We start from the raw sequence: 93,510 nt of genomic DNA, 5'->3' as shown, positions 1-93,510 counted from the left end.
GGCAGGGTTTCTGTAAGGGTCGTATAAAAACGCCGGTCCTTACGACGCGTCCTTTGCGTCGTTAGTACCGCTGCATTTTTAACCGAGCGAAAGCGTGCCCTTACAGAAACCCTGCCCGCCCCACACCCCGTCCTCTCAAGCAGCCCCCACCTTCCCTCCCAGGACCAGGAGCCACGGACAGCCGCAGGAAAACACCGGCAGACCGCACTCTTTTTTCAGGAAATTCTTTTAAAAAGGGTGGTTTTGGTGTATAGTATTAAAGAAGCCCGGATTGCCCGTCCCACAGGAAAGGAGGCCGCTCATATGGATTGTAAACAAGCAGAAAAACTGATTCCTGATTTTATCAAAGGAGAAATGGATACCAGGACGGCGAAGCAGTTCCTGGAGCACGTGGATAAATGTCCGTCCTGCAAAGAGGAGTTAAGCATCCAGTTCCTGGTAACTGTAGGAATGGAACGTCTGGAGGACGGCGAGGCTTTTAATTTGAATGATGAGCTTTCGGCAAGGCTTCAGACCGCTGAAAGCCATATAAAAATACGCCAGATGCTGCAGAGAGGGCTATATTATTTTGAAGCCATAGCGATCCTGACAGTCATTCTGGTTATGACAACGGTGGTATTTGTATGAGTAAAAAAATGGTTCTGATTGACGGGCACAGCATATTGAACAGAGCGTTCTATGGTGTGCCTGATTTGAGCAATGCCCAGGGGCTCCATACCAATGCGGTATATGGCTTCCTGAATATCATGTTTAAGATTCTGGAGGAGGAAAAGCCTGAATATCTGGCGGTGGCTTTTGACGTGCATGCGCCTACCTTCCGCCATGAGCTGTTCAAGGAGTATAAGGGGACGAGAAAGCCCATGCCGGAGGAATTGCGGGAGCAGGTGCCGGTCATGAAAGAGGTGCTTCAGTCCATGGGCATCTGTACTGTGGAAAAAGCCGGTCTGGAGGCGGATGACATTCTGGGAACCCTGGCAAAGCGCGGGGAAAAGGAAGGAATGGAGGTGGCTTTGGTTTCCGGAGACAGGGATCTTTTGCAGATAGCCAGCGACCATATCAAGATCCGTATTCCCAAAACCAAAGGCGGAAAAACGGAAATAGAAGACTATTATGCCTCTGATGTTCAGGAAGCCTACCAGGTGACGCCGGTACAGTTTATTGAACTGAAGGCCCTTATGGGGGATTCCTCCGACAATATTCCCGGAGTGCCCAAGGTAGGCCCCAAGACAGCCACGGATCTTATGGTCCAGTACGGCTCCCTGGACAACATTTATGCGCATTTAGATGAAATTACGAAGAAAAGTATCCGGGAGTCCCTGGCGGCCAACCGGGAGCTTGCGGATCTGAGCAAGGTGCTGGCAACCATCCACACGGATTGTGAACTGGATGTAACCTGGGATATGGTCAGGCTGCAGGATCTTTTTACCCCGGAAGCCTACACACTCTTTAAACAGCTGGAATTCAAAAATCTGCTCAGCCGGTTTGAAGAAGATGCGGTGACACAGAATGATCAGAAGGAAACCTTCCGCATGACCTCGGAGCTTTCCGATGCGGAGGAAGCTTTCGGTGCGGCGGAAAAGGCAGGAAAGGCTGCATTTCTTGTGCTGGAGGACGGCAGGGCGGACGGGGATTTTGCGGCCCTGGCCCTGGCAAGCGCTGCGGATCAGATTTGGATTTTCATCCCCCAGGGCTTCCTGACGAAGGAATACCTGACGGACAAGCTGAAAAACCTGGTGAAAAAGGGCGTCAAACTATCCACCTTCCAGATCAAGAACCAGTATGGGTATCTGGAAAGCGATCAGACGGAGCGGTTTTTTGATGTGCTGATTGCGGCATATCTGCTCAACCCGCTGAAAAATGATTACAGCATAGAGGATATTGCAAATGAACAGCTGGGCCTGATGATTCAGAGCCGGCAGCAGCTTTTGGAAAAGCTTTCTCTGGTGAAGGCGTCCCAGGAGAGGGAGGAGGCCTTCCGGGAATATGCAGGCTTTGCTGTATATACGATTTTCATGGCGGAGCCAAGACTACGGGAAAAGCTGCGGGAAACCGGGATGGAGAAGCTTTTTGAGGAAATAGAAATGCCTCTGACAAGAGTGCTTCATGATATGGAAGCGGAAGGCGTGGAAGTGCGTCCGGAGGAGCTGAAGGCCTATGGAGACGCGCTGGTGGAACGGATAGAGGAGCTTGAACATTCTATCCATAAGCAGGCCGGAGAGGACTTTAACATCAATTCCCCCAAGCAGCTGGGAGAAATCCTTTTCGAAAAAATGCAGCTGCCCGGCGGAAAGAAAACGAAGACCGGATATTCCACCGCCGCGGATGTGCTGGATAAGCTGGCTCCGGATTACCCTATTGTTTCGGAAATTCTGGAATACCGGGGGCTGACCAAGCTCAAATCCACCTATGCGGACGGACTTGCGGCCTATATCGGGGAAAACAACCGGATTCATACCACACTGAACCAAACGATTACCGCCACGGGAAGAATCAGCTCCACGGAGCCTAACCTGCAGAACATTCCCATGCGCATGGAGCTGGGGCGTCTGATCCGCAAGGTGTTTGTTCCCAGGTCGGGGTATGTGTTTACCGATGCGGACTATTCCCAGATCGAACTGCGCGTGCTCGCCCATATGTCCGGGGATGAGCAGCTGATTGAGGCGTACCGTTCCGATGCGGACATCCACCGCATTACGGCGGCCAAGGTATTCCACACTCCATTTGAGGAGGTGACTGACCTTCAGAGAAGGAACGCCAAGGCAGTGAATTTCGGCATTGTGTACGGAATCAGCTCCTTCGGGCTCAGTCAGGATTTGAGTATTTCCAGGAAGGAAGCGGCGCAGTATATTGAAGAATATTTTAAAACCTATCCTAAGGTCAAGGAATTTCTGGACAGAGAGGTGGAAAATGCCAAAGAAAACGGTTATTCCGTCACGATGTTCGGCCGCAGGAGACCGGTGCCCGAACTGAAATCCAGCAATTTCATGCAGCGCTCCTTCGGTGAGAGAGTAGCCATGAATGCGCCGATCCAGGGAACGGCCGCGGATATTATCAAGATTGCCATGATACGTGTCTGGAAGCGCCTGAAGGAAGAAAACCTGAAATCCCGCCTGATTCTGCAGATCCACGATGAGCTTCTTGTGGAGACTGCGGAGGATGAAATGAGCCTGGTGGCGGACATTATGGAAAAGGAAATGAAGAATGCCACTGAACTGGCGGTTTCTCTGGAAATCGACCTTCACACGGGAAAGAACTGGTACGAGGCAAAATAAGGGGAGTTTTACAATGAAGCTGATAGGTATTACAGGCGGCGTGGGAGCGGGAAAGTCACAGGTGCTTTCCTGTCTGGCTTCCCGCTGCCGCTGCCGCATCCTGCTTGCGGATGAGGTGGGAAACGAAGTCAAGCTACCCGGACAGCCCTGCTATGAACGGCTGGTGGAGCTGCTGGGAAAGGATGTGCTGGCGGAGGATGGGACCATTGACAGGGGACGGATGGCAGAAAAGATTTTTGCAGATGATTGCCTCCTTTCCCAGGTAAACGGTATCATCCATCCGGCTGTAAGGGTTTACATATTGCAGGAGGTGGAGAAAGAAAGAAGCCTTGGAAAGGTGGATTTCTTTTTCCTGGAAGCCGCTCTTTTGATAGAGGAGGGCTATGACAGGATCGTGGATGAGCTGTGGTACGTCTATGCGGATGAGGAAGTGCGCAGAAAGCGTCTGAAGGAAAGCAGAGGGTATTCGGATGCGAAGATAGACCATATATTCCACAGCCAGCTGCCGGAGGAGGAATTCCGCCGCCACTGCCGGAGAGTGATTGAAAATAACGGGGATCTGCAGGAAACCTGCCGCCAGATTGATGAGGTGCTGGCAAAACTGCAGGAGTGATGTTTTGAAGGGCGTTTGCAGTTTTTCCTTGCAAGCGGCGCCGGAATATGGCATATTAGAGAGTGTTTGAAATTACAAAGACTTTTGGTACGCCTGCAGACAGGGCGGAGGATGAAGGAGTAAGAAACTTATGAGACTGTGCAGCATTGCAAGCGGCAGCAGCGGAAACTGCATTTATGTGGGAACGGATACGACGCACGTTCTGGTGGATGTTGGAATAAGCAGAAAGCGGACGGAGGAAGGGCTGAAGAGCCTTGGTATCTGCCCCGGTGAACTGGATGCGATTTTTGTCACCCATGAACACAGCGACCATATCAGCGGGCTGGGCGTTTTTTCCCGCAAATATAATGTGCCCATTTATGCGACAACCAGGACGGTGGATGCCATTAAGGGCGCAAGGAGCCTGGGTGAAATAGACGGGGAGCTGTTTCAGACCGTAAAAGCGGATGAAAGCTTTACCATAAAGGACATGACGGTGAATCCCATGCGGATTTCCCATGACGCGGCGGATCCGGTGGCCTACCGTTTTTCCTACGGAAGGCAGAAAATCGGCGTGGTGACCGATCTTGGCACCTATAACGATTATACGGTGGAGTGCCTGAAGGGAATGGACGCCCTTCTTCTGGAGGCGAACCATGATGTGAACATGCTTCAGGTAGGGCCTTATCCTTATCCGCTCAAGCAGCGGATCCTGGGCGACAGAGGGCATCTTTCCAATGAAAATTCCGGCAGGCTGTTAAGCAGGCTGCTGCATGATAAGCTTCAGTATATCGTGCTGGGGCATCTGAGCAAGGAAAACAACATGCCAGAGCTTGCCTATGAGACGGTGAAGCTGGAAATCACCCAGTCGGATAACTGCTATAAAGCCGGGGACTTCCCGATTCAGGTGGCGAAACGTAGCGAGGTATCCCGTTTAATAGAAATCGCGTAAAGGTGAAGGCGTGAAACGGCTGCAAAATTACGAAAGAAGCGGAGGAACTTTTGATGAAGAAGACAATTATTACAGTAGTAGGACATGATACGGTCGGTATTATTGCAAAGGTGTGTACCTACCTGGCCGACAACAACATTAATATCCTGGATATCAGCCAGACCATTGTCCAGGGATATTTCAACATGATGATGATTGTGGACATGAACCATACCGGAAAGCCTTTCGGGGATATTACAGACGAATTAACCGGGCTGGGCGAAGAAATCGGCGTTATTATCAAATGCCAGAGCGAAGAAATCTTCAGTCAGATGCACAGGATTTGAAAGTAAGAGGTTTGTGGAATGATAAATATATTTGAAGTAAATGAAACCAACAAGATGATTGAAAAGGAAAATCTGGACGTGCGCACCATTACCTTGGGCATCAGCCTCCTGGACTGCGTGGATTCCGATTTATCCCGTGTAAATGAGAAGATCTACCGTAAAATCACCCATGCCGCCAAAAACCTGGTGCAGGTGGGAGAGGAAATTTCCAGGGAATACGGGATCCCCATTGTAAACAAAAGAATTTCCGTAACCCCCATAGCGCTCATCGGCGGCGCGGCCTGCAAGACCCCGGCGGATTTTGCGACCATAGCGGATACGCTGGATAAGGCGGCCCATGAGGTGGGCGTTAACTTTATCGGCGGCTATTCGGCGCTTGTTTCCAAGGGCATGACCTCCGCGGACGAGCTGCTAATCCGTTCCATTCCCATGGCGTTAGCGAGGACGGAAAGAGTCTGCAGCTCCGTCAACTTAGGTTCCACCAAGACGGGCATTAACATGGACGCTGTGAAGCTGATGGGAGAAATCATCCTGGAAGCGGCGGAATATACCAAAGAAACAGATTCCTCCGGCTGTACGAAGCTGGTTGTTTTCTGCAATGCGCCGGATGACAACCCGTTTATGGCAGGCGCCTTCCACGGCGTGACGGAGGCGGATCAGATCATCAACGTAGGCGTCAGCGGCCCCGGTGTTGTTAAAACCGCGCTGGAAAAGGTGCGCGGTGAGAGCTTTGAAGTGCTCTGTGAAACCATTAAAAAGACGGCGTTTAAGGTAACCAGAGTCGGCCAGCTGGTAGCGAAGGAAGCTTCGAGAAGACTGGGAATCCCTTTTGGTATCGTGGATCTTTCCCTTGCCCCCACGCCTGCCATCGGCGACAGCGTGGCGGATATCCTCTGTGAAATCGGCCTGGAATATGCAGGGGCTCCCGGGACCACGGCGGCGCTTGCCCTGCTTAACGATCAGGTGAAAAAGGGCGGCGTTATGGCATCCTCCTATGTGGGAGGCTTAAGCGGCGCATTTATCCCCGTCAGCGAGGATCAGGGCATGATAGACGCCGTATCCGCCGGCGCCCTGACGCTGGAAAAGCTGGAGGCCATGACCTGTGTCTGTTCCGTAGGCCTGGATATGATCGCCATCCCCGGAGATACCAAAGCAACGACCATTTCCGGGATTATCGCAGATGAAATGGCAATCGGCATGGTTAACCAGAAAACAACGGCAGTCCGCCTGATTCCTGTTATCGGTAAGACCGTGGGAGATCATGCGGAGTTCGGCGGCCTTCTGGGACATGCTCCCATTATGCCTGTGAACCAGTTTGACTGCTCTGCCTTTGTGAACCGCGGCGGAAGAATCCCGGCGCCGATCCACAGCTTTAAGAATTAGAATATGGCCGGGAGGATAACCGCATCCGCCCCGGTTCCCGCCCCTGTCCGTCCGGAGTCCTGTTTCCTTCTCCGGGCTGTGGCAGGGGTATTTTTTTATCCAGTTTCAAAAACGGGGCAGTTCGAAAAACCACCGTTTTTTCTTATGGATCAGAAAATACCCCTGCCACAGCCCGGAGAAGGAAACAGGACTCCGGACGGGCAGGGGCGGGAATCGGGGCGGATGCGGTTATCCTTCCGGTCCGGTAGGCTATGGGGCGGAAAGGAAGGAAAGGGATAAGGGAAAAAGGAAGGGGTCAGGTTATGGGGAGTTGGCGTTGGTATTCGTTGGTGAAGGGGGTGTGGTAATTTTGGCAGAGAACGGTTTGGTAAATGTGGGAGGCCTGGATGTCTTCCTGGAGCATTTGGGTGGTGAAGGGGGTGAGGAGGGGTAAGGCGGCGGATAGTTTGGGCAGGTAGGGGATTTTGGCGTTGTTTTTTATGGCGTTCAGGAGAGGAGCGGCTTTTTTGGTGAAGGCCAGGGGGCGGGCGTAGGAGGGGAAGCGGGTGCTTTTTCCGGCGTCCTGGTTTTTCTGGGTGAGGTTCAGGAGTATATGGGTGAGGCAGCGGCTGGCGCGGGCATAAGTGAGGTTTTTGGTGTTGAGGAGCTGGCAGAAGCTTTTCCAGTCGGTGTAGTTATTCAGGTTTTTCTTCAGTTTGTCGGAGAGGTCCGGGGTGATGTCTGCGTATTTTTGATAGCCGTTTTGGGCCTCCATCAAAAGGCGGTAGTGGATGAGGAGGGAAAAATCCTGTTCTGAGAGAAGACCTTGTTGGTTCAGGTGTGTTTCCCAGATTGGCCAGGTTTGTTCCGGGAGGGAGGCTTTGACGGTGTGGAAGCCGGTTCCTTCCAGAAGGGCTTTTCTGATGGCGGTGGCAGAGCTGAAGCTTTCCTGGCTGCAGGGGGCGGCCGGGAGGTTTTCTTCGTGGTAGGCGGAGCCCTGGCGGAGGATTGTGAGGGGGCGCATTTTGCTTTGGGAGAGAGTCAGGGCTTTGCAGTATTCAATTCCGAGGATGTTGTTCGGGAGGGTCCAGTATTGGGCGTCGGTTTCGTCGCTTAAATTAAGGGCTTTGGCCCTGGCGGCGGGGTAGGAGAGGCCTTCTTTTTGATTTTGTCTGATGCGTCGGCGGTATTCGTCGTCTTGTTCGGCGGAGAGGAGGGTATGGGCGGATGCGGCGATTTTTTCGGTATCTCCGGATTCGCTTCCAAAGCACAGATAATCCACAACGCCCAGGCCGTCCAGGATGGAGACGGCTCCGCCTGCAAAAAATTCTGCGCTTGCACAGGCATATCGTACCGGAAGCTCCAGTACCAAATCCGCGCCGCAGGCCAGGGCCATTCTGGCTCTGGTGTATTTATCAAGTAAAGCCGGGGCGCCCCGTTGTGTGAAATCTCCGCTCATCACTACTATTACGTAATCGGCGTCTGTCAGTTCGCGGGCTTTTTTTATTTGGTATTCGTGTCCTTTGTGGAAGGGGTTATATTCGGCTATAATTCCTGTGACCTTCATATCGGTTATTTTTCCTCCATAGGGTCTGATTGTTAATGCTACTCGGACTTTCCGCAGTTGTTTTTTATTTCCTAATCGTAACTGTGAGGGGCTGAACAGTTACTCCTAATCACAAAAAGCATATCATGTTTTTTCGGGCGGGACAATAGCGTGAGCTGCGGCTCTTGCTTTTGTACAAATTCACGGTTACTGTTCACTCCGTAACCAGTAACTGCATAAATCCATTAAAAATTGCCTGCGGCAATGGGATTTATGCACTCTTGGATCACTTTCTTACGTACTGTGCAGTAAATGCACAGTACTGTGTGAACAGTAACAATTCACGAACAATTTATGCCCATTGGTGAAATGTGCAAGATTTTGTACAATAAAATCAGGAAAATAGCCTTGTATACAAAAAAAGAATTCTGTATAATTTAGCTAGACGAAAAGTGGACGACAAAAATTGGAAGAAGTGGAATAGAAAGGAGTTTTTTGGGTATGTCTTATATTGATACGATTAAAGAGAAGGCTAGGTCTGATAGAAAAACAATTGTAATGCCTGAAACAAATGACAAAAGAACGCTGATTGCAGCCGCGCATGTGCTGCAGGAGGGAATTGCCAACATTATTATGGTGGGCAATGAAGAGAAGATTATGGACGGCGCCGGCTGGCTGGAAGTGGATCTGACCGGGGTTACGGTGATTGATCCCAACAAGACAGACAAGCTGGATGAGTATGTGGAGATCCTTTACGAAACAAGAAAAGCAAAGGGAATGACCACGGAAAAGGCAAGGGAGATCCTTTTGAGCGATCCTCTGACCTTCGGCGTGGTTATGGTAAAAGCCAATGATGCGGACGGAATGGTTGCCGGTGCGTGTCATGCCACTGCGGACGTGCTCAGGCCCTCCCTGCAGATACTCCGTACGGCTCCCGGCGTGAAGCTGGTTTCCGCATTCTTTATCCTGGATGTGCCGGACTGTGAATATGGCGAGCACGGGACCTTCCTTTTTGCAGACTGCGGTCTGAATCAGGATCCCACCTCGGAAGAACTGGCTGCCATCGCCGATACAAGCGCAAAGAGCTTCAAGCAGCTCATCGGCGCAAAGCCCATTATTGCCATGCTTTCCCATTCCACCAAGGGAAGCGCACACCATGCGCTGGTTGACAAAGTAGTTAAGGCAGTGGAAATTGCCCATGAGGAATATCCGAACCTGACGCTGGACGGAGAATTGCAGACCGATGCCGCGCTGGTTCCCAAGGTGGCCAAATCCAAGGCTCCCGACAGCGATGTGGCCGGCAAGGCAAATGTGCTTATTTTCCCCAACCTGGATGCGGGCAACATCGGCTATAAGCTGGTTCAGCGGCTGGGCAGGGCGGAAGCCTACGGCCCCATGCTTCAGGGAATTGCAAGACCCGTCAACGATCTGTCCAGAGGCTGTTCCTGGGAGGATATCGTAGGTGTTGTTGCGCTGACGGCGGTACAGGCACAGCTTGTTTAAAAAGGCATGGCAGCCGTAGCGTTCCTCATTAACCACGGCCTGTGATAAAAGAAAAGGGAAAAGGTGTTGTCCAATGAATATTTTAGTAATTAACTGCGGAAGTTCATCCCTGAAGTTCCAACTGATAGATTCGGAAAGTGAAAAGCTGATTGCAAAGGGACTGTGTGAAAGAATTGCCATCGAAGGAAGCCGGCTGGTTTATACTCCTGCGGGAGGAGAAAAGCAGATTACAGAAGCTCCCATGAGGGATCATAAGGAAGCGGTCAGCCTTGTGCTGAAGGCCCTGACGGATGAAAAAACGGGCGTGGTAAAAAGCCTTGATGAAATCGGCGCCGTAGGACACCGCTTGGTACACGGCGGGGAGCATTTTTCAAAAGCCACCCTGATTACGGAGAAAGTAAAAAAAGCGATCCAGGACTGCTGTGAGCTTGCGCCGCTTCATAATCCGGCCAACTTAATCGGCATTGAGGCCTGTGAGGCGCTGATGCCGGGAACTCCCATGGTGGGCGTATTCGATACGGCCTTCCATCAGACGATGCCGGAAGAAGCATATATGTATGCCATTCCTTACCGTTATTACCAGGATTACAAAATCAGGAGATATGGTTTCCACGGCACAAGCCACGCTTATGTTTCCAAAAGAGCGGCGGCTGTGCTGGGGCAGCCCGTTGAAAGCCTGAAAATCATCGTATGCCATCTGGGCAACGGCGCTTCCGTATCCGCAGTGAAATACGGAAAGTGCATCGACACCTCCATGGGCCTTACCCCTCTGGAAGGCCTGGTTATGGGCACCAGAAGCGGCGACATCGATCCCGCCATCATCGAATTCATTGCCCATAAAGAAGGCAAAAGCATCGATGAAATCATGAATATCCTGAACAAGGAATCGGGCGTGTACGGCCTTTCCAACGGCTTCTCCTCCGATTTCCGTGACCTGGAGGACGCTTACCTGGAAGGAAATGAAGACGCAGCCCGTGCTTTAAAAGCTTTTTCCCAGAGAGTTATCAAATACATCGGCGCGTATGTCGCGGAAATGGACGGCGCAGACGCCATCTGCTTTACCGCAGGGCTGGGAGAAAACAGCCCTATTATCCGGGATATGGTATGCGCAAGCCTGTCCTACCTGGGGATAACCCTGGACGAGGAAGCAAACCATAAACGAGGCGAGGAAATCATAATTTCCAGGCCCGGAAGCGGCACTAAGGTACTGGTAATCCCCACCAACGAAGAACTGGCGATTGCCAGGGAAACCGCTGAAATTGTAAAATCCTAAAATTTTTGCTTGCTTTTATGAAACTTTAGCGTTATAATGCAATAAAATAAAACATGAAACAACTTAATAATATTTTGAAAACCGATGATGTGGAGATAAAAATAGATCGTGCACTTACAGAGAGTCCGGAATGCTGAGAACGGACAGGACGCAGCCTGTTAAATGGACCACGGAGGGCATGGTGAAGGCAGCCGCAGAGGCTGGCCCAGTAGCCGTGACGTGAGGCATACGTCAGTTGCCGCGGATATGATAGTATCCGGCGAGAGCGCGCAGTTTATCTATTTGCGTGAATCAAGGTGGCACCGCGGGAGCAGTTTATTCACCCGTCCTTGACAGAAAACTTTTATGAGGATTCTGTCTTGGACGGGTTTTTTGTATTGCGAAGGCTTTGCCGGAGCGCACCGTCCGGGCAGGAAGCAGGAGGTATAAAAATGGAACAGATGACCCTGGAACAGGTAAAAAGAATGGCGCAGGAGGGAGAATACGGGCTGGTGCCGCTGACCAGAGAGCTTTATGCGGATGCAATAACTCCCACAGAGGTGATGCGGATTCTGAAAAATATCAGCAGGCACTGTTATATGCTGGAAAGCGCAGAGGATAATAAGCGGTGGGGCAGATATACCTTCCTTGGATATGAACCGGCGCTGGAAATTACCTGCCGCAACGGTTCGGTACAGATAAAAAACGCACTCCACACCATCCGGGCGGAGGGCGGCCCCGGGGAGTGCATCCGTCAGCTGCTGTCGGAGAACGCAAGTCCGGCGGTGGAGGGGCTTCCTCCGTTTACAGGCGGCCTAGTGGGATATTTTTCCTACGATTACATCAAGTACAGCGAACCGGGCCTTGTGCTGGATGCCGCGGATACGGAAGGATTCCAGGATGTGGATCTGATGCTTTTTGATAAAGTAATCGCTTTTGACAATTACCGGCAGAAAATCATTCTCATAGCCAATGCGAAAACGGATGATTTGGATCACACTTACAATAAAGCCATGGAGGAACTGAGGAACATGGAGGAGCTGATCCGAAGAGGACGGAAAGCACAGATCCTTCCGCTGAGGCTTCATTCCGGTTTCCGGCCGCTCTTTGAAAAGGAAGAATACTGCGGCATGGTGGAAAGGGCAAAGCATTATATCAGGGAGGGAGATATTTTTCAGGTGGTGCTCTCCAACCGGCTGGAGGCGGATATGGAAGGGAGCCTGTTTGATACCTACAGGATACTGCGTACCATGAATCCTTCGCCGTATATGTTCTATTTTTCTGGAGACAGCATGGAAATAGCGGGCGCCTCACCGGAGACTCTGGTAAAACTGGAGGACGGGAGGCTTTATACCTTCCCATTGGCCGGAACGAGGCCGAGAGGGGCGGACAGGGAAGAGGATGAACGGCTGGAAAGAGAGCTTCTGGCAGATGAAAAGGAATGTGCGGAGCACAATATGCTGGTGGATTTGGGAAGAAATGATATCGGCAGGATCGCAGGCATAGGAACGGTTAAGGTAGAAAAATACATGAGCATCCAGCGTTATTCCCATGTAATGCACATCGGATCCACGGTTTCGGGAAGCCTTCGGGAGGATAAAGACGCGCTGGATGCAGTGGATGCCATCCTGCCTGCGGGAACGCTTTCCGGTGCGCCCAAGCTGCGGGCCTGTGAAATCATTAATGAACTGGAAGATAATAAGAGGGGGATCTACGGCGGCGCCATTGGTTATCTGGGCTTTACCGGAAATATGGATACCTGCATCGCCATCCGCCTGGCCTATGCAAAAAACGGAAAGGTATTCATCCGCTCCGGCGCCGGCATTGTGGCGGACAGCGAGCCGGAAAAGGAATATCAGGAATGCATTAACAAGGCAAAGGCAGTGATGACTGCGCTTGAGATGGCGGAAGGAGGGATTGACAGATGATACTGCTGATTGATAATTATGACAGCTTTTCCTATAACCTGTATCAGCTGATTGGCTCGGTAAATCCGGATATCCGGGTTATCCGCAATGATGAGAGAACCGTAGAGGAGATTGAGGCCATGGGGCCGGAACTGATTGTTCTCTCCCCCGGCCCTGGGAAGCCCTCCCGGGCCGGTGTGTGTGAAGAGGTGGTCAGAAAGCTTTCCGGCAGAATACCGCTGTTTGGGGTTTGCCTGGGCCATCAGGCTATCTGTGAGGCCTTTGGCGCGAAAATCGGATATGCAAAACAGCTGATGCACGGAAAGACCTCGGAAGCCTTTCTGGAAGAGGAAAGCCGCCTTTTCCGGGGGATGGGCGGCTCCATACAGGTTGCCAGGTATCATTCGCTGGGGGCGGAGCCGGAGAGCATACCGGAGGAGCTTCGGATAACTGCCAGAACGGCAGACGGGGAAGTGATGGCCGTGGAACACCGGGAATATCCTGTATATGGTGTCCAGTTTCATCCGGAATCGGTGCTGACGCCCGCCGGAATAACAATAATTAAAAATCTGCTGCAGGTCTTTTAAGGCCATCCGGGCGGAGGAAACCAGTAATATATAATATAACAGAAAGGAATACAGAAATGATTAGAGAAGCAATTGCCACACTGGCAAACGGAGAAGATATCGGATATGAAACCGCCAAAACGGTTATGAATGAGATCATGTGCGGAGAGGCCAGCGACATCCAGAAAAGCGCATATCTGACGGCGCTTTCCATGAAAGGGGAAACCATTGAGGAAATCACAGGCTCGGCGGAGGAGATGAGAAATCACTGTGTCCGGCTTCTGAATGACATGGATGTGCTGGAAATCGTGGGGACCGGAGGGGATCGTTCCAATTCCTTCAACATTTCCACCACGTCCGCCCTGGTGATCGCGGCCGGCGGCGTACCTGTGGCAAAACACGGCAACCGGGCCGCTTCCAGCAAATGCGGCGCTGCGGATGTGCTGGAGGCGCTGGGCGTGGACATTACCATAGCCCCGGCCAAAAGCGCGGAGCTGCTGAAGGAAATCGGAATCTGTTTCCTGTTTGCCCAGAAATACCATACAGCCATGCGTTATGTGGGGCCGGTGCGTAAGGAGCTGGGAATCCGTACCGTATTCAATATCCTGGGTCCTCTGGCCAACCCGGCGGGAGCGAATATGGAGGTTATGGGCGTGTATGACAAGGAGCTGGTGGAACCGCTGGCAAGAGTGCTTGTAAATCTTGGCGTAAAGAGCGCGATGGTAGTGTATGGGATGGATAAGCTGGATGAAATATCCATGAGCGCGGAAACCTTTGTCTGTGAGGTAAAGGATGGCAGCTATAAAACCTACTACATCGAACCGGAGCAGTTTGGCTTTCATAAATGTGATAAGAAGGAGCTGGAAGGCGGGACGCCGGAGGAAAACGCGGAGATTACCTTAAAGATCCTTGACGGGGAAAAAGGTCCCAGAAGAGATGCGGTGGTACTGAATTCAGGCGCCGCCCTGTATATTGCGGGCAGGGCGGAAAGCATGGAGGAGGGCGTGAGAATGGCGGAGGAAATCATCGACAGCGGAAAAGCGAAGCGGAAGCTGGAGGAGTTTGCCGCCTGCTCCAGAAGCTAGGAGGATTGGGTATGATATTGGAAACCATAGCGGATAAAACAAGAGAACGGGTAGCGGAGCGCAGGAAAAGGGTCCCTTTATACAGACTGCAGGAGGAAGCGGAGAAACTTCCGGCTGTTACGGGCTTTCCTTTTGAAAAAGCCATTGCCGGGCAGGAGCTTTCTTTCATCTGTGAGGTGAAAAAAGCGTCTCCGTCAAAAGGGCTTATCGCGCCTGATTTCCCCTATCTTCAGATTGCAGGGGAATATGAAAAGGCGGGGGCTGCCGCTGTTTCCGTCCTGACGGAGCCTGATTTTTTCATGGGAAGCGACAGGTATCTGCAGGAGATTGCAGTTAAGATCCATATTCCGGTACTGCGGAAGGATTTTACCATAGATGAATACATGATATATGAGGCCAGGCTGCTGGGGGCGTCGGCAGTCCTGCTGATTTGCTCGCTTCTGCGGGAGGAGGAACTGAAGCGGTATCTCAGGCTGGCGGACAGCCTGGGGATGTCGGCGCTGGTGGAGGCGCATGACAGGGATGAGGTAAAAAAGGGGCTGGAGTGCGGCGCGAGGATTATCGGAGTGAACAACCGGGATTTAAAAACCTTTCAGGTGGATATCAGCAATTCGGTGCGGCTGCGGGAGCTGGTTCCAAAAGAAATTCTGTTCGTTTCCGAAAGCGGCATGAAGACGGCGGAGGATATCCGGATACTGGAAGAAAACGGCACAAACGCAGTTTTAATTGGGGAGACGCTGATGCGCAGCCCTGACAAGCGCAGAGAACTGGAAAGACTGCGCGGCCGGCTGTGAGCCCCCTGATACCGGCGGCTTTTCAGGAAGAAGAGAAGCAGGCGGAAAGAAGGACGAAGATTAAAATCTGCGGACTGAGCCGGACAGAGGATATCTCCTATGTTAATGAGGCATGTCCCGATTATGTGGGTTTCGTCTTCGCAAAAAGCCGCAGACAGGTGGAGCCGTCCCAGGCGGCCGCCCTTCGGAGGCTACTTCGCAGGGAAATCTGCCCGGTGGGCGTGTTTGTGGATGAAAAGCCGGAGGAGATACTCAGGCTCCTGTTTGATGGAACCATTGAAGCGGTTCAGCTTCACGGACAGGAAACAGAGGAACAAATCCGGCTTATCAGGCAGGAGAGCGGGAAAAAGGTGATTAAGGCCGTCAGAATTACGGATGGCAGGCAGCTGGGTGCATGGAAGGAAAGCAGCGCCGATTATCTGCTGCTTGACGGCGGCTGCGGAGATGGGAAGGTGTTTGACTGGTCCGTGGCGGAAAAAGCAAAAAGCCTGGGAAAGCCCTTTTTCCTGGCAGGAGGGCTGAATGCCTGCAACGCGGCGGAGGCGGTGCGGCTGTTTGAACCATATGCGCTGGATTTAAGCAGCGGTGTGGAAAACGCCGGGGTAAAGGACCGGCAGAAAATACTGGATTTTATGAGAGCGGTCAGGCTGGCCGGGAAAGAAAGGGAGAATTGCGATGAGTAAGGGACGTTTTGGTATTTTTGGAGGACAGTATATTTCAGAAACCCTGATGAATGAACTGATCCGCCTGGAGGAATGCTATGAATTTTATAAAAAGGATCCGGATTTCCTGGAGGAGCTGGATCGTCTGCAAAAGGAATATGCCGGCAGGCCTTCCCTTCTGTACTATGCGGAAAAGATGACCAGGGATCTGGGCGGCGCGAAGATTTATCTGAAGCGGGAGGATTTGAACCACACCGGATCCCACAAAATAAATAATGTGCTGGGCCAGGTGCTCATGGCCAAAAAGATGGGAAAAACCAGGGTGATCGCGGAGACCGGAGCAGGGCAGCATGGGGTGGCAACCGCTACGGCCGCGGCGCTGCTGGGCATGGAGTGCGAGGTTTTTATGGGGAAGGAGGATACGGACAGACAGGCGCTGAACGTATACCGGATGGAGCTGCTTGGCGCAAAGGTGCATCCGGTAACCAGCGGAACGCAGACCTTGAAGGATGCGGTGAATGAAACCATGCGGGAATGGACCAACCGGGTGTCTGATACCCATTATGTGCTGGGTTCCGTGATGGGGCCTCATCCTTTTCCTACTATAGTGCGTGATTTCCAGAGCGTAATCAGCAAAGAGGCGAGGGAGCAGATTCTGGAAAAGGAAGGAAGGCTTCCGGCAGCGGTTGTGGCGTGCGTGGGCGGCGGCAGCAATGCCATGGGAATGTTTTATCGTTTTATTGAGGATGAGGGCGTGAAGCTCATCGGCTGTGAGGCCGCGGGAAAAGGCGTGGACACACAGCTGCATGCGGCTACCATGGCTAAGGGGACGCTGGGAGTGTTCCACGGGATGAAATCCTATTTCTGCCAGGATGAATACGGACAGATAGCGCCGGTTTATTCCATTTCCGCAGGGCTGGATTATCCCGGGATCGGGCCGGAGCACGCGTATCTGCACGATACGGGAAGAGCGCAGTATGTGCCGATAACCGATGAGGAGGCTGTGGAGGCCTTTGAATATCTGGCGCGCACGGAGGGGATTATCTGTGCGATAGAAAGCGCCCATGCGGTGGCCCATGTGATGAAAACCGCAAGGCAGTACGGGCCGGAAGAAAATATTATTATCTGTCTGTCAGGCAGAGGCGATAAGGATGTGGCGGCTATAGCGCGCTACAGAGGGAGGAAGCTTTATGAGTAACATAAAAAATGCATTTCAAAACGGAAAGGCTTTTATTGCCTTTCTTACCGCGGGGGATCCGAATGCGGATAAAACGGTGGAATATATTCTGGAAATGGAGAAGGCAGGGGCCGATCTGGTGGAAATCGGCATTCCCTTTTCCGATCCGACGGCGGAGGGTGTGGTGATACAGGAGGCCAATATCCGCGCCCTCGGCGCAGGGATGACCACGGACGGTGTGTTTGATATTGTACGCAGGGTCAGGGAAAAATCTCGGATTCCGCTGGTGTTCCTTACGTATCTGAACCCGGTATTCCACTATGGTTATGATCGGTTTTTTGAAAAATGCGGGGAGCTTTCCGTGGACGGCATCATCATTCCGGATCTTCCGTTTGAAGAAAAGGGGGAGCTGGCGCCTGCGGCAACAGCACATGGCGTGGATCTGATTTCCATGATTGCGCCTACCTCTAAGGAACGGATTCGGAAGATTGCTTCGCAGGCAGCAGGCTTTCTCTACATCGTCTCTTCCATGGGAGTAACCGGTGTAAGGAGTGAAATCACCACGGATTTAGGCGCCATTGTCAAAGAGATCCGGGAAGTTACGGATGTCCCCTGCGCGGTGGGCTTCGGTATCAGCACGCCGGATCAGGCCCGGCAGATGGCGGCATTGTCCGACGGGGCTATTGTGGGCAGCGCTATTGTGAAAATTATCGCCGAAAAGGGAGGGCAGGCCGGGGAAGCTCTTGCGGAATACGTGAGTAAAATGAAGGCCGGCGTATGTGCCGCCAGGGAGGCGCAGAAGAGCCTGTAAGGCGCTTTGCGGCAGCAGATTGTAAATTATTACAGTAATATTAAGATTTCATTAAGTTAAAAAAATCGCGAAAATTCTCTTTTCATTCCTATTAAAATGTATTATGCTTAATAGGCCGTGGCAGGTCATTTTATGTCGTAATCAATATGGCGGGCGGAATGCAAATGCATGGTCCAATGCCGGGACAGTGGGGCTGGGGCCGCGGTAATACTGAATTAGAAATGACGTTTGGAGTGGAGAATGTGGCAGGATTTGAAATAGGAAAGATAATGAGTGAGAATAGCCTTGTATTCAGCAGTCTGGAATTCCTTTTTCGGTTCCTGCCTGTTTTTCTGGTTATTTTTTATCTCACCCCTGTAAAATACAGAAAAATTGTACTTTTTATCAGCAGTATCCTGATGTATGCCTGCGGGGAGCCACAGTTTGTCCTTTTGCTGCTGGCGTGTACGGCGCTTAATTTCCTTATCGGGCGGAATATGCGCACGGATCCCGAATCGCCCTGCCCGCACAGCAGGTGGCGGCATAAGAAGCAGCGGAAATGGCTTCTGCTGGCGCTGGCAACGGATGTGGGAGTGCTTGCTTTTTTCAAAATTGGAAATGCTGCGGACAGCAATATCCTCCTTCCCCTGGGAATCAGTTTTTATACCTTTAAAATGATTTCCTATCAGATGGATGTTTACCGGGGAAAGGCGGAGGCTGCCGGTTCCTTCTGGATTTTCGGCTCTTACATATGCATGTTCCCGCAGCTGACAAGCGGCCCTATCATGCGGTATGGGGATGCGCAGGACAGCCTGGAGGCGCCCCGCTGTACGCCGCAGCAGTTTGAAGAGGGCCTGCGGCTGCTTGTAATCGGTCTGGGGGCCAAGGTGCTGCTTGCGGACAAGCTGGGACTTTTATGGAATGATATCCAGACCATCGGTTTTGAAAGTATTTCCACGCCCCTGGCCTGGCTGGGAGCGTTTACCTACTCCCTGCAGCTGTATTTTGACTTCGAAGGCTATTCCCTGATGGCGGTGGGAATCGGCATGATGATTGGGCTGCCTTATATTAAGAACTTCAATCAGCCTTACATGGCTGTTTCGGTCAGTGATTTCTGGCGAAGGTGGCATATGACGCTGGGAAGCTGGTTCAGGGACTATGTCTATATTCCCATGGGAGGCAACAGGAAAGGGCTGCCCAGGCTGGTTTTGAACCTGTGTGTTGTCTGGCTGCTGACAGGGCTGTGGCACGGCGGAAGTGTGAATTTCCTTGTCTGGGGCATTACGGTAGGCGTTTTTGTGATTCTGGAAAAGCTTATATATGGAAAGTGGCTGAGCCGGCACAGCGTGCTGTCCCATGTTTATGTGTGGATTATAATCCCTCTTACCTGGGTGATTTTTGCAGTGACCAGCCTGAAGGATCTGGGCATTTATTTCGGCAGGCTGTTCCCCTTTTTCGGTGTGGGAGAAACGCTGAATCCCGGGGATGTGTTCAAGTATCTTTCCATGTACTGGTGGCTGCTGCTGGGCGGTATTTTCTTCTGCATACCGGCGGTATCCGTATGGTTTAACAGGCATAAACGGAAATGGTATGGATATGCGCTTGTGCTGGTGATTTTCTGGGCGGCTGTTTACCAGCTTTCGAATGCGGCTAACAATCCTTTTATGTATTTCAGATTTTAAGGTGGCATAATAATGAAGAATTGGAAAAAATGTCCGCTCTTTCTGCTTTTGCTTGTGAGCGGGCTGGTAATAACAGGAGCCGGGTACGCAGGTGAGCACAGTATCTATGCAGCCTACAGTAAGCCGGACGGGTGGATGACGCCGGGGCTGTCTCTGGTTTTTCAGGGATGGAAGGACGGCGTGTATCCGTGGGAGCTGTTCGGCAGTAGCGATGCCAGCCAGACGATGGCGGAAGCGGGAACAGATACTGAGAACAGCGTTTTGCAGGAAACGCAAGCCCTGGAAAATGTTCCGGATACGGCGGAAATGCCGGAACCTGAGGAAACACAGGCTACCCAGGATTCGGATAATGGGTCAGATCAGGCTGAGGGAAACGGGCAGGGCAGTGTATCGCAGAACTCGGTCAGCGGCAATTTCCTGGCGGGGGACGGACTGGTATCAGGCAATCCCGTGCAGCCGATGTATGATAAGTTCGGAAAGCTGATCAATCAACCGGCTCCGGAGCAGATAAAGCAGGAAATTCCCATGCAGATACCGGACGGCGGAGGCGTATCCGAAAATCAGGTTCCGGCTGAAGGGGTAGGGGCTTCCCAGGCTGAGAACCCGGAAAATGCGCCGGAGAACGGAGCACAGAGCCAGGAACAGCTGGCAGAGGGGCAGGAACAGCAGGGTGCTTCGGAAGAGGATACCAATAAAACATATGAATTCACTACGGTGAGCGAGGATTATTTTAATGACGCGCTGTTCATTGGGGATTCCAGAACGGTGGGATTGTGTGAATACGCAGGAATGCGGGATCGCGCTACCTTCTATGCGGCGACCTCGCTGACGATTTATAATGTATTTGAATCGCCCAAAAAGGTGGCCCAGCTGGACGACGGCACGAAGGTGACGATTGAAGAGGCACTGTCACAGAAGCAGTTTAAGAAGATCTATATAATGCTGGGAATCAATGAGCTGGGAAGAGGGACAACGCAAAGCTTCTTTACCGTTTATGCCGACACTGTGAACCGGATACGACAGCTGCAGCCGGAGGCTATTATTTTCGTACAGGGAATCATGCGCGTAAGCGGTGAAAAGAGCCGTACGGATAAGGTGTTCAACAATGCCGCTATTAATGAAAGGAACGAGGCGCTGGCAGCCATGGCCAACAATCAGGATATCTTCTATCTGGAAGTAAATGATGCGGTCTGCGATGCCAACGGCGACCTGGTGACGGAATATACCTTTGACCAGATACATTTGAAAGCGAAGTACTACCAGCTTTGGAAGAATTATCTGCTGGGACATGGTATTGTGCGGGATGAATAGAAGGAAAATTTGGTGGTTGACAAAATGTGCATGGTTATGTATAATTGTTGAAGTGCGAATGGGATTCGGCTTGACCGGATTCGTTGGGAGTCTACTATGTTAATCAATTTGACAGATGTCTTTACAGAAGAAGAAAAGTCTGTTACAAAAGAGGTTCCTCTGGAGCTGACAAGCATACGATTTCAGGGTGAGGATTTCAGGATTCTTGAGAAAACACCCGTCAGGCTTACTCTTGCCAACAATGGTCAGGGGAGAGCGTTGATTGAAGCAGATGCAGAGGTGACTGTGGAGTTGAAATGTGACAGGTGCCTTCGTGAAGTAACAAGAGAATTTGCGGTTCACGCTTCTGTGGCTGCCGTATCGCCCGATGTGGCTAATGCGGAGGAACAGGATGAGGAAAGCGGATTCCTGGAAGGATATCAGCTGAATGTAGACAGCCTGATAAGCAATGAAATCATTACATGCTGGCCGATGAAAATTCTCTGTAAAGAGGACTGCAAAGGACTTTGCAGTGTCTGCGGGAAAGATTTGAATGAAGGGACATGCGATTGCGACACCTTTGTTCCGGACCCCAGAATGGCGGCAATTATGGATATCTTTCGTGAGAACAAGGAGGTGTAAGTAATGTCTATCTGTCCTAAGAATAAATCTTCTAAATCCAGAAGAGATAAGAGAAGAGCAAACTGGAAAATGAGCGCTCCGACACTGGTTAAGTGCAGCAAATGCGGCGCACTGATGATGCCTCACAGAGTTTGCAAGGCTTGTGGCTCATACAACAAGAGAGAGATCGTTTCCGTAGAAAACTAATTGTTATCCCGCTTTATTCCCGCGAGCAACGAGCCAAGTAGCCATGCTTGCATGGATATTTGGCGACTGCCGCGAGGGTCAAAGACCCCGTTGCTTGTAGCGGGGTCTTTGATTAAGCGGCAGGGAACACAGAACAGTCTATCATGGAAATCCATCGTATTTCAGTTTTGAAATAGATGGATTTCTTTTTTTACTATTTGCCGGTGAGAGAAGGAATGGTTGGTTAACATGCAGGAATCGTGTATAATAAAGTACGGGTGCGGATGCTCAGGAATGGGCAATTGATAATGAAACACAATGATGACTGCGGCGGAGGGATGTAAGGGCGGCTGCAGGGACTGCAGGAAATGGAGGAGTAATTAATATGCGGAAAAAGAAGTTAACAGTTCTTATTTTTGTCAGTCTGGCGTTTTTGCTGACAGCATGCGGCAGACAGGGAAGCGGGAAAGAGACTGCGGCGGAGGAACCGTTGAAAATAGAGACAGAAGCCGGAAATACCCGAAAGGAAGAAACGCAAACACCGGCAGACGGAACAGAAAAAACGGCGCCCGGAACGGATATGCAGGAGCAGGAGGGAAAAGTACCGGAAACGGATGCGGGTGACGATGAAGTGAAAGGCCGCTTTGAAATATTCGAGGTAACACAGGATGGACTTCTGGCCTGTGGAATGGACAATGCCTATCCGGGGCTTTGCCGCATCGGGCACGGAAATATCCTGGAAAACCAGGACGGTGAAACGATAGGGCTGTCTGCGCTGGTTCCGGGAATGATAGTGGAGCTGACCTGGAATGGAGGTGTGGAGGAAAGCTATCCGGCGCAGTTTACTTATTCCGCTCTGAAGCTCACCGGGGAGTCGGGAAACCCGGAATTTTTGCTTTATCTGCAGCTGCTTCAGGATTTGGCGAAGACAGATCCGGGACTGAATGAAGGTATTACGGAAAGCTATTTTGATTTTACGTCGGTTGCCTCTTTAAGCGAAGGGGAGAAAGAAGGGCTGGCTTATCTGGGAGGCACGTATTTCGGCGGATTCGGTTCTCAGTCCACACAGGAGGAACTGGCTGCGCAGGGGATCCTTGATCGGGAAAAGGGAATAGAAAACGGGATTCTTGTAACGATAGAGGAGCTTTCCAACCAAAATGGAAAAGTGACCTGCAATGCGGAAAAATACAGAAGCGGAACCGGCGCTTATTATTTTCATGATGTGACTGCGGAATATAAGAACGGGGAATGGAAATATGAGATTGGTGCGGAAATGATAAGCTGAATGATGGCGCCGGGCTTTTATGGTCTGTCCGCTGTGTTGGCTGTAGGTATGGTGTAAGTGACATATGGTTTCATAAAAAGAGTGGCTGCCAGGCGAAATATAAAACCGGCGGCCACTCTTTTTCGTTTCGATAATTTCAGGGTTTAGGACTGTTTTTCTGCAGCGGTATTCTGATAATGACTTCAGTGCCGTTGTCCGCCTCACTGTTTATTATCAGGCCCAGATTATCTCCGTAGGAAAGCTTCAGCCTCTCGTTTACGTTTTTTATCCCGATATGCGTTGTTTCACAGGCGAAAAGCCCCTGCATTTTGTCGGGGGGAATGCCGCAGCCATTATCGCTTACCCGGATAAAGCATATTCCTTTTTCCTCTGACAGGGCGATAATAAGCCTTCTGGGCTGTTTGCGGCTGCTGCGCAGGCCATGCTCGATGGCATTTTCAACAATGGGCTGCAGTATCAGGCAGGGAATAGGCAGCTCCAGAAGAGTTTCCTCCAGCTGATATTCCACAAGGAAGGAATGGCTTGTAAGAATCAGCTGGATTGAAATATAAGCCTTTATGTTCTCCAGTTCATTCCGTATGGTGGTAGTATCCTGCCCTTTATTCAGGGAAGTCCGGTAAAAAAGTGTCAGAAGCTGCACTGTTTCACTGATTTCGGTTTGCTCCGCTATAATAGCCCGTGCGCTTATCAATGAAAGCGTATTGTAAAGAAAATGCGGGTTAATCTGAGCGCGCAGGGCGTTCAGCTGATATTCCTTTGCTTTCAGCTTCTGTACATAAGCTTCATCAATAAGAGAACGTATCCTTTTCAGCATGGAATTAAAGGTGTGAATCAGCTTTCCGATTTCATCATTCCGGTTGGGGATAATCAGCAGCTCATGCTTCTCAATGTCTGCCAGGGATATTTTGCTTATCACCCCGGTCAGCTGTCTGAGGGGGGAAAGGATAGAGTTAACGGTAAAAAAGGTGAGCAGGAAAAGTATGGTGAAACAGAGGGCTATCAAAAAGAATGAGGTAAAGATTGTCCGTTCTACCGTCCCTTTCACATTGCTGATAGGACTGTAATAGTAAATAGTCCATCCGGCAGATTCTACAGGCGCTGAAAGAAAAATATAGCGGCTGCCGTATTCCTCCACGGTTTTTTCATAATCCGTCAGCAGCTCCTGTGCATTCACAGGAAAGTCATCCCCGGGGAAGGAATGGTACTGATAAATCAGGGAATTGTTTTTTCCGGCGATAACAAGACCATAGGCGTCCTGGCTGATGGAATTGGTGCAGGCGAAAAAATTCTTATAATCCATTTCCAGATACAGATAATTGTCAAATGGATAGGAGGGTATCTTGGGAAGCATACGTATGGATGCCAGGCTGGGGCTCTCCTTTGTGCCGGTTACTATCCAGCTGGGAGTATGGATATCCTTTATTTCCGGAAACCAGGGTTCTGTTTCCAGATCTGACAGACTGTTTACCAGATTTTTGTGGGGGAAAATCCCACAGGAGGAATAAAGCAGGATATCGGTAACCTCCGGAATCAGGCATTTATAAATGTATAGCTCCGGTTTTATGATATTGCTGTAGGCAGTATACATTTTGAAATAATCTTTCCCGTAGTCCACATTGATTGCGCTTATAATATCGTCATTATTATAGATTACATTTGAAAGATTAATGGTGTCATTTATCTGGGCATCCAATTGGGAGATGCTTTGATTGAGCGCATTGCTCAGCATGGATTGTTCATGGGAAAAAAGCTGCTTCCCCAGGGCGGCCTTCAATACTATCAGAAGAAGGAAAAGCGCCGAAAAGGAAGCGATGATATAGATACAGATGAGCTTTGTCTTAAGCTTCATATCACGTATATATCGGAAAAACAGGTCTAAAGTTCTCATAATGATTTCCCTCCGGAAAACTGGTTGTGCTGCTGACGGTATTTTTCAGGGCTGATTCCGAAATGCTCCGTAAAGGAACGGATAAAGTAGGCACAGTTCTGGTAACCGACAGAGGCGCTGATGGCTGTGATTTTCTGCTGTGTGGTTTCCAGCTGGCGGCAGGCCTGATTGAGCCGGAAGGTCTTTATGTAGCGGTTCAGGTTCATTCCCGTTTCTTTCTTGAAAATCCGCGACAGATAATCAGGATGGAGATAGGAAATTTCTGCCAGTGCCTCCAGGCTTAAATTCTCCTGATAATGAGTGGAGATATATTCGCAGACAAACCGTACCTTTCCGTTTGCAGAGTCCAGGTTTTTAATTTCCTGTTTATTTTCAGAAGGCTCCGGGGGCGTATCGGAGAGAGACAGTTTCATGGCCTGTACCGTCGGCAGAAGCTGTTCCGGGGCAGGCATGGAAGAAGAAGTTCCGCGAAACGGCAGATGGTACATATTCTTAAGCCGTTCCACAAATTTATCTGCCCTTTTCTTTGCATTGCCGCATTCTTCATCCGCCGGGATTGAAAAATCCACAGCAAGCAGAAGAAATTGGGAATCAATGGGAATACATCGGGCGGGATAATTAAAAAACTGGCTGGCAAGCTGACAGATTTCAGCCTTCAGGTTAAAGAGGGAGCTGAGGCTTCCGGACTCGGCTGTCAGTAACAGCAGTTCCCCTTTATCAGGCATCAGGCTGCGGATCTCCCTGGGCAGCATTCCGTCTTTTCCGTTTTCTGGAACTGCTATCTTGCGCCGCTTGCGGATGACGGAAAATATAATACGGCGATGATTTCCCCTTCCGGAAGCTATCTGGTAGTGAAGGCCGGTTCTTCCGAAGCAGTTAAGGAAGCTGCGATCAAGACGATGAATTATCAGTTTGATATTGACCAGGATCAGGGTGTAAGCCTGAAGGCTGAGCCTACCGATCCTTACAGCTGGACAACAATGCCTTTTTCCATACTGCTTTCCAGGTATGACGACAAGGAAGGAAAAGCGCTTGCGGCATTGGCCGTAGTGAACGGGGAAAAAGAAGAATCCGAGCTTTCCGGTGAAGCGCTGCAGTGGTATGAATCCTATCAGGCGGCAACAGAGGATGTAAAAGCGGCGGAGGAAGCAAATAATCTTGCCGGATGGGCTTATGTCCGCAGTGCAGGCCTTCTGGGTCAGGAAGCCGGCAATATGAATCAGGTATTTGACGCTTCTTATTCCCGGACAGAAACAATGGACAGCAAGTGGGAGACACTGGAGAAGCTGGAGGATGAAACCTTTTTAAAGATACTGAACGGAGAAGCATCGATAGATGCCTTTGATGAATATGTGGAGCAGTGGAATGCTCTGGGCGGCAGTGATATTATTGCTGAGCTTGAAGCCCTGAAACAGTAAAAATAACGGTAAGGATACCTGAGAAAGAAGGGAGAATCCTATGGGGTTCTTCCTTCTTGCAGGATACCGCATTTTGTATCGTAATAGGAATCGCTCTGTGAAAAATATGACAGGAGTGTATGGTTACATGAAAAAAGTTGAAAAGAAAAGGAAAATAACCTTAAAAAATACATGGCCGCTGCATTTAATGCTTCTCCCCGGGGTATTTATGCTGTTTACCTACACAATACTTCCTTTTTTCGAAAATATTATGGCTTTTGAAAATTTTCAGCCGGTCCTTGGCTTTTTTAAATCCAAGTGGGTCGGCCTGGATAATTTTAAATATATGTTCATGCTTCCCGATACCTTTAAAATCTTCAGAAATACGCTGGTCATTGCCGTGGGAAAAATTGTTTTCAACCTGGTAATGTCCGTTTTTTTCGCGGTGCTGCTCTATGAAATGGCGGGAAAAAGATTTAAAAAGGCAGTGCAGACTGTCTGCTTCCTTCCGCATTTCCTTTCCTGGGTTATTCTTGCCATGATTTTCAGGGATATCCTGGACGGAAGCGGTATCATCAATATGGCGCTGATGAAGCTGGGAATCATTGATGAAGCGATTGTATTTCTGGGAAGCAACAAGCTGTTTCAGGGAATTATCGTTGGAACGGATGTGTGGAAGGAATTCGGGTACGGCGCAATTATTTTTATTGCTGCACTGGCGGGAATCAATCAGGAGCTGTATGAAGCTGCTTCCATTGATGGAGCCAGCCGTCTGCAGAAGATATGGAATATAACGCTGCCCGGCATTAAAGTAACAGTTGTCCTTGTGGCAACGCTGAATATTGCCAATGTACTGAATGCGGGCTTTGATCAGGTGTATAACCTTTATTCCCCTATTGTTTACGATACGGGAGACATTATAGATACCTATGTTTACCGTATGAGCTTTGAAAGCGCGCAGTATTCGCTGGCAACGGCGGTCGGTCTTATGAAATCGGTAGTCAGCTTTCTGCTGATTGTAACATCCAATTTCCTGGCGCGCAAGTTTGCGAATTACCGCATTTTTTAGGAGGATAGGGTATGCTGAGATATAAAACGCTGGAAAACAGAATATTTGATTTTGTGGTAACTGTGCTTCTCGTTCTCCTTGGACTGCTGTGCCTTCTGCCTCTGCTTCATGTACTGGCGCTTTCATTCAGCAGTAAAAATGCGGCTGTTGCGGGAAGAGTGGGCTTCTGGCCGGTGGAATTTACTCTGGCTTCTTATGAATATCTGCTGAAGGATTCCCGATTTTTCCAGGCTTTTTTTGTTTCCGTGAAACGGGTTATTCTAGGCGGCGGCCTGAACCTGATATGCACTGTGTTGATGGCTTATCCGCTGTCTTTGGAAAAGGATGAGTTCCCTTCCAGAGACCGCTACATGTGGTTCACCATTTTCTGTATGCTTTTTGGGGCGAGCCTGGTTCCCTGGTATTTTGTGATTAAAGGCACCGGACTGCTGAACAGTATCTGGGCGCTGGTAATTCCTTCCGCAGTGCCGGTTTATAATGTTATCCTGCTGATGAATTTTTTCAGGAACCAGCCGAAAGCCATCAAAGAATCTGCGAAAATCGATGGAATTAACCAGATACAGATGATGTCTTTAATCTGCGTCCCGTTGGCCAAGCCCGCTATCGCAACGGTTACTCTGTTCAGCATTGTGGGGCACTGGAACAATTTCTTTGACGGCATGCTGCTTATCAATACGCCGTCTAAGGTTCCGCTGCAGACATATATACAGTCCCTGGTAATTAATATGTCCGACACCTCAAAGCTGTCAACGGAGCAGCTCATAAATATGATGTCGCAAAGAACCTTCAATTCTGCTAAAATAGTGATAGCGACGGTGCCCATATTAATTATATATCCTTTTATGCAGAAGTATTTTGTGACGGGGATTACGTTGGGTTCCGTGAAAGAATGAGCATAAGGAGAATACGGCAGTGGAAAAAGATTTACTTAAGGCGGATTTTACAAATCCTGTACTAAAGGGCGAATATGCGGATCCGGATTTGGTGTGTTTTGATGGCGTATGGTATCTGTATCCCACAACGGACGGATTTGAAAACTGGTCGGGAACACAGTTTTATGTGTTTTCATCTGAGGATGGAACAAGCTTTCATAACGAGGGATTGATTCTTGACGTGGCATCAGAACAGGTGCCATGGGCTAAACTATGGAACCTCCGAATCTCTTACGGGCCCGATAACTTACCGCTATGCAATTTTGGAAAAGGATCCGGAAAGAGACATACTGGGAACCGGACACCATAGCATTTCCGCCGTGCCCGGAGAGGACACTTATCGAATTGCCTATCATCGTTTTGCTACGCCGTTGGCTAAGTACGATAAGGGGAAAGGGTTTCACAGGGAAACCTGTATCGCTGATTTACGGTTTGGAAGTGACGGTTTGATGGAGAAGGTGGAAATGAAAAATTAGTGCGGCCGGTATGCTGCGAAACAAAAAGAAATAATATGTAATTTCACACAAGCCCCGGCCTGTTTTCAGGCCGGGGCTTGTGTCATTGAAATGCGGCGGGCTTGTGCCCTGTCTGCCCTCCGGCGGACAATTCGCTTGATTTTTACAGGCATGTCTAGTATATTTATATAGGATACTCAAATTCCGCAGGTGGGCTTTGCGGTTTGCCTTTTATACGGCGGCAGCGCCGTAGCAGCAGGAACGGACAGAGCCTGGCTGCGAGGTTTGAGCGGATTACGCAGTGCGGCATGGGAGAAAAATAAATTTATATTCCCATTCAGTGTGTGCTTTGATGCACAGGGAGAGTGGGGATGAAAGCTCCCATACTCAGAATCAGCGGCGACAGGGAGGAAGCAAGATGGCAGATTATGTAAAGGTGGCAGTGGATGCCATGGGCGGTGACAATGCGCCTGCAGAAATAGTCAAGGGCGCGGTGGAAGCGATCCAGGCGGAAAAGAAGATAAAAGTGTTCCTGGTGGGGAAAGAGGAACAGGTAAAGGCGGAGCTTGCCAAATATACCTATCCCCAGGAGCAGGTGGAGGTCGTGAATGCGACGGAGGTAATTGCCATGGCGGAGCCTCCTGTGGCGGCCATCCGCAGCAAGAAGGATTCCTCGATTGTAAAGGGTCTCTATATGGTAAGGGAAGGAAAATGCGATGCCTTTGTGTCCGCGGGAAGTACGGGAGCCGTACTGGCAGGCGGACAGGTTATCGTGGGACGCAGCAAGGGTGTGGAACGCCCGCCGCTGGCGCCGCTCATTCCTACGGAAAAGGGAGCCTCCCTTCTCATTGACTGCGGGGCCAATGTGGATGCCAGGCCTTCCCAGCTGGTGCAGTTTGCCAAAATGGGTTCCATTTATATGGAAAATGTCATGGGAATTAAGAAGCCCAGGGTGGGCATCGTCAATATCGGCGCGGAAGAGGAAAAGGGAAACGCGCTGGTAAAGGAAACCTTCCCGCTGCTGAAGGAATGCAGCGATATCAATTTTATCGGCAGCATAGAAGCGAGGGATATCCCTGCAGGTGCGGCAGACGTGGTAGTCTGCGAGGCATTTGTGGGAAACGTGGTCCTGAAGCTGTATGAAGGCGTGGGGGCTACATTAATCAGTAAAGTCAAGTCCGGCATGATGGTGAATCTGCGAAGCAAGATAGGGGCGCTGCTTGTAAAGCCCGCGCTGAAGCAGACGCTGAAGGCCTTTGACCTGGAGCAGTACGGCGGGGCACCGCTGCTTGGCCTGAAGGGATTGGTGGTTAAGACACACGGAAGCTCCAAAGCCGTGGAAATCAAAAACACAATTCTGCAGTGCTTAACCTTTAAGGAACAGGATATTAACGGGAAGATCCAGAAAGTGATTTCCGGAGCGGCTGAGTAAGTAAGAAAGGACGAAAGATATGGAACTTGACAAGCTGAGAACTATCATAGCGGAAGTGTTATGCGTGGATCCCAAGGAAATTACGGAAGAGACCACCTTTGTTGACGATCTGTGTGCGGATTCTCTGGATGTGTTCCAGATCGTGATGGGCATTGAGGAAGAATTCGGTATCGAAATCGCACCGGCCGATGCGGAAAAAATCAGCACGGTAGGCGAAGCGGTCGAGCTGATCAGAAATACAAGATAGAGGACGGCAGAGGGAAAACGACTCCCGTCAGGGCATGGAAACAGTTGCCGATGAATCTAATAATCGTATAAGAAAAGCCCGTGGCAGGGAAACCTGGAGGGCTTTTTGATATGCAGAAAGGACCGGATAAGTGTGAAATATACATTGGAAGAGCTTGAAAAAAGGATCGGGTACACCTTCCGTGACAAAAAGCTGCTGAGGCAGGCTTTGACCCACAGTTCCTTTGCCAATGAGCAGAAGATAAACAAACTGGAAGATTATGAACGGCTGGAATTTTTGGGGGATGCGGTGCTGGAGCTGGTATCCAGTGATTTCCTGTTCCATGAGAACCCCCAGATGCCTGAAGGCAAGCTGACGAAGCTGCGTTCTTCCATGGTCTGTGAACCGGCGCTGGCATACTGCGCCCGTGATTTGGAGCTGGGGCAGTATATGCTGCTGGGCAAGGGAGAAGAAGCTACCGGAGGCAGAGGACGGGATTCCATTACCTCGGACGTTATGGAAGCGGTAATCGGAGCCATGTATCTGGACGGAGGCTTGAAGGCGGCGCATGATTTTATTTACCGGTTTGTGCTTTCCGATCTGGAGAATAAAATCCTTTTTTATGACAGTAAGACCGTGCTTCAGGAGATGATACAGACCATGCCGGAGGCCGCATTTGAATATGTGCTTACCGGGGAGGAAGGGCCGGATCATGACAAGGAATTTCTGGTAGACGCCGTGCTTGACGGAAAGCTTATCGGGAAGGGAAAGGGCCGCACCAAGAAAGCGGCGGAACAGCAGGCGGCCTATGAAGCGATCCTGGCGCTTCGGAAGAATAAGGAATAAGGATTAAACTAATGTACTTAAAAAGTATTGAGATACACGGATTCAAATCCTTTGCCAACAAAATAACCTTTCAGTTCCACAATGGAATCACCGGAATCGTAGGACCCAATGGAAGCGGGAAAAGCAATGTGGCCGATGCCGTCCGCTGGGTGCTGGGCGAGCAGCGGGTGAAGCAGCTGCGCGGCGCTTCCATGCAGGACGTCATTTTTTCCGGCACGGAGCAAAGAAAGCCCATGGGCTACGCCTATGTGGCCATCACCCTGGACAACAGGGATCACCAGCTGGCAATCGATTATGATGAGGTGACGGTGGCCAGGCGCATTTACCGTTCGGGGGAAAGCGAATATCTGATGAACGGTTCGCCGGTCAGGCTGAAGGATGTGAATGAGCTTTTTTACGATACGGGTATCGGCAAGGAAGGCTACTCCATCATCGGCCAGGGCCAGATTGACAAAATCCTGAGCGGAAAGCCGGAGGAAAGAAGAGAACTTTTTGACGAAGCTGCAGGAATCGTTAAGTTCAAGCGCAGGAAAGCCGCCGCCCAGAAGAAGCTGGAGGATGAAAAACAGAATCTGCTGCGCGTCAGCGATATTCTTTCAGAGCTGGAAAAGCAGGTGGAGCCGCTGGAAAAGCAGGCGGAAAAAGCAAAGGTCTACCTGAAGAAAAAAGAAGATTTGAAGAATCTGGATGTCAATGTGTTTCTCCTGGAAAACGATCGTCTGCGTGAGCAGCTGGCCGGAGTTGGTGAAAAATACGAAATAGCCTCCCGGGATCTGCAGGAAACCACAGAGAAATATGAACATATCAAAGAGGAATACGATCAAATCCAGACGGAAATCGAAGAACTGGATAAGCGCATTGAACAGGCCCGTTCCCAGCTGAACGACACCGGCATGCTGAGGGGAAAGCTGGAAGGGGAAATCAACGTCCTGAAAGAGCAGATCAATTCCGCCAGAGGAAATGAAAAGCATCTGCAAAACCGTAAGGAAACCCTGCAGCGTGAAATTGATGCAAAGAGCGGGGACAAAGCGGCAATCCTTACAGAAAAGGACAAGATAGACGCCCATTTGAAGGAGGTAGAACTTGCAAGGCAGGAGGCTAAGGCCAGGCTGGCCGAAGTACAGGCCAGGATCGATGAGCTGAATACGGAAATAGAAAACGGTAAAAATACGATTATTACCGAGCTGAATGAACGCGCTACCATCAAATCCCGTATGGGACGTTTTGATACCATGCTGGAACAGATTCAGATCCGCAGGGCAGAGCTGAATTCCCGGCTGCTGCGGGCAAAATCGGATGAAGCCTGGCAGGAGGAAAACATTAAAAGGCTGGAGGAGGAATTCCTTCAGATTAATGAAAATATATCGGCCCTCAACGATAAACAGACATTGCTGGAGGAAGAGCTGAACCAGATACGGGATGAGCTGTCGGGGAAGGATCAGAAACTGCGGGATACCCAGGTGCTTTACCATCAGGATAAATCCCGGCTGGACGCCCTGTCGAATCTCACGGAGCGTTATGAAGGCTATGGCGGCAGCGTAAAGCGTGTCATGGAGCAGAAGGAAAACAGCCCGGGGATTATAGGCGTTGTTGCCGATCTGATCAAGGTGGACAAAAAATATGAGGTGGCCATTGAAACGGCCCTGGGCGGCAGCATCCAGAACATTGTGACGGAAAATGAAGAAACCGCCAAGGAAATGATCGCCTTTCTGAAACAGAACAAAGCCGGCCGCGCCACGTTCCTGCCCCTGACCAGCATCAGGAACAGGCAGGAATTCCAGAGAAAAGAGGTATTGCAGGAAGCCGGTGTCCTGGGTCTTGCGGACTCCCTGGTGACGACGCAGGAGCGCTACCGCGATGTTGCGGCCTCTCTTCTGGGAAGAATCGTTGTGGTTGACAACGTGGACAATGCGGTCAGGATTGCAAGAAAATACAAATACAGCCTGCGGATGGTGACGCTGGAGGGCGAGCTTTTTAATCCCGGCGGTTCCATCAGCGGCGGTGCCTATAAGAACAGCAGCAATCTGCTGGGACGCCGCAGGGAAATGGAGGAGCTTGGGAAAAAGGTCAGGGAAACCCTGATGGCTATTGACAGGCTGCTGGATTCCATTGAACAGACAAAAAAGCGGAGAAACCAGCTGCGCATGGATCTGGAACAGGTAAAGGCCTCCCTTCAGGAGGAATTTATCCATCAGAATACGGCGCGGATGAATGTGGCGGCCGCCAGAGAGAAAAAAGAACAGACGGAGCAGGGATATGGAGATCTGCAGACCGAGCAGAAGGAAATCGCCGCCCAGATAGAAGAGATCAAAAACGGAAAAGATGAAATCCTCAGACAGCTGGAAGCCTCTGAAATGCTGGAAAAGGATGTGGACGCCAGAATCGGCGAGGCGCAGAAGCTGCTGGAGGGGCAAAGGGGCGAGGAAAGCCTTCACAGCTCCCGTGTGGCCGAATGGGATCTGGAAGTGGAAAAAATCAGGCAGAAGCAGGGCTTTGAACAGACCAACCTGGATCGTATTGAAGGCGAAATCAGCCGGTTTGCCGCTGAGCTGGAAGAAATCCTGGAGGGAATGGAAACAAACCTTGCGAATATCACCCGGAGGGAAGAGGATATCCGCCGGCTGCAGCAGACCATAGCGGATTCCCTGAGCACCCAGACCGACGGCGAAGAGAAGCTGAAGGCCGACATGGAAAGAAAAGAAGCCTTAAGCGGACGGCAGAAAAACTTTTTTGCGGACAGGGAAAGCCTGTCGGACAGGCTGTCAGGGCTGGATAAGGAAGTATACCGGCTGAACGCCCAGCGTGAAAAGCTGGAGGAGGCTGTGGAAGCCCAGATCAACTACATGTGGGATGAGTATGAAATTACCTTGAGCAGCGCTGCAGCGCTTAAAAAGGAAGGCCTGCAGGATCTGGCAGGCATGAAAAAGGAAATCGCTTCCCTGAAGGAGCAGATAAGAAAGCTGGGGGATGTAAACGTAAACGCCATCGAGGATTATAAAAACCTGATGGAACGTTATAACTTCCTGAAAACCCAGCATGATGATCTGGTGCAGGCGGAGGAAGCCCTGAAAAAGATTATCCTGGAGCTGGATGAAGCGATGCGCAGACAGTTTAAGGAAAAATTCGCCCAGATCGGCCAGGAGTTCGACAAAGTGTTCAAAGAGCTTTTCGGCGGCGGAAAGGGAACCCTGGAGCTGATGGAGGATGAGGATATTCTGGAAGCGGGAATCCGGATCATCGCCCAGCCGCCGGGAAAGAAGCTGCAGAATATGATGCAGCTTTCCGGCGGTGAAAAAGCGCTGACTGCGATTTCCCTCCTGTTTGCCATTCAGAACCTGAAGCCTTCGCCGTTCTGCCTGCTGGATGAAATCGAGGCGGCGCTGGACGACAGCAACGTAGGCCGGTTCGCAAATTATTTACATAAGCTGACGAAGTCCACGCAGTTTATTGTTATTACACACCGAAGAGGAACCATGGAAAAGGCCGACAGGCTCTATGGTATCACCATGCAGGAAAAGGGTGTTTCCACGCTGGTAAGCGTAAGCCTGATAGACAGGGATTTGGAAAACTAATCGTAACAGCAGGATGGTTTGAGATGCTGCGGCTAATCAGTAGGAGGTAGCTATGAGCGAAGAAAAGAAGGGCTTTTTTGCCCGGCTGAAAGAGGGCCTGAATAAAACAAGAAATAATATTGTGCATGGAATCGACTCCGTATTCAGCGGCTTTTCGGCGATTGACGATGAATTTTATGAAGAACTGGAAGAAATCCTGATTATGGGGGATATCGGCGTAAATGCCACCTCCAATATTCTGGATCGCCTGAAGCAGCAGGTGAAGGAACAGCATATCAAGGAGCCCTCCGCCTGCAAGCAGCTGCTCATCGACAGCATAAAGGAGCAGATGCAGGTAGGGGAAACCGCCTATGACTTTGAAAAGAAGCAGTCGGTGATTCTGGTAATCGGCGTAAACGGCGTGGGAAAGACCACCTCTGTGGGCAAGCTGGCGGGCATGCTCAAGGAAGAGGGCAGGAAGGTGCTGATTGCCGCAGCGGATACTTTCCGCGCCGCCGCAGGGGAACAGCTTGCGGGCTGGGCCAACCGGGCGGGCGTTGATATGATCGGCGGGGCGGAAGGCTCGGATCCCGCCAGCGTGGTCTTTGATGCGGTGAATGCAGCAAAGGCCAGGCATGTGGATGTGCTTCTGTGCGATACCGCCGGAAGACTTCATAATAAAAAGAACCTGATGGAAGAGCTGAAGAAAATGAACCGGATCATAGACCGGGAATTCCCGGATGCCCATCGGGAAAACCTGGTGGTCCTGGATGGAACCACAGGGCAGAACGCCCTTGCACAGGCCAGGGAATTCGGCGAGGTAGCCGACCTGACCGGTATTATCCTTACAAAGATGGACGGTACGGCGAAAGGCGGGATTGCGGTGGCAATCCAGTCGGAGCTGAATGTGCCGGTGAAATATATCGGCGTGGGAGAGGATATGGAAGACCTGCAGAAATTCGATCCGGAGCAGTTCGTCAATGCTCTGTTTGATGTAAAGACGGAAGAGGAATAAAAAAGCAGGGCATGTCTGGAAGAAAATCAATGCCTCCGGACTGAATTGTACGCGCTAAAGTGCGCAGATGGGAGTAAACATGGAAGAAAACAAAATGCTCACCCTGGAGAAGTTTGAAGAGGCTTCCGAGGTGGTAAAAAAAGTAACACAGGAGACTAAGCTGGTATTCAGTGAATATTTCAGCAACCAGTCGGGAAACAAGGTCTATTTTAAGCCGGAGAACATGCAGCTGACCGGCGCGTACAAGCTTCGCGGCGCTTATTATAAAATAAGCACCCTGACGGAGGAGGAACGAAGCAAAGGACTGATTACAGCCTCCGCCGGCAATCATGCGCAGGGAGTGGCCTATGCGGCGAAGGCCTATGGCTGCAAGGCGGTGATTGTAATGCCGACCACGACTCCTTTGATGAAGGTAAACCGCACCAAGGGCTATGGCGCGGAGGTTGTTCTTTACGGAGACGTATATGATGAAGCCTGCGCAAAGGCCTACGAACTGGCGGAGGAATACGGATATACCTTTATCCATCCCTTTGATGATCCGGTAGTTGCCACCGGCCAGGGAACCATAATGATGGAAATTTTCAAGGAGCTGCCCCTGGTTGACTATATTCTCGTGCCCATCGGCGGCGGCGGACTTGCCACAGGCGTTTCCACGCTGGCAAAGCTTCTCAACCCCAAGATTCATGTGGTTGGCGTGGAACCTGCAGGGGCCAACTGTATGCAGGCGTCCCTGGAGCAGGGAAAAGTAGTGACGCTTGACAAGGTCAATACCATTGCCGACGGTACGGCCGTAAAAACGCCCGGAAGCATCATTTTCCCTTACATACAGCAGAATATTGATGAAATCATAACCGTGGGCGACGAGGAACTGGTGACAGCATTCCTTGATATGGTGGAAAACCACAAGATGGTGGTGGAAAATTCCGGATTGCTTACCGTTGCGGCGCTCAAGCACCTGAACGTAAAGAATAAAAAAGTGGTTTCCATTTTAAGCGGCGGCAACATGGATGTAATTACCATGTCCTCCGTGGTGCAGCACGGACTGATTTTCAGGGATCGTATTTTTACCGTTTCCGTTCTGCTTCCTGATAAGCCGGGCGAGCTTTCCCGCGTGGCGGCTGTGATTGCAGAGGAAAACGGAAATGTTATCAAGCTGGAGCATAACCAGTTTGTATCCATCAACCGCAGCGCGGCTGTGGAGCTGCGCATTACTCTGGAAGCCTTTGGGACGGATCATAAAAATCAGATTCTGGCCGCTTTGGAGAGAGAAGGTTATCAGCCGAAACTGGTCAGAACGAATATTTAAGCGCCATATTGCAGAAAATGGACAATGGCGGTTCATTTCCGAAGGAAGCAGGCCGGGGATAAATCCATCCGGTGACTGCTGCGGGAAATATATCGCAGTAAACCAGGTTTACTGCGCCTGCCGGCGGAGGTTTGGCTTCCGCCGGCTCTGGAGAGAATGTTGATATGAAAGATGTGTCGAAAGCAGCCGTAGGCTTTTAGATGCTGATTAAACCGCGTAAGTTAATTATGCGGTTTTTTAATAGGGATTTACCGTGGCAGGCACGGCGTTTTAGAGTTGATGCCCGTTGCCTGCGGCGGGGTGCTGACTGTGGGATTATGGAAAGGGAGGTTTTTTATGACAGAAAAGTTTGTGGAAAAGAAATCGGTGAAAAGGCGGATTTATGATTACGTCATGATTACGGCGGCGGCCTGTATTTATGGCGTGAGCATCAGTCTGTTTCTGGATCCCAACAACCTGGCGCCCGGAGGCGTCACAGGTATTGCGGTGATCATAAACCGTCTGTCCGGACTTCCTACCGGTACCGGCATGCTGCTGATAAATATCCCGATACTGATAGCGGGATTGTGGAAGTTCGGCTTAAGGTTTATCATTTCCACCATTTACGCTACTTTGACGTGTGCCGTGTTTACCAATTTTTTTGCCCGGTTCGGGGCGCTCACCTCACAGCCGCTGCTGGCCGCCCTGGCAGGGGGGATTCTCATGGCCATCGGGCTGGGGATCGTTTTCAAAGCCGGAGCGACTACAGGAGGGACGGATATTATTGTTAAATTCCTTCGGCTTAAGTATAAACATCTTAAAACAGGAAGGCTGTTCTTCCTGACGGATATCCTGATTGTATCCGCCTCCCTCTTGGTATTCGGGGATTTTGATACCATTATGTATGCTATCCTGGCCGTTGTGGTGTGCAGCATTATGTTTGACGCGGTACTTTATGGCAGGGATGAAGCGAAGCTTATCTATATTATCAGTGACAGTTCGGAAAAAATCACCGCAAGGATTCTGGAGGAGCTGGATATCGGCGTAACCTATCTGGAAGGTAAGGGCGCCTACAGCAACAGTCCCAAAAAGGTGATTATGTGCGTTATGCGCAATACCATGTCCCCCAAAGCGGAGGAGATCGTGAAGGAGGAGGATCCTCTCGCTTTCATGATTGTTTCCAGCGCCACGGAGATTTACGGGGAAGGGTATAAGAATATTTTCAGCGAGAAAATTTAAAGGATGTTAAAGAAGAAAATGGATTATTGTTTACAGAGAGGATATGAAAAAGCAGCAGCGGAACAGGAAGAATTGAAAATAAGGGTAGTCAGAAGCGGCCGCAGAACGGTCTGTCTGCAGATAGATGAGAAGCTCGATATTACGGTCCGCGCGCCATACAGGATGCCTGATTCGGAAATCCGCAGATTTGTGGAAGAAAAATCTTCCTGGATCACAAAACATATAAAGCAGATAAAGGAAAGACAGAGGAACGAAGCACTGCAGCCTGAGGAACGCCTCACAACAGAAGAAATCAGAAAGCTTGCCGGGGAGGCGCTTAAGTATATTCCGCAGAGAACCGCTTATTATGCGCCTTTGGTAAAAGTAAGCTATGGAAGGATAACGATACGCAACCAGAAGTCCCGTTGGGGAAGCTGCAGCAGCAAGGGAAACCTGAATTTTAACTGTCTTCTCATGCTTATGCCGCCGGAAGTGATTGATTACGTAGTGGTCCACGAGCTTTGCCACCGCCTGGAAATGAACCATTCGGAACGGTTCTGGAAGGAAGTGGAAAGAGTGCTGCCGGATTATAAGCTTCGGAAAAAATGGCTTCGTGAAAACGGGGACAGGATAATGAGGCGGATGGCGCTGCCTGGCTGACTGACAGCTGGCGGGATTGGTACTGCAGAAAAATGCAGATATTCAGGGAAAAGAAGATGTTAAGGAAAAAAAGAAGGTGTCAAGAAAAAATACTTGACACCTTCTTCCTTTTATAGTAAGATTACAACTGCGGTTATCCGGGCGCAGCAGCTGATGAGAACCTTCACAGCTTCCGGAGAGAGCCGGGCAGCAGATAACAGGCACAGGGTGATAAGGCAATGGAAAAGATAGTGGAACAGGGTCTGTTATATGATTTTTACGGCGAGCTGCTCAATGAGCACCAGCGCCGGATATATGAAGATGCGGTAATGAATGACATGTCCTTAAGCGAGATTGCCCAGGAAGCGGGAATCAGCAGACAGGGTGTTCACGATTTGATAAAGAGGTGCGACAAGACGCTGGAGGATTACGAAAGCAGGCTGCACCTGATGGAAAAGTTCAGGATTATCACAGAAAAGCTGGAAGAGATCAAACAGCTGACGCCGGATGAAAAGATCAGGAAGCTGGCGGATGAGATTCTGGCAGAAATGTAATTTATTCTGTGACTGTGATGTAACCAGACAGTTACACATCAGCAAAGGAAACAGTGTTTATGGCATTTGAAAGCTTAACAGATAAACTTCAGAATGTATTCAAGAACCTGAGAGGAAAAGGCCGTCTGACGGAAGAGGATGTGAAAACAGCCTTGAAGGAGGTCAAGATGGCGCTGCTGGAAGCGGACGTTAATTTCCGCGTGGTTAAGCAGTTTGTGAAATCCGTGGAGGCACGCGCCATCGGCGCCGATGTTATGAACGGCCTGAACCCAGGTCAGATGGTCATCAAAATCGTAAATGAGGAAATGACCGCCCTGATGGGTTCGGAAACTACGGAAATCGCCATGCAGCCCGGCAAGTCAACTACCGTCATCATGATGTGCGGCCTTCAGGGCGCCGGCAAGACGACGACCGCGGCAAAGCTGGCCGGCAAGTTCAAGCTGAAGGGAAAGAAACCGCTGCTGGTTGCCTGTGATATTTACAGGCCAGCCGCGATTGAGCAGCTGGAAATCAACGCTAAGAAGCAGAATGTGGATGCTTTTTCCATGGGAACCAAAAACAAGCCCCTGGACATTGCAAAGGCTGGCATGGAGCATGCACAGAAAAATGGAAATAATGTAGTCATCATCGATACGGCGGGCCGTCTTCACATTGATGAAGAGATGATGCAGGAGCTTCAGGAGATCAAAGAAAACATCACCGTGCACCAGACGCTTCTGGTGGTGGATGCCATGACCGGACAGGATGCCGTGAACGTGGCGAAGGAGTTTGATGAGAAGGTAGGCGTGGACGGCGTAATCCTTTCCAAAATGGATGGCGATACCCGTGGCGGCGCGGCGCTTTCCATCAAGGCGGTGACCGGAAAGCCCATCCTTTATGTGGGTATGGGTGAGAAGCTTTCCGATTTGGAGCAGTTTTATCCGGACAGAATGGCCGGCCGGATCCTTGGCATGGGCGATGTCCTTTCCTTAATAGATAGGGCTCAGGCCAACATGAATATCGACGCCGATAAGGAAAAAGAAATGGCGTCGCGCATGAAGAAGGGAAAATTCGATTTTGAGGATTACCTGGAAAGCATGAAGCAGATGCGCAACATGGGCGGCCTGTCCAGCATTCTCAGCATGATGCCCGGCATCGGCGGCAAGAGTGCGGAGATCGAATCCATGGTGGATGAAAAGCAGCTGGCCCATATGGAGGCCATTGTCCTTTCCATGACACCGGCCGAACGCCGGAACCCCAAGCTCTTAAATCCCAGCAGAAAACACAGGATTGCAAGAGGCGCGGGCGTGGATATCAGTATTGTAAACCGCTTCATCAAGCAGTTTGAGCAGAGCCAGAAAATGATGAAGCAGCTTCCCGGCATGATGGGAGGTTTCGGAGGCAAAAAGGGTAAGTTTAAACTTCCTTTTTAATAAATTAAAGCAAACAAAGCAAAAGATTCTTGGAGGTAAGAAAAAATGGCAGTAAAAATCAGATTAAGAAGAATGGGACAGAAGAAGGCTCCTTTTTACAGAATTATCGTGGCAGATTCCAGATCTCCCAGAGACGGAAGATTCATCGAGGAAATCGGAATCTATGATCCTAACAAAAATCCCAGTGAGTTCAAGGTAAATGAAGAACTGGCAAAGAAATGGCTGAACAATGGTGCACAGCCCACTGAAGTAGTAAGCAAAATCTTCAAAGCAGCAGGAATTGAGAAATAAGACCTCTTGGCAAAGAAGAGGGTATCGGCGCCATTTACCGGTACCCGGGTTGACGCCTGCGGCGGAATGGAGGAAAAGTAATGAAAGAACTGGTTGAAGTGATTGCAAAAGCACTTGTTGACAACCCGGAGGAAGTAGTCGTTACGGAAAAGGAAAGCGGTAAAATAACGACGATTGAGCTTCACGTTGCACCGTCCGACATGGGCAAGGTAATCGGCAAGCAGGGCCGTATCGCCAAAGCAATCCGTGCGGTTGTGAAAGCGGCAGCACTGGGAGATAAAAAACATGTGGATGTAGAAATCATCTGAAACGAAAAGGCTGCTCCCTTTACGGAAGCAGCTTTTTGCTGAGCAAAACCTGGTTTGCGCAGGAACGGTTATTGTGCCGGAAGCGTAAATCCTGTTCGTTTGGAGGAAAAGAATGGAACAGAAACTGCAGGTAGGAATCATTACGGCAACTCATGGCCTGAAGGGTGAGGTAAAGGTTTACCCTACGACGGATGACCCGGGACGGTTCCGGAGGCTGAAGAAAGTGATTCTGGATAACGGTAAAGTGTCCGTGGATCTGGAAATCGAAAGTGTTAAATATTTCAAACAGTTTGTAATACTGAAATTCAAAGGGTTGGACGATATTGAACAGGTGGAAAAATACCGGAAGGCCAGCCTGTATGTGACCAGGGACAATGCGGTCCGGCTGAAAAAGGACGAGTTTTTTATTGCAGATCTTATCGATATGAAGGTGGTAAACGAGGATGGTTCCCCTTTGGGAACGCTTCGGGATGTTATAACCACAGGGGCGAATGATGTTTATGAGGTGGTACTGGATGAGGGAGGCACTGTTCTGATTCCGGCCATTAAGGAATGCATTCTGGATGTGGATGTGGAAAATGCCGTAATGAGGGTCCATCTTCTGGAAGGGCTTCTGGATTTACAGTAAAACAGGCTGCATGCAGGCGGCGGATGGGAGCAGGTATGAATTTTCATATACTCACGCTTTTCCCGGAGATGGTTACAGGCGGGCTGAATACCAGCATTCTGGGGCGTGCCGCACAGAACGGGCATATTGGCCTGGAAGCGGTAAATATCCGGGATTTCACCAAAAATAAGCATAAAAAAGTGGACGATTATCCCTATGGAGGAGGGGCCGGCATGCTGATGCAGGCCCAGCCCGTTTTTGATGCATTTAAATCGGTGGAAGAAAAAATAATTTCCCGCGGCGGAAAGTCCCCCCGTGTGATTTACGTTACGCCCCAGGGAAAGGTATTTAACCAGCAGATGGCGCAGGAACTGGCGCAGGAGCAGGATCTTGTCTTCCTTTGCGGCCATTATGAAGGGATTGATGAACGGGTTCTGCAGGCTGTTGTGACGGATTATGTGTCCATCGGCGACTATGTGCTGACAGGAGGAGAGCTGCCGGCCATGGTTATGATTGACGCCGTTTCCCGTCTGGTCCCGGGTGTGCTTAAGAATGAAGAATCAGCGGAATTTGAATCCTTCCATGATAATCTTCTGGAATATCCCCAGTATACCAGACCGGAGGTCTGGCAGGGCGCAGAGGTTCCTGAGGTGCTTCTTTGCGGGGACCATGCAAAAGTGGACCGCTGGCGGCTGGAGCAGTCGGAAGCGCGGACCAGGGAGCGCAGGCCTGATTTGTATGAGCTTTATGCGGGAAAAGGCCGGGCTCTCGGCTATCTGCAGAAAAGGAAGCTCTCCCATATGGATATGCTTGAGGTTATCCGCAGAGGACAGGGCGAGCTGCTTTACGGCGCAGAGGACGGCGTCCTTGTCAGGGATATTCCCAGCGGGGCCTATATGCTGTCCGCAGCGGATGAGGATATGGGGGAAAGGCTGATTTCCCTGATCCCGCGCGGCCTGAAAAACGGCCTGTATGTGGCGCATCAGGATTTCCTTAAGGACAGCCTTTGCAGAAGATTTGGCTGCAGCGTGATCAATTCCTGCGTACAGGCGGTTTATACCAGGAAAACGCCATGGGAAGAAGCTGCGGCGTATGATATCAGGCCGTTGGATCTTTCCTGGCTGGAAAGCGTTTACGGACAGTACCATACGGTTCATGACAGGGCTTATCTGGAGGAGAGGATCAGCGCTGGAATGATGTATGGAGTCTTTCTTGAAGGAAAGCTGGCCGGATTTGCTGGAATTCATGCGGAAGGAAGCATGGGAATGTTAGAGGTGGCGGAAGAATTCCGCAGGCGGGGAATCGGCGAGGCGCTGGAAAAACATCTGATAAACAGGATGCTGGAGCGCGGCTGGGTCCCCTTCTGCCAGGTATTTACCGACAACGAGGCGTCCGTGCGTCTCCAGGAAAAGCTGAAGCTGCGCATCGGCAGGGAAAAGGTTTACTGGATGTCATAATTTTTACTTGCGTTTACAGGAATGATATGGTATATTATAAACGTTGCGATAATGAGATGGTCCTCTGTTACAGGTAAATGTATTAAGAACATCCAGGAAATCAGGAGGAAGAGCAATGAACGACATTATTAAGGCAATTGAAGAGGAACAGCTGAAGCAGGAGGTTCCGGAATTTTCCGTTGGTGATACCGTAAGAGTTTATGGTAAAATCAAAGAAGGTAACCGTGAAAGAGTCCAGGTATTTGAAGGTGTTGTCCTGAAAAAGCAGGGCGGCAGCAACAGAGCTACCTTTACCGTAAGAAAGAGCTCCAACGGCATCGGCGTTGAGAAGACATGGCCGCTGCACTCTCCCAATGTAGAGAAGGTTGAGCTGGTAAGAAAAGGTAAAGTAAGAAGAGCCAAACTGAACTACCTGAGAGACAGGGTAGGTAAGAAGGCCAAAGTTAAAGAACTGGTAAAATAATCGGATACGGTATGAGGGGCAGCCGCTGTGGTGGCTGTCTCTTTTTATATTGTTGACGCAGCGGTTCTGCTTCCTGAACATTAACACCGTTTCCTTTGTGGCAGGCAAGACGGAGATGCTTGCAAGGTTCGCCCCTTTCGTGATAGAATGTAAGCGTCGTTTAGCAAATGATAGGAAAAAGCAGGCGTAACCGGGAAGGCATTATATAGCTGCCAACCGGAGTAAAAACGGCTTTTTACAGCATTCTATATAGGAAGAACAAATGAGAAGAACCAAAGGATTAAGCTTCTACAGAAGAAGGAAAAAAATAAGCACGACCATTGTCCACGAGATATTGAGCTATGTGGCAGGAATTTTAATTGCCGCTTTTCTTGCCTTTGTCATCGTTTATTTTGTGGGAATCAGAACCAGTGTGATCGGGGTATCCATGGAACCGGCGCTTTATAACGGGCAGGAAATCCTGATAAACAGGTTTGCTTACAAGCTTGCCAATCCCAGGGCCGGAGACGTGGTGGTTTTTCTTCCCAACGGCAATCAGAACACCCACTATTATGTAAAGCGCGTTGTGGCCGGGCCGGGTGAAACCGTACAGATCAGGGAGGGAATCCTCTATGTAAATGGAAAGGCGGTGGAGGATGACACCTATGACCTGATAGCGGACGCAGGAATTGCGGAGCATGAGATCAAGCTGGGAAATGATGAATATTTTGTTATGGGGGATAACTGCAACAGCAGTGAAGACAGCCGCTCCGGCAATATCGGCCCGGTTTCCAGAGATGATATCGTGGGAAAGGCCTGGTTTAAGACGGCGGGCGGAGGCAGCAATATGGGACTTGTGAAATAGGACGGACTGCCGGGCGGAAAAGCGGGATTTTTAAAAGAATCCGTAACCGTGAAGGCATGATAACTTTTGAAAAATTCAGGAACGGATTTGGAGAGGCCGCCACCTGGCTTCCAAATCGGAAAGGTATGGGAAAGTATATATGAATTATCAATGGTATCCCGGGCATATGACAAAAGCCAGGCGCGCCATGCAGGAAGATATTAAGCTGATAGACCTGATTATTGAGCTGGTGGATGCCAGAATACCGCAGAGCAGCCGCAATCCGGATATTGATGAGCTGGGACGGAACAAGGCCAGGCTGGTGCTTCTGAATAAATCGGATTTGGCGGATCCGGCATGTAACAGGGCCTGGACGGCCTGGTTTCAGGAAAAAGGGATCAAGGCCCTGGAAATCAACGCGCAGACCGGACAGGGGCTGAAGGCCATTCAGGGAGCCGTACAGGAGGTGTGTAAGGAGAAGATAGAGAGGGACAGAAGGCGGGGAATCCTGAACCGCCCGGTGAGAGCCATGGTAGCGGGAATCCCCAATGTGGGGAAATCCACCTTTATCAATTCCTTTGCCGGAAAGGCGTGTGCCAAAACGGGCAACAAGCCCGGCGTAACCAAAGGAAAGCAGTGGATCAGGCTGAATAAGGGGCTGGAGCTTCTGGATACACCCGGAATTCTCTGGCCGAAGTTTGAAGACCAGAGCGTTGGCATGAAACTTGCATTTATAGGCTCCATGAACGATGAAATCATCATTATGGACGAACTGGCCATAGACCTGATTGCCTATCTTCAGGAATGGTATCCATCCCTTCTTCAGGAGAGGTATTCGCTTGCCGGAGGGGAAACTCCGGTCCAGGTGCTGGAAGCGGCGGCCGAAAAGCGCAAATGCTACAAAAAGGGCGGCGAGCCGGATTTAAGCAGGGCGGCCCAGCTTGTAACGGATGATTTCAGAAGCGGGAGACTGGGAAGAATTTCTCTGGAAAGACCCGGAACAGGGAATGTCTGAGAAGTGATTTTCAAATATTCCCGAGAATAAATGATTGGAGCACAATAAAATGAAAAATGTGGTAAAGGAAATTATCAGTACAATACTTTATATTCTGGCGGTTCTTCTTGGAACCTATCTGCTGATAACCTTTGTGGGACAGAGAACCTCGGTGAGCGGAAGCTCCATGGAGCCGACCTTGAGCAATAACGATCAGCTGATACTGGATAAGATATCCTACCGTTTTTCAGAACCGAAACGTTTTGATATCATCGTTTTCCCCTTTCAATATAAAGAGAATACTTACTATGTAAAGAGAGTCATCGGCCTTCCCGGGGAAACGGTGCAGATTGATTTGGAGGGCAACATTTACATTAACGGCGAGATACTGGAAGAGGATTACGGCAAAGAGAAGATCAACTTCCCGGGACTTGCGGTGGAACCCATTACATTGGGGGATGATGAATATTTTGTCATGGGTGATAACCGGAACAACAGCTCGGACAGCCGGGATCCAAGCGTGGGGAACATCCGGCGCAGCAACATTATCGGCAAGGCCTGGGTGAGGATATGGCCGTTAAACAAGTTCGGCGTGCTGAAGCATCAATAGGCGCAGGCCGTAAAAAAGGTGACTGACGATGAAAATACAGGAGATAAAGGATCAGTTTAACAGCTGCTCCCTGGAAGACCTTCCGCGGCTGATGGAAGCCTATAGCGCGGATGAAAGAAGCGGTGTCCAGGCGGAAATTGCCAGGGCAAAGAAGCGGCTGGAAGCCCTGGAAAAAGAAAAAGAACGCACCAGGGCGCTGCAGCAGTATGAAAGAAAATATGAAAGCGCCGGCTTTGTCTGCGGTATCGACGAAGTGGGAAGAGGCCCGCTGGCAGGCCCGGTTGTGGCAGGCGCCGTGATTCTGCCCCGGGATTGCGGGATATTGTATCTGAATGATTCCAAACAGCTGAGTGCCAGGAAGCGGGAAGAGCTTTATGAGGTTATTATGAGGGAGGCGGTTGCCACGGGAATCGGTTATGCTTCGCCTGCGAGGATTGATGAAATCAATATTCTTCAGGCAACCTATGAGGCCATGCGTGAGGCGATAGGAAAGCTGGCCGTAAAGCCGGACATCCTGTTGAATGATGCGGTGACGATTCCCGGCGTGAATATCAGGCAGGTGCCCATCATCAAAGGGGATGCCAAAAGCGTGTCCGTCGCGGCTGCCAGTATCATTGCCAAGGTGACGAGAGACAGGCTGATGGTGCAGTATGACAGTGTTTTTCCGGGGTACGGCTTTGCAGCCAACAAGGGCTACGGCGCGGCGGCCCATATTGAAGCGCTGAAGCAGCTTGGCCCCACGCCGATTCACAGAAGAAGCTTTATTAAAAATTTTATGGAAGGCTCCAATGAATAGAAGAAAAATCGGGGAATCCTATGAAGAGGCTGCCGGCGTATATCTGCAGAAAAAAGGGATACGGCTGGCGGAAAAGAATTTCCGATGCCGTCAGGGAGAAGTGGATCTGATCGGCTGGGACGGAGAATATCTTGTTTTTTTCGAAGTGAAATACAGAAGAACTTGCGACGCTGGTTATCCGGCGGAGGCGGTGGGAATTGGAAAACAAAAGAAAATATGCCGTGTGGCGGATTATTACCTCTATTATAAGAGGCTGGGAGAAAGCATTCCGGTACGGTTTGACGTGGTTGCAATATGTGGTGAGAGCGTGAACTGGTATCAGAATGCTTTTGATTATATCAGGCCATATTAAAGGCGGCTTTAATATCCGGTAATGAACCGGAGCGCTGCCGGCGGCGGAAAGGAAGGTGACCGGTTTGGAAAATGTGACGGCGATTAGGAGAAAGAACAGGCCTGTGCCGGTGATGGCGCAGACAGTAAAAGGCGGCGCAGAGTTTTTGTTCTTTCCTGAAATAGAAAAAACAGGTGTAGTAAGGCATCTGATGAGTACAAGGCTGGGCGGCGTGAGCGAAGGGGATCTGTGGTCCATGAACGTAAGCTATTCCAGAGGGGACAGGAAGGAAAGTGTGGATGAAAATTACCGCAGGATCGCGGAGGCGCTGGGCTGTGGTATGGAAGATTTTGTTTTTTCCGATCAGACGCATACCACCAATATCCGCCATGTAACCGGAGCGGACAGGGGAAAAGGAATTCTGCGTCCCAGGGATTATGCGGATGTGGACGGCATGATAACGGATGAGCCGGGGATTGTGCTTTCCACCTTTTATGCGGATTGCGTTCCCCTCTTGTTTGTGGATCCGGTAAAGAAGGCGGTGGGGCTTTCCCATTCGGGCTGGAAGGGAACTGCCGGCTGTATGGGAAGGAAAACGGTGGAGGCCATGCAGGAGGCCTTCGGAAGCCGTCCGGAGGACATACTGGCAGGGATTGGCCCGTCTATCTGCCGGGACTGCTACGAGGTCAGCAAAGATGTGGCTGAGGTCTTTCAGGCGCTTTTTGCAGAAGATATTATGCGGAAAACGGGAGTGGGCATCAGGGAAATTCTTGAAGAAAAGGGAAATGAAAAATATCAGCTGGATTTGTGGAAGGCCAATGAGGCGATCTGCCTGTCTGCGGGAATCAGCCCGGAGCATATCAGTGTGACGGATGTCTGTACCTGCTGCAATCCAACCTATCTTTTTTCCCACAGGGCCAGCAATGGCAGAAGAGGAAATCTGGGGATGTTTGTTGTGTTGAATTAAGAGGAGTATCGCATATGGCAAAAACGGAATTGGCAGTAGCGGAACTGATTTGGAACATGATAGCGAGGAAAACCGGGAATGTGGGAAAGGTGGATTTTTTCCCGCAGAAGCCAGCATTTCCCTTTGGAGAGGGCTTTCCGGGGCGGGAAGAAGCGGAACAGCCCCTGGAAAGGGCGATTCCCGAAACGCAGGGGATATCCTCCGCCCGTATTGCGGCCTTTTTAAAGGAACTGGCGCTTCATGAGAGCATTGATATTCACCAGATTATGCTGGTGCGCAATGGGAAAGTCATCTGTGAATGCGGATTTGCCCCTTATCCTGCGGGGATGTGGCATGCAAGCTATTCCATGTGCAAAAGCATTACAGGCATGGCCATTGGCATGCTGATTGCGGAGGGAAAGCTGAAGCTTGGCGATAAGGTGATTGATGTATTCCATACCAGGAAAAATCTGTTCAATATTTTCCGGCTGAAGGATGTCACCGTGGAAAACCTGCTGGACATGACCAGCTGCGTCAGCTTTAATGAAACGGGAATCGTGTCCGGGAACGACTGGGTGAGAGGCTATCTGGAATCAGGACTGGCAGGCGTGCCGGGACGCGATTTTGAATATAACAGCATGAACACTTATATGCTTTCCGCAATGATTACGGAAATTACCGGGGAAAGCCTGATGGAGTACCTGCGGCCCAGATTATGGGAACCGATGGGCATACGCAGGATTTTCTGGGAAACCTGTCCCAAGGGGATTACCAAGGGCGGCTGGGGGCTTTTTATCTGCCCGGAGGATGCCGCCAAGCTGGGAATGCTGTACCTGCAGAACGGAAACTGGAAGGGTGAGCAGCTCGTCCCGGAGGAATGGGTAAGGACCTCCAGCACCCTGCATATGGAAACGCCTTCGGAAATGAGCAGCCACGGTTATGGCTATCAGATGTGGATGGGCGGCAGGGAAGGCTCTTTTAACTATAACGGCATGCTGGGGCAGGATGTGCTCGCTTACCGGGATCTGAACATGGTGGTAGTGACCAATGCGGGAAGCAAGGAGCTGTTCCAGAACTGCGTGCTGCTGGGCATTGTCAAAAAATATTTTGAAGGTGACTATAATCCGCCTTCCCGGCTTCCTGACGATCTGCGCAGCCAGATCATGCTGCAGCATGTAATTGAAGAAATGGAGGGGAGGCGGACCGGCCTTCCGGTCATTGAAAAGGGCGGCTGGGAAAAGCGGAAGGCCGTTTACATCCGTAGCACGCTGCGGCAGAACAGAATCCATTATCTGGACGGCAAAACCTATGAAATGGAAGAAAAGCATGTGGGCCTTATGCCGTTGATGATGCAGGTGTTTCATAATAATTTTACCGACGGAATTGGGAAAATCGGTTTTACCGCCGCAGGGAACAGGCTGTTTATCCACCTGTTTGAGGGCGAAGAGGAAATTTCGCTGGAAATCGGCTTTGTGAAGGCGGCGGCCGCCAACGTATCCTTCCATGGGGACATTTACCGCCTTGGCGTCAAGGGGGAATTTTCCACGGATGAGGACGGCAGGATGGTGCTGAAAATAGATTTTGCATTCCTGGAGGAAGCCTGCAGACGGAAGGTAAAGCTGTATTTTGATGGGGATACGCTGGAGGCCCACTGGGATGAGACACCAGGAAAAGAAGTGATTATGGAAGGCCTGGACTCTCTGACGGATATCGGCGGGAAAATGGGCTTCCTGCTGAATACCATAAAAGAAAGCGGCGGAATAGATGTTTTTCATATTCTGGTGGAACGAACCGTGCAGCCGGTTTGCACAGGCAGGCTGATCGATCCGAATGCGGAAGTGGAAAAGGAAAAGGGAACGGAAAAGGGAACGGAAACGGAAATGCAGGAGGCCCGGGATGCCGTGCAGGATACGCTGCAGAATACGGCCCAGGATGCTGTGCAGGATACACCGCAGAAAGCCGTGCATAAATTCGTGGGAGATGCCGCACAGAAAATAGTCCAGAACATTGTGGGAGGCGCTGTACAAAAAACTGTGCAGAACATTGTAGAGGATATTGTGCAGAATACAGAGGACACAGAACAGAATACCGTGGAGAATACCCCGGAGGAAAATACACAGGTTAGTTCGCTGTCAGCGGCACAGAATGCGTTGGCGGATAATACGCACAATAAGGAAGGGGAGCATGTCAGTGAATGGAAGTCATGTTAGGATAGGGTCGTGTATACTCGCTGGCGACATGGATATTATGGTTCGATTTTACAGGGATACGCTGGGCTTTCAAACGCAGTGGGATGGAGGGAATTTTGCTGAATTTGAAACAGCTGGAGGCGAATTAACCTTTTGGCTGTACAGCAGGAAGGAATTTGTTAAGGCAATCGGGGAGAACTATATCCCGCCTAAGGGAATCAATCAGACATTTGAAATCGCCCTTTGGTTACCATGTTTTGCTGATGTGGATGCGGAATATGAGCGGCTGTCAAAGTTGAATGTACAGTTTCCGACAGGAGAACCTATCACCTATCCTTTTGGTATTCGCAACTTTTATGTTGCCGACCCGGAGGGCAATCTACTTGAAATCGGCAGCACAAGAGAATTGTAATGCCGCACAGTATTAGAATATTACAGGCAGGGGCCGCAAAATCATCTGAAATGTTGATTTTGCGGCCCTTGTAGTTTTTTGCAGGTTTAGGAGAGGAGGCTCATGCCAGGTAATCAGATTTTTGATTTCCGCTGTATAGGCCAGCATGAAGGGCTGGTTGTAAGAAAGTGACTCAGGAATGTCAGAATCTATCGCTGAAGGCGGCTTGGGATGGATTTTGGCAGTAACTGTGAAGGTGCTGAACAGTTTCAGTATACTATGATTGAAAACTAATACAAACAAATATAATAAATGTCTATTTATGCATAGACATAATTGATTTATGATGGTACAATTGATGCATGGGCAATCATAATAATTAATAGCAGGTTAGTAGTAGGCCGGGATAAATGACAGTGCAGAAATGCCAGTGAAAGGACGAAAAAATTTATGTTGATTCACGCGGTATATGCAGTATATGTATAAAGCCCCGCAGTTTACAGAATGCCGGAACAACCAGCTGGGACACAAGCAAAATATAGTATCACCAAAGGAGGAAGAAGAATATGGCCTGTGATAACATGGAAAGCAGAAACGAGCTTTTTTTCAGCGCCGATACGGAAGAACTAAAAAAAGGCTGCCGGGAAAACGATAAAGAAATAAAATGTCTCATTTGCGGTGAAACCTACGAGAAGGGAGAAATTTTTCCTTTTGAGGGAAGATATTTCGATGCGGGAAAAAGAATGAAGCTGCATCTTGAAAAAGAACATGGCTCCATGCTCCATTTCCTCTTAAATTCCGGCCTTGCAGGCGTTTCAGAAATACAAAGCGCCATCCTGGCAGCGATGGCAGAGGGCTTAAGCGATAAGGAGATAGCCGCCAGACAGCAGATTGCCCAGTCAACGGTGAGGAACCACCGCTTCAAGCTGCGGGAAAAGGAACGGCAGGCCAGAGTATTCCTTGCGATAATGGAGCTCATGAAAGAATCCGTGCCCACAGAAGAAAACGATCCTGGTGAGAAGCTTTGCGAACCGCACCGGACCGCCTCCATGGTGGATGACAGGTACGTGATTACTGAGGAAGAAAGAACGCAGATTCTGGGGACTTTTTTTGATGAAAACGGACATTTAAAGGAAATCCCGGCCAGAGAGAAGCGGAAAGTAGTGATACTTCGTAAAATAGCAGAAAATTTCAAACCGGGTACAAAATACACGGAAACAGAAGTAAACCGCATTCTGAAAAGAATTAACGACGATTTCCCTTACATCCGCAGACTTATGATTGAATACGGTTTCCTGGATCGCACCAGCGACTGTTCCAGTTATTGGATAAAGGAATAAATCAGTAACGCTCGGTCAGGCCTGCCCATTTACTGTGCCGACCGAAGGAAAGTAACAAAAAAGGCCATGAAGCGAACCAACTGTAACAGCTCGGTTCCCCGGGCTGCTGCAGCATTGCAGGCTATCCCTGCATCAGTTCCTTCATGGCCTCTTTCAATCCTTTTACAGTCATGGGAAACATGGGAAATATCCCCTTAACCGCAGTTTCGGATTCCCTCCAGGGCGCGTTCCCCTGCGCTATTTTAGGATTCAGCCACACGCTTTTCCGGAAATGCTCCTTCATAAGCTCCAGCCAGCCGATGCCGGGAAGCCCGTCATTGGGACCGCGGTAGTTGCCCGAAGGCGAATAAAGCTCCTCCGGAGCCATGGCGGCATCACCCACAATCACCACACGGGTATCGCTTTTCAGGTTCCGAAACAGCCATTCCGTATCAATCCAGTCGCCATAATCACAAACAGGGGACTGGTAAACCTTCCCATATATACAATTATGGAAATAGTAAAAATGCGTTTCCTTAAAATGATTGGACCTGCTCACCGCCTGAAACAGCTCATTCATCAGCTGCGAATAAGGCAGCATCGTACCGCCGGAATCCATGAGAAGCAGCAGCTTTATTGCATTTTTACGCGGTTTTTCCATAACAACCTGAAGAAAACCGCCATTCTGGCAGGTTTTATCTATCGTTCCCTCCACATCCAGATCGGTTCGGGGAAGATCCTGCCTCGAGGAATACTGCCGCAGCCGCCGCAGCGCCTGCTGGAACTGGCGATTGTCAATGATCCTGTCATCCCGGAAATCTTTATATTTACGCTCGCCCATGACGGCAAAAGCCGACTGATGCCCCGATTTGCCACCCACCCGGATACCGCCCACGTCGGCGCCGGTATTTCCGAAAGAAGAACGGCCCATAGTTCCCACCCAGTAACTTCCGCCATTGTGCTCGCTGGTCTGCTCCTTCAGCCTCTTTTCCAGAAGGGCCTCCGTTTCCTCCGCGCTTTCCTCCCTGCGTTCCAAAGAAAACGCGCCCTCGCTTCTTTTTTCCTGAAGCAGCTCGTTCATTTCAGGCTTGTCCAGCCATTCCAGAAGCCGGGAAGAAAGCGCCGTCCCCTTTTCAATTCCCTGGAAAAATTCCCCGAAAGCCAGGTCAAACCTGTCATAATCCGTCTCCCGTTTTACAAGAAGCATCCGGGAAAGCATATAAAAATCAGAAAGGCTGCAGCCGCACAGCCCCTTATCAAGCGCCTCCTGTAAAGAAAGCCACTCCCCGGGAGTAACCGCGATTCCCTTCCCCTTCAAAACCACAAAAAAGGCCTCAAACATAACCCCGCTCCTTACAGAAAACGATTCTTTTTCAAAGCATCTAAATCCTCATCCTTTTTCAACAACACCCCTGGAAACGGCAGCTCTTTCTCAAGGACTTCCCCGGAAATCCCGCCAATCTGCAGTGCATTCACCCAATCCAGCAGCTCCGAGGTACCGGGCTTTTTACGCAGATTCCGTATGGAACGGATTTCCTCAAACGCCGAAACCGCCGCACCCAGCAGCTTATCCTCCACCTCAGGGAAATGCGTCCTTACGATTTCCTCAAGAAGCTCCCTGTCCGGAAAATCAATATAATGAAAAATACACCGCCGCAAAAAAGCATCCGGCAGCTCCTTCTCCGCATTAGAAGTAATAATAACAACCGGCCTATGCTTCGCCCTCACGGTCACCCCGGTTTCCGGAATATAAAACTCCATCCGATCCAGCTCCCAAAGCAGATCATTAGGAAACTCCAAATCAGCCTTATCGATCTCATCAATCAGCAAAACCACCTGATTTTCATGCGAAAACGCCTCCCCCAGCTTACCCAGCCGGATATACCTTGAAATATCGCTGACCCCGGCCTCCCCGAACTGACTGTCATACAACCTTTTAACCGTATCATAGCTATAAAGCCCATCCTGAGCCCTGGTAGTAGACTTAATATTCCAGACAATCAAATCCATCCCCAAAGCCTCAGCCACCGCCTGCGCCAACACCGTCTTCCCTGTCCCCGGTTCCCCCTTAATCAACAAAGGCTTCTCCAAAGCCACCGCCACATTCACACTCTCAATCAACCCCGTCCCCGCAATATACGAGCCCAAGACGATGCTGTCTGACGAACGCAGTGAGGAGTTCTGCGCCGTCTGACAGCAACAGGAAAACCGCTGCGGTTAGAAATACCCCATTTTTGCGTCCGACCATGGGAAACAGCCCCCGCCCCAGCCCCGAAAACTTCCACCCCGGTACGTACTGCCGCCTCTCTCCATTCGCTTCCCCTCCCCCAACCTTAAGAAAATATTAATAATGTTCCTTTTTCTATATTAATAACTATATGTTTAAATAAATACACAAACATCACAGATCTGCATCACACACGCGGCGGCTCTTACCATATATTGCATGGGCGGGGCCGCCGTAACATGCCGAAAAGGCTACAAGTCGGCCGCAGTTTGTGGTATACTGATGCAAAAAGGCAGGCCTGTCCGGCAGGGAATGATAAAGCACGGTCTGCGGAAGGAGCGACAGAAGATGACAAATATTCTTGTATGCGACGATGATAGAGAAATTGTGGAAGCGATAGAGATTTACCTGGCTCAGGAGGGCTACCATGTTATAAAGGCATATGACGGGGAACAGGCCATCCGTGCCCTGAAGAACAATGAGGTGCACCTGCTTATCATGGATGTGATGATGCCCAGGCTGGACGGCATCCATGCCACCCTGAAAATCAGGGAATACAGCAGCATCCCGATTATTATCCTTTCTGCCAAATCCGAGGATGCGGATAAGATCCTGGGCCTGAATATCGGAGCCGATGATTATGTGACCAAGCCCTTCAATCCGCTGGAGCTGGTGGCAAGAGTGAAGTCCCATCTGCGCAGGTATACCCAGCTGGGAAACCTGAATGCGGAAAACAATGCAATTTTCCGTGCGGGAGGGCTTGTGATCAATGACGAAACCAAGGAAGTGACGGTGGATGACGAACCGGTTAAGCTGACCCCCATCGAATATAATATCCTCCTTCTTCTGGTGAAGAACCAGGGCCGTGTGTTTTCCATTGATCAGATATATGAAAGCATCTGGGAGGAAGAGGCTATCGGCGCCGATAACACAGTGGCCGTCCATATCAGGCATATCCGTGAAAAAATTGAAATCAACCCCAAGGAGCCCCGTTATCTGAAGGTGGTATGGGGAGTGGGCTATAAAATCGAAAAGCAGTAAAGGCCGGGAAAAGTACAGCAGGGCGGGAGGAAGAATTATGAAGAAAAAGAATGTGATGGGAAGAGGAAAACGTACGTTGATCCTGTTTACAAAAAGAGTATTGACGGCGGCGGCGATCGGAAGTGTAATCGCAATTATTTCCAACTCCTTCATTACGGTGGAAGGCACCAATGGAAAGAGCCGCTACTTTATTTCTCCCTTTGCCCAGAAGGAAATGTTTGAGGATTCGGAGGTTTTTGATGATATCCTGCGTAAGGATGCCCAGGATATTACCAGAATGTCCGTCATCAAAAGCCAGCTGGAAACGGACGGCGTCTATGATGGAAAGAAACAGATCGATATCACCGCATATGTGAACAGGACGAGCATGGTATCGGAAGAAGAAGTGACCGCAGAATATTACCTGGACGATCTGATTAAATGGGGAAACTACGGATTCAGTTATGAAACGGTTTATGGAACAGAAAGTGATTTTGCCATCTATTTCGGTCTGGGGAAAAGCGAGACGGAAATGGAAATTCCCAGTGATCTTACCATGGGGGACTATGCACTGCAGTCAGAGCTTACCAGGCAGGCCATCAAATATTCCACACAGGTTGCGGATAAGGGAACGGACTCCCTGAGCATGCGGATGATAATGGAGCTTCCGGACAGTCTGGAAAGCTATATGGAAAGAGCCTCGGAAAAGGGAGAAATGACCGTAAACACGGAAGATGTATTGGCCCTGGATATTCTCGTCCCCAGATATTATTCCGCATCGGGAATGGATTTGGCTGATTATGCCTCAGATATGGAAGAATATATGATGCTGCGGAATAATCTGGTGGAGGCCTGCAACCAGCTCTATCACAATTTTACGGAATACAGCAGCTTTAAGAAGTTTTACGGAGAAGACAAGACGAATGTCCGTTACTGCTATCAGATGGTAGTGGATGGAGAAATCCGTTATTTTACCAATCTGTCCCAGAGCTATACCAATAAAAGCGAGAAGCAGATAACGGATGAATTCAGCGCCTACGGACGTTATCTGTATTATAATCCTGATCGGGTGGAGATTAAGACCAATACCCAGATGACCACGGAGGAAATGCGGGAAATACTGGGTTCTTACGAATATGCCTTCGGAGAAAATTCCAGAGTCTGGATCGGCGTGGATACTTCCTATGAAGTAAATGACAGCCTGGCGAAGGCCAGGGCGGCTTTTGTCAGCTTTATGCCTTATTACTGGCAGACGGTGGCCCTTGGCGCGCTGGCAATGATCCTGTCCCTTTGGCTTTTGGGCGTCCTTACCGTATATGAAGGAAGAAAAGAAGAGGAAAACGAGGACGGCTATGTGGTTGCCCTGAAAAAGGGAGATCATTTTCCCACCGAGATTTTCCTTGTCCTGGCTGCTTCCGTGACTGCAGGCTTCTGCGTACTGTGCGGCGCGGCCTATGATATTGCTTTTTCCTATACGCTCGCAGGGGAAGGCATCAGTCCGTTCATGCTTACGGCGGCGGCCGTTGCGGCAGCCTTCCTGCTGGACTGGATTAGCACCTCCTTCTATCTGGGGCTGGTGCGCCGTCTGAAGGTGCATACCTTCTGGAGGGATTCTTTGCTGTGGCAGCTGGGCAGGCTGTTAAAGCGCATTGTCCTGCGTCTGTATGACAACAGCCATATTGTGAGCAGAATCCTGATTCCCTTCCTTATCATTGCCGCCTTCAACCTGTTTATGGGAATTCTGGGCACGGTGGGAATACTGTTTGCGGGAATCGTGGATATTTTTGTGGCGGCCCTTTTGTATATGGAAAGAAAGGATCTGCAGAAAATTGTGGAAGGCACGCAGACTATCGGAAGCGGAGATTTCGGCTTCAAAATAGATGACAGCAAGATGCATGGGGAAAACAGGGCGCTGGCGGAAGCGGTCAACAGTATCGGCGACGGGATTCAGGAGGCTGTGGCCACCAGCATGAAGGATGAAAGGCTGAAGGCGGACCTGATTACCAATGTGTCACATGATATTAAGACCCCCCTTACCTCCATTATTAATTTCGTCAATCTCCTGAAAAGAGAGAATATCCAGGATGAAAAAATAAAGGGCTACATTGAGGTACTGGACAGCAAATCACAGAGACTGAAACAGCTGACGGACGATCTGGTGGAAGCTTCTAAAATATCCTCCGGCAACATCTCACTGCAGATGGAGAGACTCAACTTTGTAGAGCTGATCAATCAGACTGTGGGTGAATTTTCGGAAAAGATGAATGAAAAGTGCCTGGATTTAATCGCAAACATGCCGGAAAAACCGGTCTATATTGAGGCAGACAGCAGGCGGATCTGGCGCGTAGTAGAAAACCTGTTCGGAAACGTATATAAATACGCCCTGGAGGGAACCAGAGTTTATCTGGATCTGGCGGTGAAAGAAACCGACGGACAGAAGCTGGCCTCTTTTTCCATGAAAAATATTTCAGCACAGTCCCTGAATATCAGTGCGGATGAACTGACAGAACGTTTTATCCGCGGGGATGTTTCCCGGAGCACGGAGGGAAGCGGCCTGGGACTGTCCATCGCCAGGAACCTGACGGAGCTTCAGAACGGAAAGTTCGACATTTATCTGGATGGAGATTTGTTCAAGGTGATAATTACCTTCCCTTGTCTGGAAGAACAGCAGTAAAAAATTCCCCGCGGCCTGCGGGGAATTTTTTTATAAACCACTTCTGTAATGCTTCTTATGCGATTCTTTTCTGTTAAGCCTTCAGCAATTTTCCTTATATCTTTTCCTTAAGCCACCCGATATGGCAGATCAGATATGGTATTCTTCCCTGTTATTGTATCTGGCCAGGATTTCATTGATTTTTTCCGTAGGAGTCATAACGTGGGACATGGAGATGTCATGATTCATAAAATCAATGATGGATGCCAGGAACTTGCTCATATCGGCCTCGGTATAATATGGCCTGGTGTAAAGCTCAGGCGGCTGGTAGGTGAGGTTGGTAGTGATTACCCGGTCGAACCAGCAGTTTTCATAGGCTTTGTCGAAGGCCTCAAGGCCATTGGTGAACAGTCCGAAGGTACAGCAGATGAAAACACGCTTTGCATTCATTTCCTTCAGCTGTCTGGAGGTATCCAGCATGCTTTCTCCGGAGGAAATCATATCGTCAATAATGATAACGTCCTTTCCGTCAACGCTGTCTCCCAGGAATTCATGGGCGACGATGGGGTTCTTGCCGTTTACAATGGTGGAATAATCGCGGCGTTTGTAGAACATGCCGGTATTGACGCCGAGTACATTGCCGAAATATACGGCGCGGTCAAGGGCGCCTTCATCGGGGCTGATAACGATAGTATGATCCTGATCGATGATCAGATCATCCTCCGTATCCAGCAGCGCCCGCATGAACTGATAAGGCGGCGTAAAATTGTCAAAACCGTTGAGCGGGGTTGCATTCTGCACCCTTGGATCATGGGCATCAAAGGTGATAAAATTATTCACGCCCATATTTGCCAGCTCCGTGAGCATATATGCACAGTCAAGGGATTCTCTGCTTGTCCTCTTGTGCTGGCGGCCTTCATAAAGGAAGGGCATAACCACATTGATTCGATGCGCCTTTCCTGCGGCGGAGGCTATCATGCGCTTCAGGTCCTGGTAATTATCATCGGGAGATTTGTGGTTCGTATAACCGTTAATGGAATAGGTCAGACTATGGTTACATACGTCAACAATGATGAAAAGATCCTTTCCGCGGACGGATTCCCTGATGATTCCTTTTCCTTCTCCGCTTCCGAAGCGGGGGCTGGAAGCATCCACAAGATAACTGTTTTCAATATACCCCTGGAAAGCGGGATCGTCGTGTTTTGTATTTTTCATATTTTTCCGGAATTCAACAAGATAATTGTTGACGCGTCTTCCGATGGTTTCGGCGGATTCCATGGCAAGCACCTTAAGAGGCGCTACCGGAAGGGCGTTTTCCAGTTCTCGTACGTTTGGCATATGGTTCTCCTGTCTGTCTGCCTGGGCAGACGTTTTCTCTTTTTTAGATCTGGCAACATTACTTATTTTATAACATTATGCTAGTGACACGTCAAGAAAATTCTAGTAGAATAAGGAAAGGGCATGACAGCTTGGACAACCGGACTGTTATGAAAGGGTCGCAGGATACTGACGTTGTGCTGAAATAAGAAAAACGGATGCCCGCAGGAAAAGGAGAAAGAATTCATGAAGGAAAAAGGCCATTTGATCCAGGCTGTGGAAGAAGGCGGAATCGCTGAGGAAATGGGAATTGAGCCGGGAGACAGGCTGCTGGAAATCAATGGAGAGACGGTGGAGGATATTTTTGACTACCAATATATGATTGAAGAGGAATATGTGGAGGTGCTGATTGCGAAGCCCTCCGGTGAAGAATGGCTGCTGGAAATAGACAAGGATTATGAAGAAGATTTGGGAGTGACCTTTGACAATGGTCTGATGGATGATTACCGCTCCTGTACCAATAAATGTATTTTCTGTTTTATTGACCAGATGCCGAAGGGGATGCGGGAAACGCTGTACTTTAAAGACGATGATTCCCGGCTTTCTTTTCTGCAGGGAAATTATGTGACCCTCACCAACATGTCGGAGAAGGATGTGGACAGGATTATCAAGTATCACCTGTCCCCTATCAATATTTCCTTCCAGACGACCAATCCGGAATTGCGCTGCCGGATGCTTCATAACCGGTTCGCGGGAGAGTCGCTGAAAAAGGTGGACAGATTTTATGAGGCCGGCATACAGATGAACGGCCAGATAGTGCTTTGCAAGGGTTTTAATGACGGAGAGGAACTGGAACGTTCTATCCGGGATCTGACAAAGTACCTCCCTCATCTGCAGAGTGTGTCCGTTGTGCCGGTGGGGCTGTCCAGATTCCGGGAGGGCCTGGAGCCGCTGGAACCTTTTACGAGGGAGGATGCCAGGCGGATGCTGGAGCAGATTCACCGCTGGCAGGAAAAGCTATACCCCGAATACGGGCTTCATTTTGTCCATGCCAGCGACGAGTGGTATATCCTGGCAGGGGAGGAGCTGCCCAGGGAGGAAAGCTATGACGGATATATGCAGCTGGAAAACGGCGTGGGTATGATAAGGCTGATGCTGGAGGAGTATGAGGATGCGCTCGCCCGGCTGGAGGAGCCGGAAGCCCTGGAAAACAGAATACTGAAGGGCACCTATTCTTCTGTAACGGGCCAGATTGCCTATCCCTATATCCGCCGGATGGCGGATCGGCTGATGGAGCGGTTCCCGGAGGTGAAAATACAGATATTCCCCATAAGAAACGATTTCTTCGGAGAACGGATTACCGTGACCGGGCTTCTCACCGGACAGGATATCATAGCCCAGCTGAAGGGCAGGGATTTGGGAGAAATCCTGTATCTTCCCGAGAACATTTTACGGAGCGGGGAGCGCGTCCTGCTGGATGATATCACGGTGGAAGACCTGGCTGGGGCTTTACAAGTGAAGACAGATATTGTAAAATCAAGCGGATATGATTTTGTGGACGCATTTATAAGGAAACTGTGAAAAGCCGCTGACGACAGGCGGCAGAATGGATGGTAAATATATGAGCAATACAAACAGAAAATCAATCGTTGCGGTGGTGGGAAGGCCGAATGTGGGTAAATCCACCCTCTTTAACGCGCTGGCGGGAGAGATGATTTCCATTGTAAAGGATACGCCGGGCATTACAAGAGATCGTATTTATGCGGATGTAACCTGGCTGGACCGGGCTTTTACCCTGATTGATACAGGCGGTATCGAGCCGGACAGCAGCGATATTATTTTATCACAGATGCGGGAGCAGGCGCAGATTGCCATTGATACCGCGGATGTGATCCTTTTTATGGTGGATGTGAAGCAGGGCCTTGTGGATTCGGATTCCAAGGTGGCGGATATGCTCAGACGCTCCCATAAGCCGGTGGTGCTGGTGGTTAACAAGGTGGATGATTTTGATAAGTTCATGCCGGACGTGTATGAATTTTACAATCTGGGAATCGGGGATCCTCACCCGATTTCTGCCGCCAACCGCATGGGACTGGGGGATCTGCTGGATGAGGTAATCAGCCATTTTGAGGAAAAGACGGAGGCTGAGGAGGAAGACGACCGGCCGAGAATCGCAATTGTAGGAAAACCCAATGTGGGGAAATCTTCTATTATTAACAGGCTGATCGGAGAGAACCGTGTAATCGTTTCCGATATCGCCGGAACCACGAGGGATGCGATTGATACGGAGGTGGTCCATAACGGAAAAGAATATATTTTTATTGATACCGCAGGACTGCGCCGTAAAAATAAGATAAAAGAAGAGCTGGAGCGCTACATGATTGTCCGTACGGTCAGCGCCGTAGAGCGCGCCGATGTGGTGGTTCTTGTGATTGATGCCCAGGAGGGCGTTACCGAGCAGGATGCCAAAATCGCCGGGATTGCCCATGAACGCGGCAAGGGAATGATCATAGCCGTCAACAAATGGGATGCCATTGAGAAGGATGACAAAACCATTTACCGTTTCTCGGAAAAGATTAAAAATACGCTTTCTTACATGCCTTATGCGGAAATGCTTTTTATCTCCGCAAAGACAGGACAGCGTCTGCCCAAGCTTTTTGAAACCATAGATGCGGTGATTGAAAACCATGCCATGCGCGTGGCGACAGGCGTACTGAATGAAATCATGGCAGAGGCGGTGGCCATGCAGCAGCCCCCGTCGGACAAGGGCAAGAGACTGCGTCTTTATTATATTACCCAGGCAGCGGTGAAACCGCCTACGTTTGTTATTTTTGTGAACGATAAGGAACTGATGCACTTTTCCTATACTCGTTATATAGAAAATAAAATTAGGGAAGCCTTTGGATTCAGAGGCACCCCCCTGAAGTTTATCATCAGGGAACGGAAGGAGTCGAAGTAAAATGATACGTATCGTTTGTCTTTTGATTGGCTATGTATGCGGCCTGTTCCAGACTTCATTTATCTATGGCAAAATGCATGGCATTGATATCCGGAATTACGGAAGCGGGAACGCAGGAACCACCAATGCGCTCCGCGTGCTGGGCACCAAAGCCGGCCTGATTGTTTTTGCCGGCGATGTGCTCAAGTGTATACTGGCGGTATTGCTTGCGAGGCTTTTGTTTGCAGCCGGCCATCCCGACATGAAATATCTGTATATGCTTTATGCCGGGGCGGGCGCGATTCTGGGCCATAACTTTCCCTTTTATCTTCATTTTAAGGGAGGTAAGGGGATTGCGGCCACAGCCGGCCTGATTCTGTCCTTTCATCCTTATTTTATCCCCATGGGCGTGGTGCTTTTCTTCGGCGCCTTCCTGACGACCCACTATGTATCCCTTGGATCGCTGCTGGTTTATGCCGGTTTCATGATTGAACTGGTGGTCCTGGGACAGCTGGGGGTTTTCGGAATGGGCCAGGCGGCCCTGACGGAACTTTACATAATCGGAGCTTTCCTGACCATAATGGCTTACTGGAAGCATCGTGAAAATATTAAACGGCTTCTTCATGGAAATGAAAGAAAAACCTATCTGTTTAAGAAAAATAAAGAAGCGGTGTAGCTGTCCGGCCAGTTCTGCGCATATACTGGGCAGAACGTATATAAAAGCAGGGGCACTGGTAAAATAAGCGCAGGGGCGTGCTGATGGCAGAAATGAATTTTCAAACATGCTCCGGGCAAAGGTCTGTAAAACAGACAGAAGGGAAGTAAACATGGCGGAAATAGGAATGATCGGAGCAGGCAGCTGGGGAACAGCGCTTACCTGGCTTCTTACAAATAACGGGCATCATGTGACCGTATGGTCTGCACTGGATGCGGAAATCGAAATGCTGAAAAAGGACAGGGAGCAGAAAAGCAAGCTTCCGGGGGTTATCCTTTCGGAGGATACCCGGTTTACCACGGATTTAAAGGCAGCGGTGGAAGGAAGGGATCTGCTGGTGCTGGCTGTGCCTTCCCCGTTTACAAGAAGCACCGCCGCCCGGCTTAAGGATGTTGTAGAGGACGGCCAAATCATCGTGAATGTTGCAAAGGGAATCGAAGAAAATACGCTGATGACGCTTTCCCAGATCATCGAAGAGGAGGTTCCTCAGGCAGAGGTCGCCGTCCTTTCCGGCCCTTCCCATGCGGAGGAAGTGGGAAAAGGCCTTCCCACCGTTATTGTGGCAGGCGCAAAGCATAAGGAAACAGCGGAGTACATCCAGAATATTTTTATGAATGAGGTATTCCGTGTATATGCCAGCCCGGACGTGCTGGGCATCGAAATCGGCGCGGCCCTGAAAAATGTGGTGGCGCTGGCAGCAGGCATTGCGGATGGCTTAGGCTATGGTGACAACACAAAAGCGGCCCTGATCACCCGGGGAATTACGGAAATTGCACGTCTCGGCATTAAGATGGGCGGCCATTTTGAAACCTTCTGCGGATTGTCCGGCATTGGCGACCTGATTGTAACCTGCGCCAGCATGCATTCCAGAAACCGCCGTGCCGGAATACTTATCGGTAAGGGATATACCATGGAGGAAGCCATGGACGAGGTAAAGATGGTGGTGGAGGGTGTTTATTCCGCCAAGGCGGCCATGACGCTGGCTGAGAAATACGAGGTACAGCTTCCCATCATCGAACAGGTCAATGAGGTGCTTTTTCATGGAAAAGCAGCAGCCCAGGCGGTCAATGATCTGATGCTGCGTGATAAGAAAATAGAAATTTCAGACGATACGATGTGGTCATAGCTGTCACAGGCATTCGTCAGCTATTAGCAGGCATTTCCGGGTATACTGCGCGGAAATGCCTGAAATACATACATAAATAACTAAATAAAAAAAGAGAAGGGGATTGAAAGAAATATGCAGGAGAAGCAGCTTCAGGAATTGTTGGGCTCCTTAAGCCTGACAGAAAAAATCGGGCAGCTGGTGCAGGTGCCGGGAGAGGTTCTGAATGCGGAGGGACAGGAGCTGGGGGTCCGTGAGGATCTTGGCCTCAGTGAAGAAATCATCCGTAATGCAGGATCCACGCTGAATGTGGTGGGCGCAAAAAGAATCAAAGAAGTACAGAAGGCATATCTGGAGAGGAGCAGACACAAAATTCCTCTTTTGTTCATGGCGGACATCATTTATGGATTCCGTACGGTATTTCCCATACCGCTGGCGCTTGGCTGTACCTTTGAGCCGGAGCTCCTGGAAAGGCTGTGTGAAGTGACCTCCCAGGAAAGCGTGGCAGCAGGGGCGCACGTTACTTTTTCGCCCATGGTGGATCTTGTGCGGGATGCCAGATGGGGAAGATGCCTGGAATCCACCGGAGAGGATCCTTATATGAACAGCCTTTATGCAAAGGCCATGGTGGAAGGCTTCCAGAAGGGAATGAGTGACGGGGCAAAGGAGCCGAAAGGCATGGCGTCGTGCATCAAGCATTTTGCAGCTTACGGCGCTCCCGAAGGCGGAAGAGATTACAATACGGTGGATATATCCGAGCGCAGGCTGCGCCAGGAGTATCTGCCCTCCTATAAGGCCGGTGTGGATGCGGGCTGTGAGATGATCATGACCTCCTTCAACACGGTGGACGGCATCCCTTCCACGGGAAACAAGTGGCTGATGGATGATGTGCTCCGGAAGGAGTGGGGCTTCGATGGTGTTGTCATCACCGATTATGCTGCCATAGCCGAGCTGGTAATCCACGGCGCCGCGGAGGATCAGAAGGAAGCGGCGCGTCTGGCCATGGAAGCCGGCGTGGATATCGATATGTGTACAGGCTGCTATGCTAACTATCTGGAGGAACTGATTCAGGAGGGCAGAATTGATGAAAAACAGCTTGATAAAGCCGTAATGCGTATCCTGAAGCTGAAAAACAAGCTGGGACTGTTCGAAGACCCCTACAGGGGAGCAGATGAAGAGAAGGAAGCCGGGCTGTTCTTGAGTAAGGAAAACCGCAGGCTGGCAAAGGAAGCTGCCGTGAAGAGCATGGTACTTCTGGAAAACAGGGAAGAAACGCTTCCTCTGGCAGCCGGCGCTAAAATCGCTTTGATCGGTCCCTATGCGGACAACCAGGATGCCCTTGGCTTCTGGGCAATCCATGGAACTAAAAGCGCAGTGGTAACCCTGAAGACCGCACTGGAAGAGGCTGTGGGAGCTGAAAATGTGATGAGCGCTCCGGGCTGCGAAACCATACTGGAAAAGGATTACCATGATCTGCCTGCGATGCAGAAGCAGTATGGTATGGAAGGCTGGAGTGACGAAAAACGGCAGGCGGAAATGGAAAAAGCCGCAGAGCTTGCCGCACAGGCGGATGTGGCGGTCCTTGCGCTGGGAGAAGCGGTGCTGCAGGGCGGCGAAGGCGGAAGCCGGACCAGCCTTACCCTTCCGGGGGATCAGCTTGCGCTTCTGAAAAAAGTGCGGGAAAAAGCAGCAAAGGTGGTAGTAGTCCTTTTCGGAGGCCGCCCGCTGGTATTAGAGGAGGTGAGTAAGCTCTCCGATGCGCTGCTGGAGGTATGGTTCCCGGGAACTGAAGGAGGCCATGCAATAGCCGATGTACTGCTGGGAAAAGAAAGCCCCTGCGGCAGGCTCTCCATGAGCATGCCCCGCTGTGTGGGACAGATGCCGCTGTACTATAACCACTTCAACACGGGACGTCCCTACGACGGTATTACCCCGAACCGTTTCTTCTCCCGCTATACGGACTGTGAAAACACACCGCTGTACCCGTATGGTTACGGCCTTTCCTATCATAAGGCGGAATATGGCCCTGTGACCTTAAGCAGCCATATCATGAAAAAGGGTGAGACGATTACGGTGCAGGCGGACATTACCAATACGGGTAGCCGGGCCGGTATTGAGACAGTACAGATGTATCTCCGTGATGTGGCGGGCAGCGTGGTCCGTCCGGTGAAGGAACTGAAGGGCGTACAGAAGGTAGCGCTGGATGCAGGAGAGACTAAGCGGGTTAAATTTACCATTACCGAAGAAATGCTTCGGTTTTATGGGAAAAACATGGAGTACTGTTCGGAACCGGGAAAATTCCAGGTGATGATCGCCTCGGACAGCAGCTACGATATGCAGGCTGAGTTTATACTTAAATAAGTAAAATGAATTGATAAATAAAAATATTGGTAACTGTGAGGAAACTGAACAGTTACCAATAATGATGAATGACACTGGAGGCCGCGGCAAAACGCGGCCTCTGCTGTATTCGGCGGCAGGAATGCCTGTCTGGTTATCTGATTGCGGAAACGATCTCCCGGGCAACCTTCGGCTTGTTCATAGTATAAATATGGATGCCGTCCACATGATGGATCTTCAGATCAAGAATCTGTTCTATGGCGTAATCGATGCCGGCTTTCCTCATTTCCGCCGGATCGTCTCCGTAGGTGGCGATGAGATCCGCCAGCTTCTTGGGGACGGAGGAGCCGGAAAGGGAAACCGTGGTTCCCAATTGTTTGGCCGAGGTGATGGGCATGATACCGGCGCAGATGGGGAGGTTTATGCCCGTACTGCGCGCTTTGTCCAGAAATTCATAATACACATGGTTGTCGAAAAAGAGCTGTGTAATCAGAAATTCGGCCCCCGCGTCACATTTTTTCTTCAGATGGAGAAGATCGCTGTCCAGATCCTTTGCTTCATAATGCTTTTCCGGGTAACAGGCGCCTGCAATGTGGAAATCTGTGGAGCTGTTCAGATAACCTGTCAGATCCGAAGCATGGGGGAAATGCCGGCTGTTAAACTGTTCATCGCACATATAGGGCGGTCTGTCGCCGCGCAGGGCCAGGACATGGTTCACATTGGCTTCCTTCAGCTGTGCTGTTACCGCATCAATGTCTTCTTTCCCGGAGCCCACACAGGTCATATGTGCCAGGGCATTGATTTTCAGGTTATTCTGGATATAGGAAGCGATTTCCACGGTTTTCTTCGACTTGCTGCCGCCGGCCCCGTAGGTAACGCTGATAAAGTCAGGCTGCAGCCCGGCAAGGGAATCCAGCACCAGAAACGCATTGGCAAATTCCTCTTCCTTTTTGGGCGGAAAAACCTCAAAGGAAAGAATCTGCTTATTTTCAGAAAAAAGTTCTTTTATCATCTGTTTAACCTCTTTAACATGAATTTTATTTTAGATTGCATTTGACTCATAACAGATAGTATCGTAACATGTTATTGTGTGAAATTCAAGAAATGATTTGTCTGAACATTCAGCCGTAGTTCATCTATGGTTACTGTTCACTCCGTGACCAGTAACTGCATAAATCCATTAAAAATCGCCTGCGGCGATGGGGTTTATGCACTCTTGAATCACTTTCTTACGTACTGTGCAGTAAATGCACAGTAATGAGTGAACAGTAACCATCTATGGTAACAGTGCTGACAGGACTGTGCATTTACTGCGCAGTCCGTGAGAAAACGTGGTGGCAACAGGCATCCGGCCACACGCGCGGCGTTTTTATTGGCCGGATGCTGTAACGGTTCAGGCTTCTGAACCGTTACCATATATGGAGGGAAGCAGTCATGGATAAAAATATCTATCATGTACCGTATATCTATGGAAAAATGGACGGCAGGGGCACGGTGTCCGTCAGGGTGCCGGGTTCAAAGAGCATCACTAACCGGGCGCTGCTGCTGGCAATGCTGGCCGATGGGCCATGTACGCTTACGGGCGCTCTGTTCAGCGATGATTCCCGGTATCTGCAGCAGTGCATCGCGGATTTGGAGTTTGAAATAGAGGCGGATGAAAAAAGGGCTGAGGTGCGGGTGGAAGGTCTGGGAGGGAGGCTGCCAGTGCGGGAAGCCTCCCTTTATGTGGGAAGCGCGGGAACGGCGGCGCGTTTCCTCACGGCCTTGCTTGGGCTGAAGAAGGGAGCCTGGCATTTGGATTCTTCGGAGCAGATGAAGCGGCGTCCCATGCTTCCGCTGCTCCAGTCGCTTCAGGAGCTGGGGACCCGTGTGGAATATCAGGGGCAGGAGGGACATTTTCCGTTCACCCTGTATCCGGGAAATAACGGGAGGCAGGATATTGCGGTCAATATTGAGCACAGCAGCCAGTTTTTGAGCGCGCTGCTGATTGCGGCCTGCTGCGCAGAACGGAGCCTGGATATCCGTGTGGAAGGAACCCATGGTATGGCCTACATAGATATGACGCTTCGGATGATGGAGCAGTTCGGGGTAAAAGCGGAGAAAAGAGGCAGGGATTGTTTCCATATGGAAGCAGGGCAGAGCTATCGGCATCAGGAGTATGCAATAGAGCCTGATGTCTCGGCGGCCTGCTATTTTTACGGGATGGCGGCAATCCTGGGGATCGAGGTGCTGGTGCCCGGCGTACATTTTGGCTCGCTGCAGGGAGATGTGCAGTTCCTGCGGATTCTGGAACGGATGGGCTGCAGCCTGCACGAGACGGCAGAGGGAATCGCATTGAAGGGACCGGAAAACGGAAGGCTGCGGGGCGTGGAAGCGGATATGCATGCCTGCTCCGACCAGGCCATAACCCTTGCGGCTATAGCGCCGTTTGCAGATGCGCCTGTCACCATAACAGGCATCGGGCATATCCGGTATCAGGAAAGCAACCGTATGGAAGCGATTTCCACGGAGCTGGCGCGGCTGGGAATCCGCTGTGAGCAGGGGGAGGACAGCCTGAGAATATGGCCCGGCAGGCCTGTGCCGGGAGTTGTGGAAACCTATGATGATCATCGGATGGCTATGGGATTTTCCTTGCCTGGGCTGAGAGCCGAAGGGATTGCAATTGCAGATCCCGGGTGCTGCAGAAAAACCTTTGAGAATTATTTCCAGGTGCTGGATGAGGTGGTCAGAGGCGTGACAGGATAAAAGAATCCAGCCGTCCCTTCCTCCTTTGGGAGGGGGGGACGGCCGGATTCTGGCATTTTGTGGCCTGGGTGAGAAACATTATTCTTTTCCGTCCCAGCAGTAGGTGCATAATTTGCTGCGGTCGATTCCCACGGAGTCGATCATATCGTCCAGACGGTTGTAGCGCAGGGAGGTAAAGTTGAGCTGCTCTCCGATGCGGGATACCATGGCTTGGAATTCAGGGGTCTCAGGATTGGAGTAGGCGTCCAGGTTTACGTATTTATTGTCGCCCTCCATTTCTTTGATGACCCTTCTCGTAATGAGATCCATTTCTGAGGTGGATCGGGAGAAGTTGAGGTATTTGCAGGCATAGAGGAGAGGAGGGCAGGCGGGGCGGATGTGTACCTCTTTTGCGCCGCTTTGGTACAGGAATTCCGTTGTTTCTCTCAGCTGTGTGCCGCGGACGATGGAATCGTCGATGAGAAGCATGCTGCGGTTCTGTATCAGATCGCGGACGGGAATCAGCTTCATTTTGGCAATCAGGTTCCTCTGGCTCTGTATGGTAGGCATGAAGGAACGGGGCCAGGTAGGGGTGTATTTAATAAAGGGCCGGGAGAAGGGGATGCCGGAGGTATTGGAATAACCGATGGCATGCGCGGTTCCGGAGTCCGGTACGCCCGCTACGATATCAGGTGACGCATCGTCTCTTTTGGCCATGGACGCGCCGCAGTTATAGCGCATTTTTTCCACGCTGATTCCTTCGTAGGAGGAGGAAGGGTAGCCATAGTAAACCCAGAGGAAGGTACAGATTTTCATATCCTTGCCCGGCGCTACCAGGGTGCGCATGCCTTCCGGGGTGACAACCACGATTTCTCCGGGTCCCAGTTCGCGTTCGCTGACGTAGCCCAGGTTGAGATAAGCAAAGCTTTCAAAGGAGATGCAGTAAGCATTTTCTTTCTTGCCGATGGCTACGGGAGTACGGCCCATTTTGTCACGCGCGACATAAATGCCCTTGGGGGTCATAAGCAGGATGGTCATGGAACCGTCGATGAGATCCTGGGCATACTGGAGGCCTTCGATGATGTTTTCCTTTTGGTTGATGATAGTTGCAACAAGCTCGGTGGCATTGATGGTGCCGCCGCTCATTTCCAGAAAATGAATGTGCGATGAAAAGAGAAGCTTCGTCAGAATTTCTTCCGTATTGTTGATTTTGCCCACGGTTGCGATGGAATACGTACCGTGATGGGAACGGACGATCAGCGGCTGGGGTTCATAGTCTGATATACTGCCGATTCCCAGATTCCCTTTCATTTCCGTGACTTCTTTGTCAAATTTGGTGCGGAAGGGGGCATTTTCGATATTGTGGATGGAACGATCAAAACCGCGTTCCCGGTCGTATACGGCCATACCGGCCCGTCTTGTTCCCAGATGGGAATGATAGTCTGTGCCGAAAAAAAGATCGAAGACACAGTCTTCCTTTGATGCTACTCCAAAAAATCCACCCATGATGTTCTCCTTAGTATTGGTTTTCTTGACTGTTCGTAACAGCCCGCATTCCAGACTGCTATGGTTCTTCCGATGGCGGGAAGGCACACGTATCGTTTCCTTTCAGCGCCGGCTCCGGTATCGGAAGTATGTAGATGTAATAAAAACTTGGCATTAAAATCATATCATGATGGAAAATAAATGTATATATGCAAAAGTACAGAAAAATTATATTGACTTTTCTGAAAACAGGCAATAGAATAGGTTACAGACATATTCATGAATCAAAAATGCGATGATGGCGCACAAAGAGTTGTATTTTCCCACAGAGAGAGGGAGTCGTCGGCTGGGAGCTTCCTTGGGTTCAGATGCAGCTTGAATTTCACGCCGGAGCTGTCCTTTTGAAGGCCTTCAGGCTTAGGAGGGAACGTGGCGGCACGTTACGCCGGAATGAGAGCCTGCGGTGCACAGGGCGTTAAGCGCCGGATGTGAAGCAGGAATGTGGGTGGTACCGCGGAAATTATTTCGTCCCTGGATTTTTGCCGGGGATTTTTTTGTGTCCAAAATTTCCCGGGGGGTGTCAGGCACAGCGAGCCGCGGCGGCTGCAGGACGGCCGGAGGCCGGACCGCAGGCTGAAGCGTGCTGAAAAGCTGTCAACATTTTTCACATGGAAAAAAATATGCCGGTGTCAGGATTTACGCGCCGGCAGCAGGAGGTTATTATGAAAGACAGATTGGAACAGATCAAGGAAGAGGTCAGAAAGCAGGTGGAAGCTGCCGGAACCCTTGATAAGCTGAACGAGGTAAGGGTAAACGCTCTGGGTAAAAAGGGCGCTCTTACTGAGGTTCTGAAGGGTATGAAGAACGTGGCAGCCGAGGAGCGGCCGAAAATCGGACAGATGGTGAACGATACCAGGACTGAAATCGAAGCCATGCTGGAAGAAACGAAGAAGAAAATGGAATCCGCCATCAGGGAAGCCAAAATGAAGGAAGAAGTCATTGACGTTACCCTTCCGGCCAGGAAAAACCAGGTGGGCCACCGTCATCCCAACACCATTGCCCTGGAAGAGGTGGAAAGAATCTTCGTGGGAATGGGCTATGAGGTAGTGGAAGGCCCTGAAGTGGAAAACGACTATTATAATTTCGAAGCCCTGAATATCCCCAGGAACCATCCCACCAGGGATGAGCAGGATACCTTCTATATTTCAGAGGATATCGTGCTGCGTACCCAGACCTCTCCGGTACAGGTGCGTGAAATGGAAAAAGGGAAGCTGCCCATCCGCATGATCGCTCCGGGACGTGTGTTCCGTTCCGATGAGGTGGACGCGACCCATTCTCCTTCCTTCCATCAGATTGAAGGACTTGTAATTGATAAGAATATTACGTTTGCCGATCTGAAGGGAACGCTTGCTGAGTTTGCCAGGGAGCTGTTCGGAGAGGAGACGAAGGTAAAATTCCGTCCCCATCATTTCCCGTTCACAGAGCCCAGCGCCGAAGTGGATGTGACCTGCTTTAAGTGCGGCGGCAAGGGCTGCCGTTTCTGCAAAGGCTCCGGCTGGATTGAAATCCTCGGCTGCGGTATGGTGCATCCCCGCGTATTGCAGATGAGCGGAATTGATCCCAAGGAATATTCCGGTTTTGCATTCGGCGTAGGCCTGGAGCGTATTGCGCTTCTGAAGTATGAAATTGACGATATGCGTCTGCTTTATGAGAATGACGTCCGTTTCCTGAAGCAGTTCTGATGGAAAAAACGGATAACTGATTTTGTTTCTTCCTATTATAAAGGAGGAATTTTACGGCTGTTTCATTCATGGGAAAGCCGTGTATACTCAGAATGCGGACTGAAGGAAATAAGAAAGGCATGGATACAATATGAATACAACGTTATCATGGATTAAAGCATATGTGCCGGAGCTGTCATGCACGGACCAGGAATACTGCGATGCGATGACAATGAGCGGCACCAAGGTGGAAAGCTATGAAAGGCTTGACAGGAATCTGGAAAAAATCGTAGTTGGCCAGATAAAAAAAATAGAAAAGCATCCTGACGCGGACAAGCTGATCGTTTGCCAGGTAAATATCGGAGCTGAGACCATTCAGATCGTTACAGGCGCTCCCAATGTGAAGGAAGGGGACAAGGTGCCGGTGGTTCTTGACGGCGGTAAGGTGGCCGGCGGACACGACGGCGGCCCGCTCCCCGAGGAAGGCATTTCCATTAAAGCAGGAAAGCTGAGAGGAGTTCCCTCCAACGGTATGATGTGCTCTATTGAAGAACTGGGATCCAGCCGGGATATGTATCCCGAGGCTCCTGAAAACGGCATCTATATTTTCAGCGATGATGTGGAAGTGGGTTCCGATGCAATCGATGCCCTGGGACTGAGGGACACCGTATTCGAATATGAAATCACAAACAACAGAATTGACTGCTTCAGTATTCTGGGAATTGCCAGGGAAGCGGCCGTGACCTTCCATAAGCCCTTCGTCCCTCCGGTGGTTGAGGTGCATGAAAATGGGGAAAATGTCAATGATTATATTAAAGTAGAGGTAAAGGATCCCGATCTGTGCCCCCGCTACTGTGCAAGGGTATGTACCAATATAAAAATCGCCCCTTCGCCCAAGTGGATGCAAAGAAGGCTGGCTGCCAGCGGTATCCGTCCCATCAACAACCTGGTTGATATCACCAACTATGTCATGGAGGAATATGGCCAGCCCATGCATGCCTATGACTTAAGCACCATAGCCGGCGGCCAGATCATTGTACGCCGTGCAAAGGACGGGGACGAGTTCCAGACACTGGATGGCCAGATGAGAAAGCTGGACAGCGAAGTGCTGATGATCTGTGACGCTGAAAAAGAGGTGGGCATCGCCGGTATTATGGGCGGCGAGAATTCCAAAATAACAGACGATGTGAAAACCGTACTGTTCGAAGCCGCGTGCTTCAACGGAACCAATATCCGTAAATCCGCCAAGAGAATCGGCCTGCGCACCGATGCTTCCGGTAAATTTGAAAAAGGACTTGATCCTAACAACTCAGTGGAAGCAATCAACAGGGCCTGCCAGCTGATTCAGGAGCTGGGCTGCGGCGATGTAGCCGGCGGCATCGTGGATGTATGCGCGCCTCTGAAGGAAAGAGTACGCATCGCCTTTGAGCCGGAGCGCATCAACGCGCTGCTGGGGACACAGATTCCGGAAGCGGAAATGCTGGATTACTTCAAAGAGCTGGAATTTGACTATGATACAGAAAAAAAGGAACTGATTATCCCTACTTTCCGTCAGGATATCGAAGGCTTTGCCGATGTGGCGGAGGAAGTGGCGAGATTCCACGGCTATGACAAGATTCCCACCACACTTCCCAGCGGGGAAGCCACCACAGGAAAGCTTTCCTTCAAGCTGCGCATTGAGGAAAAGGCAAGGGATATCGCCGAGTACTGCGGTTTTTCCCAGGGAATGTGTTATTCCTTCGAAAGCCCCAAGGTATTTGACAAGCTGCTGCTGGATCAGGATGATGTGCTGCGCAAAGCGGTAACAATTGCCAACCCGCTGGGAGAGGATTTCTCCGTCATGAGAACCATTTCCTTCAACGGCATCCTCACCTCGCTGGCAACCAATTATAATAGAAGAAACAAGGACGTCAAGCTCTATGAGCTGGGCAATGTATACCTGCCGGAAAGCGTGCCGGTAACCACGCTGCCTGAAGAAAGAATGCAGTTTACGCTGGGCTTCTACGGGGATGGAGACTTCTACACCATGAAGGGCGTCATTGAAGAATTCCTGGAAAGCATCGGCATGAAGGATAAGAAGGAATACGACCCTAAGGCCGGCAAAAACTTCCTTCACCCGGGACGTCAGGCCAACATCATTTACGGCGGTAAGGTTCTGGGCTATCTGGGTGAAGTACATCCGGAGGTACTGGACAACTACGACATCGGGACAAAGGCTTATGTGGCGGTTCTGGATATGCCTGAAATCATTCCTTTTGCAACCTTTGACAGGAAGTATGAAGGAATTGCAAAATACCCGGCGGTTACCCGCGATATCAGCATGGTAGTGCCCAGAGAAATTCTTGTGGGACAGATTGAAGCGGTTATCGCACAGCGCGGCGGAAAGATTCTGGAAAGCTATGCCCTGTTTGATATTTATGAAGGCAGCCAGATCAAGGCAGGCTTCAAATCCGTTGCCTACACACTGACCTTCCGCGCGAAGGACAGGACACTTGAGGATGCCGATGTGAGCGCGGCAATGAAAAAAATTCTCAATGGCCTTCAGGGGCTTGGCATTGAGCTGAGACAGTAGTACAATAATACGGAGAGCACCGAACGGGAGGTGAGAATTATGGATATCGGACCAGTAAATCATGAAGTGGATTTCTGCAAGGTCTATGATATGGAAACCAAGGAAAAGGTAGAAAGAATACTTTTGAAAAACAGCATTTCCTATTTTGTGGAATGGGAAGACAAGGGGGTAGGAGGCTTATTCTTTTTCAAAAAGCCCAGGGAAAAATCCGCCTGTATTTTCCGCATCCACAGTGACGAGGTTTCCAGAGCCAAAGAACTTCTCAAGCCGGTGCTCGGTTCAAAACTAAAAGAAACCGGAGGTAAGGCCTGATGGAAACGAAAAATGTATGGACCAGTTATTCCGAAGAGCAGCTGAAAGAAGCAGATGCTTTTGCCAGAGAATATATGGACTTTCTGGATGCGGGGAAAACTGAAAGAGAGTGCGTGGATACCCTTGTCAACCTGATTGAGAAGGAGGGCTACGTTGAACTGAATACGCTTATGGAAAGCGGCAGGGAAATCAAGCCTGGCGACAAAATCTACGCCGTAAACATGAACAAATGTCTGGTAATGTACCAGATCGGCAAAAAGCCCATAAAGGACGGCATGAACATCCTGGGTGCACATATTGATTCCCCCAGAATCGACGTAAAGCAGAATCCCCTTTATGAGGACAGCAACATTGCCTATCTGGATACCCATTACTACGGCGGCGTGAAGAAATACCAGTGGGTTGCCATCCCGCTTGCCCTCCACGGCGTAGTGGTAAAAAAAGACGGCACCACCGTTGAGGTGAATGTAGGCGACAATGAAGACGATCCTGTATTTTTCATCTCCGATCTGCTGATTCACCTGGCAGGGGAGCAGATGGATAAGAAGGCTTCCAAGGTAATCGAAGGGGAAGCCATGGATCTGATTATCGGAAATATTCCGGTGAAGGATAAAGACAAGGACGCCGTAACTGCAGGCGTGCTCAAGATTTTAAAGGATACTTATGATTTTGAAGAGGAAGATTTCCTTTCCGCAGAGCTGGAAATCGTTCCCGCTGGAAAAGCAAGAGAAGCCGGCCTTGACAGAAGCATGATCCTCGCTTACGGACAGGACGACAGAGTCTGCGCTTATACCTCCGCAAGGGCAGTGCTTGAGGTAGGCGGTACCATTACGGACCGCACCGCATGCTGCATCCTCGTGGATAAGGAAGAAATCGGCAGCGTGGGAGCAACCGGCATGCAGTCCCGTTTCTTTGAAAACATGACCGCAGAGCTGATGGAGCTGATGGGCGAATACAGCGAACTGAACCTGAGAAGATGCCTGACCAATTCCGCCATGCTTTCCTCCGATGTGAGCGCAGGTTATGATCCCGCGTATGCTTCCTGTTTTGAAAAGAAGAATTCCGCTTTCCTTGGAAATGGCATGGTATTCAATAAGTTTACCGGATCCAGAGGAAAATCCGGATCTAACGACGCCAATGCGGAATATGTGGCGCATATCAGAGACATTATGGACAGCTCCGACGTGGTATTCCAGACCGCAGAGCTTGGCAAGGTAGATGTGGGCGGCGGCGGAACCATCGCTTACATCATGGCTTTATACGGCATGAATGTAATTGACTGCGGCGTTGCCGTGCTCAACATGCATGCGCCCTGGGAAGCCACCAGCAAGGCCGATGTATATGAGACCATGAGAGGCTATGTAGCATTCCTGGAAAAAGCCAGCTTTTAACATCCAAAGGCCTGTTGAATGCGGAATAACCGGGGAAGAAGAGTAATATGGAAGAATTGAAAACATCAGATTTTTACTATGAACTTCCGCCGGAGCTCATTGCCCAGGATCCCCTGGAGGACCGTTCGTCCTCCAGGCTCATGGTCCTGGATAAGGAGACCGGCGAAGTCTCTCACCATGTATTTAAGGAAATCGGAAGCTTCCTTGAGCCGGGGGATTGCCTGGTGTTAAATAACACCAAGGTAATACCTGCCAGGCTTATGGGTGTGAGAGAGGAGACCGGAGGAGCCATAGAGGTCCTTCTCCTGAAACGCAGGGAAAATGATATCTGGGAAACGCTGGTCAAGCCGGGTAAAAAAGCCAGGCCGGGAACTAAATTAGTATTTGGGGACGGCCTGCTTCATGCGGAAGTGCTGGAAGTGGTGGAGGAAGGAAACAGGCTCATACAGTTCCACTATGAAGGGATCTGGGAAGAAGTCCTGGACAGGCTGGGGGAAATGCCCCTGCCTCCCTACATCACCCACAAGCTCCAGGACAAGAACCGCTACCAGACCGTTTATGCCAGGTACGAGGGATCGGCGGCTGCGCCCACCGCAGGGCTTCATTTTACACAGGAGCTTTTGAAGGAGCTGGAGGAGAAGGGGATTGATATTGCCTATGTGACCCTTCATGTAGGGCTGGGGACCTTCCGTCCTGTAAAGGTGGAAAACCTGCAGGAGCATCATATGCATTCCGAATACTATCAGGTAACCCGGGAAGCGGCGGATAAGATAAACAGGGCCAAGGCGGCGGGACACAGAGTGGTATGCGTGGGCACCACCAGCTGCCGTACTGTGGAAAGCGCCTGCGACGAAAACGGCCTTCTGCAGGAATGCTGTGATAATACGGAGATTTTCATCTATCCGGGATACCGGTTCAAGGTGCTGGATGTGCTGATTACGAATTTCCATCTGCCGGAATCCACACTGGTAATGCTGGTGTCGGCGCTGGCCGGCCGGGAGCATGTGCTGGCGGCGTATGAAGAGGCGGTGAAGGAAAAGTATCGTTTTTTTTCATTTGGCGATGCTATGCTGATAAAATAGTTGTATAAAATCGGAATCATAACAATGTGTACTGTAAAGTATGCAGTAAGACAAACGGTGTTGGGACAGTATCCCGGCACCGTTTTTTTAGATGTATTTTTTAAGATATGTTTGAAAAAAATCAGATAGGATGATGGGCAGATGCAGATGGGGGTGCTCTGCCTCTTTTTGACTCCCTTACGATGATGACTTACCGGATGAAATGGGTAACTACAAAAGAGTAGTAGAAATAAACAGAATAATTTCAGAAGATTTTAGCTGCTTCTATTTCCGGCAGCTGCTAATGAAAATTTTAATGATTTTGAGAATGGAAGCTCTTTGCTTTTGAGGACATTTATCCAGGATATCCAAAACGGCGACTATCTCGTCTTCGTGCTTTTTCTCCGAGTTTTCACCGTATTCCCTGCCTAAAATGATATAATCCATGGGCATATTGAGCGTATGAGACAATGCCATTAACGTTTCCACCGACATGCCGCAGCTGCCTCGCTCTATATCAGCATAATATTTTGGTACTCTGTCAATTCTTTCTGCCATTTCTTCTTGAGTCATCCCCAGTAAGGTACGTTTTAAACGTAGCCGTTCCCCTGCAGCAAGTCTATTATAGGTCTTAGACATTGCAGTTCTCCTTTCGAACAATTCATAACAGGTTAAATAGTTACGGGGTACCTTTTAGACGATCGCTGCCCAAACAGCCGGATACTCCGCCATCCGGCTATTTTCGGCCAATTTCAGCTATTTCTTACAAATCATCCTTTTTTCGGAACAGTAAAAAATATCCATTTCCTATTATACAGAAATAAAAGTAAAATTGGTGCCTAAAATGTAAAAAAAAGTACCCATAATGGCATTATTTGATGAAATTGGATTTGACAACACATGTTTAAAACGTATATAATATAATAGTTTTAAACGTAGCTTAGTAAATTTCCTGAATCAAGAAGAAAAAATACGAAAGGGAAAAAGCAAATTACAAAATAAGTAACGTATATGGATGGATTTATTGATATACACTCGCACGTTATTCCGTGCGTAGATGACGGCTCCCAATCAATTGAACAGTCGGTGAAAATGCTGGAAATAGCGGCCTCCGAGGGGATTTCGACCATAATAGCAACCCCCCACCAGAAGGCGGACAGAAGGTGTGTAACACCCGAGGGAATTGTGAAACGGACAGAAATCCTGCAGAAAAAAGCGGACGAGCTTAAAATTCCTGTCAAATTATTTCCGGGAAATGAAATTTTTTACCGCCATGGCCTGGCAGAGCTGCTGGAACAGGGGAAGATCCGGACACTGGCGGATTCCCATTATGTGCTGATAGAGTTTTTGCCGGGGGAGGATTATGCGTACATAAGAGATGCGATAGGCAGAGTGGCTTCCTTTGGATACTGGCCGGTGGTGGCCCATGTGGAACGGTATGTGAATGTGATTAAGGATATGGAAAAGGCGGAGCGGCTGAAGGAAGATGCCGGATGTTATTTTCAGGTGAATGCCTCAAGTGTTGTCGGCGACCAGGGTTTTGCGGCGAAGAATGTGGTGAAGAAGCTGCTGAAAGCTGGGCTAGTGGACTTTGTGGGGTCTGATGCACATAGCGATGGGAGCCGGGCGCCGAGACTGAGGAAGTGCGCCGGGTATTTGGAAAAGAAATATGGAGAAACCATGACCAGGAAGCTGATGCGGGAGAATGCGGAGGCTATTCTGGAGGATCGGGTTTTGTAGGGAGTATTCATATTTTTAGTTAATGATATTTGGAACTGAGAACAAAAGAGAAATGTGCGGGAGAAAATGGGAATGGAAGAAAATACGATACGGCAGACAGATGAAATTGAGATTGATTTGTGGGAAATCTGTCTGGTGCTGATACATAACCTGGCTTTGATTGTTTCTGTGGGAATTATGGTGGCGCTGGTGGCTTTTCTGTTTACACAGCTGTTGGTAACGCCTTCTTATGAGTCTACTACGAAAATTTATATCCTGAATAAGCAGGAGAACAGTGCGGTGACCTATTCGGATATTCAGCTGGGGACGCAGCTGACGAAGGACTATGCGGAATTGATTCAGAGCCGGTTCGTTTTAGAGGAAGTAGTGCAGGGGATGGGGCTGGATCTGACGTATGAGCAGATGAAAGGGAAGGTTTCGGTTACGACGCCTACGGATACGCGTATTCTGGCGATTACGGTGAAGGATAAAGACCCGGTGATGGCGATGCAGATGGCCAATGCGGTGAGAGAGGCGGCATCTGTACATATTATGAACGTGATGGATATCCAGGCGGTAAATGTGGCGGAGACTGCCAATATGCCGATGAAGAAGGCCAGCCCCAGCGTTTTGAAGAATACTTTTATTGGCGGTGTGCTGGGAGTATTTCTGATAATTGCTATTGTGCTAGTTCGTTATCTGATGGATGACACGATAAAAACACCGGAGGATGTGGAGAAGTATCTGCAGCTTTCTACGTTAGCGGTAATTCCTTTGAATGAAGGGGAAGCTGACGGGAAGAAGAAAAAGAAGAAAGTGAAAAGAAGTTAGAAAAGGACAGGCAGAAAAGCGGAGCGTGAGGGAAACTTTTCTGCTGTTATCATATAGGTGCTTAAAAACTGAAAGAAAAGGAGAAGGCGGAGAGAGGATGCAGACGGTAAATTTTAATGCGATAGAGAAACTGGATTTTAGGACGAAGGAAAGTTATAAGACGTTAAGGACGAACCTGGAGTTTTCCGGGAGGGACAGGAAGGTGATTTCTGTAACCAGCTGTACACCGAATGAAGGGAAGACGAGTGTGTCTTTTCAGCTGGCGTTGTCGGTTGCGGAAGGCGGGAAGAGAGTTGTTCTTGTGGATGCTGACTTGAGAAAGTCGGTGTTGAAAGGGAGATATAAGACGAATGCTTCCAGGTATGGGCTGTCTCATTATCTGAGTGGGCAGGCTTCGATTGCGGATGTTACGTGTAAGACAAATATTGAGAATTTCTATGTTATTTTCTCCGGGCCGGTGCCGCCGAATCCCAGTGAACTGTTGGGAAATGATGCATTTCGACTGCTACTGGAATATTTAAAGAATGAGTATGATTATGTAATTGTGGATACACCACCGTTGGGAAGTGTCATCGATGGTGCGGTTGCTGCGCAGTTCTGTGACGGAACGGTAGTTGTAATTGAGAGTGGGGCCATCAGCTATAAGTTTGCGCAAAAGGTGAAGGAACAGCTGGAGAAGGTGGACTGCCGGATCCTGGGAGTGATACTGAATAAGGTGAATATGAGCGGCAAGGGGTATTATGGCGCTTATTATGGAAAGTATTACGGGAAATATTATGGGAAATATTATGGTGGAAAAGAGGAAGGCGGACTGCATTCTGCGGTGGTGCAGAAGGGGTTAAAACCAGCGAAGACAGGAACGAAGCAAGAGGAAAGCGGTTCTGGTTCAAAAGTGCATGAAGGTAAGGCGGCAGCAAAGGCAGACGGGAATGTAAAACTGATGGCCGGAGAAGTGGAAAAGGAAGCTGAGAGCCTGTATGAAGAGGATGACATGATACAGCTGGATGTGGACATGGTGCAGCTGGAGGTTGAAGAATTGGAAGAAGATACAGAAGTGACAGAGGCAGGGAAGTAGGTAAAGGAGACGGGAGATGGAAGCAAAAAAGATAGTAGCTGTGGTTGGTGCGATAGATGTGGTACTGCTGGTGGTATGTCTGGTTCTGTATATGGGGAAAGACAGGAAAGGACCGGAAATATTCTTTGATGAAGAGAAGCAGATAGAATATGCGGAGGTGATGGATGAAGCACTGCTGCTCAAAGGAGTGACAGCGGTAGATGAGAAGGATGGAGATGTGAGTGACAGTCTTCTGGTGGAGAAGGTGGCAGGGACAAATGGGAAAGAAGTGATAGTGACCTATGTGGCACGGGATGGGGCTAATAATGTGGGGAAGGCTTCAAGATCTTTTATGGTAGTTGGTAGTGATGATGGAGGAGACATTTTACCTGTTGAAGAAGAAACTTTTGAGACTGGGGATATGCCCGGAACAGAAGGAGCCACAGAAACAGAGACGGAAGGTAACGATGAAAGGAGTTCTGGAGAGGAAGAAGGGCGGGAAGGAAATCAGGAAGAAGGAAATAATGAGGGAGAATCAGAAGGCCCTAATCCGGTATTGGCGTTGAATGCAGATGTGATAGAAACAAAAAAAGGAGTGGCACCAAACTGGAATGAAGTGATAGAGACGATGAGCGATGACAAGGATGATTATAATACGCTTTATAATAATTTGAAGTTGGAAGGACAGGTTAAATTGAATGAAGTGGGAGAGTATCCTGTGACATTATATACGGTTGATACGGATGGAAATAGGTCTGAGATAAGAAATTTGGTTGTGAGAGTTAGTTGAAATATTAAATCTAGGGTTGTGTTTTTGATAAAATTTTTAATATTAGATTTCTAGTGCATAGTACCGCTGATATCTAGTATAACTGCCGACTTTGCAGTTACTAGTATAGAGATTTCAGTTTTTCACGAATATCTCCTGTTTGAAAACGCCATGTGATTTTTGAACTGTTTTCATTGCGTTTCTCCTCCCATAAGGATGGTTCTCTGCGAAGCAATTCCATATTTTCTATACATCTTGATAGACATTAGCGGTCATTACATTCAGGTCTATTTCCGCCATATCAAGCCAACTGCCATATTTTGGTGTGTAGTCTGTATCAAATTGTTTTAGGAGTCTGCGCGCTTCAGAATCCGGATATCGTTTATATACGGAAGCTATCTTATGCATATTCAGGTTGCCTGTCATGAGTGTAATCTTTTTTGCAATGGGATATATAACAACAAGATATTTGATTCCTTCCGCCCAGTCAAATTCGGTCCGGTGTTCCTGTACCGTTACATGGCGCCTGTAACCCAAAGAAGCTATAAAAGTAAAAATATTATACGTGCCATTTCGGTTATATTCGAAAACTATTTTCAGGCGATTACCAGTACGTAAGGAAAGTGGTTCTATGGCCCTTATAGTAATTGGTAAGCTTTCTTATCTATGCAGACAATCGGCATTTCAGGGTCATACGGAAGTTCATAAATGTTCAGAACATGTTGCTATTGCAGCACTGACTAACTATGAAAGCCAAAAGAACTTCTTCGATTCATCCGCTGTGGAGGTTATGATTAAGATAGTCATAGAATACAACCCGAATACGCTCGTGGTCAACAAGTCAATAATTCCGATTAGTTACACTGCAAGTGAGAGAGTAAAGATGGGGAGCATGAATACTATCTTCATCTGGCGTTTTTAAGAGAATCGAAGGCGTCTATGATAATGTCTGTCCTGTAAAATCGGTAGCTTAAAATGACGGTAAAAATCATAGTAAATGAGTTTCTCATAGCCAGAAAAAGGGCTGAAAATCTGCATTTTGGATAGATGGGGAGTGGATAGTGATAACGTTATTAACATGAAATTAGACATAGAACAATATCCATTTAACAGGAAAATCGGGGAGAACCGGTAGTTTTCGGTAGTTATAATGATGGAATCTGGATACAAAGAGGATGTCCGGGGACCGTAATTTTTTGAAAAATCGGTATTTTAGATACATAGGTGGAGAATAGTGCTATCGAAGTGTGAAGCATACATTGGCACTGGTGAAAATACATAAAAAGCAATGGAAAATAAGTCTGAAAAGCCTTATAAATCAAGGGTTTTAGAGGATTGCAGAAGATTACATATTGAAAATTACTGATTGCTTTATATGAAAGCTTGTATCCAAATTACTTTATTATGGAGAAGATTAATGCTTTGGATGACATGCGGAGAGAATAGTATTGCAAAAAGTAGGGATGTCTACCGGATATAGTTTAGTTGGGGATTTAAGGGTTGTGGAGATAGATGAATCAGGTGTGGAGATACGGCCGTGGAAATAAAACTGGTTGGCTGTGTAGAAGCAGAAACCTATAGAATAATTGCCACTGAACTTATTGGAAAGACCTGAGATTGATATTAGTGAGAGTGATTAATATATAAGAACATAAATAAATATAAACAGATCTGAGTTTATAAAAGAATTAAGGGGAAAAAGGAAATGTAGCACGTGTTTATAGTTGGTTCCAAGTCACTTGGAGCTTACGGTGGGGATGAGACGTTTATTTATAAGCCGGCGGAATATCATCAGAATAATGAGAAAATCAAATATCAGGTAGCTTTTAAAGCAAACGGTGATGGCTGCATGGATGAAAGTAAACTATCCAGAGTAGAGCGAATAAGCGACGCAGAGTTTGAATTTTAGAATGCACACTGTTTCAAAATTAAGATTCCAAACATTGGATCGGCAGTGGCAATCTACTACGATTTGGCGGTAATAAAATATTGTTGCGAATACGTTGAAAAGAATAGGATTAAAAATCCAATCGTATATATACTGGCTTGCCATTTCGGACCGTTCATGGGGCATTTTTATAAGAAGATACATAGCCTGGGGAGAAGGTGTACTTAAATCCTGATGGACATGAATGGATGAGAGCCAAATTCGGAACCAGTAGAAAGTATTGGAAGATTTCTGAGCAGATAATGGTAAAACACAGTGCTCTTGTTATATGTGATTCTGTAAATATCTAGAAGTATATCTATGAATGTTATGACGGTAAAGGTATCAAAGGAAGCAATCCGAAGACCACGTTTATTGTGTATGGTGAGGATTTGACTCCGAGTACATTAGCGGATGACGAAGTTAAATTGATGGATTGGTAGAATGAGAAAGGTATCTCAAAGAAGAATTATTTGGATGTGGCATAATAGGAACAAGGAGATATTCAGGGGTGAAAGGATCCTCTCCAAGTTCATATTTCCTTACCTGAAAAATGAACGAAAAGCCCGTAAATACGGGACTTTTGACCGACATAAGGAGGGTAAGCATGCCGCAGCGGATAGAGAGAATCTACACGCTGTTTGTCGTGGTTGAGAGAAGAAAAAGTTTTAAAATCGATTTTGAGGATGGTTTTGGATAGGGTTTAAAGAAATAAAGCTAGGGGTTAAAGGATATGTGGTGTGGTGTGAATAGAAAGACAGCAGATTAATTTGAGCCTATGGTGGGAGAACTGCTATAGGCTTTTTGAAGTAGATGACTGGATTTGAAAGTTATTAGTATTCGAAGTATTAAAAGGTTGTTTATGTAGACTTTTTTTGAGATATATGTTGAGATGAAAGAGGTAGGGTATTATGAAAGTTTGTTTAGTTGGATCAAGTGGTGGACATTTGACTCATTTGTATATGTTAAAACCGTTCTGGGAAAACAAAGAAAGATTCTGGGTTACTTTCGATAAAGAGGATGCTCGTAGTTTGCTTGAGGGGGAAAAAATGTATCCGTGCTATTTTCCGACAAATAGAAACATTAAGAATCTTATTCGTAATACCTTTGTTGCATTGAAAGTTCTAAAAAAAGAAAAACCAGATGTTATTATTTCATCAGGTGCTGCTGTAGCGGTTCCATTTTTCTATTTGGGTAAACTGTTTGGTGCAAAGTTGATCTACATTGAGGTATTCGACCGTATAGATAAATCTACAATGACCGGAAAGATAGTTTATCCGATAGTCGATAAGTTTATTGTTCAGTGGGATGAGCAGAAAAAAGTATATCCTAAAGCTGTAAATTTAGGAAGTATCTTTTAAGCGAGAGGGATAAGAAGATGATATTTGTTACAGTAGGTACTCATGAGCAACCTTTTAATCGCTTGATTGAGTATATTGATAATTTGAAAAGAGACGGCATTATTTCAGAAGAAGTAATTATGCAGACAGGATTTAGTACATATGAACCGAAATACTGTAAATGGAGTAGACTGATTCCATATAGGGAAATGGTAAAAAACATTGCTGAAGCGAGAATTGTAATCACGCATGGAGGACCGGCTAGCTTTATTATGACACTTCAGATTGGAAAAACACCTATTGTAGTACCAAGACAGAAGCAGTTTAATGAGCATGTAAATGATCATCAGTTAGACTTTGCAAAAGCTGTTGCAGATAGAATGGGAACCATTATACCTGTAGTGCAAACAAATGATTTAAAAGATGTTATTATTAACTATGACGAGATTGTTGCTCAAATGCCATCTGGAATGAAGAGTAACAATAAAGTGTTTAATGATAGTTTGGAAAAACTGGTGACAGAATTAATAAGAAAATGAAACAATGCGGAGAGAAAACTATGATTCCTAAAATTATCCATTATTGTTGGTTTGGTGAAAAGCATTTACCTCCAGAAGCAGTTAAATGTATTGAGAGCTGGAAAAAGTATTGTCCAGACTATAAAATAATTCAATGGAATGAGAGTAACTATAATCTTAAAAAAAATGAATATGTCAACGCTGCTTATCAAAGTAAAAAGTGGGCGTTTTTAACTGATTATGTAAGATTAGATGTAATTTATGAATATGGTGGGATATATCTCGATACTGATGTTGAACTTATTAAGTCATTAGATAGCCTATTACAATATCAGGCATATATGGGGATGGAACAGCCAGGACGTGTGGCAACAGGCTTAGGGTTCGGAGCCGTTAAAGGTCATGCATTTGTTTTAGAAAATAAAGAGGCTTATGAAAAAAAAGATGCGATAAATGAAGATGGTTCTATTAAGCTAACTACATGTGTGACAATTACTACGGATTTACTGAAAAAATATGGTTTATGTGTTAATTCAGCTGTTCAAAAAGTTTGTGATGTAACTATATTCCCCCCAGAGTATTTTTGTCCAATAGTTATGGGAACTAGAAAAATAAGATCTACTTCCAATACGTATTCGATTCATCATTATGCATCAAGTTGGAAAGCTGAAAATAAAATGGTTAGGGAATTGAAATATAGATTAATCCCATTAAAGCAATTTATACGTAAATATATTTTGCATAATTTTAGGTAGGAGTATGGGTTACAATCTGACAAGGAAGGAAAAATGTAAATGCTATTATCGATCATAGTGCCAATATATAATGTTGAAAGTTATCTGAAAAGGTGTATAGAAAGTGTATTAAATCAAGAGATGAATGACTATGAGTTGATTTTGATAGATGATTTCTCATCAGATACATCATTAAAAATTGCAAAACAATATCAACATCTAAGCAAAGTAAAAGTTATCGAAAAGAAAAAAAACTCAGGTTTATCGGATACTAGAAATATTGGTTTGAATGAAGCCAAGGGAAGTTATGTTCTGTTTTTAGATTCGGATGATTATATTGATGATGATTCGTTACAAATGATTCAAAATATGATTTTCGACCAGAATTTCCCTGACATAATCTATTTTGGATTCTATGAAGAAAATGAAAATAAAGCTGAAAAGAAATTTGGATATAAAAGTGTTCATAATTACTTGTATAGCGGTTTTGGATTTGCAAAGAGTGAGTTAGGGCAAAGAAACTTATATGCGGCCGCTTGTTTTGGTATTTATAAACGGGAGTTTCTAATTATAAATAAATTGTTTTTCAAAGTGGGTATATATCACGAAGATGAACTTTGGACACCTCAAGTTGTTTTAAAAGCACATACGATCTATACATCTGAATATGCTTATTATCATTATGTAAGAAGGAAAAATTCTATAACGAGAAAAGTGGACAAATCGCAAAATGGAATTGATCTTATTAATAGTTGTAAAGAATTGGATGAGGTATTGAATTCGATTGAAGATGAGCAGTTATATAGACTAATGGATAATCATATTGCAATGCTTTATATGAAAGCGATGAGTGAAGGAAAATTATATCAAAAAGATAAAAGAAAATATATTGATAGATTTTATCCTCTAAAGAAGACTTGTTTCTATAAAGATAAGGCAAAAGCAGTATTATTTGCTGTGAGTTTGAGATTATACTTTGTGGCAAATAACATAAAGTAAAGGATGTAATATGAGTAGATATAAAATAAGCATTTATAGCATAATTTCATATGCGTTGTTTTTTGCAGTTTTCAAGCCATATTTTTTGCCGGATGCCCTAAGACAAACATTGAAAATATTGATATTAGCGGGAACATTCTTATTTCTGTTATTTAATAGTAATAAAAAAATGCTACTCAATTGTTCTTTAATGTTTTGCTCATGCGTAATATTGTCGGGGGTAGTAGCAGGCATTCAAGGAAATTATGGTTTTAGAGATATTTTAGATTCATTATTATATGCACTAACTTTTTATGACTTGTACACTTTTTCTGCTCTTTGTAAACGAAAGGATTATTCGGATAGATTAATTGACTGTATGTATAGTATGAATTTAATTTACTGTATATTAACAGTAATTTCGGTTGCGATGGTGGGGGTAGAAAATAACAGTAATAATGTTGCATACCTCTTTGGAAATAAATTTACATCTGCATATTTGTTTATCCTCTTAATCGCATTATATGGAGCTTCTCACGATATGAATAATAAGAGAAATGAAATAACTTTATTAATGATATTCGTTTTTTCAATTTTATTTTCTTTTTATATAGGATGCGCAACAGCAACAGTTACGCTTGTAGTTTTGTTTGCCATTTATTGGATGCCAGAAAAAATTAAGCAGCAAGCAATAAAAGAAAGGTATGTTGTAATTGCCTTAATATTGTCTGCATTGGTGGTTATTTGGATTGAGGCAATTTTAAAAAATGATTTCATAAATAGACTTATAACAGAGTATTTTGGTAAATCCTATACTGTAACGGGACGCTTAGAAATTTATGGAAGCTATTTAGCAAAAGTTATTATGGGAAGTTTTTGGGTTGGATATGGATATAGTAATTCCATTATGATGAATCTTACTGGTGTATATGCTAATGTACAGAATGGCCTGTTAGAAATGTTTGTTAGTTTTGGCTTTTTAGGCGTTGTTGTGTTGGTATTTACAGTTTATTATTGTTTTAAACATAGCGAAAAAGGAAGCAGAACATTCTATTTGTCTCTTGTGATTTATGGAATGATAATAGCAGCTATTTTTGAGGTGTCATTAAATTGGTTTTTCTTGTTAGGATTGTGCATAATCAGATGGAATTCAAATAATGATGGTTTTAAATTTAGAAGAATTAAAATAAAAATTTAATAAATGGGAGATATATGGAGGAAGAATATGAAAATAGGTATTTTGTCTATGCAGAAAGTTGACAACTATGGTTCCGTGCTACAGGCATATTCGTTAAAAAAAATGATTGAGACTCTTGGACATCAAGTTGAGTTTATTGATATTAAAAGAGGTGAAGATGAAAATTTAAATGCTCAGTGCAAAAAATTGTCTTCTTATAGTGCAGATAAAGATAAAAGCTGGGTGGCTTGCCAAATGTTAAGGGTAATAAATAAACTTTCTAATATAGAGGCAGAACGAATATATGATAAATTCAGATTAAATGAATTGCATATAAAGAGAAATACAAATAATTCCATCTATGATGTTTGTACTATCGGTAGTGATGAAGTATTTAATTGTTTACAATCTTCAAAATGGGGGTTTGATTCACAGTTGTTTGGAAATGTTAAAAATGCTAAAAGAGTAATTACATATGCAGCATGCTGTGGTTCTACAAAAGAAGAAGATTTATCAGAGGAATTGAGGCAAGCTATTATTACGGCAATGTCAAATCTAGATGCAATATCTGTACGTGATGAAAACACTGAAAAGTTTGTGAGGACCTTGATTGGAAGAGAATCCGTTTATAATTTGGATCCAGTTGCGGTTGGAGACTTTTCAGCAGAGATTCAAAGTAGCAATGTGAATGGTAAATTGCCTAAACGTTATTGTATTGTTTATTCCTATCAGGAACGAATTTCAGATAAAGAAACAATAAGTGCAATTAGAAATTACTGTAAAAAATATAATCTTGTACCGATTGCGCCTTTTGGAAGGCAGAAATGGATAAAAGCACAAAAAATGCTTGCTCCATTTGAATTGTTAAAAGCATTCATGAATGCGGAATGTATCATTACTGATACGTTTCATGGAACTATATTTGGTGCTAAGTTTGGTAAAAAAATGGCAGTGATTATTAAAGACAGTAATAGAAATAAGCTGGAAGATTTAATCGATAGATTAGGAATTGAAGAACATGTTGTTACAGACATTGATGAACTTGAAAATATACTGAGTGTCGAACTTGACAGGGATAGAATTGATAAGGTACTTGAAAATGCAAGGAAAAATACATTCCAATATTTGGAAGAGAATCTCTAATGCATGTATGAGCGGAAGTGAAGACGAATGGGAAACAACCGGAATAAATACTTAATAAAAAATACGTTATTATTTACATTAGGAAATTTAGGATCAAAATTGATAACATTTTTCTTGATTCCTTTATATACTAATACGCTGAGTACAACTCAGTATGGAACGATTGATTTGGTTGCAACAGTCAGTACTGTTGCAATACCGATTCTTACGATTAATATTTGTGAATCTGTTATGCGTTTTGCGTTAGATAAAGATGCAGATCAAAAACAAATAACACAAATTGGGACATATATCTTCTTGTGTGCATGTTTGTTTGGCTTACTCATCATTCCCATATGTACCTTATTTAATCAGATTTCATCATATGCTGGATTGACATATTTTTATGTGATTTCATTAGCTGCAAGTCAGCTTTATTTATGCGATTTGAGAGGTAAAGAGTTACTACTCTATTACTCGATAGGAAATGTGCTGCATACTTTGCTTATAGCGGTGTTCAATATTATGTTCCTACTTATTTTCAAGATGGAGATAAAAGGATACTTACTGGCATTCATAATTGCCAATCTGATTATTTCATTGTATGCACTGATTGTAGGAAAGGGATATAAGAGTTTTACGCTACAGAGAATCAATAAGAAACTCCTCGTTAGTATGTCGAAATATTCAATAGTATTGATACCAAATTCGTTTATGTGGTGGATTATGAATTCCTCTGACCGCATTATGGTTTCAAGCATGGTGGGGATTGCAGCCAATGGTATATATGCAGTTTCGTATAAAATACCGACACTTGTTTCCACATTAACATCAATTTTTAATCAGGCATGGAGTTATTCTGCCATTAGGGAAGATGGAGCATGCGATGAAGAACTATATAATAATCGTATTTTTAAAATGCTTATAGGAATTGTTATGCTGATTGGAATTGGTATATTAACGTTTGTGAAACCATTTTTAAGTATATATGTTTCCGAGGAGTTCTTTTCTGCGTGGAAATATACCCCATTCCTTATAATTGGGTATGTTTATCTGACATTGGGATCATTTATGGCAACTAGCTATACTGTTCATAAAGATAGTTTTGGGTATTTATTTTCTGGGATGTTTGGCGCGGTTTTTAATATTGTGTTAAACTTTGCGCTAATTCCTTTAATTGATGTATATGGTGCAGCTATAGCAACTTGTATAAGCTTTTTCTTAGTGTTTATATTCAGATTAATTCATACAAGAAAATATATTAAATACAAAATAGGAAATATTGAGTTTATCTCTGGAAGCATTATTTTGATTTTGTCTTCAGCTGTCATTTATTTAAATAACGATATTGGATTTGTAATTCAAGTTCTTCTTTTAGGAGTGGCTGTTTGTTTCTTAGGTAAACCGTGGCTACCGATGTTGAAGAAGATTATTGATGTTAAAAGGAAGTGATCAAGTTATGAAAACTGTATGTAAAAAAGACCAATGTGCAGGCTGTATGGCATGTGTTGATATATGTTCGAAGAAAGCTATTCAGGTAGTAGATTCCATAGTAGCATACAATGCTATCATAGATGAAAATAAGTGCATTAACTGTGACGCTTGTCAAAAAATATGTCAGGAAAATAAACCGCCAGTTCAACTAAAACCTATAGATTGGAAAGAGGGGTGGGCTAATGAACAGGAAATCAGGGAAAAAGCCTCATCCGGAGGGGTGGCAACTGCAATAGAATTAGCTTTTGTAAATTACGGTGGGACTGTCTGTAGTTGTTCTTTGGAGAATGGGGATTTCTGTTTTTCTTTTGCACAGACTAAAAAGGAAGTGGAAAAATTTACCGGTTCAAAATATGTGAAAAGTAATCCTACAGGTATTTATAGGAAAATACTGGATAAACTAAAAAAAGGCGAAAAGGTATTGTTTGTAGGATTGCCTTGCCAAGTGGCTGCTGTAAAGAATTTTGTGGGTAATAGAGAAAATTTATATACGATAGATTTAATTTGTCATGGTACACCTTCGCCAAAGATACTTGAACGTTTTTTAAATGATTATCAGTTAAAGCTTGATAATGCCCGAAATATAAAATACCGTGTAAAGTCCAAGTTTTACTTGGAAAGTGATCAAAAACGTTTTACAGTGCCGACGGTTGTAGATAACTATCTAATGACATTTTTGGATTCAGCATCATATACTGAAAATTGTTATGAATGTAAATACGCCAAACCAGAACGTGTTAGTGATATTACATTAGGTGATTCTTGGGGAAGTGAACTGGCGGAGGATATTCAAAGTAAAGGAGTTTCATTGATACTTTGTCAAAACGAGAAAGGAAAAGCACTTTTAGAGCAAACAGATTTGCATCTTTTGGATGTTGACTTGGAGCGAGCTATAAAATGGAACCACCAGCTACGTCGCCCATCAGTAAAACCGAAGCAGCGTAATAAATTGCTAAAGGCAATAAGTAGCGGAAAAAAATTTAAAAGATGCATATGGATTAGTTACCCTAAGAGATGCACAAAAAATCTGATAAAGACAATTTTATATAAGACGAAAATAATGCGGGGGGGGGCAAGTAAAATATTGCACAGTTTATATAGATAAAAAATAGCAAGATCGTTGATTGTTATATTACACACATAAAGTTCGAGGTCATCGGGTATGAATATAAAAAAGATATACAGAGAGATATTGCGTTTACCAACTAATTGGAGTATGAGAAAAAAATTAAATAACAGAACAGCATCAATTATTGCTTCAAACTGTGTGGGGGGGGGGGTAATAAGTCACGAGCTTGGTATTAGATTCAACTCACCGACAGTAAACTTGTGTATGAAACCGGGAGACTATTTAAAATTTCTTTCAAATTTAGATTTTTATTTGGCACAGAATTTTATAGAGTGTCATATAGATGGAGTTTCATACCCAGTAGGAAAATTAGTGGATATATATGTTTACTTTGTACACTATGATACTTTTGAGGAAGCAATATTAAAATGGAGAGAAAGGTGTGCACGAATAGATAAGAAAAATTTATTTGTCATGATGGTACAGAGAGATGGATGTACGGAGGATGATATAAGGGCATTCTCAAAATTGCCCTATAAAAATAAGGTTATTTTCACTGCCAAGGAAGTGAAAGAATGCCCCTATGCTTATTATATTCCAGGCACTACAAGCAAAAATGGTGATGTAATTAATTTGTGCGATTATCAAGGGAAATTTACTGGAAAGCGTTGGATTGATGAATTTGATTATGTGAGTTTTTTGAATGGATAAAGTGAAATGAATTATAATGAGAAGATTCTTGACCGAGGGGGCGGTAAAAGATAATGGATGAAAAGTGTTTATTCCGGTGAGATTGTACCCATGTTCCGGAGGAACGGATACCACTGTTCCGGAGGAACGATACCGTCAGTCCGGAACAGGATACCGTAAGTTATCAGTTACTTAATGCGAGTTTACTCGCTT

Annotated in this window: 85 protein-coding genes, 2 pseudogenes and 1 other annotated feature; of the genes and pseudogenes, 77 read left to right on the top strand and 10 right to left on the bottom strand. The window is 48.0% G+C overall.

Annotated features, from left to right (window positions below):
- The first annotated feature begins 303 nt into the window (after positions 1 to 303).
- The 6 genes from FYJ45_RS13640 (at position 304) to FYJ45_RS13615 (ending at position 6,525) form a co-directional block, all read left to right on the top strand.
- Positions 304 to 627 (top strand): anti-sigma factor, encoded by a 324-nt coding sequence (locus FYJ45_RS13640; protein WP_025490208.1) that lies wholly within the window; start codon positions 304 to 306, stop codon positions 625 to 627.
- Entirely contained in the window at positions 624 to 3,272 is a 2,649-nt protein-coding gene (polA, locus tag FYJ45_RS13635; RefSeq protein WP_154465046.1) for a DNA polymerase I, read from the top strand. The genes FYJ45_RS13640 and polA overlap by 4 nt, the downstream gene beginning before the upstream one ends.
- 13 nt (positions 3,273 to 3,285) lie before the next feature.
- The gene (gene coaE / locus FYJ45_RS13630) at positions 3,286 to 3,885 is read left to right on the top strand and encodes a dephospho-CoA kinase (protein ID WP_154465044.1); all 600 of its coding nucleotides are present in this window, start codon (positions 3,286 to 3,288) and stop codon (positions 3,883 to 3,885) included.
- 130 nt (positions 3,886 to 4,015) lie between these two features.
- Entirely contained in the window at positions 4,016 to 4,816 is an 801-nt protein-coding gene (locus FYJ45_RS13625; RefSeq protein ID WP_021637208.1) for an MBL fold metallo-hydrolase, read from the top strand.
- Between the two features lie 53 nt (positions 4,817 to 4,869).
- Entirely contained in the window at positions 4,870 to 5,142 is a 273-nt protein-coding gene (locus tag FYJ45_RS13620; RefSeq protein WP_021637209.1) for an ACT domain-containing protein, read from the top strand.
- A gap of 18 nt (positions 5,143 to 5,160) precedes the next feature.
- A complete protein-coding gene (locus FYJ45_RS13615; protein WP_021637210.1) occupies positions 5,161 to 6,525 on the top strand; it encodes a PFL family protein in 1,365 nt (454 codons plus the stop codon).
- Between the two features lie 295 nt (positions 6,526 to 6,820).
- On the opposite strand, the gene FYJ45_RS13610 is transcribed toward FYJ45_RS13615, so the two are convergent.
- A complete protein-coding gene (locus FYJ45_RS13610; RefSeq protein WP_154465042.1) occupies positions 6,821 to 8,071 on the bottom strand; it encodes a nucleotidyltransferase in 1,251 nt (416 codons plus the stop codon).
- 480 nt (positions 8,072 to 8,551) lie between these two features.
- Here FYJ45_RS13610 and pta point away from each other — a divergent pair, with 480 nt between their 5' ends.
- The 14 genes from pta to FYJ45_RS13540 all read left to right on the top strand — a co-directional run bounded on the left by pta (position 8,552) and on the right by FYJ45_RS13540 (position 22,850).
- Positions 8,552 to 9,553, top strand: a complete 1,002-nt coding sequence (pta, locus tag FYJ45_RS13605; protein WP_154465040.1) for a phosphate acetyltransferase — start codon at positions 8,552 to 8,554, stop codon at positions 9,551 to 9,553.
- Between the two features lie 73 nt (positions 9,554 to 9,626).
- Positions 9,627 to 10,826 (top strand): acetate/propionate family kinase, encoded by a 1,200-nt coding sequence (locus tag FYJ45_RS13600; protein WP_154465038.1) that lies wholly within the window; start codon positions 9,627 to 9,629, stop codon positions 10,824 to 10,826.
- Between the two features lie 431 nt (positions 10,827 to 11,257).
- On the top strand, positions 11,258 to 12,733 hold the full coding sequence (trpE, locus tag FYJ45_RS13595; RefSeq protein WP_154465037.1) for an anthranilate synthase component I: 1,476 nt from the start codon (positions 11,258 to 11,260) through the stop codon (positions 12,731 to 12,733).
- Positions 12,730 to 13,299 carry an anthranilate synthase component II gene (locus FYJ45_RS13590; RefSeq protein ID WP_021637216.1) on the top strand — a complete coding sequence of 190 codons (570 nt, stop codon included), beginning with the start codon at positions 12,730 to 12,732 and terminating at the stop codon, positions 13,297 to 13,299. Before trpE ends, FYJ45_RS13590 begins: the two co-directional genes overlap by 4 nt.
- Before the next feature lie 56 nt (positions 13,300 to 13,355).
- Positions 13,356 to 14,363, top strand: a complete 1,008-nt coding sequence (trpD, locus tag FYJ45_RS13585) for an anthranilate phosphoribosyltransferase (RefSeq protein ID WP_021637217.1) — start codon at positions 13,356 to 13,358, stop codon at positions 14,361 to 14,363.
- An 11-nt stretch (positions 14,364 to 14,374) separates the two neighbouring features.
- Positions 14,375 to 15,157 (top strand): indole-3-glycerol phosphate synthase TrpC, encoded by a 783-nt coding sequence (gene trpC, locus FYJ45_RS13580; RefSeq protein WP_154465035.1) that lies wholly within the window; start codon positions 14,375 to 14,377, stop codon positions 15,155 to 15,157.
- Positions 15,154 to 15,840: a phosphoribosylanthranilate isomerase gene (locus FYJ45_RS13575; protein WP_276891688.1), complete on the top strand. Its 687-nt coding sequence runs from the start codon at positions 15,154 to 15,156 to the stop codon at positions 15,838 to 15,840. The genes trpC and FYJ45_RS13575 overlap by 4 nt, the downstream gene beginning before the upstream one ends.
- On the top strand, positions 15,833 to 17,017 hold the full coding sequence (trpB, locus tag FYJ45_RS13570) for a tryptophan synthase subunit beta (protein ID WP_021637220.1): 1,185 nt from the start codon (positions 15,833 to 15,835) through the stop codon (positions 17,015 to 17,017). The genes FYJ45_RS13575 and trpB overlap by 8 nt, the downstream gene beginning before the upstream one ends.
- Positions 17,010 to 17,807: a tryptophan synthase subunit alpha gene (gene trpA / locus FYJ45_RS13565; protein ID WP_021637221.1), complete on the top strand. Its 798-nt coding sequence runs from the start codon at positions 17,010 to 17,012 to the stop codon at positions 17,805 to 17,807. The genes trpB and trpA overlap by 8 nt, the downstream gene beginning before the upstream one ends.
- Before the next feature lie 269 nt (positions 17,808 to 18,076).
- On the top strand, positions 18,077 to 19,468 hold the full coding sequence (locus FYJ45_RS13560) for an MBOAT family O-acyltransferase (protein ID WP_235930797.1): 1,392 nt from the start codon (positions 18,077 to 18,079) through the stop codon (positions 19,466 to 19,468).
- 12 nt (positions 19,469 to 19,480) lie between these two features.
- Complete coding sequence (locus FYJ45_RS13555) at positions 19,481 to 20,779, top strand: GDSL-type esterase/lipase family protein (protein WP_154465033.1); 1,299 nt, start codon at positions 19,481 to 19,483, stop codon at positions 20,777 to 20,779.
- Between the two features lie 96 nt (positions 20,780 to 20,875).
- Positions 20,876 to 21,400: a YceD family protein gene (locus FYJ45_RS13550; protein WP_025490199.1), complete on the top strand. Its 525-nt coding sequence runs from the start codon at positions 20,876 to 20,878 to the stop codon at positions 21,398 to 21,400.
- A gap of 3 nt (positions 21,401 to 21,403) precedes the next feature.
- Positions 21,404 to 21,586: a 50S ribosomal protein L32 gene (rpmF, locus tag FYJ45_RS13545; protein WP_081745460.1), complete on the top strand. Its 183-nt coding sequence runs from the start codon at positions 21,404 to 21,406 to the stop codon at positions 21,584 to 21,586.
- A 364-nt stretch (positions 21,587 to 21,950) separates the two neighbouring features.
- Positions 21,951 to 22,850, top strand: a complete 900-nt coding sequence (locus tag FYJ45_RS13540; RefSeq protein WP_154465031.1) for a hypothetical protein — start codon at positions 21,951 to 21,953, stop codon at positions 22,848 to 22,850.
- A gap of 136 nt (positions 22,851 to 22,986) precedes the next feature.
- Here FYJ45_RS13540 and FYJ45_RS13535 read toward each other — a convergent pair whose 3' ends face one another.
- Positions 22,987 to 24,738: a sensor histidine kinase gene (locus FYJ45_RS13535; RefSeq protein ID WP_154465029.1), complete on the bottom strand. Its 1,752-nt coding sequence runs from the start codon at positions 24,736 to 24,738 to the stop codon at positions 22,987 to 22,989.
- On the bottom strand, positions 24,735 to 25,490 hold the full coding sequence (locus FYJ45_RS13530; protein ID WP_154465027.1) for a helix-turn-helix domain-containing protein: 756 nt from the start codon (positions 25,488 to 25,490) through the stop codon (positions 24,735 to 24,737). The genes FYJ45_RS13535 and FYJ45_RS13530 overlap by 4 nt, the downstream gene beginning before the upstream one ends.
- A gap of 69 nt (positions 25,491 to 25,559) precedes the next feature.
- Here FYJ45_RS13530 and FYJ45_RS13525 point away from each other — a divergent pair, with 69 nt between their 5' ends.
- From FYJ45_RS13525 to FYJ45_RS13390, 30 genes and pseudogenes are all read left to right on the top strand, one after another.
- Positions 25,560 to 26,156, top strand: coding sequence for a hypothetical protein (locus FYJ45_RS13525; RefSeq protein WP_154465025.1), 597 nt, complete (start codon positions 25,560 to 25,562; stop codon positions 26,154 to 26,156).
- Between the two features lie 127 nt (positions 26,157 to 26,283).
- A complete protein-coding gene (locus FYJ45_RS13520; protein ID WP_154465023.1) occupies positions 26,284 to 27,204 on the top strand; it encodes an ABC transporter permease in 921 nt (306 codons plus the stop codon).
- Positions 27,205 to 27,215: 11 nt separating this feature from the next.
- Positions 27,216 to 28,097, top strand: a complete 882-nt coding sequence (locus tag FYJ45_RS13515) for a carbohydrate ABC transporter permease (RefSeq protein WP_154465021.1) — start codon at positions 27,216 to 27,218, stop codon at positions 28,095 to 28,097.
- Positions 28,098 to 28,116: 19 nt separating this feature from the next.
- On the top strand, positions 28,117 to 28,446 hold the full coding sequence (locus FYJ45_RS30680) for a glycoside hydrolase family protein (protein WP_235930796.1): 330 nt from the start codon (positions 28,117 to 28,119) through the stop codon (positions 28,444 to 28,446).
- On the top strand, positions 28,379 to 28,612 hold the full coding sequence (locus FYJ45_RS33165; protein WP_408609499.1) for a glycoside hydrolase family protein: 234 nt from the start codon (positions 28,379 to 28,381) through the stop codon (positions 28,610 to 28,612). Before FYJ45_RS30680 ends, FYJ45_RS33165 begins: the two co-directional genes overlap by 68 nt.
- A gap of 397 nt (positions 28,613 to 29,009) precedes the next feature.
- Positions 29,010 to 30,023: a phosphate acyltransferase PlsX gene (plsX, locus tag FYJ45_RS13505; protein WP_025490194.1), complete on the top strand. Its 1,014-nt coding sequence runs from the start codon at positions 29,010 to 29,012 to the stop codon at positions 30,021 to 30,023.
- A gap of 19 nt (positions 30,024 to 30,042) precedes the next feature.
- The gene (acpP, locus tag FYJ45_RS13500; protein WP_021637236.1) at positions 30,043 to 30,270 is read left to right on the top strand and encodes an acyl carrier protein; all 228 of its coding nucleotides are present in this window, start codon (positions 30,043 to 30,045) and stop codon (positions 30,268 to 30,270) included.
- 105 nt (positions 30,271 to 30,375) lie between these two features.
- Positions 30,376 to 31,095: a ribonuclease III gene (gene rnc, locus FYJ45_RS13495; RefSeq protein ID WP_154465019.1), complete on the top strand. Its 720-nt coding sequence runs from the start codon at positions 30,376 to 30,378 to the stop codon at positions 31,093 to 31,095.
- A gap of 11 nt (positions 31,096 to 31,106) precedes the next feature.
- The gene (smc, locus tag FYJ45_RS13490) at positions 31,107 to 34,667 is read left to right on the top strand and encodes a chromosome segregation protein SMC (protein WP_154465017.1); all 3,561 of its coding nucleotides are present in this window, start codon (positions 31,107 to 31,109) and stop codon (positions 34,665 to 34,667) included.
- Positions 34,668 to 34,719: 52 nt separating this feature from the next.
- Complete coding sequence (ftsY, locus tag FYJ45_RS13485; RefSeq protein WP_021637240.1) at positions 34,720 to 35,661, top strand: signal recognition particle-docking protein FtsY; 942 nt, start codon at positions 34,720 to 34,722, stop codon at positions 35,659 to 35,661.
- A 94-nt stretch (positions 35,662 to 35,755) separates the two neighbouring features.
- Positions 35,756 to 36,967: a threonine ammonia-lyase gene (gene ilvA / locus FYJ45_RS13480; RefSeq protein ID WP_154465058.1), complete on the top strand. Its 1,212-nt coding sequence runs from the start codon at positions 35,756 to 35,758 to the stop codon at positions 36,965 to 36,967.
- 336 nt (positions 36,968 to 37,303) lie between these two features.
- Complete coding sequence (locus FYJ45_RS13475; RefSeq protein ID WP_154465015.1) at positions 37,304 to 38,185, top strand: YitT family protein; 882 nt, start codon at positions 37,304 to 37,306, stop codon at positions 38,183 to 38,185.
- Positions 38,186 to 38,203: 18 nt separating this feature from the next.
- On the top strand, positions 38,204 to 38,824 hold the full coding sequence (locus tag FYJ45_RS13470) for a M48 family metallopeptidase (RefSeq protein WP_154465013.1): 621 nt from the start codon (positions 38,204 to 38,206) through the stop codon (positions 38,822 to 38,824).
- Positions 38,825 to 39,042: 218 nt separating this feature from the next.
- Positions 39,043 to 39,357 (top strand): YlxM family DNA-binding protein, encoded by a 315-nt coding sequence (gene ylxM, locus FYJ45_RS13465; RefSeq protein WP_021637245.1) that lies wholly within the window; start codon positions 39,043 to 39,045, stop codon positions 39,355 to 39,357.
- 59 nt (positions 39,358 to 39,416) lie between these two features.
- Entirely contained in the window at positions 39,417 to 40,769 is a 1,353-nt protein-coding gene (gene ffh / locus FYJ45_RS13460) for a signal recognition particle protein (RefSeq protein ID WP_154465011.1), read from the top strand.
- A gap of 45 nt (positions 40,770 to 40,814) precedes the next feature.
- A complete protein-coding gene (rpsP, locus tag FYJ45_RS13455) occupies positions 40,815 to 41,060 on the top strand; it encodes a 30S ribosomal protein S16 (RefSeq protein ID WP_021637247.1) in 246 nt (81 codons plus the stop codon).
- Positions 41,061 to 41,140: 80 nt separating this feature from the next.
- The gene (locus FYJ45_RS13450) at positions 41,141 to 41,368 is read left to right on the top strand and encodes a KH domain-containing protein (protein WP_021637248.1); all 228 of its coding nucleotides are present in this window, start codon (positions 41,141 to 41,143) and stop codon (positions 41,366 to 41,368) included.
- Positions 41,369 to 41,480: 112 nt separating this feature from the next.
- Positions 41,481 to 41,996 carry a ribosome maturation factor RimM gene (gene rimM / locus FYJ45_RS13445; RefSeq protein ID WP_154465009.1) on the top strand — a complete coding sequence of 172 codons (516 nt, stop codon included), beginning with the start codon at positions 41,481 to 41,483 and terminating at the stop codon, positions 41,994 to 41,996.
- Between the two features lie 35 nt (positions 41,997 to 42,031).
- Positions 42,032 to 42,718, top strand: a pseudogene (gene trmD, locus FYJ45_RS33415) (tRNA (guanosine(37)-N1)-methyltransferase TrmD); the annotation flags it as partial.
- Positions 42,719 to 42,775: 57 nt separating this feature from the next.
- On the top strand, positions 42,776 to 43,432 hold the full coding sequence (locus FYJ45_RS33410; RefSeq protein WP_321170235.1) for a GNAT family N-acetyltransferase: 657 nt from the start codon (positions 42,776 to 42,778) through the stop codon (positions 43,430 to 43,432).
- 115 nt (positions 43,433 to 43,547) lie between these two features.
- Positions 43,548 to 43,895 carry a 50S ribosomal protein L19 gene (rplS, locus tag FYJ45_RS13435; RefSeq protein WP_021637252.1) on the top strand — a complete coding sequence of 116 codons (348 nt, stop codon included), beginning with the start codon at positions 43,548 to 43,550 and terminating at the stop codon, positions 43,893 to 43,895.
- Between the two features lie 262 nt (positions 43,896 to 44,157).
- Positions 44,158 to 44,739: a signal peptidase I gene (gene lepB, locus FYJ45_RS13430; RefSeq protein WP_154465005.1), complete on the top strand. Its 582-nt coding sequence runs from the start codon at positions 44,158 to 44,160 to the stop codon at positions 44,737 to 44,739.
- A 139-nt stretch (positions 44,740 to 44,878) separates the two neighbouring features.
- Positions 44,879 to 45,733 carry a ribosome biogenesis GTPase YlqF gene (ylqF, locus tag FYJ45_RS13425; RefSeq protein ID WP_154465003.1) on the top strand — a complete coding sequence of 285 codons (855 nt, stop codon included), beginning with the start codon at positions 44,879 to 44,881 and terminating at the stop codon, positions 45,731 to 45,733.
- A gap of 49 nt (positions 45,734 to 45,782) precedes the next feature.
- Entirely contained in the window at positions 45,783 to 46,322 is a 540-nt protein-coding gene (gene lepB, locus FYJ45_RS13420; protein ID WP_021637255.1) for a signal peptidase I, read from the top strand.
- Between the two features lie 28 nt (positions 46,323 to 46,350).
- Positions 46,351 to 47,118 carry a ribonuclease HII gene (locus FYJ45_RS13415; protein ID WP_154465001.1) on the top strand — a complete coding sequence of 256 codons (768 nt, stop codon included), beginning with the start codon at positions 46,351 to 46,353 and terminating at the stop codon, positions 47,116 to 47,118.
- On the top strand, positions 47,111 to 47,470 hold the full coding sequence (locus tag FYJ45_RS13410; RefSeq protein ID WP_021637257.1) for a YraN family protein: 360 nt from the start codon (positions 47,111 to 47,113) through the stop codon (positions 47,468 to 47,470). Before FYJ45_RS13415 ends, FYJ45_RS13410 begins: the two co-directional genes overlap by 8 nt.
- A gap of 64 nt (positions 47,471 to 47,534) precedes the next feature.
- Positions 47,535 to 48,416 carry a peptidoglycan editing factor PgeF gene (pgeF, locus tag FYJ45_RS13405; protein ID WP_235930795.1) on the top strand — a complete coding sequence of 294 codons (882 nt, stop codon included), beginning with the start codon at positions 47,535 to 47,537 and terminating at the stop codon, positions 48,414 to 48,416.
- 14 nt (positions 48,417 to 48,430) lie between these two features.
- The gene (locus tag FYJ45_RS13400; protein WP_154464999.1) at positions 48,431 to 50,605 is read left to right on the top strand and encodes a serine hydrolase domain-containing protein; all 2,175 of its coding nucleotides are present in this window, start codon (positions 48,431 to 48,433) and stop codon (positions 50,603 to 50,605) included.
- Positions 50,586 to 50,996, top strand: coding sequence for a VOC family protein (locus FYJ45_RS13395; protein ID WP_276891738.1), 411 nt, complete (start codon positions 50,586 to 50,588; stop codon positions 50,994 to 50,996). Before FYJ45_RS13400 ends, FYJ45_RS13395 begins: the two co-directional genes overlap by 20 nt.
- Before the next feature lie 545 nt (positions 50,997 to 51,541).
- On the top strand, positions 51,542 to 52,315 hold the full coding sequence (locus tag FYJ45_RS13390) for a DUF2087 domain-containing protein (RefSeq protein ID WP_235930794.1): 774 nt from the start codon (positions 51,542 to 51,544) through the stop codon (positions 52,313 to 52,315).
- A 121-nt stretch (positions 52,316 to 52,436) separates the two neighbouring features.
- Here FYJ45_RS13390 and FYJ45_RS13385 read toward each other — a convergent pair whose 3' ends face one another.
- Both FYJ45_RS13385 and FYJ45_RS13380 read right to left on the bottom strand, forming a co-directional pair.
- Positions 52,437 to 53,636 carry a VWA domain-containing protein gene (locus FYJ45_RS13385; protein WP_154464995.1) on the bottom strand — a complete coding sequence of 400 codons (1,200 nt, stop codon included), beginning with the start codon at positions 53,634 to 53,636 and terminating at the stop codon, positions 52,437 to 52,439.
- An 11-nt stretch (positions 53,637 to 53,647) separates the two neighbouring features.
- Positions 53,648 to 54,415 carry an AAA family ATPase gene (locus FYJ45_RS13380; RefSeq protein WP_235930793.1) on the bottom strand — a complete coding sequence of 256 codons (768 nt, stop codon included), beginning with the start codon at positions 54,413 to 54,415 and terminating at the stop codon, positions 53,648 to 53,650.
- 454 nt (positions 54,416 to 54,869) lie between these two features.
- Here FYJ45_RS13380 and FYJ45_RS13375 point away from each other — a divergent pair, with 454 nt between their 5' ends.
- Together FYJ45_RS13375 and FYJ45_RS13370 are read left to right on the top strand one after the other, a co-directional pair.
- Positions 54,870 to 55,562: a response regulator transcription factor gene (locus tag FYJ45_RS13375; RefSeq protein ID WP_035324314.1), complete on the top strand. Its 693-nt coding sequence runs from the start codon at positions 54,870 to 54,872 to the stop codon at positions 55,560 to 55,562.
- Between the two features lie 37 nt (positions 55,563 to 55,599).
- The gene (locus FYJ45_RS13370; RefSeq protein WP_154464991.1) at positions 55,600 to 58,215 is read left to right on the top strand and encodes a sensor histidine kinase; all 2,616 of its coding nucleotides are present in this window, start codon (positions 55,600 to 55,602) and stop codon (positions 58,213 to 58,215) included.
- A 129-nt stretch (positions 58,216 to 58,344) separates the two neighbouring features.
- Here the strand turns inward: FYJ45_RS13370 and FYJ45_RS13365 are convergent, their stop codons facing one another.
- Positions 58,345 to 59,532, bottom strand: coding sequence for a ribose-phosphate pyrophosphokinase (locus tag FYJ45_RS13365; RefSeq protein WP_154464989.1), 1,188 nt, complete (start codon positions 59,530 to 59,532; stop codon positions 58,345 to 58,347).
- A 225-nt stretch (positions 59,533 to 59,757) separates the two neighbouring features.
- Here FYJ45_RS13365 and FYJ45_RS13360 point away from each other — a divergent pair, with 225 nt between their 5' ends.
- From FYJ45_RS13360 to bglX, 5 genes are all read left to right on the top strand, one after another.
- On the top strand, positions 59,758 to 61,092 hold the full coding sequence (locus FYJ45_RS13360) for a DUF512 domain-containing protein (protein WP_154464987.1): 1,335 nt from the start codon (positions 59,758 to 59,760) through the stop codon (positions 61,090 to 61,092).
- Positions 61,093 to 61,117: 25 nt separating this feature from the next.
- The gene (gene der / locus FYJ45_RS13355; protein WP_021640133.1) at positions 61,118 to 62,470 is read left to right on the top strand and encodes a ribosome biogenesis GTPase Der; all 1,353 of its coding nucleotides are present in this window, start codon (positions 61,118 to 61,120) and stop codon (positions 62,468 to 62,470) included.
- A 1-nt stretch (position 62,471) separates the two neighbouring features.
- Entirely contained in the window at positions 62,472 to 63,125 is a 654-nt protein-coding gene (gene plsY, locus FYJ45_RS13350; protein ID WP_021640132.1) for a glycerol-3-phosphate 1-O-acyltransferase PlsY, read from the top strand.
- 151 nt (positions 63,126 to 63,276) lie between these two features.
- Positions 63,277 to 64,290, top strand: coding sequence for an NAD(P)H-dependent glycerol-3-phosphate dehydrogenase (locus FYJ45_RS13345; RefSeq protein WP_154464985.1), 1,014 nt, complete (start codon positions 63,277 to 63,279; stop codon positions 64,288 to 64,290).
- 114 nt (positions 64,291 to 64,404) lie between these two features.
- Entirely contained in the window at positions 64,405 to 66,630 is a 2,226-nt protein-coding gene (bglX, locus tag FYJ45_RS13340) for a beta-glucosidase BglX (RefSeq protein WP_154464984.1), read from the top strand.
- 133 nt (positions 66,631 to 66,763) lie between these two features.
- On the opposite strand, the gene metF is transcribed toward bglX, so the two are convergent.
- The gene (gene metF, locus FYJ45_RS13335) at positions 66,764 to 67,621 is read right to left on the bottom strand and encodes a methylenetetrahydrofolate reductase [NAD(P)H] (protein ID WP_154464983.1); all 858 of its coding nucleotides are present in this window, start codon (positions 67,619 to 67,621) and stop codon (positions 66,764 to 66,766) included.
- A gap of 422 nt (positions 67,622 to 68,043) precedes the next feature.
- On the opposite strand from metF, the gene aroA reads away from it, so the two are divergent.
- The gene (aroA, locus tag FYJ45_RS13330) at positions 68,044 to 69,354 is read left to right on the top strand and encodes a 3-phosphoshikimate 1-carboxyvinyltransferase (RefSeq protein WP_154464982.1); all 1,311 of its coding nucleotides are present in this window, start codon (positions 68,044 to 68,046) and stop codon (positions 69,352 to 69,354) included.
- A gap of 78 nt (positions 69,355 to 69,432) precedes the next feature.
- On the opposite strand, the gene FYJ45_RS13325 is transcribed toward aroA, so the two are convergent.
- Positions 69,433 to 70,839, bottom strand: coding sequence for an amidophosphoribosyltransferase (locus FYJ45_RS13325; protein WP_117545140.1), 1,407 nt, complete (start codon positions 70,837 to 70,839; stop codon positions 69,433 to 69,435).
- 265 nt (positions 70,840 to 71,104) lie between these two features.
- Positions 71,105 to 71,354 (top strand) — a binding site (T-box leader).
- Between the two features lie 186 nt (positions 71,355 to 71,540).
- Here FYJ45_RS13325 and pheS point away from each other — a divergent pair.
- The 5 genes from pheS (at position 71,541) to queA (ending at position 77,896) form a co-directional block, all read left to right on the top strand.
- Positions 71,541 to 72,560, top strand: coding sequence for a phenylalanine--tRNA ligase subunit alpha (gene pheS, locus FYJ45_RS13320; RefSeq protein WP_025490170.1), 1,020 nt, complete (start codon positions 71,541 to 71,543; stop codon positions 72,558 to 72,560).
- 130 nt (positions 72,561 to 72,690) lie between these two features.
- Positions 72,691 to 75,111, top strand: a complete 2,421-nt coding sequence (gene pheT / locus FYJ45_RS13315) for a phenylalanine--tRNA ligase subunit beta (protein ID WP_154464981.1) — start codon at positions 72,691 to 72,693, stop codon at positions 75,109 to 75,111.
- A gap of 39 nt (positions 75,112 to 75,150) precedes the next feature.
- Positions 75,151 to 75,423 (top strand): hypothetical protein, encoded by a 273-nt coding sequence (locus FYJ45_RS13310; RefSeq protein ID WP_154464980.1) that lies wholly within the window; start codon positions 75,151 to 75,153, stop codon positions 75,421 to 75,423.
- Positions 75,423 to 76,814 carry an aminopeptidase gene (locus FYJ45_RS13305; protein WP_154464979.1) on the top strand — a complete coding sequence of 464 codons (1,392 nt, stop codon included), beginning with the start codon at positions 75,423 to 75,425 and terminating at the stop codon, positions 76,812 to 76,814. The genes FYJ45_RS13310 and FYJ45_RS13305 overlap by 1 nt, the downstream gene beginning before the upstream one ends.
- A gap of 56 nt (positions 76,815 to 76,870) precedes the next feature.
- Complete coding sequence (gene queA / locus FYJ45_RS13300) at positions 76,871 to 77,896, top strand: tRNA preQ1(34) S-adenosylmethionine ribosyltransferase-isomerase QueA (RefSeq protein WP_154465052.1); 1,026 nt, start codon at positions 76,871 to 76,873, stop codon at positions 77,894 to 77,896.
- 264 nt (positions 77,897 to 78,160) lie between these two features.
- On the opposite strand, the gene FYJ45_RS13295 is transcribed toward queA, so the two are convergent.
- Positions 78,161 to 78,514 (bottom strand): helix-turn-helix domain-containing protein, encoded by a 354-nt coding sequence (locus FYJ45_RS13295; protein ID WP_154464978.1) that lies wholly within the window; start codon positions 78,512 to 78,514, stop codon positions 78,161 to 78,163.
- A gap of 372 nt (positions 78,515 to 78,886) precedes the next feature.
- On the opposite strand from FYJ45_RS13295, the gene FYJ45_RS13290 reads away from it, so the two are divergent.
- The 4 genes from FYJ45_RS13290 to FYJ45_RS13275 all read left to right on the top strand — a co-directional run bounded on the left by FYJ45_RS13290 (position 78,887) and on the right by FYJ45_RS13275 (position 82,269).
- Positions 78,887 to 79,615, top strand: a complete 729-nt coding sequence (locus tag FYJ45_RS13290; RefSeq protein WP_154464977.1) for a CpsB/CapC family capsule biosynthesis tyrosine phosphatase — start codon at positions 78,887 to 78,889, stop codon at positions 79,613 to 79,615.
- A 72-nt stretch (positions 79,616 to 79,687) separates the two neighbouring features.
- On the top strand, positions 79,688 to 80,425 hold the full coding sequence (locus tag FYJ45_RS13285) for a YveK family protein (protein WP_154464976.1): 738 nt from the start codon (positions 79,688 to 79,690) through the stop codon (positions 80,423 to 80,425).
- A 97-nt stretch (positions 80,426 to 80,522) separates the two neighbouring features.
- Complete coding sequence (locus FYJ45_RS13280) at positions 80,523 to 81,500, top strand: CpsD/CapB family tyrosine-protein kinase (RefSeq protein ID WP_154464975.1); 978 nt, start codon at positions 80,523 to 80,525, stop codon at positions 81,498 to 81,500.
- Between the two features lie 16 nt (positions 81,501 to 81,516).
- Positions 81,517 to 82,269 carry a hypothetical protein gene (locus FYJ45_RS13275; protein WP_154464974.1) on the top strand — a complete coding sequence of 251 codons (753 nt, stop codon included), beginning with the start codon at positions 81,517 to 81,519 and terminating at the stop codon, positions 82,267 to 82,269.
- Between the two features lie 225 nt (positions 82,270 to 82,494).
- On the opposite strand, the gene FYJ45_RS33155 is transcribed toward FYJ45_RS13275, so the two are convergent.
- The gene (locus tag FYJ45_RS33155; RefSeq protein ID WP_408609497.1) at positions 82,495 to 82,881 is read right to left on the bottom strand and encodes a transposase; all 387 of its coding nucleotides are present in this window, start codon (positions 82,879 to 82,881) and stop codon (positions 82,495 to 82,497) included.
- A gap of 1,081 nt (positions 82,882 to 83,962) precedes the next feature.
- On the opposite strand from FYJ45_RS33155, the pseudogene FYJ45_RS30665 reads away from it, so the two are divergent.
- The 10 genes and pseudogenes from FYJ45_RS30665 to FYJ45_RS13220 all read left to right on the top strand — a co-directional run bounded on the left by FYJ45_RS30665 (position 83,963) and on the right by FYJ45_RS13220 (position 93,318).
- Positions 83,963 to 84,486: pseudogene (locus tag FYJ45_RS30665) on the top strand (DUF1972 domain-containing protein).
- A 600-nt stretch (positions 84,487 to 85,086) separates the two neighbouring features.
- Positions 85,087 to 85,536: a PssD/Cps14F family polysaccharide biosynthesis glycosyltransferase gene (pssD, locus tag FYJ45_RS13260; protein ID WP_154464973.1), complete on the top strand. Its 450-nt coding sequence runs from the start codon at positions 85,087 to 85,089 to the stop codon at positions 85,534 to 85,536.
- Positions 85,537 to 85,553: 17 nt separating this feature from the next.
- Positions 85,554 to 86,054, top strand: a complete 501-nt coding sequence (locus tag FYJ45_RS13255; RefSeq protein WP_154464972.1) for a glycosyltransferase — start codon at positions 85,554 to 85,556, stop codon at positions 86,052 to 86,054.
- 20 nt (positions 86,055 to 86,074) lie between these two features.
- A complete protein-coding gene (locus tag FYJ45_RS13250) occupies positions 86,075 to 86,788 on the top strand; it encodes a glycosyltransferase family 32 protein (RefSeq protein WP_207708421.1) in 714 nt (237 codons plus the stop codon).
- A 39-nt stretch (positions 86,789 to 86,827) separates the two neighbouring features.
- Positions 86,828 to 87,766: a glycosyltransferase gene (locus FYJ45_RS13245; protein WP_154464970.1), complete on the top strand. Its 939-nt coding sequence runs from the start codon at positions 86,828 to 86,830 to the stop codon at positions 87,764 to 87,766.
- 10 nt (positions 87,767 to 87,776) lie between these two features.
- Positions 87,777 to 88,943: an O-antigen ligase family protein gene (locus FYJ45_RS13240; protein ID WP_154464969.1), complete on the top strand. Its 1,167-nt coding sequence runs from the start codon at positions 87,777 to 87,779 to the stop codon at positions 88,941 to 88,943.
- Between the two features lie 27 nt (positions 88,944 to 88,970).
- Entirely contained in the window at positions 88,971 to 90,065 is a 1,095-nt protein-coding gene (locus FYJ45_RS13235; protein ID WP_195841808.1) for a polysaccharide pyruvyl transferase family protein, read from the top strand.
- Positions 90,066 to 90,092: 27 nt separating this feature from the next.
- Positions 90,093 to 91,496 carry an oligosaccharide flippase family protein gene (locus FYJ45_RS13230; protein ID WP_154464967.1) on the top strand — a complete coding sequence of 468 codons (1,404 nt, stop codon included), beginning with the start codon at positions 90,093 to 90,095 and terminating at the stop codon, positions 91,494 to 91,496.
- The gene (locus FYJ45_RS13225; RefSeq protein WP_235930791.1) at positions 91,480 to 92,643 is read left to right on the top strand and encodes a Coenzyme F420 hydrogenase/dehydrogenase, beta subunit C-terminal domain; all 1,164 of its coding nucleotides are present in this window, start codon (positions 91,480 to 91,482) and stop codon (positions 92,641 to 92,643) included. Before FYJ45_RS13230 ends, FYJ45_RS13225 begins: the two co-directional genes overlap by 17 nt.
- Positions 92,644 to 92,700: 57 nt before the next feature.
- Entirely contained in the window at positions 92,701 to 93,318 is a 618-nt protein-coding gene (locus FYJ45_RS13220) for a DUF1919 domain-containing protein (protein ID WP_154464966.1), read from the top strand.
- Positions 93,319 to 93,510 lie beyond the last annotated feature (192 nt).

It is taken from the genome of Eisenbergiella porci, from assembly GCF_009696275.1.
Classification (GTDB): domain Bacteria; phylum Bacillota; class Clostridia; order Lachnospirales; family Lachnospiraceae; genus Eisenbergiella; species Eisenbergiella porci.
This window is presented reverse-complemented; position numbering and strand designations above follow the sequence as displayed.

What these genes read in the sequence shown, in the direction of transcription:
- plsY (WP_021640132.1), top strand. Translation starts at nt 62,472, where the DNA reads ATGATACGTATCGTTTGTCTTTTGATTGGCTATGTATGCGGCCTGTTC.
- FYJ45_RS13475 (WP_154465015.1), top strand. Translation starts at nt 37,304, where the DNA reads ATGACAGAAAAGTTTGTGGAAAAGAAATCGGTGAAAAGGCGGATTTAT.
- FYJ45_RS13560 (WP_235930797.1), top strand. Translation starts at nt 18,077, where the DNA reads ATGAGTGAGAATAGCCTTGTATTCAGCAGTCTGGAATTCCTTTTTCGG.
- FYJ45_RS13620 (WP_021637209.1), top strand. Translation starts at nt 4,870, where the DNA reads ATGAAGAAGACAATTATTACAGTAGTAGGACATGATACGGTCGGTATT.
- FYJ45_RS13415 (WP_154465001.1), top strand. Translation starts at nt 46,351, where the DNA reads ATGAAAATACAGGAGATAAAGGATCAGTTTAACAGCTGCTCCCTGGAA.
- ftsY (WP_021637240.1), top strand. Translation starts at nt 34,720, where the DNA reads ATGAGCGAAGAAAAGAAGGGCTTTTTTGCCCGGCTGAAAGAGGGCCTG.
- FYJ45_RS13400 (WP_154464999.1), top strand. Translation starts at nt 48,431, where the DNA reads ATGGCAAAAACGGAATTGGCAGTAGCGGAACTGATTTGGAACATGATA.
- pheT (WP_154464981.1), top strand. Translation starts at nt 72,691, where the DNA reads ATGAATACAACGTTATCATGGATTAAAGCATATGTGCCGGAGCTGTCA.
- FYJ45_RS13275 (WP_154464974.1), top strand. Translation starts at nt 81,517, where the DNA reads ATGGAAGCAAAAAAGATAGTAGCTGTGGTTGGTGCGATAGATGTGGTA.
- plsX (WP_025490194.1), top strand. Translation starts at nt 29,010, where the DNA reads ATGGCAGATTATGTAAAGGTGGCAGTGGATGCCATGGGCGGTGACAAT.
- acpP (WP_021637236.1), top strand. Translation starts at nt 30,043, where the DNA reads ATGGAACTTGACAAGCTGAGAACTATCATAGCGGAAGTGTTATGCGTG.
- FYJ45_RS13225 (WP_235930791.1), top strand. Translation starts at nt 91,480, where the DNA reads ATGTTAAAAGGAAGTGATCAAGTTATGAAAACTGTATGTAAAAAAGAC.
- lepB (WP_021637255.1), top strand. Translation starts at nt 45,783, where the DNA reads ATGAAAAATGTGGTAAAGGAAATTATCAGTACAATACTTTATATTCTG.
- FYJ45_RS13525 (WP_154465025.1), top strand. Translation starts at nt 25,560, where the DNA reads ATGATTTCCCCTTCCGGAAGCTATCTGGTAGTGAAGGCCGGTTCTTCC.
- ffh (WP_154465011.1), top strand. Translation starts at nt 39,417, where the DNA reads ATGGCATTTGAAAGCTTAACAGATAAACTTCAGAATGTATTCAAGAAC.
- FYJ45_RS13600 (WP_154465038.1), top strand. Translation starts at nt 9,627, where the DNA reads ATGAATATTTTAGTAATTAACTGCGGAAGTTCATCCCTGAAGTTCCAA.
- FYJ45_RS13450 (WP_021637248.1), top strand. Translation starts at nt 41,141, where the DNA reads ATGAAAGAACTGGTTGAAGTGATTGCAAAAGCACTTGTTGACAACCCG.
- FYJ45_RS13310 (WP_154464980.1), top strand. Translation starts at nt 75,151, where the DNA reads ATGGATATCGGACCAGTAAATCATGAAGTGGATTTCTGCAAGGTCTAT.
- rplS (WP_021637252.1), top strand. Translation starts at nt 43,548, where the DNA reads ATGAACGACATTATTAAGGCAATTGAAGAGGAACAGCTGAAGCAGGAG.
- FYJ45_RS13250 (WP_207708421.1), top strand. Translation starts at nt 86,075, where the DNA reads ATGATTCCTAAAATTATCCATTATTGTTGGTTTGGTGAAAAGCATTTA.
- FYJ45_RS13290 (WP_154464977.1), top strand. Translation starts at nt 78,887, where the DNA reads ATGGATGGATTTATTGATATACACTCGCACGTTATTCCGTGCGTAGAT.
- FYJ45_RS13640 (WP_025490208.1), top strand. Translation starts at nt 304, where the DNA reads ATGGATTGTAAACAAGCAGAAAAACTGATTCCTGATTTTATCAAAGGA.
- polA (WP_154465046.1), top strand. Translation starts at nt 624, where the DNA reads ATGAGTAAAAAAATGGTTCTGATTGACGGGCACAGCATATTGAACAGA.
- FYJ45_RS33410 (WP_321170235.1), top strand. Translation starts at nt 42,776, where the DNA reads ATGGATATGCTTGAGGTTATCCGCAGAGGACAGGGCGAGCTGCTTTAC.
- FYJ45_RS13535 (WP_154465029.1), bottom strand. Translation starts at nt 24,738, where the DNA reads ATGAGAACTTTAGACCTGTTTTTCCGATATATACGTGATATGAAGCTT.
- aroA (WP_154464982.1), top strand. Translation starts at nt 68,044, where the DNA reads ATGGATAAAAATATCTATCATGTACCGTATATCTATGGAAAAATGGAC.
- FYJ45_RS13550 (WP_025490199.1), top strand. Translation starts at nt 20,876, where the DNA reads ATGTTAATCAATTTGACAGATGTCTTTACAGAAGAAGAAAAGTCTGTT.
- FYJ45_RS13230 (WP_154464967.1), top strand. Translation starts at nt 90,093, where the DNA reads ATGGGAAACAACCGGAATAAATACTTAATAAAAAATACGTTATTATTT.
- rpmF (WP_081745460.1), top strand. Translation starts at nt 21,404, where the DNA reads ATGTCTATCTGTCCTAAGAATAAATCTTCTAAATCCAGAAGAGATAAG.
- der (WP_021640133.1), top strand. Translation starts at nt 61,118, where the DNA reads ATGGATGGTAAATATATGAGCAATACAAACAGAAAATCAATCGTTGCG.
- FYJ45_RS13410 (WP_021637257.1), top strand. Translation starts at nt 47,111, where the DNA reads ATGAATAGAAGAAAAATCGGGGAATCCTATGAAGAGGCTGCCGGCGTA.
- lepB (WP_154465005.1), top strand. Translation starts at nt 44,158, where the DNA reads ATGAGAAGAACCAAAGGATTAAGCTTCTACAGAAGAAGGAAAAAAATA.
- FYJ45_RS13540 (WP_154465031.1), top strand. Translation starts at nt 21,951, where the DNA reads ATGCGGAAAAAGAAGTTAACAGTTCTTATTTTTGTCAGTCTGGCGTTT.
- FYJ45_RS13245 (WP_154464970.1), top strand. Translation starts at nt 86,828, where the DNA reads ATGCTATTATCGATCATAGTGCCAATATATAATGTTGAAAGTTATCTG.
- pssD (WP_154464973.1), top strand. Translation starts at nt 85,087, where the DNA reads ATGAAAGTTTGTTTAGTTGGATCAAGTGGTGGACATTTGACTCATTTG.
- FYJ45_RS13305 (WP_154464979.1), top strand. Translation starts at nt 75,423, where the DNA reads ATGGAAACGAAAAATGTATGGACCAGTTATTCCGAAGAGCAGCTGAAA.
- FYJ45_RS13345 (WP_154464985.1), top strand. Translation starts at nt 63,277, where the DNA reads ATGGCGGAAATAGGAATGATCGGAGCAGGCAGCTGGGGAACAGCGCTT.
- FYJ45_RS13555 (WP_154465033.1), top strand. Translation starts at nt 19,481, where the DNA reads ATGAAGAATTGGAAAAAATGTCCGCTCTTTCTGCTTTTGCTTGTGAGC.
- FYJ45_RS13220 (WP_154464966.1), top strand. Translation starts at nt 92,701, where the DNA reads ATGAATATAAAAAAGATATACAGAGAGATATTGCGTTTACCAACTAAT.
- FYJ45_RS13370 (WP_154464991.1), top strand. Translation starts at nt 55,600, where the DNA reads ATGAAGAAAAAGAATGTGATGGGAAGAGGAAAACGTACGTTGATCCTG.
- trpE (WP_154465037.1), top strand. Translation starts at nt 11,258, where the DNA reads ATGGAACAGATGACCCTGGAACAGGTAAAAAGAATGGCGCAGGAGGGA.
- FYJ45_RS13470 (WP_154465013.1), top strand. Translation starts at nt 38,204, where the DNA reads ATGGATTATTGTTTACAGAGAGGATATGAAAAAGCAGCAGCGGAACAG.
- FYJ45_RS13530 (WP_154465027.1), bottom strand. Translation starts at nt 25,490, where the DNA reads ATGCTGCCCAGGGAGATCCGCAGCCTGATGCCTGATAAAGGGGAACTG.
- metF (WP_154464983.1), bottom strand. Translation starts at nt 67,621, where the DNA reads ATGATAAAAGAACTTTTTTCTGAAAATAAGCAGATTCTTTCCTTTGAG.
- FYJ45_RS13385 (WP_154464995.1), bottom strand. Translation starts at nt 53,636, where the DNA reads ATGTTTGAGGCCTTTTTTGTGGTTTTGAAGGGGAAGGGAATCGCGGTT.
- trpD (WP_021637217.1), top strand. Translation starts at nt 13,356, where the DNA reads ATGATTAGAGAAGCAATTGCCACACTGGCAAACGGAGAAGATATCGGA.
- FYJ45_RS13240 (WP_154464969.1), top strand. Translation starts at nt 87,777, where the DNA reads ATGAGTAGATATAAAATAAGCATTTATAGCATAATTTCATATGCGTTG.
- FYJ45_RS13590 (WP_021637216.1), top strand. Translation starts at nt 12,730, where the DNA reads ATGATACTGCTGATTGATAATTATGACAGCTTTTCCTATAACCTGTAT.
- FYJ45_RS13325 (WP_117545140.1), bottom strand. Translation starts at nt 70,839, where the DNA reads ATGGGTGGATTTTTTGGAGTAGCATCAAAGGAAGACTGTGTCTTCGAT.
- ylqF (WP_154465003.1), top strand. Translation starts at nt 44,879, where the DNA reads ATGAATTATCAATGGTATCCCGGGCATATGACAAAAGCCAGGCGCGCC.
- trpA (WP_021637221.1), top strand. Translation starts at nt 17,010, where the DNA reads ATGAGTAACATAAAAAATGCATTTCAAAACGGAAAGGCTTTTATTGCC.
- FYJ45_RS13235 (WP_195841808.1), top strand. Translation starts at nt 88,971, where the DNA reads ATGAAAATAGGTATTTTGTCTATGCAGAAAGTTGACAACTATGGTTCC.
- bglX (WP_154464984.1), top strand. Translation starts at nt 64,405, where the DNA reads ATGCAGGAGAAGCAGCTTCAGGAATTGTTGGGCTCCTTAAGCCTGACA.
- ylxM (WP_021637245.1), top strand. Translation starts at nt 39,043, where the DNA reads ATGGAAAAGATAGTGGAACAGGGTCTGTTATATGATTTTTACGGCGAG.
- FYJ45_RS13515 (WP_154465021.1), top strand. Translation starts at nt 27,216, where the DNA reads ATGCTGAGATATAAAACGCTGGAAAACAGAATATTTGATTTTGTGGTA.
- trpB (WP_021637220.1), top strand. Translation starts at nt 15,833, where the DNA reads ATGAGTAAGGGACGTTTTGGTATTTTTGGAGGACAGTATATTTCAGAA.
- FYJ45_RS13255 (WP_154464972.1), top strand. Translation starts at nt 85,554, where the DNA reads ATGATATTTGTTACAGTAGGTACTCATGAGCAACCTTTTAATCGCTTG.
- ilvA (WP_154465058.1), top strand. Translation starts at nt 35,756, where the DNA reads ATGCTCACCCTGGAGAAGTTTGAAGAGGCTTCCGAGGTGGTAAAAAAA.
- FYJ45_RS13375 (WP_035324314.1), top strand. Translation starts at nt 54,870, where the DNA reads ATGACAAATATTCTTGTATGCGACGATGATAGAGAAATTGTGGAAGCG.
- FYJ45_RS13365 (WP_154464989.1), bottom strand. Translation starts at nt 59,532, where the DNA reads ATGCCAAACGTACGAGAACTGGAAAACGCCCTTCCGGTAGCGCCTCTT.
- coaE (WP_154465044.1), top strand. Translation starts at nt 3,286, where the DNA reads ATGAAGCTGATAGGTATTACAGGCGGCGTGGGAGCGGGAAAGTCACAG.
- rimM (WP_154465009.1), top strand. Translation starts at nt 41,481, where the DNA reads ATGGAACAGAAACTGCAGGTAGGAATCATTACGGCAACTCATGGCCTG.
- FYJ45_RS13390 (WP_235930794.1), top strand. Translation starts at nt 51,542, where the DNA reads ATGGCCTGTGATAACATGGAAAGCAGAAACGAGCTTTTTTTCAGCGCC.
- FYJ45_RS13360 (WP_154464987.1), top strand. Translation starts at nt 59,758, where the DNA reads ATGAAGGAAAAAGGCCATTTGATCCAGGCTGTGGAAGAAGGCGGAATC.
- FYJ45_RS13280 (WP_154464975.1), top strand. Translation starts at nt 80,523, where the DNA reads ATGCAGACGGTAAATTTTAATGCGATAGAGAAACTGGATTTTAGGACG.
- smc (WP_154465017.1), top strand. Translation starts at nt 31,107, where the DNA reads ATGTACTTAAAAAGTATTGAGATACACGGATTCAAATCCTTTGCCAAC.
- FYJ45_RS13295 (WP_154464978.1), bottom strand. Translation starts at nt 78,514, where the DNA reads ATGTCTAAGACCTATAATAGACTTGCTGCAGGGGAACGGCTACGTTTA.
- rpsP (WP_021637247.1), top strand. Translation starts at nt 40,815, where the DNA reads ATGGCAGTAAAAATCAGATTAAGAAGAATGGGACAGAAGAAGGCTCCT.
- FYJ45_RS13615 (WP_021637210.1), top strand. Translation starts at nt 5,161, where the DNA reads ATGATAAATATATTTGAAGTAAATGAAACCAACAAGATGATTGAAAAG.
- pheS (WP_025490170.1), top strand. Translation starts at nt 71,541, where the DNA reads ATGAAAGACAGATTGGAACAGATCAAGGAAGAGGTCAGAAAGCAGGTG.
- FYJ45_RS13610 (WP_154465042.1), bottom strand. Translation starts at nt 8,071, where the DNA reads ATGAAGGTCACAGGAATTATAGCCGAATATAACCCCTTCCACAAAGGA.
- FYJ45_RS13285 (WP_154464976.1), top strand. Translation starts at nt 79,688, where the DNA reads ATGGAAGAAAATACGATACGGCAGACAGATGAAATTGAGATTGATTTG.
- trpC (WP_154465035.1), top strand. Translation starts at nt 14,375, where the DNA reads ATGATATTGGAAACCATAGCGGATAAAACAAGAGAACGGGTAGCGGAG.
- pta (WP_154465040.1), top strand. Translation starts at nt 8,552, where the DNA reads ATGTCTTATATTGATACGATTAAAGAGAAGGCTAGGTCTGATAGAAAA.
- FYJ45_RS13625 (WP_021637208.1), top strand. Translation starts at nt 4,016, where the DNA reads ATGAGACTGTGCAGCATTGCAAGCGGCAGCAGCGGAAACTGCATTTAT.
- FYJ45_RS13520 (WP_154465023.1), top strand. Translation starts at nt 26,284, where the DNA reads ATGAAAAAAGTTGAAAAGAAAAGGAAAATAACCTTAAAAAATACATGG.